General features: G+C 45.8%; 89 protein-coding genes (1 of these 89 cut by a window edge). 28 read left to right on the top strand and 61 right to left on the bottom strand.

The annotated features are described in order from the left end of the window. The 10 genes from HRU80_01125 to HRU80_01170 all read right to left on the bottom strand — a co-directional run. Positions 1 to 179: the beginning of a pirin family protein gene (locus HRU80_01125; protein ID QOJ27538.1), read on the bottom strand. The gene continues 541 nt to the left of window position 1, outside the view; 179 of the gene's 720 nt are visible here — the first part of the coding sequence; the start codon lies at positions 177 to 179; its stop codon lies off the left edge, out of view. Between the two features lie 291 nt (positions 180 to 470). Next, on the bottom strand, positions 471 to 1,049 hold the full coding sequence (locus tag HRU80_01130) for a Crp/Fnr family transcriptional regulator (GenBank protein ID QOJ27539.1): 579 nt from the start codon (positions 1,047 to 1,049) through the stop codon (positions 471 to 473). Between the two features lie 238 nt (positions 1,050 to 1,287). After that, the gene (locus HRU80_01135) at positions 1,288 to 1,806 is read right to left on the bottom strand and encodes a hypothetical protein (protein QOJ27540.1); all 519 of its coding nucleotides are present in this window, start codon (positions 1,804 to 1,806) and stop codon (positions 1,288 to 1,290) included. Between the two features lie 508 nt (positions 1,807 to 2,314). After that, entirely contained in the window at positions 2,315 to 5,668 is a 3,354-nt protein-coding gene (locus HRU80_01140; GenBank protein ID QOJ27541.1) for a T9SS type A sorting domain-containing protein, read from the bottom strand. 392 nt (positions 5,669 to 6,060) lie between these two features. Beyond that, positions 6,061 to 6,243, bottom strand: coding sequence for a hypothetical protein (locus HRU80_01145; protein QOJ27542.1), 183 nt, complete (start codon positions 6,241 to 6,243; stop codon positions 6,061 to 6,063). 15 nt (positions 6,244 to 6,258) lie between these two features. After that, positions 6,259 to 6,780 carry a hypothetical protein gene (locus HRU80_01150; GenBank protein QOJ27543.1) on the bottom strand — a complete coding sequence of 174 codons (522 nt, stop codon included), beginning with the start codon at positions 6,778 to 6,780 and terminating at the stop codon, positions 6,259 to 6,261. A 537-nt stretch (positions 6,781 to 7,317) separates the two neighbouring features. Then, on the bottom strand, positions 7,318 to 7,878 hold the full coding sequence (locus HRU80_01155; protein QOJ27544.1) for a GDYXXLXY domain-containing protein: 561 nt from the start codon (positions 7,876 to 7,878) through the stop codon (positions 7,318 to 7,320). Further along, on the bottom strand, positions 7,868 to 9,148 hold the full coding sequence (locus HRU80_01160) for a DUF2157 domain-containing protein (GenBank protein QOJ27545.1): 1,281 nt from the start codon (positions 9,146 to 9,148) through the stop codon (positions 7,868 to 7,870). The genes HRU80_01155 and HRU80_01160 overlap by 11 nt, the downstream gene beginning before the upstream one ends. Then, positions 9,138 to 9,626, bottom strand: a complete 489-nt coding sequence (locus HRU80_01165; GenBank protein ID QOJ27546.1) for a hypothetical protein — start codon at positions 9,624 to 9,626, stop codon at positions 9,138 to 9,140. The genes HRU80_01160 and HRU80_01165 overlap by 11 nt, the downstream gene beginning before the upstream one ends. Before the next feature lie 50 nt (positions 9,627 to 9,676). Further along, positions 9,677 to 10,402, bottom strand: a complete 726-nt coding sequence (locus HRU80_01170) for an rRNA pseudouridine synthase (GenBank protein QOJ27547.1) — start codon at positions 10,400 to 10,402, stop codon at positions 9,677 to 9,679. A 598-nt stretch (positions 10,403 to 11,000) separates the two neighbouring features. Between HRU80_01170 and HRU80_01175 the strand changes: the two genes are divergently transcribed. Further along, the gene (locus tag HRU80_01175; GenBank protein ID QOJ27548.1) at positions 11,001 to 12,059 is read left to right on the top strand and encodes an IS110 family transposase; all 1,059 of its coding nucleotides are present in this window, start codon (positions 11,001 to 11,003) and stop codon (positions 12,057 to 12,059) included. Between the two features lie 543 nt (positions 12,060 to 12,602). Here HRU80_01175 and HRU80_01180 read toward each other — a convergent pair. From HRU80_01180 to HRU80_01230, 11 genes are all read right to left on the bottom strand, one after another. Beyond that, on the bottom strand, positions 12,603 to 13,244 hold the full coding sequence (locus HRU80_01180; GenBank protein QOJ27549.1) for a response regulator transcription factor: 642 nt from the start codon (positions 13,242 to 13,244) through the stop codon (positions 12,603 to 12,605). Then, on the bottom strand, positions 13,241 to 15,505 hold the full coding sequence (locus HRU80_01185; protein ID QOJ27550.1) for a hypothetical protein: 2,265 nt from the start codon (positions 15,503 to 15,505) through the stop codon (positions 13,241 to 13,243). The genes HRU80_01180 and HRU80_01185 overlap by 4 nt, the downstream gene beginning before the upstream one ends. Positions 15,506 to 15,598: 93 nt before the next feature. Continuing rightward, positions 15,599 to 16,375 carry a T9SS type A sorting domain-containing protein gene (locus HRU80_01190; protein ID QOJ27551.1) on the bottom strand — a complete coding sequence of 259 codons (777 nt, stop codon included), beginning with the start codon at positions 16,373 to 16,375 and terminating at the stop codon, positions 15,599 to 15,601. Between the two features lie 60 nt (positions 16,376 to 16,435). Then, a complete protein-coding gene (locus HRU80_01195) occupies positions 16,436 to 18,289 on the bottom strand; it encodes a T9SS type A sorting domain-containing protein (GenBank protein ID QOJ27552.1) in 1,854 nt (617 codons plus the stop codon). A gap of 113 nt (positions 18,290 to 18,402) precedes the next feature. Then, entirely contained in the window at positions 18,403 to 20,811 is a 2,409-nt protein-coding gene (locus tag HRU80_01200) for a T9SS type A sorting domain-containing protein (protein ID QOJ27553.1), read from the bottom strand. A 594-nt stretch (positions 20,812 to 21,405) separates the two neighbouring features. Next, complete coding sequence (locus tag HRU80_01205; protein ID QOJ27554.1) at positions 21,406 to 23,811, bottom strand: T9SS type A sorting domain-containing protein; 2,406 nt, start codon at positions 23,809 to 23,811, stop codon at positions 21,406 to 21,408. A 670-nt stretch (positions 23,812 to 24,481) separates the two neighbouring features. After that, on the bottom strand, positions 24,482 to 25,834 hold the full coding sequence (locus HRU80_01210) for a deoxyguanosinetriphosphate triphosphohydrolase (protein QOJ27555.1): 1,353 nt from the start codon (positions 25,832 to 25,834) through the stop codon (positions 24,482 to 24,484). After that, positions 25,831 to 26,970, bottom strand: coding sequence for a histidine kinase (locus HRU80_01215; protein QOJ27556.1), 1,140 nt, complete (start codon positions 26,968 to 26,970; stop codon positions 25,831 to 25,833). Before HRU80_01215 ends, HRU80_01210 begins: the two co-directional genes overlap by 4 nt. Positions 26,971 to 26,974: 4 nt before the next feature. After that, the gene (locus HRU80_01220) at positions 26,975 to 28,321 is read right to left on the bottom strand and encodes a T9SS type A sorting domain-containing protein (GenBank protein ID QOJ27557.1); all 1,347 of its coding nucleotides are present in this window, start codon (positions 28,319 to 28,321) and stop codon (positions 26,975 to 26,977) included. Between the two features lie 281 nt (positions 28,322 to 28,602). Further along, positions 28,603 to 30,195 (bottom strand): T9SS type A sorting domain-containing protein, encoded by a 1,593-nt coding sequence (locus HRU80_01225; GenBank protein ID QOJ27558.1) that lies wholly within the window; start codon positions 30,193 to 30,195, stop codon positions 28,603 to 28,605. A gap of 97 nt (positions 30,196 to 30,292) precedes the next feature. Next, positions 30,293 to 31,321: a beta-lactamase family protein gene (locus HRU80_01230; GenBank protein ID QOJ30419.1), complete on the bottom strand. Its 1,029-nt coding sequence runs from the start codon at positions 31,319 to 31,321 to the stop codon at positions 30,293 to 30,295. Positions 31,322 to 31,648: 327 nt separating this feature from the next. On the opposite strand from HRU80_01230, the gene HRU80_01235 reads away from it, so the two are divergent. The 3 genes from HRU80_01235 (at position 31,649) to murQ (ending at position 35,032) form a co-directional block, all read left to right on the top strand. Then, positions 31,649 to 33,187 carry a glucose-6-phosphate dehydrogenase gene (locus HRU80_01235; protein QOJ27559.1) on the top strand — a complete coding sequence of 513 codons (1,539 nt, stop codon included), beginning with the start codon at positions 31,649 to 31,651 and terminating at the stop codon, positions 33,185 to 33,187. Positions 33,188 to 33,212: 25 nt separating this feature from the next. Continuing rightward, on the top strand, positions 33,213 to 33,947 hold the full coding sequence (gene pgl / locus HRU80_01240) for a 6-phosphogluconolactonase (GenBank protein ID QOJ27560.1): 735 nt from the start codon (positions 33,213 to 33,215) through the stop codon (positions 33,945 to 33,947). 143 nt (positions 33,948 to 34,090) lie between these two features. Further along, positions 34,091 to 35,032: an N-acetylmuramic acid 6-phosphate etherase gene (gene murQ / locus HRU80_01245; protein QOJ27561.1), complete on the top strand. Its 942-nt coding sequence runs from the start codon at positions 34,091 to 34,093 to the stop codon at positions 35,030 to 35,032. 523 nt (positions 35,033 to 35,555) lie between these two features. Here the strand turns inward: murQ and tnpA are convergent. From tnpA to HRU80_01265, 4 genes are all read right to left on the bottom strand, one after another. After that, on the bottom strand, positions 35,556 to 36,047 hold the full coding sequence (gene tnpA, locus HRU80_01250; GenBank protein ID QOJ30420.1) for an IS200/IS605 family transposase: 492 nt from the start codon (positions 36,045 to 36,047) through the stop codon (positions 35,556 to 35,558). 416 nt (positions 36,048 to 36,463) lie between these two features. Then, on the bottom strand, positions 36,464 to 37,291 hold the full coding sequence (locus tag HRU80_01255; protein QOJ27562.1) for an SDR family oxidoreductase: 828 nt from the start codon (positions 37,289 to 37,291) through the stop codon (positions 36,464 to 36,466). 138 nt (positions 37,292 to 37,429) lie between these two features. Then, the gene (gene eno / locus HRU80_01260; GenBank protein ID QOJ27563.1) at positions 37,430 to 38,722 is read right to left on the bottom strand and encodes a phosphopyruvate hydratase; all 1,293 of its coding nucleotides are present in this window, start codon (positions 38,720 to 38,722) and stop codon (positions 37,430 to 37,432) included. A 146-nt stretch (positions 38,723 to 38,868) separates the two neighbouring features. After that, the gene (locus HRU80_01265) at positions 38,869 to 40,215 is read right to left on the bottom strand and encodes an ATP-binding protein (GenBank protein ID QOJ27564.1); all 1,347 of its coding nucleotides are present in this window, start codon (positions 40,213 to 40,215) and stop codon (positions 38,869 to 38,871) included. Positions 40,216 to 40,527: 312 nt separating this feature from the next. On the opposite strand from HRU80_01265, the gene HRU80_01270 reads away from it, so the two are divergent. After that, positions 40,528 to 40,845, top strand: a complete 318-nt coding sequence (locus tag HRU80_01270) for a type II toxin-antitoxin system HigB family toxin (GenBank protein QOJ30421.1) — start codon at positions 40,528 to 40,530, stop codon at positions 40,843 to 40,845. Beyond that, positions 40,823 to 41,182 (top strand): helix-turn-helix domain-containing protein, encoded by a 360-nt coding sequence (locus HRU80_01275; protein QOJ27565.1) that lies wholly within the window; start codon positions 40,823 to 40,825, stop codon positions 41,180 to 41,182. Before HRU80_01270 ends, HRU80_01275 begins: the two co-directional genes overlap by 23 nt. 349 nt (positions 41,183 to 41,531) lie before the next feature. On the opposite strand, the gene HRU80_01280 is transcribed toward HRU80_01275, so the two are convergent. Then, entirely contained in the window at positions 41,532 to 42,032 is a 501-nt protein-coding gene (locus tag HRU80_01280) for a DinB family protein (protein ID QOJ27566.1), read from the bottom strand. 312 nt (positions 42,033 to 42,344) lie between these two features. Between HRU80_01280 and HRU80_01285 the strand changes: the two genes are divergently transcribed. Continuing rightward, positions 42,345 to 43,940: an ABC-F family ATP-binding cassette domain-containing protein gene (locus HRU80_01285; protein QOJ27567.1), complete on the top strand. Its 1,596-nt coding sequence runs from the start codon at positions 42,345 to 42,347 to the stop codon at positions 43,938 to 43,940. 65 nt (positions 43,941 to 44,005) lie between these two features. On the opposite strand, the gene HRU80_01290 is transcribed toward HRU80_01285, so the two are convergent. The 7 genes from HRU80_01290 to HRU80_01320 form a co-directional block, all read right to left on the bottom strand. After that, positions 44,006 to 45,076 carry an SGNH/GDSL hydrolase family protein gene (locus tag HRU80_01290; GenBank protein QOJ27568.1) on the bottom strand — a complete coding sequence of 357 codons (1,071 nt, stop codon included), beginning with the start codon at positions 45,074 to 45,076 and terminating at the stop codon, positions 44,006 to 44,008. A 271-nt stretch (positions 45,077 to 45,347) separates the two neighbouring features. Then, positions 45,348 to 47,243 carry a T9SS type A sorting domain-containing protein gene (locus tag HRU80_01295; GenBank protein ID QOJ27569.1) on the bottom strand — a complete coding sequence of 632 codons (1,896 nt, stop codon included), beginning with the start codon at positions 47,241 to 47,243 and terminating at the stop codon, positions 45,348 to 45,350. A 143-nt stretch (positions 47,244 to 47,386) separates the two neighbouring features. After that, a complete protein-coding gene (locus HRU80_01300) occupies positions 47,387 to 48,214 on the bottom strand; it encodes a hypothetical protein (GenBank protein ID QOJ27570.1) in 828 nt (275 codons plus the stop codon). Then, positions 48,211 to 49,518, bottom strand: a complete 1,308-nt coding sequence (locus HRU80_01305; GenBank protein ID QOJ27571.1) for a T9SS type A sorting domain-containing protein — start codon at positions 49,516 to 49,518, stop codon at positions 48,211 to 48,213. The genes HRU80_01300 and HRU80_01305 overlap by 4 nt, the downstream gene beginning before the upstream one ends. Before the next feature lie 45 nt (positions 49,519 to 49,563). Next, entirely contained in the window at positions 49,564 to 51,144 is a 1,581-nt protein-coding gene (locus tag HRU80_01310) for a serine/threonine protein kinase (GenBank protein QOJ27572.1), read from the bottom strand. A gap of 3 nt (positions 51,145 to 51,147) precedes the next feature. Continuing rightward, positions 51,148 to 52,632: a sigma 54-interacting transcriptional regulator gene (locus HRU80_01315; GenBank protein QOJ27573.1), complete on the bottom strand. Its 1,485-nt coding sequence runs from the start codon at positions 52,630 to 52,632 to the stop codon at positions 51,148 to 51,150. Beyond that, complete coding sequence (locus HRU80_01320) at positions 52,632 to 53,675, bottom strand: hypothetical protein (protein QOJ27574.1); 1,044 nt, start codon at positions 53,673 to 53,675, stop codon at positions 52,632 to 52,634. Before HRU80_01320 ends, HRU80_01315 begins: the two co-directional genes overlap by 1 nt. 301 nt (positions 53,676 to 53,976) lie before the next feature. On the opposite strand from HRU80_01320, the gene HRU80_01325 reads away from it, so the two are divergent. The 4 genes from HRU80_01325 (at position 53,977) to HRU80_01340 (ending at position 57,099) form a co-directional block, all read left to right on the top strand. After that, positions 53,977 to 55,062, top strand: coding sequence for a protein DA1 (locus HRU80_01325; GenBank protein ID QOJ27575.1), 1,086 nt, complete (start codon positions 53,977 to 53,979; stop codon positions 55,060 to 55,062). Between the two features lie 110 nt (positions 55,063 to 55,172). Further along, a complete protein-coding gene (locus tag HRU80_01330; GenBank protein QOJ27576.1) occupies positions 55,173 to 55,637 on the top strand; it encodes a PIN domain-containing protein in 465 nt (154 codons plus the stop codon). Positions 55,638 to 56,168: 531 nt separating this feature from the next. Beyond that, positions 56,169 to 56,528 (top strand): DsrE family protein, encoded by a 360-nt coding sequence (locus HRU80_01335; GenBank protein ID QOJ27577.1) that lies wholly within the window; start codon positions 56,169 to 56,171, stop codon positions 56,526 to 56,528. 28 nt (positions 56,529 to 56,556) lie between these two features. After that, on the top strand, positions 56,557 to 57,099 hold the full coding sequence (locus HRU80_01340; GenBank protein ID QOJ27578.1) for a GNAT family N-acetyltransferase: 543 nt from the start codon (positions 56,557 to 56,559) through the stop codon (positions 57,097 to 57,099). A gap of 139 nt (positions 57,100 to 57,238) precedes the next feature. On the opposite strand, the gene HRU80_01345 is transcribed toward HRU80_01340, so the two are convergent. From HRU80_01345 to HRU80_01360, 4 genes are all read right to left on the bottom strand, one after another. Further along, positions 57,239 to 57,484 carry a hypothetical protein gene (locus HRU80_01345; protein ID QOJ27579.1) on the bottom strand — a complete coding sequence of 82 codons (246 nt, stop codon included), beginning with the start codon at positions 57,482 to 57,484 and terminating at the stop codon, positions 57,239 to 57,241. Positions 57,485 to 57,751: 267 nt separating this feature from the next. After that, complete coding sequence (locus HRU80_01350) at positions 57,752 to 59,941, bottom strand: RNA-binding transcriptional accessory protein (protein ID QOJ27580.1); 2,190 nt, start codon at positions 59,939 to 59,941, stop codon at positions 57,752 to 57,754. A gap of 280 nt (positions 59,942 to 60,221) precedes the next feature. Continuing rightward, positions 60,222 to 60,416, bottom strand: coding sequence for a hypothetical protein (locus tag HRU80_01355; protein ID QOJ27581.1), 195 nt, complete (start codon positions 60,414 to 60,416; stop codon positions 60,222 to 60,224). A gap of 304 nt (positions 60,417 to 60,720) precedes the next feature. Further along, complete coding sequence (locus HRU80_01360; protein ID QOJ27582.1) at positions 60,721 to 62,445, bottom strand: T9SS type A sorting domain-containing protein; 1,725 nt, start codon at positions 62,443 to 62,445, stop codon at positions 60,721 to 60,723. Positions 62,446 to 62,918: 473 nt separating this feature from the next. Between HRU80_01360 and HRU80_01365 the strand changes: the two genes are divergently transcribed. Continuing rightward, on the top strand, positions 62,919 to 63,131 hold the full coding sequence (locus tag HRU80_01365) for a 4Fe-4S binding protein (GenBank protein QOJ27583.1): 213 nt from the start codon (positions 62,919 to 62,921) through the stop codon (positions 63,129 to 63,131). 82 nt (positions 63,132 to 63,213) lie between these two features. Here HRU80_01365 and miaA read toward each other — a convergent pair whose 3' ends face one another. The 7 genes from miaA to HRU80_01400 form a co-directional block, all read right to left on the bottom strand. Then, positions 63,214 to 64,134 carry a tRNA (adenosine(37)-N6)-dimethylallyltransferase MiaA gene (gene miaA / locus HRU80_01370; protein ID QOJ27584.1) on the bottom strand — a complete coding sequence of 307 codons (921 nt, stop codon included), beginning with the start codon at positions 64,132 to 64,134 and terminating at the stop codon, positions 63,214 to 63,216. 35 nt (positions 64,135 to 64,169) lie between these two features. Beyond that, positions 64,170 to 65,072, bottom strand: a complete 903-nt coding sequence (locus HRU80_01375) for an arsenite methyltransferase (GenBank protein QOJ27585.1) — start codon at positions 65,070 to 65,072, stop codon at positions 64,170 to 64,172. A 53-nt stretch (positions 65,073 to 65,125) separates the two neighbouring features. Next, complete coding sequence (locus HRU80_01380; protein QOJ30422.1) at positions 65,126 to 65,470, bottom strand: winged helix-turn-helix transcriptional regulator; 345 nt, start codon at positions 65,468 to 65,470, stop codon at positions 65,126 to 65,128. Positions 65,471 to 66,306: 836 nt separating this feature from the next. Beyond that, a complete protein-coding gene (locus HRU80_01385; GenBank protein QOJ27586.1) occupies positions 66,307 to 66,834 on the bottom strand; it encodes a hypothetical protein in 528 nt (175 codons plus the stop codon). After that, complete coding sequence (locus tag HRU80_01390; GenBank protein QOJ27587.1) at positions 66,821 to 68,374, bottom strand: hypothetical protein; 1,554 nt, start codon at positions 68,372 to 68,374, stop codon at positions 66,821 to 66,823. Before HRU80_01390 ends, HRU80_01385 begins: the two co-directional genes overlap by 14 nt. 137 nt (positions 68,375 to 68,511) lie before the next feature. Beyond that, complete coding sequence (locus HRU80_01395) at positions 68,512 to 69,144, bottom strand: hypothetical protein (GenBank protein ID QOJ27588.1); 633 nt, start codon at positions 69,142 to 69,144, stop codon at positions 68,512 to 68,514. Between the two features lie 110 nt (positions 69,145 to 69,254). Continuing rightward, positions 69,255 to 72,098 carry a PAS domain S-box protein gene (locus HRU80_01400; GenBank protein QOJ27589.1) on the bottom strand — a complete coding sequence of 948 codons (2,844 nt, stop codon included), beginning with the start codon at positions 72,096 to 72,098 and terminating at the stop codon, positions 69,255 to 69,257. A gap of 441 nt (positions 72,099 to 72,539) precedes the next feature. On the opposite strand from HRU80_01400, the gene HRU80_01405 reads away from it, so the two are divergent. The 6 genes from HRU80_01405 (at position 72,540) to HRU80_01430 (ending at position 76,914) form a co-directional block, all read left to right on the top strand. Further along, positions 72,540 to 73,040: a hypothetical protein gene (locus HRU80_01405; protein QOJ27590.1), complete on the top strand. Its 501-nt coding sequence runs from the start codon at positions 72,540 to 72,542 to the stop codon at positions 73,038 to 73,040. Between the two features lie 23 nt (positions 73,041 to 73,063). Further along, positions 73,064 to 73,645, top strand: a complete 582-nt coding sequence (locus tag HRU80_01410; GenBank protein ID QOJ27591.1) for a hypothetical protein — start codon at positions 73,064 to 73,066, stop codon at positions 73,643 to 73,645. After that, a complete protein-coding gene (locus HRU80_01415; protein QOJ27592.1) occupies positions 73,629 to 74,816 on the top strand; it encodes a HAMP domain-containing histidine kinase in 1,188 nt (395 codons plus the stop codon). The genes HRU80_01410 and HRU80_01415 overlap by 17 nt, the downstream gene beginning before the upstream one ends. Positions 74,817 to 74,827: 11 nt before the next feature. Beyond that, positions 74,828 to 75,226, top strand: a complete 399-nt coding sequence (locus tag HRU80_01420; GenBank protein QOJ27593.1) for a response regulator — start codon at positions 74,828 to 74,830, stop codon at positions 75,224 to 75,226. A 106-nt stretch (positions 75,227 to 75,332) separates the two neighbouring features. Then, entirely contained in the window at positions 75,333 to 76,271 is a 939-nt protein-coding gene (locus HRU80_01425; protein ID QOJ27594.1) for a ring-cleaving dioxygenase, read from the top strand. A 4-nt stretch (positions 76,272 to 76,275) separates the two neighbouring features. Further along, positions 76,276 to 76,914, top strand: a complete 639-nt coding sequence (locus tag HRU80_01430) for an alpha/beta hydrolase (protein QOJ27595.1) — start codon at positions 76,276 to 76,278, stop codon at positions 76,912 to 76,914. A 37-nt stretch (positions 76,915 to 76,951) separates the two neighbouring features. On the opposite strand, the gene HRU80_01435 is transcribed toward HRU80_01430, so the two are convergent. The 6 genes from HRU80_01435 to HRU80_01460 form a co-directional block, all read right to left on the bottom strand. After that, a complete protein-coding gene (locus tag HRU80_01435) occupies positions 76,952 to 77,377 on the bottom strand; it encodes a hypothetical protein (protein ID QOJ27596.1) in 426 nt (141 codons plus the stop codon). After that, on the bottom strand, positions 77,358 to 77,591 hold the full coding sequence (locus HRU80_01440; protein ID QOJ27597.1) for a hypothetical protein: 234 nt from the start codon (positions 77,589 to 77,591) through the stop codon (positions 77,358 to 77,360). The genes HRU80_01435 and HRU80_01440 overlap by 20 nt, the downstream gene beginning before the upstream one ends. Positions 77,592 to 77,698: 107 nt before the next feature. After that, a complete protein-coding gene (locus HRU80_01445) occupies positions 77,699 to 78,622 on the bottom strand; it encodes a hypothetical protein (GenBank protein QOJ27598.1) in 924 nt (307 codons plus the stop codon). A gap of 47 nt (positions 78,623 to 78,669) precedes the next feature. Continuing rightward, positions 78,670 to 79,473, bottom strand: coding sequence for a hypothetical protein (locus tag HRU80_01450; GenBank protein ID QOJ27599.1), 804 nt, complete (start codon positions 79,471 to 79,473; stop codon positions 78,670 to 78,672). Between the two features lie 1,224 nt (positions 79,474 to 80,697). Continuing rightward, a complete protein-coding gene (locus tag HRU80_01455) occupies positions 80,698 to 81,198 on the bottom strand; it encodes a DUF4411 family protein (GenBank protein ID QOJ27600.1) in 501 nt (166 codons plus the stop codon). A gap of 5 nt (positions 81,199 to 81,203) precedes the next feature. Next, complete coding sequence (locus HRU80_01460; GenBank protein QOJ27601.1) at positions 81,204 to 82,331, bottom strand: ImmA/IrrE family metallo-endopeptidase; 1,128 nt, start codon at positions 82,329 to 82,331, stop codon at positions 81,204 to 81,206. 182 nt (positions 82,332 to 82,513) lie between these two features. Between HRU80_01460 and HRU80_01465 the strand changes: the two genes are divergently transcribed. The 3 genes from HRU80_01465 to pepT all read left to right on the top strand — a co-directional run bounded on the left by HRU80_01465 (position 82,514) and on the right by pepT (position 88,107). Then, a complete protein-coding gene (locus tag HRU80_01465; protein QOJ27602.1) occupies positions 82,514 to 83,893 on the top strand; it encodes a hypothetical protein in 1,380 nt (459 codons plus the stop codon). 964 nt (positions 83,894 to 84,857) lie between these two features. Then, positions 84,858 to 86,837, top strand: a complete 1,980-nt coding sequence (locus HRU80_01470; protein QOJ27603.1) for an oligopeptide transporter, OPT family — start codon at positions 84,858 to 84,860, stop codon at positions 86,835 to 86,837. A 22-nt stretch (positions 86,838 to 86,859) separates the two neighbouring features. After that, positions 86,860 to 88,107, top strand: coding sequence for a peptidase T (pepT, locus tag HRU80_01475; protein ID QOJ27604.1), 1,248 nt, complete (start codon positions 86,860 to 86,862; stop codon positions 88,105 to 88,107). A gap of 370 nt (positions 88,108 to 88,477) precedes the next feature. Here pepT and HRU80_01480 read toward each other — a convergent pair whose 3' ends face one another. Continuing rightward, complete coding sequence (locus HRU80_01480) at positions 88,478 to 88,684, bottom strand: DUF433 domain-containing protein (protein ID QOJ30423.1); 207 nt, start codon at positions 88,682 to 88,684, stop codon at positions 88,478 to 88,480. 249 nt (positions 88,685 to 88,933) lie between these two features. Between HRU80_01480 and HRU80_01485 the strand changes: the two genes are divergently transcribed. The 3 genes from HRU80_01485 (at position 88,934) to HRU80_01495 (ending at position 93,553) form a co-directional block, all read left to right on the top strand. Next, positions 88,934 to 91,033: a right-handed parallel beta-helix repeat-containing protein gene (locus tag HRU80_01485; GenBank protein ID QOJ27605.1), complete on the top strand. Its 2,100-nt coding sequence runs from the start codon at positions 88,934 to 88,936 to the stop codon at positions 91,031 to 91,033. 123 nt (positions 91,034 to 91,156) lie between these two features. Further along, a complete protein-coding gene (locus HRU80_01490) occupies positions 91,157 to 92,710 on the top strand; it encodes a PAS domain S-box protein (GenBank protein QOJ27606.1) in 1,554 nt (517 codons plus the stop codon). A gap of 123 nt (positions 92,711 to 92,833) precedes the next feature. Continuing rightward, complete coding sequence (locus tag HRU80_01495) at positions 92,834 to 93,553, top strand: hypothetical protein (protein QOJ27607.1); 720 nt, start codon at positions 92,834 to 92,836, stop codon at positions 93,551 to 93,553. A gap of 218 nt (positions 93,554 to 93,771) precedes the next feature. On the opposite strand, the gene HRU80_01500 is transcribed toward HRU80_01495, so the two are convergent. The 3 genes from HRU80_01500 to HRU80_01510 all read right to left on the bottom strand — a co-directional run bounded on the left by HRU80_01500 (position 93,772) and on the right by HRU80_01510 (position 96,714). After that, entirely contained in the window at positions 93,772 to 95,796 is a 2,025-nt protein-coding gene (locus tag HRU80_01500; protein QOJ27608.1) for a family 20 glycosylhydrolase, read from the bottom strand. 127 nt (positions 95,797 to 95,923) lie between these two features. Next, positions 95,924 to 96,157: a hypothetical protein gene (locus HRU80_01505; protein QOJ27609.1), complete on the bottom strand. Its 234-nt coding sequence runs from the start codon at positions 96,155 to 96,157 to the stop codon at positions 95,924 to 95,926. After that, entirely contained in the window at positions 96,154 to 96,714 is a 561-nt protein-coding gene (locus HRU80_01510) for a sigma-70 family RNA polymerase sigma factor (GenBank protein ID QOJ27610.1), read from the bottom strand. Before HRU80_01510 ends, HRU80_01505 begins: the two co-directional genes overlap by 4 nt. A 285-nt stretch (positions 96,715 to 96,999) precedes the next feature. Between HRU80_01510 and HRU80_01515 the strand changes: the two genes are divergently transcribed. Both HRU80_01515 and HRU80_01520 read left to right on the top strand, forming a co-directional pair. After that, complete coding sequence (locus tag HRU80_01515; GenBank protein QOJ27611.1) at positions 97,000 to 97,833, top strand: DUF3298 domain-containing protein; 834 nt, start codon at positions 97,000 to 97,002, stop codon at positions 97,831 to 97,833. Between the two features lie 11 nt (positions 97,834 to 97,844). After that, positions 97,845 to 99,539: an AMP-binding protein gene (locus HRU80_01520; protein ID QOJ27612.1), complete on the top strand. Its 1,695-nt coding sequence runs from the start codon at positions 97,845 to 97,847 to the stop codon at positions 99,537 to 99,539. A 226-nt stretch (positions 99,540 to 99,765) separates the two neighbouring features. Here the strand turns inward: HRU80_01520 and HRU80_01525 are convergent, their stop codons facing one another. From HRU80_01525 to HRU80_01555, 7 genes are all read right to left on the bottom strand, one after another. Further along, positions 99,766 to 101,517: a VCBS repeat-containing protein gene (locus tag HRU80_01525; protein QOJ27613.1), complete on the bottom strand. Its 1,752-nt coding sequence runs from the start codon at positions 101,515 to 101,517 to the stop codon at positions 99,766 to 99,768. Positions 101,518 to 101,981: 464 nt separating this feature from the next. Further along, entirely contained in the window at positions 101,982 to 106,172 is a 4,191-nt protein-coding gene (locus HRU80_01530; protein ID QOJ27614.1) for a PAS domain S-box protein, read from the bottom strand. A gap of 36 nt (positions 106,173 to 106,208) precedes the next feature. Beyond that, positions 106,209 to 106,577, bottom strand: a complete 369-nt coding sequence (locus HRU80_01535) for a hypothetical protein (protein QOJ27615.1) — start codon at positions 106,575 to 106,577, stop codon at positions 106,209 to 106,211. Positions 106,578 to 106,692: 115 nt separating this feature from the next. Next, entirely contained in the window at positions 106,693 to 107,070 is a 378-nt protein-coding gene (locus tag HRU80_01540) for a response regulator (protein QOJ27616.1), read from the bottom strand. Between the two features lie 284 nt (positions 107,071 to 107,354). After that, positions 107,355 to 107,987 (bottom strand): response regulator transcription factor, encoded by a 633-nt coding sequence (locus HRU80_01545; GenBank protein QOJ27617.1) that lies wholly within the window; start codon positions 107,985 to 107,987, stop codon positions 107,355 to 107,357. 2 nt (positions 107,988 to 107,989) lie between these two features. Beyond that, complete coding sequence (locus HRU80_01550; protein ID QOJ27618.1) at positions 107,990 to 111,652, bottom strand: PAS domain S-box protein; 3,663 nt, start codon at positions 111,650 to 111,652, stop codon at positions 107,990 to 107,992. 362 nt (positions 111,653 to 112,014) lie between these two features. Beyond that, positions 112,015 to 112,554, bottom strand: a complete 540-nt coding sequence (locus HRU80_01555) for a cold shock domain-containing protein (protein QOJ27619.1) — start codon at positions 112,552 to 112,554, stop codon at positions 112,015 to 112,017. Between the two features lie 81 nt (positions 112,555 to 112,635). Between HRU80_01555 and HRU80_01560 the strand changes: the two genes are divergently transcribed. Together HRU80_01560 and HRU80_01565 are read left to right on the top strand one after the other, a co-directional pair. Next, positions 112,636 to 112,890, top strand: a complete 255-nt coding sequence (locus HRU80_01560; protein ID QOJ27620.1) for a SemiSWEET transporter — start codon at positions 112,636 to 112,638, stop codon at positions 112,888 to 112,890. Positions 112,891 to 113,124: 234 nt separating this feature from the next. Further along, positions 113,125 to 113,820 carry a hypothetical protein gene (locus tag HRU80_01565; protein QOJ27621.1) on the top strand — a complete coding sequence of 232 codons (696 nt, stop codon included), beginning with the start codon at positions 113,125 to 113,127 and terminating at the stop codon, positions 113,818 to 113,820. Positions 113,821 to 115,343: the final 1,523 nt, after the last annotated feature.

The following is a 115,343-nucleotide window of genomic DNA, read 5'->3' on the forward strand; positions in this document are numbered from 1 at the left end:
TGCGGGTGGGTGCCAAATCCCATTCCCGGCGCAACGATATCATCATTCAGCACCCGGAGAACTCCGAACTGAACCCTCTCGGGATTAAAGTATTCCGCAAAGCTGAACGTATGCCTGCTTTTCAGCCAGCCGTGGTCAGCTTTTCCGCGGCTCTCTGATGTATGTAACACGGATTTCATTGTTCTTGTTCCTTTAATCAAAAATTTATGATACAAAATTACGGGGGTGGAAACTGGTGCGGAATAAACCAGCTTAAGAAATTATCTTAAACTAGATTAAGAGGTTTTCGGGGAACTGGGGAACTGTGTGTGAAAAACTATGCTCCGCCGATGGTACGCTGATTTTATACGGATGCTAAAGCAGCGCAGATGAGCACGGATCGAAACCTTTGCGGAACTTTGCTTACTTTGTGTTTAACCTTGTGCGGCTATGCGGGGGCAATTGTACATTGTTCATTGTACATTGTACATTTATTTCAGAGCTTCTCCTCTGATCTTGCTTAAAAACTCCGGCGTTATTCCTATATACGATGCAATAAGTTTTTGCGGAAGCGTATTGATGAGTCCCGGATAGGTACCGCAAAACTTTTCATATCTCTGCCGTGCTGTGGTACTCAGATTATCCATCAGCCGCTGCTGTGTGCTCACCAGAGCTTTCTCAGTAATCACACGGAAATAATGCTCAAGCTGTGGAATTTTTCCGCATAGTTCCTGCTGATCTTCCCTGCTAAGGATAAGCACTTCCGTATCAACAAGCGCATCCACGTTCAGATAACTTTCCTTTCCTGAGATAAAGCTGAACATATCGGTAATCCACCAGTTCTCCGGAGCGAATTGCAAGATGTGTTCGAACCCGTTCCGGTCAATGGAGTATGAACGCAGACAGCCGGTGATTACAAAGGCAGCAACTTTGGCTATCTGATGTTCATGAAGCAGAAACTGTCTCTTGCGGATAGTCTGCGGCACCAGAACACCGGTTATCATCTTCTCATCCTCCTGAGAAAGCTGCGTCAGGTTTTTTATGTGAGATAACAGTTTGCTTGCAGGCATAAATCAATTAAGAATGTACAATTTACAATTAACAACAGGGGAAAGATAATCAGAAGTATTGAATATTGCAGAACTAAAACCCCCTATCCCGCGCTGATCTTATACGGATGCTAAAGCAGCGCTGATTTTATTACGGATCGAAATCAGAGGAAAAAATCATCTTAGCGCCTTTGCGGGATATTACTTTTAGCGTTAGAAATTTTTTAGCATCTCCGCACCGTACTGTTATGTACCAAACCTACATGAGCAGGACACTTAGCGGCACAGACATTCCAATACTTACCTGATCATCGAATGATACAATCGAATAATAGTAGTCCGCATATAAGCCTCCGAGCTGGTTCCCTTCTCTTATTTGCAGTCCGAGATTATAGTCATCAGATTTCCCTTTTCTGATCGCTTTTTGCAGCACGGGCAGCACTGAAAAGCCGTCTGATATATCAATCCGAGCCGAAGCCCCGAGCAGATAAGAGACTTCATAAATCATCGGTGTTTCCGGATCATCCGGGTCTGCCTGCGGGTCTTCGGGCGTACGCATCACACGCACGAGTGCATACATACTGAACAGATCTAGCCGGAACCCGTAATGAATATCAGCAGTATACCATAAAGCCGTCTTTTCATTTACGGCCTTCCCCGCAAAAAGACCGATGCCTAAGCCGACGAACAGGTTGTTATAAACACTATTCAGAGTATCCCGCAGACCATAAAGCGAGTCAAAAGGCACTTCGCTGCTGTCCTGCGTGATCTTATCCATTATGTAAACCTGAGTATCCGGGGAAATTGTTTGCTGCGGGTTATAACAGTGGGGAGAATAACCGGTGACAGGATGCCTGAATAGTTCCTGAAACCTGACCTGAGGCAGTATGACCATACAATGAAACAGAAGAAGAAGCATAACTCTGACCATGACCAACCCTTACACAAAATTGTTCAATTGACATTGTATAATTTTCAATGTACAATTTACGGAAGAATCTGCTCATCTGCTCAAATGATGCATCGGTAAAAATAATGCGGCGGCAAAATGATGAAATTGTAATGGGAAAAAATTGCAGAGACGATTCATGCATCGTCTCTACAGAGCACAAATAAAAAAATCCCCTTCTCTCACTCACGCAAAAGAAGGGGATTAATAGTTATAATACAGAATTATTTACGTATAAAAGTCCAATTCATAATTCATACTTCATAATTCATACTTCATAATTCATACTTCATAATTCATACTTCATAATTCATACTTCATAATTCATAATTCATAATTATTTAAGCATCATCATCTTTCTGACCTGAACAAAACTTCCGCTCTGCAGTTTGTAGAAATACACACCGCTGGAAAGTCTGCTTCCGTCAAATGATATTTCATGTTTACCGGCTTCAAATGCGCCTTCAGCCACGGTAGCGACTTCCGCGCCGAGCTGATCATATATCTTGAGCGATATATCAGATGCAACAGGAAGACCGAATGTAATAACCGTTGATGGGTTAAACGGATTCGGATGATTCTGATAGAGTGCAAATTCACTTACTGAGAAATCAATGGTAAGCGATGTTACCGGCGAATATGCATATCTGCCGTCATAATCAGTCTGCTTCAGGCGGTAAGAAACTGCTCCGCTGAAATTTGATCCTCTGTAGTTATCAGTAAATGAGTAGGTGCTTATTTCGGTAGTGGTACCGTTGCCTGAAACAAATCCGACAGGTGACCATGTACCGTTAATGTTTTTCTGCACTTCAAATCCGCGGTTGTTAAATTCAGTTGCGGTTGACCAGTTAAGAACCACTTTATCTTCAACCACTGAGGCGGTGAAGGAAGTAAGTTCAACCGGAATAACAGGGCTTCCCGTTTTGCGCAGAAGCAGTCCGGCGCTTCCGCCTGAGAGAGCAATGTTTCCGCTCGGTGAAAAACGCACCACATTCAGGTTAAACGCGCCTGCCGGAATTTCATCAAGCGCCCAGGTTAAGCCGCCGTCGGTTGTTTTGAAGAGGCCGGTTGTAGTTGCAGCCCAGGCAAAATCAGTACCGCGCAGAAATTCAAATCCGTGAACGCTGCCAACTGTTGCGTTAACTGCAGTCCAGGTTGTTCCGCCGTTGGTGCTGCGGTTAATCTGATTGGTAACCTGCCAGAATCCTACTAATCCGGTTCCGGCTCCTGATTTAAATGCCATCGAACCGGTGAACTGCGCCGTAGCGGTTGAGAAGGTCCACGGGCCGTCAACACCATTTACTGATTTATATACACGGTTTGCAAGAGTAGCTCCGCTTGCACCTCCGGTACCGAACCAGAGTGTATCTCCGATGCTGTAATAGGAATCATTCGCGCCGAAGACGTTGGTAGCCGGTGCTGCCGGTCTGTTATTGGTAAGCGTCCAGGTAGCGCCGTTATCGGTTGATTTAATAATATGGAAGGTGCCTCCGATCGGGTCACTCTGCGCCCAGAGCACGCCGCTTGGCAGTCTGTCAACAAAGTTGAACCATGCTCCGGAGGTAGTATATACCTGAGTCCAGTTGGTTCCGCCGTTGGTGGTTCTGTATATAGCGCCGTTTCCACTTGACGGACCGGTTGATACCACAGCGGTCTGCGCGTCGATAACTGCTACTGAGTAAGCGCCTTCAGCCGCGAAGCCCGCAGCCGACCAGGTTTCTCCTCCGTTGGTTGATTTCTTCACGTCACCTGATGCTGCTGAAAGCCACACAACGTTTTCATCAACCCAGGAGATTGACCATATATCTCCGCTGGTGCCGGAAGTGACTGACTGCCATCCCTGCGGCGCGCCGATGGTAAATACTCCGTTGCTTTCATCAACTACCGCACCGTTTGATGCATCGGAGATTCTTACTTTACACTGTGTTGATGGTGTGTTGGGAATATTCCATGCATACTGTCCGGTGGCTGCCGGTACTGATGCTGCTACCACGCTCCATGATGTTCCGTTATTGGTTGAGTATTCAATTTTTACGTTGGTAACATTTGAGCTTGACCAGATGATATTCTGGTTTGAAGAGATAGGCCATACTTCTCCGCCGTTCGGCTGATTAACTGCAACCAGCGCTGCAGTGGTTGAGAATGCAAGCTCGCCAACCCATGAGCCCCAGGTATTGGTTGAGGCAACATATTCGGTTAAGAGCCAGACATTTCCTGTTGCCGGATCAACCGATGCACCGTTATAATCACCCCAGCGGTTTCTTGTTCCGCCGAAGGTTTTTACATAGTATCCGTTTCCTGCTTTAAGTGATCTGCTTCCGGTAAGTCCGGCGAATGATGCCGGCTTAGAGGTAAAGAATGCACCTGCATACTGCGTTGTGCCTGAGCGTGTATATGTGATAGCCACATTCCCCTGCGGGTCAACTGCAAGAGCGGGATAAAAATGCCAGTAGGTATCCTGCCCCTGTGCATAATCGCTTACCACAGTGTTATTGGTTACATCAATGGAAAGATAGCGAACTGCTGAATAAAGCCCCCCTGTGCCGCTTCTTACTGAATGCGCAAAGTGGAGTTTGTTGTCACGGAGTATAGGTTCATGACGCAGGTTGCTTCCGCCGGCTTCAAGTACGGTTGAACCGCCGAGCTGTCCCGCGTTATCAGGATCACTGTAAGCCGTAACCGGAACATTCACGGCAGTCATTACCGGATTGGTTGTCGGGTTGGTGATCTTATATACGGTGAAATACGTTCCCGTTACAAAAGGAGAACGAGCTACCAGATAAAAGTCCGATGAGTTGGAATAGGAAAGCACCGGACGCACGCCGAAGCCGACTTCATTTCCGCCCGGATGGCGTATATCCCATATATCCTTCCAGGTTACCTGACCCGGTGTTGCTGCATAAAGATCAGTAAAAGGAATGATTCTTAATTTCTGATAATTATAGGAACCGGCAAAAGAAAACTGATTCGCGGTGATAAAGAGTCCGTCTTTATTGAACCCGACGCCCTGATAATCACCCCAGTTGCCTGATGCAGTTGAGCCGTTAAGCGCTGAGGACATTGCCCAGTTATGCCATACTCCGGTCGGGATGGAGTCATCCGATACGGAGATAAGAAAATGAGCGGTTGAAGTTCCTACGTTAAGCCATACCATCACCCATCTTTTATTGTGGTGATCATAAACCACTTTCGGGTCAAACGGGTCAGCGCCGGGGAGAACGCTGTTATACCAGCTTGATGCTTCGATGGTTTTAAGGATATTACCCTGCTTGTCAAAAATACGGAAGCGGCTGTTTACCACGCCAACAATATGCTGCGGACCAACGGCCAGATACGGATCAGGCGGAATGTAGAAACCCTGATCAGGTATGCCATTAAAATCGCGGACGAGCGAAAAGTCCCCCGTCAGATGGAGACCCAGCCGCGGGTTATAGCCCTGATCTTCGGTATAGTTTGATCCTTCCGGTCCGGATGCAGCCGGCATTCTGGCGTTATCAGGAAGATGGGAGTTGACAAAAAGATTTTTCATTGGTTTTACCGGGAAGTTTCCTTCCGGACCAGCGTCGGTAAAGTTATTGGTGTTAACCACCAGACCGCTGGGGATTGATCCGTTAGCCGGTCCCTGATAGAGCTGTGCATTCAGCAGGGTGCCAAGCAACGTAAAGGCTGCAATAAGTAGCCGCAGGCGCATGGAGTCTCCGTTGTTTATTTGTATGGAAATAGTGAGTGAAAATAGTGAAAAGAATTATGAAATCTGAAATATCAATTATGAAATTTTTAACAGATTTTTTCCCCGGAATATCCTTTTTTTTAATCAACCGTTTGCCGCTTCTACCCCTCCACAGCCCGCGGATTTTATACGTATGCTCCGCATCACTGATGAATACTGATCGGAAATCGTCTCCTGAATTTCTGCGGCAATCTGCGAAATCTGCGGGAAATAACTCTTCGATTAACTTCTTTTACTTTGCGTTAAAAACCCCTGTGGTTTATTGCGAGATTCGGAAGTACTGGTCTTTACAATCTATAGCGGACTAATTATTTGACAATTTAAAGATAATCTCCCCCAAACAGATAAACGGATTATCTTTGTTTTTCCGGGGATCTTTTAAGCTTCTTATTTTCCAAAGCTTTCTTTTTGATTATTTTGGATTTTTGCAGTTTAAAAAATTCACTTAATGCCTTTTCTTCTGATTCGGTTAACTGCACATTACCGCCAATATAATCAACATCAAGTTCAGTTTTCTTTTTCTTTTTATTCCTCATATTCCATCCGGCTTTCTAAAAATATTTGTTAATTAACCTGAGAGCTGCAGCATTATCTATGATCATCAGTCGGCCTCCAAAATGTTTAGCCCCGAGAGTTTCTTCATAATGCCTTATTAATTTCGTCTTTGCAATGAATGCGATATTTCCATCATGTCCTCTTTCAAACGAAAGTTTTGCGGCAAACGCAACCAGATTCCCTGGCACTCCGGCATAAACTTTTTCTTTCCCCTTGTTAAAATAAGCACTTTCAAGCAAATGAATAAAAACATGATCTGATTTCACTTCAACACTTATTAAACCCTGAAAGATTTCCGGATTATTAAAGATTGTCAGTTTATAAACCGCTCTCTCGGGTCTTTTATATTCAGATATCCAGTCAAACACCCATCCGTTTTTGGAGGTAAGCAGTTTTAGTTCGGTTTTCGATACTACTGATACAATCGTAGGGAAAGCATCACCGGTAATTACATTTTCGATAGAATTTGTAAGTTTATCAACAATAAAATCAAGGGCGTATGTTTGCTTCTTTTTCATATCACAAAATTACAAAAAATGGATAAAAGTTTAACTGCTTTCAGAGATGCATCAGCGTGTTTATTATCAGCCGGAAGTTTCACATCGCGAACTTTGCTCAGCTTTTTTTACAATACCGCTTATCGTCTTTGCGCGAACTTAAAACTCCCAATAATTTAAAACTCTGCGTCACACTTCTTTTATACTGCGTTAAATTTTTTCTGTTTACCGTAGCCTGTAACTCCCCTTACTGTCCGCGGATTTTATACGGATGCTCCGCAGCACGGATTAATACGGATCGGAAATCGTTTGATGAATTTCTGCGGCAATCTGCGAAATCTGCGGGAAACAACTCTGCGATACACTTCATTTACTTTGCGTTAAAAATCCCTTTGCGTTCTTGCATCTTTGCGAGTGTTAATTGGCTGTTGCAGGGGAAGACAGATTGTCATCTGTCTGTACGAATTTGAGAAGAACGAAATACATTCTTCACCATTCACAATTCACCATTCACAATTCACAATTCATACTTCATACTTCATAATTCATAATTATATATCATTTCCCCTCAAGCGGCGTACCATTAATCATTACGCTCTCAAGAATACCGGTTCCTGATTTCACCCGGACCTGTGCATAGACCACGGCAGCGGAATCACTCACCGCAGCAAAGTACCGCTGTTCAGCCCGCTCCGCTTTTTCGGCCGGAAGGAAATACTGATCAAACGAATAGCGAATCCGTATCTGCCTCCGCTTTTCAGCATCGGTATATTCATGATCAATAAATGCGGATACATAATCCGCCGTATCCCCCGGCTGATCATAGGTCACCTTTCTGATTGCGGCAAAACCCGCGCTGTCTTCCTCAAGCCACACATAAATGCGTCTGCTCCGGTTCTCCCTGCTGCCGGTCAGGATATCCCAGTGATTTTGCCTGAACTGCAGCTGTATATATGCACCGCGGAACGGATCCGACGGATCAGCCGGCGCAGTGCGGAACTTATATATCTTACCCTCTTCCAGCACACCGTTCCACCGGATAATCAGACCCACCGGGACCAGAAGCTGTGCGGCAATAACAATCACCAGACCAATCAGTAAAATTTTCTTATGCTTCACGGCTGCGCCTCCTTTTAATCATAAGGTAATTCGCTCCGAAGAATGCCGCGCCGGTGATGATAAACATCACTCCGCGGGTGAGGAAACTTAAGTCAAAATCAAAGAACCGCGAAATAATCAGTGCGGCTACTACCACCAGCCCGAAATTAAGCGCTCCCAGGTTATCCTCTTCCAGTCCCCGCCTCACAATACCGACTCCCGCTGTCACAACCATGATATTCACCGCGACAACCGGAATCATATAATCAATCAGCGTGAGCGGATAAAGCAGAAGCAGTATAATCCATGCAGCATCCGCTGTCTGTTCGCCTTTGCCGGGGAGTGATTTTCTTCCGGCATACAGAAGAAAGACCGCGGCGGCAAGCAGCAGTGAGCCGTAAATGATTTCCCCCTGATATATAAGACGGTTTCCGTTTTCATAATCATTCACTATTTCAACCCAGTGGAAATCAAAACTGAACAGGATAAGCATGATGAATATCCCCGCGGTTCCCAGTGTATAAAAACCATTCGCGGCTTTTCTCCCCCTGCTTAACATACCTGAACTTAATCGAAGCACGGTAAACAACAGAAAAATCACCAGAAAAAGCACGGTTCCGTTTGGCTGCCCCACAAGCCCCATCAGTGATATGATAATACTCAGCGGCAAAAACCAGCTGTGGAAAAATGTAAAGAGGGAGGTTTTTTCCTTTGCTTCAAGCATCAGATAATGGGGAATCACTCCGGCAAGCAGCAGCCAGTACCACTGCTCATGCATCGCGGAATAAACTCCGTAGCCGGTTTCCATGGCATACCAGGTAATAGCCGCCGTCTCAAGCAGAGAAAGAGCCGAAGAGCGGAGTATATATATCACCGGGAGCGTCAGCAGAATCCACACAAGCGCAAACTGCCCCGGATCTCCGGCGACATGAAATATCTGGCTGATCAGCGCTATGCATGCACCCACGCTGAAGAAAAGAAATACACTCACCCCTTCACGCCATGCCGCGCTTTCTTTTCTCTTCAGATAAACCCAGACTGCTGTGATCTGGGACAGTATAAGCGGAAGAAACGCAAAAAGCGTTTTAACTCCGCGGCTGAAGTTATCCCAGTTGTGCGCTATTATCAGTATAACGCCAAGCCCGGTAAGAAGCGCGCCCAGCGAAGAGAATGCAATCAGCAGTTTATTCTGCGGCTCATTACCCTGTTTCTGGTAATAGGCTTCAATCTCCTGCTTTTTTCCCTCATCAAGAATTCCCGCGTTAACCAGTTCATCAAGATTAATTTTCATCTGTCTCCTTCTTTTTCCCCAGAGATTCCATTCTCAGGTCATACATCCTTTTTACCAGCGGATGCATTCCTTCCCTGTCCAGATCAAGCAGACGTCTCTTCCCCGTCCTCCGGTCAAGCATGGCAAAAGCACGGATGAGAGGATTGGGGCTGTTAAACGATTCATCAATGCTCTGGTTTATATACTGCAGACAGGAGTCGGCAAGCTCCCATTGAGCGAACTCCCCCTTCTCGGCAGCTTTCCCGGCGGTACGCTCCTCCGGTTTAATTCTTTCATCAAATTCAGGGGAGGAGTGTCCGAAGCGGGCGTGATTATCCGGTGTGGAAAAATTGGCGATCTCCTCTTGATCAATGGTGATCCACCCCCTCACCATAAAGTTGCTCCCCGCGGTATATTTCGTGGTATATATATGCACTCTTCCCTTCACCTCCGGGGCGAAATACTCCTCCATGGTATGTTTGAGTTTACTCCATTTCATATTCCGCTCAGTTCAGCAGGCAGTGCCCGGTTCTTTCCGCCCGGAGTATCTCAGGCAAAAACGCTGTTCTTTTCATCTTCGGTAAGCAGTCTTCCCTCTCCGCGGGGCAGATCACCAAGCTGAAGCCCGCCGAGCTGTATCCGCTGAATCTGGAAAATTCTGAACTGAAACACCGCCAACATCCGGCGTATCAGTTTCACTCTTCCTCCGCCGGTCAGGGTAATCTTCAGGACGAGAGTTTTGCTGCTCTGCTTTTCAAATTCAGCATCATCAAACTTCAGCAGATCCCCCATATCCAGCACTCCCTCCTTCATTTCAGCGAGAGATTCTTCCATAATGTTTCCTTCACCCCGCACCAAATATATCTCCTTGCCTTTATCCTCAACTTCAATCACTTTTGATGACCACTTGGTATCGTTGGTATATAGAAACAACCCTTCGGCATTGGTATCAAGCCGGCCCGCGGGAACCATGTGATGAATTTCAGGAGGAAGGTCTTTGAAAACCGTTTGTCTGGTACGTTCATTTACAAAAAGATGGGTCTGCCCTTTTACCTTATGTGCCATCATATATACATGCTCCGGTACGGCAACAGGGTTATCGTCAATGGTGATAACATCCGATGAAATATCGACCGGATAAAAATGGCTGGAGATTACCTTTCCGTTCACTTTCACCCGCTTCTTATCAATCAGATAGCGCATTTTATTGCGTGAAAGCACCCCAAGCTTGGACAGTGCCCTTTCGAGGGGGACAGTATTTTTTTCGCTTTCCACTGGTTCAGCTCCGTTTTTTGGACAGGACTAAAATACACATTTTCAAACCCAAAAACCGCCTAAAATAAGAGGAAAACAGGGCGATTTTATCGTTTTTTACAGTTTCTGAAGGGCTATTTTCTGCTCTGCGCCAAACTGCGTGATCTGCGGGAAACCTAAAAGAATTATGAAATCTGAAATATGAATTATGAATTTTTTTCGAGTCCCTCCCTTTGCGGCTTAGCGCCAATGCGCTGGGTATGGGTCTTAGAACACGATTTAAGGATGAACAGGATGGACAGGATAAATCATATTCTCCCTCTGCGCCTAAGCGTCTTTGCGCGGGTTTACGGTCTTAGAACACGATTCAAGGATGAACAGGATGGACAGGATTACACATCCCCGCCCCGGAGGGGCGAAATATTAATAACGAATAATACAAACCCACCACCAAAGGCCCATCGGGGCGGCAAAAAAATCCGTGTTAATCCGCGCTGCCCCGCATCCGTTTACAATCCGCGATAAATTAGAAAAGCGGTTTCACTTAATTTAAGGTGTAGTAAAAGTGAATTTTATTCACCATAACAGTTGACATCTCATTAAACTAAGGAAACCGCTCATGAAACTTATAAAAAAACAACTGACCGGCAAAAGTTATTCAGTGGTCAACAAATATGCAGGATACGATAATTATCTTGCCGTTGACTGGTCGCAAAGCACCATGGCAATTGCAATGATAAGAGCACCCTATCAGAACCGTATCCGGGTAACCGAGCACCCAAGCTCTCTGAAGCAGCTTCAGCAACTGCTCAAGAGTCTGTCCGGTAAAACCATTATTGCCTTAGAGGAAAGCTCTCCGGCTCACTGGCTCTTTGTCAATTTGTACGATTACGCTGCAAAAGTGGTTATCTGTGATCCTTATCAGAACCGACTGTTAACCCAGGGGCCAAAGACTGATCCTATTGATGCTCAAAAACTCAGCACCTTGCTTTATAACGGCATGCTCAAGGAAACTTACCATGCAAAGAAAGAAGAATTTGAGTTGCGAAAATATATCAGCGCTTACAGTGATCTGATAAAACGAGGGGTAAGGCTCCAGAATCAGAAAACAGCATTTCTTGGGCAGGACGGACTTTCCCGGAAAACCCGGAATCTTTCTAAAGCAGAGAAAGAAAGTACAAAGTTTATCCTCAACCAACTGGAAGAAGATATTCAGCAGTATGAGAAGCAGAAGAAGGATTTTGAAGTTCTCTTCACCGGGCTGTGTAAGAAAAACAAAACTCTGAAAAACCTGATGAGCATACCTGGTATCGGTATAATTGGTGCAGTAACCATCCTCGGAACGGTTATAGATGTTAAACGCTTCGACAGTGTTGGAAAATTTCTTGCCTACTCCGGATTGGTTACTCACGTTAAACAGAGCGGAGGAAAGACTTACGGGCACAGGAAAGGTCGATACAGCAGAATCCTCAAACAGGCATTTAAGGTTGCTGCTTCAACTTGCATTAACGGTGAGAATGAATTATCGGCTCTTTACAAGGATCTGCTAAAAAGAGGTGTAAGCCAGCACAATGCAAGGAATGCTGTAGCACGGTATGTTGCAAGGGTTACTTTTGGCATTCTCAAAACAGAAAAACCATTTATCAGTAAAAAAACAAAGGTGAAATCCAAGAAGTAAACATATCCAATTAGATACCATTCTGTTTACCGGCAAAGAACATTCTCATGGAGACAGTAAACACGCTTACTAGAGTATTAAGGAAGAGAGCATTCACAATGGCCCGTTGCAAAAGAATAATTTCTTTATAGCACATATCCGCGATTAATCCTCTTCCGGTTTAATTCTGGAATTTATCGTAGCAGCCTGAAACATTGGCATGGCTCAAATAGACGCATAGAAAAACTTATAAAGTAAAAGCGAATAAAGAAAGCAGTTGAAGAACCCATGAACCCAAGGGGGAAACTCTGAGTTGGTACATTTTGGTTGGCATTTTCAAGAACGTGGCTTGTGAAACCCCAAGTCAGAGACTGAATTTTGTAAAATTCTTTACAGGATTACTGTTTTCTCTTGACTTTCTTTTCTATAGACGGGCCAATTTACGGGTACAAAGACATTAACGACTTTAAGGACATGAAGGACTATATATCTGAAGGGTCATTCTTCATTTTTCATTTTTCATTTTTCATTCTTCATTTTTCATTCTTCATTTTTCATTCTTCATTAGTTCCCCCCGTTTTCCGCGAACATCTTTAAGGCATATTTAAGCAATGCTGAGTTACCCGTAATCCCGAGTTTTTTGCAGATGTTGCTCCGGTGATTTTCCACCGTCTTGCGGGCGACAAACATCTCCTGCGCAATCTCCTCGCTGCTCTTTCCCTTGCTTATCAGAAAGAGAATGTTCCTTTCTGCCGGAGTCAGATTCCCCTCCCGTTCGGTTTCCTGCTGGCTTTCGAGCAGCACCTGAGAAACTTCGGGACTTAAGTAAAAGTTATCCTCATACACCGCTTCCACGCATTTCAGTATATCCAGCACCGCGCTTTCTTTAAGTATATATCCTTTTACCCCCAGGTCAAAGACTTTTTTAATCAGCGCGGCTTCCTTAAACATGGTCAGGAAAATAATGCGGGTTTTATGGTGTTCCGAAAGAATAATCTTCGCGGCCTCAAAGCCGTCCATATCGGGCATCTGTATATCTAGAATGGCAATGTCAGGTTTCACACTCCGCACCAGTTCAATTGCCTCGCGGCCGTTATCCGCCTGCCCCGCTACGGTAACACGACCGCTTGCGGTAAGCACCTGGGAAACCGCCTGCCTGATTAGCGGATGATCATCAGCAAGGATTACACGGATTTCTTCTTTCATTTTACCTCAAAAGGGACGGAAATATCAATCACGGTTCCGTTTCCCGGCGATGTGTTAATTAGTATGGCGCCCCTCACAAATTCTGCACGGTTTATAATGCTTCTCAGCCCGAATCCTTCCGATTCTTTCATGGTTTTTTCATAGTCAAATCCTCTGCCGTTATCACGGATAAGGATGTGCACATAATCCTCCCGCTTATGCAGTCCCATATATACATCCAGTGCATCGGAATATTTGATGATGTTGTTAAGTGCTTCCTGATAGATTCTGAACAGATTTACCTCGCTCTCAACTGAAAAAAGTCCGGAGATATCATCTACATCGCAGACGATATTTTTCTGCGAAGCCTGTCTTAGCCGTTCAGCTGTCCCCTTAAGCACCTCAGCAAGGCCAATCCGCTCAATGTGAACGGGCCGCAGATCAAAAGAAATCGCACGCAGAGTATCCAGCACAGTCGAAGCAGTCGCGCTGATTTCGTTAATCTGGGTATAGGCAAAGGAATCAATCTGCTGGTTCTGCAGTGCAAGCAGCGCCCGGTTTTTAATGAGCAGAAGATCCTGCCCGAGTCCGTCATGCAGTTCTCCGGCTATTTTTTTCCGCTCTTCTTCCTGATAGCCGATAAGCTGCCGTGTATATGATTTCTGTTCTGCGATTTTAATTTTATTCTCTTCTTCGATTTTTTGTTCTGTAATATCCTGCACCGTTCCGTACATTTTTATCACCTCCCCGTTTTCATTTTTTCTGATAAACTTTTTTATCCGTATCCAGTGCACCGTGTGATCTGGAATGATTCTGAATTCCATCTCCCTGATATTCAGCAGTTCCTGCCCTGCATCAAGGAATCTCCTCAGTCTGGGAGCATCCTCCTTGTGGCAGAGTGCGGGTATAATCTTCTCAAACGCCTGCATACCCGGTTCAATATATACCCCTCTGAATATCGAGGGGAACTGATCGGAATAGGTCACCGATTTAGCGGCAAAATCCATCTCCCAGTTAGCAAGATGGGCGGTTGCCTGTGCATCCTTCAGGTTTTTTTCACTCTCGGTTAGAATTTTGTTCAGGCTTGAAAGCTCTTCCTGTTTGCGCAGGATTTCAGCGTTGCGGGTATCAAGCTGGGCATTCATTTTTTTAAGCTTTCTGTTCCCCACATATACCACTCCCAGCGCCGCGGCTATAATCAGGGTCAGTGCAGCGAGCAGTTTGTTTAGATTTTTTTCAGCATCCGCAATCTGAGAAAGCCGCTCACTTTCGGTTTTTAAGTATTTGTTTTCAAGTTCTTTTCTTTCTGATTCATATTTAACCCTCATTTCGCTTATCTGGCTGTTAATCTGCTCAAGATACAGGCTTTCCATTACCAGAATCATCAGCTGCATATATACCGTTGATTTGCGGTGATCGCCCATAAGCCGGTACACCCGGGCAGTATTTTCAAACCCGTTCCTCAGAAGAGTTTTAAACCTCCCCTCTTTACTAAGCGCAACCGACCTCTGAAACACCCTGAGCGCCTGCTGATAGCTCCCCTCCCGAACCATCCGGGCCCCCTGGTTATTCAGCAGGAGCACCAGAAGCCAGTTGTCTCCTGATTTTTCAGCCGACTTTACCGCAAGATCGTATCTGCCCGCCAAATTATACGAAGAAGCAAGTGCCGAATGATAATCTTTATTCTGAGGATGTTCCATGACCAGTCGTTCCTGCATCGCGGTCGCTTTTTGCAGGTATTCAGCACGCTCATCAGCTGATTTGCCGTTTATAGCGGAAATATAATAATAATAAGAAAGCAGAAAATTATCAGATGAATTTTTAAGAACGCTGCCTGCCTCCGAATAATAATCGGTTGCAGGATCAATATCGGCAAAGTAATGTACGCGCCCCAGTTTCAGTTTTACAAACGCCGCCATAAGTGAGTCTTGCCCCTTTTCATAGAGCCGGAGAGCAGTAAAATAATAGCTGAGTGCCCTGTTATAATCGGAGGAGCGGAAATAAATATCCCCGATTCTGATGTTTGCCCAGGCTTTTACCGCGTAATCAGTATCGGCCGCTCTGTGTATTTCATCAGAATACTCTAAAACTTTTTCGCTGTACTCCCTGCCAAGGGTGGAGAACTCACTCTTGATTATTCTCCTGATCTTTTCTGTCTGAGTAAAAGGATCATAGAGCTCAAGACTGTCCAGCGAAGACTGTGCGATCAGTGAGACCGAAAGCACGAAAAAGACGAATACGAATTTGTTATGTATGGTAATTATACTTACTCCTGATTTCATGCTCCATGAATTATGGAGCTGAAATCTAAGCAGTTTCCCGCAAATTTTTTGTGATTTCTGCTTTTCCGGTTAACCCGGTTATCCGTTCCACAATTATTTGAGCAAATTCATTTTTATTACCCTGCTGCTTTTGCCTGCAGTCAGACGGCTGAAATAAATCCCCGCCGGAAGATTATCTCCGCTGAAATCATAAGAATATGAACCGGCAGCAAGCTCTCCTTCTTCAAGAAGAGCAGCTCTTTCACCCGAGAGGGTAAATACCTCAAGCTTAACCTGATTCCCTTCAGCAAGTTCAAATGAAATGCGGGTCGAAGGGTTAAACGGATTCGGATAATTCTGACGGAGTGTGAACGAAGATACACCCTCTGCATCCTCGTTCAGTCCCGTCGTCCCCTGAACGGTAATACTGCCGTTCTGCGGGGTAAATGTTACCTGCTGATTACTTCCGTTGCGAAGATCAAGCAGGACAAAATTCAGCGGTGAAGTACCTTCCTGAAGTGCCTTAAATCTGATTTCAAACAGCCCCCCGCTTCCGGCTGCTGTTCCTGTGCCGAGGATCGCCTCGTCAACCTGAACAACTCCGTTTGCGGAGTCCGCTTTCGAAAAAAAGAAGGTGGAAAAAGGTCCGCTCAGGAATTCCATCTTTTTGATCGAAATACAGCGGAGCATCTCCGTCTGATAAGAAACCTTTACGGAATAAACCTTCAGCTCTGCCGCATTACTTACGAGTATTCTCACCGCCGCCGTATCACCAACTGAAACCACCGCGGGCGAGGCAGATACCGTAATCTGCTGAGCTGTCAATGAAGAAGTAAACAGCAACAGAGCCGAAAGAAAAATCCAGGAAAAAAGCTTTTTAGATATATTCATGTCTCGCTGAAATTTTTGCGGAGAGAACCAGTGTGTGTCCTCTCCGCTTTAACTGCAATATTATTTAATAAACATCATTTTTCTTACTGAGGTAAAACCGCCGGCGGTAATTTTGTACATATATACACCGCTGGTCAGTTCTGATGCGTCAAAGTTTCTGGTGTGAACTCCGGCATCAAGCATCTCATTGTTCACCAGAACAGCTACTTCTTTACCCAGACTGTTATATACCTGAAGCGTTACCTGTGAAGCTGAAGGAAGCGCGAAAGAGATAACGGTTGACGGGTTGAACGGATTCGGGTAGTTCTGTGAAAGTTCATACGCATCAGGAGTGATGCTGAGCGCTGAGCTGCCCTTCATCAGAACAGGGATATCCTGGTTAAAGCTGTTTCTTGCGATTACTGCTTCAAGTTCAAGTGATGACTTGTTCTCAAATACCAGATATGCAACAATTCCCTCAGCGGAGATTGCCTTTTTATCAGCACCGATTACCGCTGCGTCAATCTGTACCAGATCACCTTCCTGACGGAAGATTACAAAGCCGTTTTCATTATTCAGTCCGCCTGCTTTTTCAACTCCTTTGAGTGTCATTCCGGTTCTGAAGCTGAAGGAAAGTCCGCGCACATCTTCAACACTTCCTGAGAGATAGACAGGAACACGTACCGTACTTCCAACGATTTCTTCACCGAGAGTAACGTTAATCGGATTAACTTTAACCTTCGGCAGTTCGTTGCCGGCTGATTTACCATAACCAACGGAGAAGATAATCAGGTCTTCAAAGTTGATGTTACCGTCAGCGGTCGGTAAAGCAAAGTAGTTACCGGATGCATTGGTAGGACCAACGTCAAACTTTGATTTATAAAGAGTGCTAACCTGAGCGTGATTGCTCCAGTATGCAGATGCAAATAAACTGAGGTCGTTAATGTTGATAAGACCGTCACCGGTTGTTTCAACTGATGCACTTGCAAAGTCACCGAGATAGAATTTTACATCTGCTGCAAAATCTTCGGTTTCAACTTCTACCTGCTCATTGTTAGTAACATCATACTGACGGAAGTCGAGTGAATCAATGGTGATTTCCATGTGACCCGGCTTCAGCATGGTAAAGATCAGGCGTGCAAGATATTTGCCTGAACCCGGAGTTACGTTAATAGCTGAAGAGATATTTGAAGCATTAACTTTCAGTCTTCCTGCACCGGTTGCCTGGGTATAGAAGATACCGCTTTCAAAAAGGTTGTTGTCACCTGCTGAAGCTGTAAGAGTTGCTTTGGTTGCATCAAAATTAACAACAAAACTGGAAGCTACCAGACCATCATCACCGGTTGGCACTACATAAAGAGTGCATTTAGGGGCATTGTAGGTCCAGTCAGGGCTGGTTGGAGTCCAGCTGAATGGTGAAGTGATCGGCGAACCGAAGCCAACTTTTGGATATGCAATGTTCGCATCAACATCTGAACTGTTTTCAGTAAGATATACACCTGTTGCACTTGAAGCAAAAGTTCCTCCGCTCACAGTCAGTGTATAGTTTGCTGTACCAAACATGGGGGCAGATACCACGACTATATAGTATCTTGCAGGATTTAGGGCCATAACAAACGGATTACTTGCATTACCATCTCCGTCTCTCTGATAACCGACTGATCCGCAGTTAGCATCTGTATGGGAGAAAACTTCAAAAAAAGTTCCCGTAGCCGCAATGGTTACTGTACCGGATGTACCAGGCGCAATATACCAGTAGTCGTACCCATCAACAAACTCTTCGACAGAACCGCTGTAAACAGTATTGGCATCTATAAATTTAATGCCCGCCTGACCGCAACTATTGTTAGGTTCGGTTTCTGTTACCTGTCCGAAAAGGTTGTTTGTGCCGAGCAGCATGAACCCGCAAAGCAGAAGAAAAGAAAGTTTTTTCATTGTGTCCTTTATTTTGTTGTTTTTAATTCTGTCCTGCTGGCCTTTTACCGGTTTGCCCTCCGGCTGACAGAGTTCAGCAGGACATAATTTATTAGTTCTTCATTAGTTAAAGATTACTTGTTTAAGATCATTTTATGCGCAGCTGAGAATTTTCCGGCGCTCAGTTTGTAGATATATACTCCGCTGGTGAGCTTGCCCGCGTCAAATGCTTTGGTGTGAACTCCCGCTTCCATCATCTCGCCATTGATCAGTACCGCCACTTCTTGGCCGAGTGTGTTGTAGATCTTCAGCGTTACCTCTGAAGCCTGAGGCAGAGCAAAGCTGATTGCCGTTGACGGGTTGAACGGATTCGGGTAGTTCTGTGAAAGAGCATATGCGTCAGGTGTAATGCTCAGAGCTGAGTTGCCCTTCATCAGAACCGGGATATCCTGGTTAAAGCTGTTTCTTGCGATTACTGCTTCAAGTTCAAGTGATGACTTGTTCTCAAATACCAGATACGCAACAATGCCCTCAGCCGAGATTGCTTTTTTATCAGCACCGATTACCGCTGCGTCAATCTGTACCAGATCACCTTCCTGACGGAAGATTACAAAACCGTTTTCATTATTCAGTTCACCAGCTTTTTCAACTCCTTTGAGTGTCATTCCAGTTCTGAAGCTGAAGGAGAGTCCTCTTACATCTTCAACACTTCCTGAGAGATATACTGGTACACGTACAGTGTTTCCAACAATCTCTTCTCCGAGTGTAACGTTAATCGGATTAACTTTAACTTTCGGCAGTTCGTTGCCGGCTGATTTACCATAACCAACGGAGAAGATAATCAGGTCTTCAAAGTTGATGTTGCCGTCAGCGGTCGGTAAAGCAAAGTAGTTTCCTGATGCATTGGTCGGACCAACGTCAAATTTTGATTTATAAAGAGTGCTTACCTGAGCGTGGTTGCTCCAGTATGCGGTTGCAAATAAGCTGAGATCGTTAATGTTGATAAGACCGTCACCGGTGGTTTCGCTGCCTGAAGAAGCGAAATCGCCAAGATAGAATTTAATATCTGCATCCCCGGGATCGGTTGCAATGGAAACCTGCTCGTTGGCTGCGATATCATACTGTCTGAAATCGAGTGAGTCAAGGGTGATTTCCATGTGACCTGGTTTGAGCATGGTGAAGATCAGGCGTGCAAGATATTTACCTGAACCCGGAGTTACGTTAATAGCTGAAGAGATATTTGATGCATTAACTTTCAGTCTTCCTGCTCCGGTTGCCTGTGTATAGAAGATACCGCTGTCAAACAGGTTATTGTCACCTGCTGAGGCGGAAAGAGTTGCTTTGGTTGCATCGTAATTCACAACAAAGCTTGTTGCCACGATGTCTTCGCTTCCGGCAGGCACAATATATACGGTACATTTCGGCGCGTTATAAGTCCAGTCAGGGCTTACCGGTGTCCAGCTGAAAGGCGAGGTAATAGGAGAACCGAATCCCACTTTAGGATATAAAACGTTTGCGCCGTTATCATTATTGTTCTGCGTAATATATACTGGTATAACAGGCAGACGTGAATTGTTCCTCAGGTCAGGATAGTCTCCGCTGATCTGCCATACAGTGGTGAAATCCCATCCGGTGTACGTTCCCTGCGTTTTCATCTGTGCAGTGGTTTTTCCGGTTCCTCCTGCTGAAGAAGCCTGGCCGGAGGTTTCTGTATCCCAGAAGCAGTTGGTTGCTGATGCTGTCATCATGCTGCCAATAAGGCCTCCCACCAAAGACGAACCGCTGACAGCACCGGTTGAATAGCAGTTAACGAGATTTGTTGATACAATACGACCTGCAAATCCCCCCGTCTGTCCTGATGTGGAAGTTACACTTCCGGTTGCATAACAGTTAGTGATAGTGTTATTTGAACCGCTAAATCCAATAAACCCGCCCGTATATAACCCGGTCGTAGTAACAGTACATGTAGAATAACTTTCAGATATAGTACTGTTGGAAGGCGCCCATCCTATCAATCCCCCCATATACTCCACACCCGTAACCGAACCTGTTGAAGAACATTTACTGATAGTAGCTTTAGTTATTTTTCCTGCAAGCGCACCGCACACCCAGTTTGAGGTGATTGAGACAGAAACAAGTTTAACATTTGATATGACCGGTGTAACTATATCATCCCCGACATAGGCAAACAGCCCGATATAATGCTGGCCGGGTCTGTTTATGGTTAACCCGGTAATACTATACCCCTGACCATTGTAGCTCCCCAAAAACGAAGTTGCCTCGGTAGCTCCAATAGGATTCCATCCCAAACCGCCATTCCAATAAGCACCGCCGGAGTTTCCGGTTTCATGGCTCAGATCAATATCAGCAGTCTGGATAAAATGGGAAGTCCGATAATCACGAACATTATTCAGATGTGCCGCTGTGGCAACCTGATACGGATTACCTGAAGTTCCGTCACCCCCTGCAAATGACTGGGCGGAGACGGTAATGGCTGCTGCAAAAAACAGCGCCGAAGCAAGAAAGAAACGAAGGACTTTCAAGGTACCTCTCATGAATTAGTTGTAAAAGGACAATTGTAGTGCTGATTTCCGGCTTAAACTCTCGAATTTCTCAACACACTGACAGAACTGCCGGAGATTCACGGTGTCAAATTAGCCCTTACCTGAGAAGGGGAAAATAGGGGCTGGCTCTCATTTTTTGGGGCTTCTAGGGGCTGGCACCTAGATAATTAGTAATGAGTAATGAGGAATTAGTAATACTTTAGAACATGATTAAAGGATGGACAGGATGAGCAGGATAGACAGGATTATATCACAATATCCCTTTGCGTCAAAGCGCCTTTGCGCGAGGGTAAGGTATTAGAACACGATTTAAGGATAGACAGGATGAGCAGGATCACCAAAGCAGCTCCGAAGGAGCGAAATATTAATAACAATGCGTTCTAAAAATATGTCCAAGCCCTGTAGGGGCGGCACAAAAATCAGCGTTCATCCGCGCTGCCCTGCATTCGTTTAATCCGCGGCCCGTTGGCGAAGAACATGCAGATCGTCCTTGCACAATACAGCCTGGCATAAAATAAAAAACCCCGCCTCCTTTTCAGAAGACGGGGTACCTCCTAAAAATCTGTCTGACTCTTACTTCAGAAGATTCATCTTTTTAACTGCTGAGAAGCTTCCTGCAGTCAGTTTATATATATAAACTCCGCTGGTCAGATTTCCTGCGTCAAATGCTTTGGTGTGAATTCCTGCTTCCATCGTCTCGCCATTGATCAGTACTGCCACCTCCTGGCCGAGTGTGTTGTAGATCTTCAGCGTTACTTCTGATGCCTGGGGCAGTGCAAAAGAGATCGCTGTTGACGGATTGAACGGATTCGGATAGTTCTGTGAAAGAGCATATGCATCAGGTGTGATGTTCAGAGCTGAGTTGCCCTTCATCAGAACAGGGATATCCTGGTTAAAGCTGTTTCTTGCGATTACTGCTTCAAGTTCAAGTGATGACTTGTTCTCAAATACCAGATATGCAACAATTCCCTCAGCGGAGATTGCCTTTTTATCAGCACCGATTACCGCTGCGTCAATCTGTACCAGATCACCTTCCTGACGGAAGATTACAAAACCGTTTTCATTATTCAGCTCACCAGCTTTTTCAACTCCTTTGAGGGTCATTCCGGTTCTGAAGCTGAAGGAAAGTCCTCTTACATCTTCAACACTTCCTGAGAGATAGACAGGAACACGAACGGTGTTTCCAACAATCTCTTCTCCGAGTGTAACGTTAATTGGATTAACTTTAACCTTCGGAAGTTCGTTACCGGCTGATTTACCATAACCAACAGAGAAGATAATCAGGTCTTCAAAGTTGATGTTACCGTCTGCGGTAGGAAGTGCAAAGTAGTTTCCTGATGCATTGGTAGGACCAACGTCAAATTTTGATTTATAAAGAGTGCTAACCTGAGCGTGATTGCTCCAGTATGCAGATGCAAATAAACTGAGGTCGTTAATGTTGATAAGACCGTCACCGGTGGTTTCATCACCTGAACTTGCGAAGTCACCGAGATAAAATTTAATATCAGCTTCATGTTCTGTGGCTGATAAAGCAACCTGCTGATTCTCATCTGTATCATACTGTCTGAAATCAAGATCAGAAAGCGTAACTTCCATATGGCCGGGTTTCAGCATGGTAAAGATCAGGCGGGCAAGATATTTACCAGAGCCGGGTGTTACATTTATTGCCGAGGATATATTTGAGGTATGAATCTCTAAACTGCCTGCACCGGCTTCCTGTGTATAGAATATACCGCTCTCAAACAGGTTGTTATCACCTGCTGCGGCTGAAAGCGTTGCTTTGGCTGCGTCAAAGTTTACGGTAAAGCTGGAAGCAACAATTCCTTCACTTCCGGTTGGTACAACATAGATGGTGCACTTTGGTGCATTGTAGGTCCAGTCAGGGCTGACCGGAGTCCAGCTAAACGGTGAAGTGATTGCTGAGCCGAATCCAACTTTCGGATATAAAACATTTGCATTAACATCGCTGCTGTTGCGGGTAAGGAAAACAGAAACAGCAGGGAGTCTGGAATTAAGCCGGAGATCCGGATAGTCACCGCTGATCTGCCATATGGTGGTGAAATCCCATCCGGTATACGTACCCTGCGTTTTCATCTGTGCAGTGGTTTTTCCGGTTCCGCCTGATGAAGAAGCCTGACCGGAGGTTTCTGTATCCCAGAAGCAGTTATTTGCAGAAGATGCGTGAAAAACACCGCCAAATCCGCCAACAGGGGCGGGGCTGCTTACTGCACCGGTAGAATAGCAGTTGGTAAGTGTGCTTGAACGGGGCTGACCGATAAATCCTCCGGTTGTTCCTGCTGTTGAAGTAACATTTCCGGTAGAATAACAATTCGTTATTTCATTATACACATCAGCATATCCCACAAAACCGCCGTTCTGGTGCTGTGATGAAAATACCGTTACATTAGAAAAGCTTTCTGTAACAATGCAGCCGTTTATCAGGGAGCCGATCAGTCCGCCTGTAAATCCGGTACCTGATACAGAACCTGATGCTGAAGATTTACTGATGTTGGTTTTTATTGCTCTGCCAACAAGTGCTCCGCAGTCACCGCCTCCGGTTATATCAACATCAATGAGTTTAACATTTGAAATGGACGGCGTTACAACATCATTCCCGGCATAACCAAACAAACCAATGGTCCAGGTTGCCGGTCTGTTAATAAAAAGACCCGTGATGCTGTATCCGTTTCCGTTATAGCTGCCCAGAAAACGGCTGGCGTTATTGCCGATCGGATTCCATCCGGAACCGCTGTTCCAGAATGCACCGCCGGATGTTCCGGTCTCTGTGGTCAGATCAATGTCTGCAGTCTGGATAAAATAGGATGAAAGATAGTTGCGGACATCATTAAGCTGTGCCGCTGTGGCAACCTGATACGGATTACCTGAAGTTCCGTCACCCCCTGCAAATGACTGGGCGGAGACGGTAATGGCTGCTGCAAAAAACAGCGCTGAAGCAAGAAAGAATCGAAGAACTTTCACAGTACCTCTCATGAATTGTTGGAATTTGATAAGTGCGATGTTGCTTCCGGCTGTAAATTCAGACTGCTGTTAAAATCACTGACAGAATTGCCGGAGAATCACGGTACCAAATTAGTCCTTACCTGAGAAGGGGAAAATAGGGGCTGGCTCTCATTTTTCTGGGGCGTCTAGGGGCTGGCACCTAGATAATTAGGAATTAGGAATTAGTAATCAATGTACAGTTTACAATGTACAATGAACAGACATACTGAGAAATTATAATTTGAATTCCCTTTGCGTCTTTGCGACATTGCGCGAGACTAGGGTATCAGAACACGATTTAAGGATGAGCATGATTAACAGGATTACATTAAACAGCTCCCAAAGAGCGAGATATTAATAGCATATGATTTCCAACTACTCCCAAGAGCCCTAGAGGGACGAAAAAAATCCCCGGACCATGGACGGAATTTATTTTTTTGAGATAAAATTGTACATTGTTCATTGTTAATTGTACATTGATTTTCCGATCCGTGTTAATCCGCGCTGCCCTGCATCCGTTTAATCCGCGGCCATTTGGGGGTATAAGGACATCAAGGACTTTAAGGACCGCAAGGACTATATACCAGCAGATCATTCTTCATTCTTCATTCTCTCCCATTACTAATTAATAATTACTCATTACTAATTATCAAAGGCTGATTCCCGAGAGTTTCCTGTATGTCTCAACCGCATAACTGTCCGTCATGCCGCCGACATACATTGTGATATTCAGTATCAGTTTGTAATCATGATCCGGATCGTCTTTATCCACCTGCAGGTACCGCTGCGGAATTAACCGGCGTGTTTTCTTCCCGTAATTCCCCTTGTCATGATCAAACGCCGCATGAAGGAATGCATCCAGCAGTCCGGAGAGCACCACATAACCGGCTGCTTCAATCTCAATCACCGGCTTGCTGTTATATATCTTCTCCACGCTGGTTTTCCTGATCTGCTCAAGTTCGCCAAAAGCAATGGTCTCAGCAAAAAGATGTTTGTCATAGCTGCCGGCAAGTATCCCTTCGCAGTTCCGCAGAAAAGCCGATGCGGTATCCTGCACCAGCGATCCGATTGCACGCGAACGGAGGTACCCGATTTTTTCGTCATGGTTCCTGATTTTCTCTATCTCTTTCCTGTGAGTGTCCGTATAGCGTGAGACGATGCTGTCCAGCAGCGTATATATCTCATCATAGGAAACCAGCTTCAGTTTATACCCGTCTTCAAAATCAACGAGGATATAACTGATATCATCCGCTGCCTCAACCAGAAAAGCCAGCGGATGCCGGCGGTATATACGGCTGCCGGACTGTTCCTCATATTCCAGCCCCAGATATTCTGCTGTTCTCTCAAACACTTCTTTATCCGCCTGAAAATAGCCAAACTTCTTCTGCGAGACGCGCCCGCTCTTGCGCAAATCAGGCAGTGACTCCTTCGGATATTTGGTGAATACGCCGAGCGTGGAATAGGTAAGGGAGAGTCCCCCTTTTCTGTCAGTATCGTGCAGATAGGAGTTTGTCAGCAGACGGAATCCTGCCGCGTTTCCTTCAAAGGCCTGCAGATCATGTTTTTGCTTTTCATTAAGCCGGCTGATAAATGATGCCGCCTTGCTGCTCCGGAAATACTCTGATATTGCATCCTCCCCCGAGTGGCCGAACGGCGGATTTCCTATATCATGCGAAAGACAGGCGGCAGCCACAAGCGCTTCAATATCATATTCGGAAACATCGCGCAGTTCATCCTTATATAAACTCTTTAACTCAACTCCGCACAGATGACCCAGCGAGCGACCTACACAGGAGGATTCTATGCTGTGCGTCAGCCTGGTATGGATAAAATCCGTTTCAGGCAGCGGTATTACCTGCGTTTTGTTCTGCAGCCGCCTGAATGCCTCAGAAAAAACAATGCGGTCAAAATCTTTCTGATATTCGTTTCTTCCGTCAAAGGCTGCCGTTCCTGTGCTTTCTTTTCCGCAGCGCTGCGGTGTAATTAGTTTCTGCCAGTTCATTTCTTGGTTCCGAAAAATTGTAAAAGAGGAAGATGAAACCGTTCTGCCCACGCTTTCTCATTATGAAGCGCGTCAGGGAATTTCTTCCAGACAAACGTGCCACTCTCTTCATAACCCTGTTTTTTCAGTGCAAGCAGCATCTCATCAATGCCCGGCTGAAGCCGTTCTTCAAGCCCGAGACCGCCATTGTCTAAATAGATTTGTAGATTCCGCGGGGGATCAGGGTCGGTATATACCGGCTGGACGTAGTCTATATTGTAAATCTTAAACGCGGGAGAAAGAGCCGCCACCATTAAATAAACATCATCATACTCCCACGCCAGGCGGAAAGAGATCAGCCCCCCGCCTGAGCTCCCGGCAACCGCGGTGTTTTCCCTGCCAGGAAGCGTGCGGTAGTTTTCATCTATAAATTTCTTCAGCACTCTTGAGCAGAATTCCATATATGCATCAGTCGTATCCCCCCGTGTATATTCAGGATAACGGTTGCGGGTGTTGTTAATTGCCACGATGATAATTTTTTTCATCTCACCCGCACGGATAAGACTGTCAGCAATATCATCTGCCCGCCAGTCAAAACCCATGGTGGAAGTTGCCGGATCAAATACATTCTGTCCGTCATGCATATATAAGACCGGATATCGCTCATCTTCCTCATCATAACCGGGCGGCAGCCATACATGCACATCACGGGGGAGCAGTTTCGGATACTCCATATTCTTATGGGTAATAACTTTCCCCACTACGCTGCCATAATTCGTTCTTGGCATATCTGCATCACTTTTCCAGAAGGGAACAAATATTTCCAGCGTAGTATCCTTCGTCATCCGGAGTGCAAAGTTTTGCGGAACGGTACCCTGCTCATAAATTGCTTCCCTAGCCCAGGATCCTCCAGTTATTTTAAATTCAACTGTCTCCCCTGCGTTAAACCGTATATCTCTTACCCAGTGCAGAGCGCCGATTGGTTCAAGCTCCACGGCGGAAGGATTCCACCCTCCGGTGCTCTGCGTGCTGCCTGATATATATACTTTTCCCCCTTCCGGTAGCATTGCGGCTTTAACTGAAACCCGCAATGTTACCTCCTGCGCCTGCAGAAGCAGGGGAAGAACTATTAAAAGACTTACAAAAAACCTTTTCATGCCATCACCTGAGAAGAATCATTTTTTTCGTTTCATTTATTCCTGTCCCCTGAATCCGGTAAAAATACTGTCCTGAAGGAACCGGCTCAGCCGCCTCATTTTCCCCGTCCCATTGCCTCTTGTGGGTACCCGGCTCAAAATATCCTTCCGCAACCGTTCTGATAATCTCTCCCAGATTGTTATATATCCTCAGGGTAATATAGGAACCCTTATCCAGACGGAATTCAATCATCGTAAGAGGATTAAAGGGATTTGGATAGTTATTTGACAGTTCATACCCCGGCACCTCTCCGGCTGTTTCATTCTGTATCGAGGTAAAGGGAGCTGTATATTTATATATTGAATCGCCAAAGGCGTAGGCAAGATGACTGTTAATAATTCTGAAACGGTTAACCCTTCTGCCAAGCGTAAGCGGTGACCAGGTCTCGCCTCCGTTGGTGGTCTGCCACATCGGATTGGCACTGTTGCCCCCGGCCCAGCCCAGCGAGCCGTTAATAAAACCCATCCCCTGAACAAAGTAATAGCTGTTGCTGAAAAGTTTTTCCTCCCAGGTGAATCCCGCGTCGGTGGTCTTCAGAAAATAGATGGGAGAAAGTGAATTCCTCTGCAGTGATATATATCCTGTATCAGGTGTCGGGAACTGTATCTTCCAGCACCACTCCCCCTGCCGCGAGGTGGTAATCTGCGGAGACCAGGTATTGCCTCCGTCACTGGTATAAAGCACAATGCCGCTTGAGTTTGCGTGGGTAATATTCGTCAGTCCCACTATCCATCCGGTCAGCGGAGTGGTGAAGTATATATCAATAAGCCCCGGAGCAATGCTGCTTAGTTCTTTGGCCGTCCAGGTCTGGCCGCGGTTGGTGGTTTTGTAAAACCAGCCCGGCCCGCGCACTCTGCCAACTCCCACGATAACCGAATCATTCACCACCTGCATTCCGCAGAAGCCCCTCTTGATAACCGAACTGCTCAGCTGCGGTTCCGGAACCCAGGTTGTCCCTCCGTTACTGGTTTTATAGAGGATGTTGGTATCGGTTGAAGCGGGATTGTTCACCTCCCCGATTCCGAGAGCGCCTGCATAACCATGCAGTGAATCAAAAAAGCCGACCGAACGCCAGTGAGTGGAACTTCCCTTGTCCAATACCTTCACCCAAGCAGCACCCCCGTTTGTGGTGCGGTGTATCTGTCCCGCGCCGTTTACCGCCCAGCCCAGATGTTCATTCAGGAAAAATCCGTCATTATTCCGCGATGAGGGGCTCGGCAGAAACGAGGTATTCTCCCAGGTACCTGGTGCCTGCGAAAAAAGTGTGCTTATGAGGAAAAATGAAAGGAGAAAAACTCTTAAAAGGGACATTACGCTCCGCCGGGAATATGTAGAAGATTTATTCATGGCGAAATTTAAGGAAGAAATGAGAGTAATGAATAATGAAAAATGAAGAATTAAGGATGGTTCAGCAATACTTCAGGGAGAGGAGAATACATCCTGCTGCGTAAAATCCTCACGCACCGCAGGCCGGAATGAAATCCGGACTGCGGGGCATAAGGTATCTTTCAGGATTTTCTGCTCAGATGTTCTCTGCAATTCGCTTCATCCGCGGTCCTGATCACACCCCGCAGAAGATGTGCGCAATATTTTTACTTCAGTAGCGTTAACTTCTGCTGCGCTGAAAACTCACCCGCCGTGAGCCTGCAAATATATATACCGCTTGGCAGTTCTGAGCCGTTAAACTGAACTTGGTGCCATCCCGCTTCAGTTAAACCTGAGACAATAACCGATACCTGCTTTCCGGTTATGTCATACACCGCAAGCCGGATATCGCTCTTATGGGGGAGTGAAAATTCTATCGTGGTACCCGGGTTAAAGGGATTCGGGTAATTCCGGTTGAGACGGAATTCCGTTACGCCGCTGAACTCTGCCTCAGCAACTTCTGAGTAACTGAACGAGCCGTCATAGTCTGTCTGTTTCAGCCGGTAAAAGGATACTCCTCTGAGAGGGGCTCTGTCCGTATAAGTATAATGAGTCTGGCCGGCAGTTGTTCCGGCTCCCTCAAGTTCACCGAGGAAATTCCAGACCATTCCGTCTGCTGATCGCTGGATGATAAATGCTCTGTTGTTGGTTTCCGTCGCGGTAGTCCAGTTCAGAAGAGCCGCGCCATTCTCTATCCTCACCGAAAACGAAGTCAGCTCAACAGGAATCTCCCCTCCACCTATTCCCTCCCAGCAGTGAACCTGAAATGCCGTGCCGCTTGACCCGTCATTCCCGCCGCCGAAAAAGAGCTTCCGGTGCCCGGGTATATACGTCCCAACGGGAAGTCCGCGTACTGCCGGCAGATCGCTGTCTATTGACCAGGTATTTGCCGCGGGATCATAAACATATACTTTGGTGAGAATCGAATATCCGCTGAATCCGCCGCCGCCGCCGACCACATAAACAAAGGAGTCACTTGCAGCAACCGACCATTTGGTAAAATTGACCGGCTCAGGGAACGGAGCTATAGTTGACCAGGTATTGGAAGTAATATCATACTTGTAACACAGCGTGAAATCCCCTCCGGTCTCTCCCAGTCCGCCGATTCTGTATATATAATTACCGAGGGCCGCCATTCCTGCATAGCGCCGTCCTATGGGTGGCGCGGCCATCTGCTCCCAGCTGTCCGTGTCAATGTTGTAGCGGTGAAAATACCCCACGGGAGGAGATGACGTATTGGCGGAGCTTGCATATATATAATTGCCGCCGTCCCAGACGATTGAACCCTCCGGACCGCGCACCTGCGATGGTCCGGCCGTGAGTGTTGCCCAGGTTCCGGTGCCGTTGGCATCAGGAGTAAACACTTCAAATGTTGCATTGGTAGCTGTGCCTGATCCCCCCATCTTATAGAGCTTTCCGCGTGCCACGGTTGAAGAAATGTTAAATCCTGAGGCTGTTGCGGGGGTGCATGTTATCCAGGTCTTGGTCGGTACGTGGTAAGCAAGCGCAAGCGATGTTGCGTTCTGCGAACAGAATATATACACATAATCGTTTATGGCACCGTAGGCAGAACGTCCGAAGAAAGACGGCGCATCGGTTGTCTGCTCCCAGGTATAGGCATCCGAGGGGACGGGGTCTTCATCAAAACGGAAACCGTCCGGAGATCCGTGCTCTTCTTCATAAAAGAGACCAAGCTGCTGAGGTGAAAGAAAAGAAGCTGAGAAAATGAGAAAGCAAAACAGTAACCAGGTAGAACGCATGGCAACCTCTTGTCATTTTTTGTCGGATATGTATCTCAAGTTTAAACATTCCCGGCCGGATATGCAAGAACTTCAGACCCCGGAAAGTCGGGTTGTATTATTCCAGTATTACCGAGATAATCTTTTCCGCGCTGTCCTCACGGGTTCCGCTGTTGCGGTTAGTCAGGATGATTACGCTCAGCTTCTTTTCCGGTATGCGGTAGAGTACGTTTCTGAAGCCGATGGTGCTTCCCGTGTGCCAGACAGTCTCCATTCCTTTCCAGGTTTTAAGATGCCAGCCATAGCCGTAATCAACCGGAGTGCTGTCATTCAGCATGGTTCTTGTGGTTGCAAGCATCCAGGATTTTTTCGAGAGAAGTTTTCCGCCGTTCAGCACTTTGCACCAGGAAATCAGATCGTCAATGTTCGAGTATATACCGCCGTCCCCGAGCACCGAGGAGGTTACCGACTGATCGGTTCTGCGGGCGGTATCAAGCCGGATACTGTAACCGTAAGCCCGGTTAGGCACTTTATTATAACCGTTCACATAAGCAAGCGTGTTCTTCATGCCAAGGGGGGTGAATATATATTTCTTCAGATAATCAGGATATTTCATGCAGGAATATTTCTCCACCGCCAGAGCCAGCAGCGCGTATGCCGTGTTGCTGTACTGATACTTTTCTCCCGGCAGAAAATACACTGAGTCAATCCCCTTCATCAGCGTAAGCACGTCAGCATCCTGAACCGGTATGGTAACCGAGTCGGGTATCAGCTCTTCATAATCCACCAGCCCGGAAGTATGGTTCAGCAGGTGATGCACCGTAATCCCCTTACCATAGTCGGGAAATCCGGGGAAGATTTCCGTCAGCGTGGTTCTGTAACCAAGCTTTTTCTTCTCTATCAGCCGGATAACTGCCGCCGCTGTAAACTGCTTGGAAACCGAGGCCAGCCGGTAATTGGTTTTAGAACCCGCTTTTTTCTTCGCTTCAAGGTCAGCCATACCGTATGATTTTTTATATACCACGGTATTTCCTATCATTACGGCCAGTGACGCCGAGGGAACGGTATCTCCCGTATAAGCAGTCATGAGAGAATCAATGCGGAGTTTTTGAGTTTTGGTCAGTTTTTGGGCGTAGGAGGCATTCATGGTAACAATGAGCAGGAAAATTGAAAATAGACGGATCATGATTCAGATATTTTCAGTAATTCAGTTATGGTTTTCATGCAGAAACTGCATTCAATTTGTGTAATTCCGGAGAGCGGCCCCGGCACTTCCGCAAACAACGGATTCTTCACACCGGACAAAACTACTCAGGCAAAATAACGCCTCAAATTTATCTCTTTTTTCTTTATTTTAGGCACTTGTATCCGTTAATTATACACTCCGGAATCTGACCGGATCACCCGGCAGCGGCAGTAAAAAGAGGCAGTACGGATACGGTAGACTATCATTATTCACTATTTTCAGCAGATTATGGATAACAGGCCAGCACCATCAGTTATTGTCATTTTCGGCGCTTCAGGCGATCTTACCAAGAGGAAGCTGATCCCGGCCCTCTACGATCTCTTTTGCAAGAATGCCATGCCCCTCCGTTTTGCGGTTTTGGGTGCAGCCCGTTCAGCTATCAGCGATGAAGCATTCCGGGCTAAAATGGCGGAAGATATCCGCACCTACTCTGAAAATAAAGAGCACCTGAGTGATGAGGTGATAGAAAGATTTGTCAGGAATCTTTACTACACCTCACTCGAAACTGAAAATCCGGATGACTACGTCCGGCTTAAAATCCGCCTCGAACAGCTTGATGCTGAACTGAACACCGGCGGTAACTATATATACTATCTGGCCTCCCCCCCGAAGCTCTACGAAACTGTTGCACAGGCGCTGCATAATCAGGGACTTCATATCAACAGCGGTGATACCGTTACCAAGAAACTGATTATCGAAAAACCTTTCGGCTACGATCTCGCATCCGCTCTTGCGCTTAATCAGAAACTGCATACCCTCTTTGAGGAAAATCAGCTTTACCGCATTGATCACTATCTTGGCAAAGAGACCGTGCAGAATGTGCTGGTCCTCCGTTTCGCCAACGGCATCTTTGAACCTCTCTGGAACCGCAACTATATTGACTATGTCGAAATAACCGCGGCTGAATCCATTGGCGTTGAAAACCGCGGCGGATATTATGACACTGCCGGCACTCTCCGCGATATGGTGCAGAATCATCTGATGCAGATTGCAGGACTGGTGGCTATGGAGCCCCCCGCTTCGTTTGACTCAACATCTGTCCGTAATGAAACCATTAAAGTGTTCCAGTCCCTTATCCCCATTCCCTCAGACCGGGTTGAGGAGTTCACCGTGCGCGGCCAGTATATATCATCAAAGGTAAAAGGACAGCAGGTTAAGGGTTACCGCGAAGAAAAAGATGTGCATCCGGACTCCCGCACGGAAACCTACGCCGGACTGAAGTTCTTTATTGATAACTGGCGCTGGGCTGGTGTTCCATTCTATATGCGCGCCGGAAAACGCCTTCCTACCCGTGTTACTGAAGTGGTTATCCATTTTAAGAAATCACCGCAGCACCTGTTCCACCGTGACAACAAGGAGCAGCCGAGCAATCTTCTTATCATCCGCGTTCAGCCGGATGAGGGCATTCTCATGAAATTCGGCATGAAAACTCCCGGTGCAGGGTTCAAAACCCAGCAGGTTAATATGGACTTCCATTATTCAGAACTCGGCAATATCAGTATATCCTCTGCTTATGAACGCCTGCTGCTTGACTGCATGACCGGCGACTCAACTCTTTACGCACGTGGTGATGCTGTGGAAGCATGCTGGCGCTTTGTTGACCCTATTCTCTCAGCGTGGAAGCATAATCCAGAGATTAAACTTTACGGCTACCCCGCGGGTACCTGGGGGCCTGCCGAAGCAACCGGTCTTTTCGGACAGCCGGGTATGGACTGGCGCTATCCATGTAAAAATCTTTCCGATGACGGAAACTATTGTGAACTCTAAAGCAGATAAATATATATAAAATATTATGGCCGGACAGATCGTTAAAGTATTTGATGCCGTGGATTCCCTCATGGGCACGTTTACCGAGGAGCTTTTTTACTTTTCAGCCAAATGGCCTGATAAAGCCAATATTGCTCTTTCCGGAGGCTCTACCCCGAAAGCACTTTTTGAAGAACTTGCCAAACCTGCAAATCTTGATAAAATTCACTGGGCGGTTTTTAACTTTTTCTGGGGGGATGAGCGGATGGTTTCATATGATAATCCTGAAAGCAATTATGGTACGGCTAACAGGATTTTCCTATCAAAAATCCGCGATACCCGGCAGGGTATATATCCCGTTCCGGCAGCCGCCACTCCGAAAGAAGCAGCGCTCCTCTATGAAGTGAAAATCCGCGAAATAGTTAAACCTGTGCAGAACGGCATCCCGGTATTTGACTGGATTATTCTCGGCATTGGTACAGACGGACATACCGCCTCAATTTTCCCCGGCGCAAAATGGAGCGAAGATGAATACCCCCTTACTTTTGTGGCCAAACATCCCGTTACCGGCCAGAAGAGGGTCAGTTTCACCTATAAACTGATTAATCAGGCACATCGGGTGACCTTCCTTGTAACGGGAAAAGAAAAAGCCGAGGTAATTGAGCAGATTCTCCACAATAAACCTGAAGCGGAAAACTACCCCGCGGCCATGATCAGACCGGAAAACGGAATTGTAGAATGGTATCTTGACTCTGAAGCAGCAAGCCTCCTGAAACTGTAACATATACGCCGCTTTCTTCAATTCCGGAGAAAGCCACGGGATCTTTCCGGCGCTGCTTTTCTTTTACCGCCAGGTATTCCCCTTTCCTTAAAAACCCGCAACTTCCCTATATTTGCAGTGCATCTTTATTAATACTCTGAATCATGGATACCGGAAAACATAATAAATCCCTCTTTCACGAAATAGCATCACTCACCACCGAACAGCAGAATGAGCGTTCAAAAAATATTGATTATGCCTCTACCGCTGAAATCATCAGGATAATCAATGAGGAAGACAAACTTGTCCCCCTCGCGGTGGAAAAAGAGCTTCCGTATATAGAAAAAGCGGTTGAAGCAATAGTTCACGCGTTAAAAAACGGCGGACGGCTCCTCTACTTCGGTGCCGGTACCAGCGGACGCCTTGGAGTGGTTGATGCTTCCGAATGTCCCCCCACCTTCGGCACCCCATTCGGCATGATTGAAGGATATATAGCCGGCGGACGTGAAGCCATGTTCCGCGCACAGGAAGGAGCAGAAGATAAAGAAGAAAACGGCGCACACGATGTGATGGCTGCTAAGGTAACCAGCAAAGATGTTGTCTGCGGAATTGCGGCAAGCCGGCGCACTCCATACGTAGTAGGTGCAGTAAAAAAAGCAAAAGAACTTGGCGCGGTTACCCTTTACGTAACCACCAATCCCCGTGAGAATTTTGATATTAAAGAAGTTGATATACCCATCTGCCCTTTTGTTGGTCCGGAAGTAATTATGGGATCCACCCGTATGAAAAGCGGAACGGCACAGAAATTAGTTTTAAATATGCTTACCACCGCCTCAATGGTACGTCTTGGCAAGGTGTATGAGAATATGATGATTGACCTGCAGATGACCAACAAAAAGCTGGTTGAGCGTTCAAGAAGAATCGTTATGAACATAACCGGCGTCACCTACGAAGAAGCGGCTGATTATCTGGCAAAAGCAAATAATCATGTAAAGTCCGCGCTCGTAATGATCAAGCGCGGGGTCAGTTACGAGAAAGCACAGGAACTCCTCGCCAAAACCGACGGCTTCGTCCGCAAAGCGATAGATTTAATTGATAATGGATAAGGGATAATTGATAATAGTGAATCGTGAATGGAAAAGTAAAACCAACCCCGTAAGGGGTGATATATTAATAACAAGACTCACGTAAACTCAACACCAAACCCCGCAGGGGTGTCATATTAATAACAAGACTCAGGTAAACTCAACACCAACCCCGTAGGGGTGATATATTAATAACATGACTCACACCATCTGAACTCTAAACCCCGTAGGGGTGACATATTAATAACAAGACTTCCACCATCTCAATTCTGAACCCCATAGGGGTGACATATTTACAACATCGCACAGATACTTCTTTGACTTCAACCCCGTAGGGGTGTCATATTAATAACAAGACTCACACCATCTCAACTCTAAACCCTGCAGGGGTGACATATTAATAACACTTAGCCACCACCCATCAACACCAGCCCCGTCAGGGGCGATATATTAATAACATGCCCTGCAACAAACATCTCCCCAGCTCCGTTGGAGCGACATATGACCTGCCATACCCCAGAGCCGTACACAACTACGTTTTCTGCTAATTTTCTTTTGAACCATTACCAGAAGACGTTCCATAATCTTCAAAGATATACTTTAAATCATATTCAATCTTATACGCTTCAAGCAGCTGCAGATATTCCTCCCTGAAAGTTTTCCTCTTGTGATGCTCCTCCTGTTTTTTGATATAATCCACCACCCTGTCAATCTGCGATTGCGACACCGAAAATGCTCCAAAACCGGATTGCCACTCAAACTTTCCCGCAACGAATCGCCTTTCGTTTATCCATTTTGACGAATTCGCTTTTATATCACGCATCAAATCTGAAAGAGTACAGTCGGGCTTTAATCCGATTAACAAATGCAAGTGGTCAGGCATTCCGTTGATTATCATTAACTTCTGATTCTTATTGCTGATTATTCCTGTAATGTATTTGTATAACTCATCCCTCCAGCTTATAGAAATCAGATTAGACCTCCCTTTCACAACAACCACACAATGTGCATATAATTGGGTATAGGTGTTAGGCATTTTCTCCTCCTTTGCTTTTAATGTCACCCTTACAGGGTTTTATAAATTTACTTTTCGGTCTGTTATTAATATACCGCCCCTACGGGGTTTTGATTATTAGGATAAACAAAAGTAAGAGATTACAATAAAAAAGTGAAATTCATTACATAATATTTAATGTGCTCAAAGCAGGCGTGCAGGTGAATTGCTCCCCATGATTCCAATAATTTCTCCGCTTTATTTACTATTCCCCGCAAACACCAGGTAAATCCCGTCAATCATGCATAATTTTCTGCGTTAATCTGCAGGAAAATGCTTCCTGCGAATTATACAGAATTCATCACACTCCGATCCGTGCTGCTATAGCATCCGCATCATCGGCGTACCATTGTGCAGACACATGTCATCTTTGTGCGAACTACAGCACTTGCCGCCTTCTATCTAACCAATCCGCTTGCCATAAGCTTTCCGGTAAGATATCTGAACATCGTCACCGGTACTATTCTCCTCATAACACTAACCATACGCGCCTGTGCTCCTGAGGGATATCGCAGCTTCCAGGAATTATCCGTGGCGGCTTTATATATAGTTTTTGCCACCACCTCCGGACCTGGCGCCATCTTGTCTGCTTTCTTCATAAACACTTCAACCCGCTTATCATAATCACCATACCCGCCAATATCCTGATTGTTGAAAGATACCATTGACCGGCCGTGAAACTCAGTCTTTATTGCACCCGGCTCAACCAGCTTTAATCTGATATTTAACTGACGCAGCTCAAACTGCAGTCCTTCGGTGAATCCCTCCACCGCCCATTTTGAACTGTTGTAAACACTATACATCGGAAAAGTAACCAGTCCTGCGATTGAAGAAACATTAACTATCATCCCGCTTCGCTTTTCCCTGAAGTGCGGAAGCATCTCTCGTGTCATCTGCATCAGACCAAACACGTTCGTATTAAACTGATTATATATATCCTCCGGAGCTGACTTTTCAAAAATTCCAGTAGCTCCGTAACCGGCGTTATTAACCAGAACATCCACGGAACCAAATACACGAAGAACCTCAGCAGTACAGCTCTTTATGGACAGATTATCGGTTACATCCAGCCGGAAAGTTTTTATCAGTGCATGTTTCTGCAGTTCGGTTTCTTTTTCCGGTGAACGCATGGTTGCGGCAACATTCCATCCCCGCTCCGCAAAATAAATTGCCGCTGCTTTTCCGATTCCGGATGATGCTCCTGTTATGAGTACTGTCTTGTTCATGTTTTTTATGTATTGTTGTTCAGGAAAAAACAAAGCCGCTGAAATTTCTATAACTCCAGCGGCTTTAAGATAATTTATAATTATCAGGAGGTTGAATAATTAAGAACTAATTATCCATTCTCCATTATCAACTATTAATTATTTTTTATAGTTGATTGATTTCAGGCCATAGAAGCGGGCTGAGTCAGCCAGTTCTTCTTCGATTCTGAGGAGCTGATTGTATTTTGCGATACGGTCGGTTCTGCTGGCTGAACCTGTTTTAATCTGGCCCGCGTTGGTTGCAACAGCGATATCAGCAATGGTGGTATCTTCTGTTTCGCCTGAGCGATGGCTGATTACGGCAGTGTATCCGGCATTCTTTGCCATCTCAATGGCGTCAAGAGTTTCGGTCAGGGTTCCGATCTGATTAACTTTAACCAGAATGGAGTTTCCGATACCCTTTTCGATACCCATCGAAAGCCGCTTTGTGTTGGTGACAAAAAGATCATCGCCGACCAACTGAATTTTAGAACCAAGTTTTTCGGTCATAAGTTTCCAGCCGTTCCAGTCATCTTCTGCCAGACCGTCTTCAATGGAAACAATGGGATATTTTGCGGCCCAGTCAGCCCAGTAGTCAACCATCTTCTCTGATGAGATTTCAGATTTGTCTGACTTAAAGAACTGATAAACACCTTTTTCCTTGATATACATTTCGCTGGTTGCCGGGTCAAGCGCAATGTATATATCCTTGCCCGGAGCATATCCGGCTTTGGTTATTGCTTCGAGAATTACCTCAATTGCTTCTTCGTTTGATTTCAGATTCGGTGCAAAACCGCCTTCGTCACCCACGGCAGTGTTGTAACCGCGTTTTTTAAGCACTGATTTCAGATTATGGAAAACTTCTGTTCCCATTCTGAGCGAATCAGCGAAGGTTTCCGCTCCGGTCGGCATAATCATGAATTCCTGGAAATCCACATTATTGTCAGCATGGCTTCCGCCGTTAATGATGTTCATCATTGGGGTTGGGAGCACTTTTGCATTGGTTCCGCCGATATAGCGGTAGAGGGGTATGTCTAATGCAGCAGCTGCAGCTTTTGCCACGGCAAGTGATACACCCAGAATTGCGTTAGCGCCGAATTTTGATTTGTTTGGTGTGCCGTCTAATTCGCAGAGGATTGAGTCAATCCCGGTCTGGTCGAGGGCATCTTCATCAAGAAGATTGTCGGCTATGTCATTATTTACAAAATCAACCGCCTGCTGAACCCCTTTTCCGAGGTAGCGTTTTGGGTCATTATCGCGAAGTTCTGTTGCTTCATGTTCACCGGTTGAGGCCCCGCTTGGCACGGCAGCTCTTCCGATGGCTCCGGACTCTAAAAACACTTCTGCTTCTAAAGTCGGATTTCCTCTTGAGTCTAAAATTTCTCTTGCTTTTACATCTACTATCAGGGTCATGGTATCTCCTTTATTGGCTTAATTCTGATAAGATCAGCAACAAATTTACGAAAAAAGGGGGAGAGTTGCCGGAGTCAGTTTTAGGAATACCTTTACTGTATCAACCGGGATTAAAGCCATTTACCGTTGCGTCCGGCTGATAACACCTAACCACCGGAGACCATTCGGGCGACATAGGTTTTCAGCCGCGGAAGCAGGTAAAATGGTAAATTCAGCAATTTGTACCTTTTGCCAGACTGGGTTACCGGCTCCTCCGTCGAAAGCTCCCCTGAGTAAACTCTGACTGCAAACGGGTGCGGACACATATCCAAAAACAGATGCAGTGATCTCAGACGGCCTGATTTGCCCGATTTTACCTCTACGGGAATTATCAGATCATCATGCTGATATATATAATCTATTTCGGCGGAAGACTGCGATTTTTCCCGCATCCAGAATGCGGGCTGATGAAACCGGGAACTGCTTGCCGCGATCAGTTCCTGCCCGGTCAGATGTTCGGCAACCCGCCCCGCATACACTTCTTCAAGATTTTTCTGCAGAGCGAACTCTTTCTGGATACCGGCAAAATAGTTCAGCAGACCTGTATCAAGCACCTGCAGTTTTGGCGCCCTCCCTTTGTTTTCAGCAATCGGAGGCATTACTGAACTGGAAGGATGCAGTAGGCGGATCAGCATTGCTTTTTCAAGTATTTGCAGGGCTTCTTTCACTTCGCGTGATTTGTATTGCGACTTTCCAAAACCCTCATAAGTTATCCGCTTACCCGCTTCTAAAAATGCAGATGTGATAACATGTCTGAGCAGTGCTGCCTGATTCTGATGAGATGCATATTTACCGGCATCATCAAGATATGAACTTAGAAGCGATTCATAGACACGTGATACAGTGTAAATATCACCTGTACGGGCATACTCACTGACTGCTTCGGGCATTCCCCCGACGAGTGCATAAGCGGAATACTCAGTCAGCATTCTTGTTGCAAGCCCCGCGGGGAAAGGATATATATCCAGTGCCTCAACAAGACCAGTCTGGCCTCTTGCCAGCAGAAACTCCTCGAATGTGAACGGATGCAGATATTCATACTCAACCCTGCCCACCGGAAAACTCTCGTTAAAATTCAGCAGGGACTCCAGCACCGAACCTGCAGCAATTACATGAAGCTGAGGCATCTCCTCATAAAAATAGCGCAGCAGATTTATTGCAACTGCTGAGTTCTGTATTTCATCAATAAACAGAAGCGTGGAGGGTGCATTCAACGGTTTTGATTTCGCCAGAAAAATACCCCTTACTACCTGCTCAAATGGAGTATTTTCCGGGAAAAGGTTTCTATCCTCCGGGCGCTCAAGATTGAGATAGAGATAGTGGTCAAACTCCTCCGCGAACATATTGACCAGAGTTGTCTTACCCACCTGCCGGGCACCCCTCAGAATGAGCGGTTTCCTGCCAAGGCGGTCCTTCCACCCCAAAAGCGCTCTAAGCTTCGTTCTTTTGACCATTTTTAACCATTTGTAAAATAACAAGGGTAATTTAGGGTGATTTTTGTAAAATAACAAGGGTAATTTTGTCCATATTTGTAAAATAACAAGGGTAATCAGGACCCGATTTTGTAAAATTACAAGGGATACTTGGGGAATTATGAATTATGAGGTATGAATTATGAATTTACCAGGGAAGGGGGTGGGTCAATTTCAGCGGGAATTTGCACCTCCCCTATCAATCCGAATGAACTGTAAAACGTTAAGTTTACCCAAAAGTTTGACTTGGATTTTACTTGGAGATTTCCCATTTTGGGAACATATTTTTATCTTATGAGAATAATTTCGAAAAATACTCTACAGTCCTATTGGGAGGTGCACGCTAATACAGAGCAGCCTCTCAAAAGCTGGTACGATGAAGTTAAGGACTGTTTATGGAATACTCCCGGTGATATTCATGATTTATTTCCAAAAGCTTCAATAATTGATAATAAGAGAGTCGTTTTTGATATCAAAGGAAACAGCTACAGATTAGTTGTTGATATCGAATATAAATTTAAAACCGTTTTCGTCATTTGGATTGGCACCCATGCCGAATACAGCAAAGTAAACATCAAGGAATTACGCTATGTTAAAACCCATAAAAACTAGTGAAGAATACGAAAATGCACTTGCAAGAGTGTATGAGCTGATACAGCTTGATCTGAAAGAAGACAGTGATGAGTTTATTGAATATCAGACTCTTGTACTTTTTATTGAAGCATATGAGGAAGAGCGTTATAAATTTGCGCCTCCACATCCCATTGAAGCTATTAAGTTCCGAATGGATCAGATGAACGTTTCACCAAAACAGCTTGAGCTTATTTTGGGATCCCGCAGCCGTGTCTCTGAAATATTAAATGGGAAAAGAAAACTAAGTCTCTCAATGATTCGTCGTCTTAATAAAAAACTCCATATTCCGGCTGGAGTGTTGATAAACGAATATTAATTGATATTGGAAAACTGAAAGAGGATAATTACCATCAACTGAATCCGGAGGATTCGCATATCACAGCACGACCAATCCCGCACAGCAATATACAACTCCGCTGGAGTCGGATGAGAGACTAAACGGTATACAATTTTCTACCAATCTTCAATTCCGCTGGAATTGTTTTGAATCCGGAGGATTCATAAATTGGTAGAAATCAAATAAGCCCGAACCCCACCCCGAATCCGGAGGATTCGCAGATCATAACAAACCCAAACCAGTAGCAATATACGACTCCGCTGGAGCCGGAGAGGGGGGGTAAGCAGTTCATATATTTCTACCAGTCTCCAATTCCGCTGGAATTAAATCACTCCACAGCCCTGAGCATCTGTTTCCTGTGCCGCTCTGAGTGATGGATGATAAATTGTGCCCACTCATACCGCGTCATTTCGCCGAACAGACCATGCTTAAATGATGTTATCAGCTCGCTCATGTCTTTTGTCTTTATATACTCAGCCAGCATATTTCGGTTGGACGAAAATCTTTTGAGCAGCTCTTCTTTTGATTTTTCAGAAGCCGAAGGAATAATTGGTCCAAACGCGCTCAGCTTCTTTTCAGCATCACCAAACTTTTCCGCCATATCACTCACCTTTTCATCCGGTCTGCGCTCCGCGGCAACACCGTTTCCCCTGAAGAGCCGGTTGATAAGCAGCTCCGTCAGAACGATGTGTTCAGCACACTCCCCCGCCGACCACTTTTCCGGCGCGGGTTTGATGTTCAGCTTCTCATCCGGCACTGCGCTGATCGCAGCAATTATCTTTTCAGTTGAGTCCTGCAGCTCCGCAAGCAGTTCTTCCGTTGATTTCATGTTACCATTTTCCTGAATTATATACACAAAAAAAGTTTATCCTGAGGCGCATCGCCTGTTTCTGTATGCAACCTTTCATCACTGTGCAGCGGCCGTTGAACACAACCGGAATTGCAGTAAATTAAAATTTCTTTATATTTGCGGTACATTGTTTCACTAATTTCCGCACAAATGATCGGTAAAATTTAACATATTTTTTGGGAATTCCGGCTCGCAAGCCGGAGTGCGTCCATTTGTTAAATTTTACTCAGCTCAGCCACTTCTCTAACCGTACCGGATTTCCCTGTTTTCAACTAATCAGAAAGGAAATCTATGCTCCAGATAAACAATATAACATTTTCATATCCCGGTGAAAAACCTCTGCTGCAAAATGTAACGTTTTCAGCAGGGCCGGGACTCACCTGCATTACCGGCAAAAACGGCTCCGGCAAATCCACCCTCTTCGGGCTGATTACAGGCCGGCTTCAGCCGCAGTCCGGCAGCATATACTGCACTGAAGAACCCTGGCTTTTGCCGCAATCTATTAGTATGTACCAATCAAAGACAATCGGACAGATAACCGGTCTGAATTATCACCCTGAAGTTGAGGATGGGTATTATTCAGACAAAGCAGAACCGGAAGACTTTATTCGTGAATTTGATAACGTAAGCTATCAGCCGCAATATGAGAAAATCTTAAAGAACGCAAATATCAGACCGCGTCATCACAGCGAACAGTGCACAACACTGAGCAATGGAGAAGTCATGCGGCTGCTCATTGCCAGTATTGCGGCACAGGGAACCAAAATTCTGCTGCTGGATGAGCCCACCAATCATCTTGACAAGTCCGCCAAAAAGCAGCTTCTGGATACGATATATAAGACGCGCAAGACTTTTCTCGTAATTACGCACGACCGGTTTCTGCTTGACGCGGCAAAACAGATCATTGAGATAGAAGACGGCTCATGCACTGTTTACACCGGCAATTATGATCTTTATAAGTCGGTTAAACACCATCAGCAGGAAGCACTCATCCGTGAATTCGAAAATACCGGCTCAGAACTGAGGAAACTGGTAAAAAATTCAGCGGAAGCGCTCGAACGCCAGGCCAAAGGGAATAAAAAAGGGAAACATGCAGCGCAAAAAAGCAGCGTTCCTCGCATCATGCGGAACAAGATGAAACAGAGCGGTGAAGAGACCCTTGCTTCCTTACATAAAAAATTTGAGGAAAAAATTTCCGCCAGGCAGGAAAAACTTCATCAGCTGAAAGAACAGATAAGCGCTCCCGTATATATCAAGCCGGATATCGGCACGGCTTCATCAGGCACAGCTTCGGTAATCGCATCTGCCACAGAGGTCAATTTTTCTTACGCCGGCACTCCTCTCTGGAAGAAACCGGTAACCTTTGTGCTTCGCAAACACGAGCGGCTTCACCTGCAGGGCTCCAACGGCTCCGGAAAAACCACGCTGATACGATTATTCCTCGGAGAACTGACCCCGTTAGAAGGAGAGATACATTTTTCGGCTAAAAGGGTATTCTATCTTGATCAGACCACCAGTATGATTAACGATGAAGAAACTCTGCTGGATAATCTAAAGCGCGCATCAGAATTTAAGCGGGCTGAACATGAACTGCGCATCATTGCCGGAAGGATGAAATTTTACGGGGAACTGGTTTTCCGGCAGGCAGAGACATTAAGCGGAGGAGAGAAAATGCGCCTGGCGCTTGCAATGCTCATCTCCTCAGCACAGCAGCCCGACCTGCTTATTCTTGATGAGCCGATGAATAATCTTGATCTTGCAACACAGGAAATCCTTGCAGATGTTGTCAGACAATATCAGGGTGCAGTGCTTTGCATTACCCATGATACATTCTTTCCCGAAGCTGCCGGACTTAAAGAAACTCTCGATCTGGACAAACATATCTAATGTACAATTTACAATGAACAAAGGTTTTCTGCGCGTATCTGCGCAATCTGCGGGAAACTCTTTTGTCAGTCCGGAAGTCTGGAAAAATGTTTTTTCAGAAATTCAGCGAACCGCATGAACCCCAGGTCAGTAAGATGAACGCCGTCAACCGTTCCCTCGGCAAGCTGCGCACTGATTTCATCGAGAGAGATATAGTATAATCCTTTAACTCCTTCTGCTTTTAGTTTTTCATACCCGGCACGCAGAGCTTTATTCTTTTCAAGGATAATCTGGTAGCTGCCCCCATCAAGTACCGTGTTGGCAAAAAGAAAACTTTCGATAAACACTACAGGAGTTTCCGGCCTCCTGCTTCGTATATATGTAATAAAAGGGCGGACATTGCTGAGCACTTCTTCCAGCTTCATATTCGGAATGTTATCCAGCACATAAAACCGCGCGTCAGTTTCAGCCATGAACTCAGCAATGGGGAGCTCCATGCGTCCGTTCCCGCTGAAGCCGAGATTAATGATTTCAGTTCCCATCATCCGTGAAAGGATATTTGTGTGCGCCATCCCGGGCCGCGAGGCACATCCTCCCTGCGCAATGCTTGTCCCGTAATAGACAATGGGTTTCTCACGGCTCTTCTCAGGAGCATTAAAGGTGCTTGAAGAGTCAACGCCAATCTGCAAATCGGTTACGCCGTCATACAACGGAAGATAAAGCAGATACTCCCTCGTTTCCGGCTTCATCCCCCCGATCAGCTTTGACTCTGAGTATTTCCCCTGCGGGCGGGACGTATTGATATATATCCATTCACTGTTCAGCTTAGCATAAAGGTCAATCCCCTTAATACCGGTCTCAGCCATGTGATTCATTTTTAGATCGTTCAGCACAGTCCACTTCAGCCGGATCGAAGTTGTGTTTGAATTAAACCGTACAGTAACACCCGCGGTGTTTTTTGATAAATCCCACACCGGTTTACGCACCTTGTCCTTCCATTTCACCGGCATCCGGTCATAAGGAGTTTCCCTCAGAGAGTCAGGTGAACCAAGCCCTTCAATGGTAAAACTGCCGTAGCTGTACCACGCAACCGCCGGTTGAGTTTCCTGCGAATAATTAAAAGAACAAAGTATCAGAAGAAAGAGTAAAGTTTTCATGGGCTTAAAATATGAATTTCTCTTTTTGTGAGGAAGGTTTAAAACGCAAAGTAAACGAAGTGAACTGAGGAGTCCTGCAAAGTTTTGCCTTGTACAAAGTCCTTCTTGTCCTTAGAGTCCTTTATGTCGTTTGGGAATTCTTAACAAGCAACCCCCAGTATCCATAAAAAAAGGGTGCCTGTTTTACCAGGCACCCTTTAAGGAAAGGAATCAGTTCATCGTGTGTGTCAGGAGGGATGATTCCTTTGTTCTTTTCTTGTGTTCTTGTTTCTTACTTCAACAAGGTCATCTTTTTTGTGATAGAGAGACCTGCAGCTTCAATCTTATAGATGTATACTCCGTTTGCAAATGCGCCTGCATTGAAGGATACCTCATGTGAGCCGGCAGTGCGGAACTCATTATTAACCAGAACTGCAATTTCCTGTCCGATTACGTTATATACTCTCAGAGTAACAGCTGATGCCTCGGGCAGTGAGAATCTGATAATGGTTGAAGGGTTGAACGGGTTCGGATAGTTCTGCATCAGTTCGAATTTATCCGGCTGAATGGTGTTACCCTTAACAGTAGTTACTCCGTCAGGGGTGAGTGATATATTCAGCTCCACATCGCCGTTATCGGTATCAACATCCACGCCCGATATAATTGCGTCTTCAAAGCTGACGGTATTAGCTGTGAACATATAATATCCGCTGTTAAGACCTTCGTGCATGTAGCTGCCTGCAGGGTCTGATACGCTTGCGCTTACTATATTGCCTTCAGCATCGGTAACATAGGTGAGAACACCTTCAACAACTGAACCGGTGAGCTCAAAGGTGTTTCCGAAAATTGCCGCATGGTTTCCGCCAGGATATGGCAGACGTGCCCAGAGGTTAAAATTGATATTCTCAACAACACCGGATTCGCCGACTACTATTGAGTCTGCCAGGCGCCAGTCCATGGTATGTGTGCCGTCATAATTGAAGTAGGTTGCTTTATAGCCCATTGCGGCTGCAAGTGCTATATATTCACCCGGCTCAAGATTTGAGAATGAATATGCACCGGTAAGAGAATCGGTTGCGGTCCATACTTTTCTTCTGGTATGATTAACCGGTGATGGGGAAGTTACATTTCTCTTAATCAGATATACATAACCTTTCAGACCAGTGGTTCCGAGTGAATCGGTAACAGTGCCTGATACTCCGTTTGCATAAACCGGCTTGGGATCAAGAGTGAAGTTGATTCCGGTTACGCTTGCGGTAACTGCAATCAGATCAGCTTCCTGAAGAGTTGCTTTTCCGTCATAGTATTCGGATTTCAGGGTATTGTCAAACGGTCTTGCAAAAAGCGCAAGGGTATCACCAAGACGCACATTCAGAGAGAAGTTACCAAGTGAATCAGTTACTCTTCTGTACTGTCCGAATCCCGGATGAGGGCCCGGTGTTACATTCTTCTTAAATGCCACAATTTCAGCTTTTTTGCCGACAAGTCCTGCTGCATCAAAAACAGTTCCTGATACGGTATAAACAACCGGCGGAACAATTGCGGCAAGAGCTGCTGTGTTAAGAGTGAGCGAATCGTTTTCAGCTACTGTTACAACAGTTGCCGCAGACGAAGAAGAGGCATTGTCATAATACTCACCGATAAAGGTGTGCGCGCTGAAGAAGATTTTATAATCACCGGTCTTCAGTTTTGCTGAATAGAATCCGTTGCTGTCTGTCCGGACACTCAGCATCTGGGCTCCGGCAGCATTTGAAACGGGGAGGAACTTAACATAACCGCCGGCAACCGGAAGCTGGCTTGCATCACTGACAACGAAGCCGTTCAGCTTTCCGTATGTATATACCGGCGCGGTTCTGGTGAACTCAACAATGTTTGAGGGGTCGCTCACATTGCCAAAATTAACAGCTTTTACGTAATAGCTGTAGGTAACTCCCATTGCAAGGTGAAAATCTACAAAATCTTTTCTGTGAACAAAAGCGATTTTTCTGAACTGCTTGGTGGTATCAGCAGCAGGAGCATCTTTCTTATAAACATAATACTTAACGTTTGTCTGGGTGTCTTCCCAGGTAAGCTTTACCGTTCTGTTATCCGGACTGCCTGTTGCAGTCAGGTTGGTTGGCGGGGCGAGCTGCGCGAAAGCGAATGTGCTGATCAGCGCCGCCAGGAAAAGTGACTTTACGAACTTCATGGTTACTCCATTATGGTTTTAATTGTTTGCTGTTATTATTCAAAAGTCATACCAGCCGGAAAAACCCTTAAATTCGGCGGTTTTGCGGGCTTGCTATTTATTCAGGGGTGCAAAATTTTCGCGGTATTCCGGTTTTTTCATACCTAAAATAAGGAATATCTGAACCACACAGTCGGAATAATCCGCTCATCCGGAGCGTTACTCACGGTAAGAAGCCCAATCCCGCCGGTAAAATCTGAATTTCTTATCAGAAGATCCCCCTGTGCATAGAGCCAGATGGCGGCAAACCCGGCGATAAGCATGTTCCTGATTTTATACGACCGGTTATAAGCACTGTAACCGGACTCTATCTCTGCTGGTTCAATAGCACTCAGATACGCGGTCTCCTTGTCAGAAACATCAATCTGATAATAAATAGCTGCGCCCATGGTCAGAAGCGCTGCCGAACCGAGGATAATGCCATGAGCAGACTCCCCGAGCGAATAGTGCCCCCACCCCGGCAGCAGCAGCGATTTATATACCGCCGCATTGTAACGGCTGTACTGCTGAAGCAATGAAGTGATTCCCGCCTCTGATATATCCTTCTTTGTAACGGTATTCTCCGGCTGAACGGGAATGAACGCGAGATATTCTTCCCTCACGGCAGTAAACAGCGCCAGTATCTTGGGTGATACCCGGTTTTCATCAAGCTGAAGCGTACGGTCTCCGGCGAGCATATCTATAAAACATTTTCTTGCCTGCTGTTCTTCAGAAAGTGAATAATGAGAGACTGCCTTCAGAAGAAGGATATCATTCTTGTCGGTCAGGGTAATCTGCGGATAACTCTTAAGAAGCGAATCACTCAGGGCTATTACCTGAGCATACTCAAAATCCTCAAACGCGTTTTTAATCTGCTGAATCAGCTTTTGCTCCTGCGGAAAGAGGAGTGAAAAACAAACGGCGAAAAGCAGAATGGTTTGCCTGAATATCATTTAAGAAGAATCATCTTCCTTGTCTGGCGGAAGAGTTCTCCCCCCTCGGCAGGCAGAGCCCGAAGTTCATAGTAATATATACCACTGGGCAGTCCTGAGGCAGTCCACTGCAAATGATGTTCCCCGGCTTCGCGGCTTCCCTCATCAATCACCGTGACCGCGGAACCGAGCGCGTCATAGATTGTTACTGAAACCATACTCCGCGCTGGCAGGGTGTAGCTGAACGATGTGGCCGGATTAAACGGATTCGGATAGTTCTGACCCAATGAATAGAGGGCTGGAAGCGTTTTCCCGTCTTCCTCCGCGTCTGTTATCAGGCGGAAGCGCTCAACCGCGCGGACTGCCTGATTAAACTCATTTCTTCCTCCGAAGACGTAGATATATCCCCCCGCGGAAACGGTCATGAAGTTCTTCCGCCGGAAATTCAGCGGCGCGGTGTACTGATTTACAATCGAGGTTGAATCGCTCAGCCGGATTTTTTCCACCGTGTTAAGAGCCGGAGAGCCTTCATTAAAACCGCCGAGTATCATATATTCCCCGGGCACCGGGGCAATTGCAGCGCATCCGCTTGCGCGGGGGACCAGCATATTCGGATATACTCTCCCCAGCTGCCGGCCTGGTATGTAATAGCGGTATATTTCAGAAAGCACCGTGTTAAATGTTCCTCCGAATATATAGATATAATCATCCCGCAATGCAGCCATCTGCCCGGAGCGCATCAGATTGCCTGAGAACATCGAGGTAAAGTTAAATGTAACGTCTTTCTTATTCAGATTATATTCCATGATATAGGGATTCGGTGTTCCAGGAGGGCCGATGCTTCCGATCTGCTCTCCGCCGATCAGATACATCATAGAATCCCGGATAATGCCCGTCATGGCAATCCGGTTAAACTTTTTATTGGTGTCTATGGCTGTAACGGTATTGTTCAGCGTATTGTATTTTTCCAGAATACCCCCCGCCTGATGTCCCCCTCCGCCAAGTTCACCGCCAAGTATATATATATCCGTTCCGGATGCCGCGGCAAAAAGATAAATTCTCCTCTTCTTCATTCTGGCGACACCGGTCAGTTTTCCGGTGAGCGGATTAAACTTTTGTATCCAGTCAACAGAACTCTGAACGGAATCTGAATATCCGCCGATTACATAAATCTGACCGTTCACCTCAACCGCTGCCGCACCCGAAAGTCCGCGGGTAAGTGAAGTCACCACCTCCCACTGCTCCTGTGCCCTGAGGGAGGAACCAAGCAGGATAACCGCCAAAGCGGTTATCAGAAGTTGAGGTAAAATGACTTTATGTTTCATGTCTCAGACCGTGCAAGTTGTATGCCAAACAGAAAGATGCTCATTTTAGTTGGTATTCTTAAAATTATGCTTCAGAGTAAAAGTTTCACCCTGCAAAATTTTCACGGTGAACTCAGATTCTCCGTATTCCCGGTTCTTAATAACCACCTTATACTCGCCGGGGGGCAATTTTACCGGTGACTTCAGCGGAGTCTCCCCCTTCATAACCCCGTTAACATACACCTCACCCCAGGGATGCACTCTGCAGTCAAGATAGCCCATGAGCGATTCCAGGTTTACCTTCAGCCGGTTTACCTCCCCCTCACGAATGTTTACCTCGCCGCGGTAGACTGGATAACCGGGATTAGTGAGCATAATGTAATGCCGCCCGGTCTCAAGGATAATATTCTCTTTCAGAGGAGTGGTTTCAAAACGTACCGAATCTATATATACCACCGCCCAGGGAAGCACTTCAACGGCAAGTTCGCCATAGGTCTGTTCGGATTCCTTCTTATCTTCGGCCGGAATCATAGGCGGGGTCTGAGAAGGAATAAGTACAGACTCACTCTCCTGCTTCGGTTCATCACCGGTCTTCTGCTCCTCCTGTGCCGCATTCTTCTGTTCACCGGAATCCGGCCGTGTATCATTGCCCGTAATCTGCTGCTCTTCCGGAGGAGCATTCATAAATGTTTCACTCCCTGTCAGATTACCGCCGCTTCCTCCGGGCAGAAGGATCGAGATAATATATATTGCCGCCGCAAACAGGAGCGCGGCGGAAGTATAGAGATATGCTTTAGATGACCGGCCCGCGTTTGTTCCGTTAAAATTTGATATATCGCCCGGCAGTGCTGCTGCAAGTGCAAACACCCCCTCCTCACGCTTCTCAGCATTCTTTTTTAATACTGCCCGGACAATCACCCGTATTTCTTCTGGAAGCGTCTCAAATTCATTTTCAAACTGAGATTCATCATAATTCATGATGTTGTTCAGCGTTTCATTAATATCACTCCCCACAAAAGGGTTTCTGCCGGTGAAGAGTTCAAAGACCACGATTCCGGCAGAGAACAAATCACTCCGCAGCGTAAGCGTCTGCCCCTGAATCTGTTCGGGGGACATATATCCGGGTGTTCCCACCACGGAATACTGCGAAGTAACAAAATTTTCTGCCCCGCCTGTTGCCAGACCAAAATCACCGAGTTTCAGATGATGGTTTTCAGCAACCAGGATATTCTCCGGCTTCAGATCACGGTGAATAATGCCGAGTGAATGAGCGTATTGCAGTGAGGCGAAGAACTGTTTCACCAGAAGAATTTTAACTTCTTCTGTGAGCACACCCTGCTGCATCAGCTGACGCAGATTCCGGCTTTTGAAATATTCAAAGCTGATATATAACAAACTGCCGTCAGAGCCGGAGTCAAGAGCAGTTATAACACCCGGATGCTTCATGGAGGAAAGCAGGCTTGACTCCCTCTTAAAGCGCGTAATTATGGTCGGATCAGGAAGCGCATCAGTCCGGAGCGTTTTAAGGATGACCGTCTCACCGCTTTTCATATCCTCAGCTATATATACCGCGCTCAGGTCATCCTTTTTCAGGACTTCCAGATGCCGGTAGTGCGCCGTCTGCAGTGATCCGTTCTGTTTTGCCATTGCTTACTTTATATCCAGCTCTTTCAGTTTGAGCTGCACCCAGCGTACCGATACCCCGAGAGATTCGGCCGTCTGCGTACGGTTGCCGTTATGTTCCTCAAGCCGCTTAAGCAGCAGGCGTTTTTCAAACTCTTCCAGTGTTCCGCTGAAACTAAGGGTATCCTGCTGTTCTTCAATAATAATATGCTCTTCTTCTATCCTGTCCCCGTCACAAAGAATAATGGCACGCTGAATAACATTAAGAAGCTGGCGAATGTTGCCCGGCCAGTGATATTTTTCCAGTTTCAGCAGAGCAAATCTTCCCGGCTTAAGATCGGGCCTGCCAAGCTTTTCTATAAAATGCTGTGCAAGAAGCGGTATATCTTCCTTCCTCTCGCGCAGCGGAGGAATACGGATGGGGAAAACATTCAGCCGGTAAAATAAATCCTCACGGAACGTTCCCTCTTTTACCATCTGCTGAAGGTCTTTATTGGTTGCGGTTATAATACGAACGTTTATTTTTCTGGGCTGCGTATCACCAAGACGGATAATCTCCCGGTTCTCAAGCACACGCAGCAGTTTTGCCTGAAGCGCCGGTGATATATCAGCTATTTCATCTAGGAAAAACGTGCCGTTATCAGCAGCTTCAAGAAGTCCTTTTTTGTCTCCCGCCGCTCCGGTGAATGCGCCCTTTTTATATCCGAAAAGTTCGCTTTCAAGAAGTGAATCAGGAATTGAGCCGCAAAACTGTGCCAGAAAGGGATTTTCTCTTCTGCTGCTCAGCCGGTGAATAGCATTTGCTGCAAGATCTTTACCCGTTCCGCTTTCTCCTAAAAGCAGCACGGTAGCGTCTGATGCCGCAACACGGTTGATCAGTTTAAATAAATCCTTCATTGCCTTGCTTGAGCCGATCATATCCGGCACTTCAATATATTCTTCAACGCGCTGCTTCAGAAGCAGATTATCCTCAGCAAGCACACGCAGTCTGACCGCGCGGTCCAGGGCAAGGGAGACAAGATTAGCAATAAAATTCAGGAAGAGCAGATTTGAATCCGTAAACTCACGCCGGTCTGACTGGCTGTCTGCCACGATCACTCCCCATACTTCATCGTTCTTAATCAGCGGCACACCGATTACCGACCTGATCTTCTTTATAAGCACGCTTGCAAACTGAGAAAGTCCCTCTTCGTTCTGCACATCATGGTAAAGGACCGGCTGCTTTCTTACTGTCACCTGACGGAATATACCCGCTGAAAAATCTTCCAGCCGGTTTACCACTTCCCTGTTCATATTCCGGGATGCAATAAGCTGAAAACTTTCATCCGCCCGCTCATATTTTGCAAATACCACACGCTCTGCGTTCACCACATGCAGCACCCAGTCCAGCATATCATGGATGATATCCTCTTCATACACCTCACGGTTCAGAAGCTGGCTGATGGATTGCAGCGCTTCAAACTGTTCGCGCGTCAGGTTCTTTATATATCCGAATTTATCTATAATATTCATTATGGCCGTATGGTGAAGCCCGCCGGTTTGGAGCGGGATTTGTTTTTATATTCATCAATGCACCAGATTACCCAGAAGAACCGGTCGTTGTTCGGCGTCACCGTCAGCGGAGTATCTACCTGCATAAAAATCTCATCGGAAGAAACGTTTTCTTTCCGCCACTGCAGGACCGGTTCCGTTTCGTCAGTATATATTTCAAGGGTATAGGTGAATGAGAAGCCGGGAGTAAACCTGTTCCAGTTTAGCAGCGGAGTTGTGGTGGAAAGTGTATCTGAGTTCTTCGGAGTAATCACTTCCACTTCATCACGGATTACCCGCAGGACCGTTGAGCTCCCTACCTGAAAACTCTTACCCGACTCAGTTACAGCCACTACCCTGAACGGCTTCCCGATAACATCGTTAAACTCTGTCAGCTCAAGCTCATAGTCATAAAACCTTCCCTCAAAATAGGATGCAGTCTGTTTGGTAAGGGAGACATTCACCAAGAGCGGATCACAGATAATCTTCACTGAATCAATATCATCATCGGCATCAGTTACCGTCACTTCAAAGTAAAGGAGGAATTCCGTGTTGCTGTATTTGTTTCTTACCGTGCTGTATATATTCAGCCCGCCGAGTACCGGAAGAGCATTCAGCCGGGGGCTCAGGGTTACGGATTTCTCTCCCCCCCAGTCAACATAAACAGAATCAGGCGTATAGCCCTCCAGAGTAAAAACCAGCCATCCGGGAGTCCGTTTTTCACATTGCAGGGCAAATGTTCCGTCTGAAGCTGAACGGGTTGAAAGATTTTCATCAGCCCAGAAAACCGTGACTCCGCCTAATGGTCTGGGGCTTCTTTCGGCGGAAAGCACTGTCCCCTTGAGCTGGTAAATCCGGTTAGACGGATTCCCCGGATCAAGGGGGTTCGACCGCGGTGCATCGCAGGATGACCAGGCAAACGAAACCAGGAGGAGGAGCAGAAATCCCGCCCTGAACCCGGATTTTTGATGAATTCCGTTAAAAAAGACCATTCTTAAAAATAAAAAGAAAACAGCTAAGAGCACGTCAGATTTATGACACACCAGATGCGTAATATGGTTTGATCTCAGCTCCAACCAATACCTACCTAACCTCCTCCCTGCTTCCGGTTCATGAACCAGTCTCCAAACTGGTCTCCTAGACGATTCTCAAACCAGTCCCCGAACCGATCCCCAAACTGGCCCCCGATCCAATCTCCAGACCGGTCAACGAGCTTATCTCAATCTGGTCTCCGAGCCGGTCTCCGAGCTGGTCCCCGAGCGTAGCCGAGGGGGAGTCGAGGGGGGGCACTTCCTATCCTCACTTTTTCTCCCTATTTTTCTTCCCATGGTGACAAAGAATTATCATACATCCTTCATACAGATTCTCCTTCTGATCCTGCTTCTGGCGGCAATAAATCTTTCCGCCCAGACAACCTGCACCTATTGCAAAAAGAGCATTGAAGGCAATTACATAACCGTTGAAGGAAAGAACTTTCATCCGGAGCATTTTCTCTGCTCTTCCTGCTCTCAGATCATTACCGGTTCTTATGCTCAGGAGAAAGGAAAATTCTATCACCCTGACTGCCTTACCGAAAAGAATGCCCCATTCTGTGACCTCTGTAAAAAAATTCTCAAAAGCTCCTATGTTTCTTATGACGGCAAAAAGTACCACGAGGAGTGTTACCGAAACAGCATCGAAAAGAAATGCGCCGTCTGCAAAGAGGGGCTGACCGGTTATATAACGGCTGATATATACGGGAACGAATTTCACTCCGCTCACGAAAAAGAATACCCGAAGTGCGATGCCTGCACCCGGCTGACAGCGCCGGAAATCACCGGCGGCGGAGTCCGCTACAACGACGGCAGAGCAGTATGCAAACTCTGCCACCCGAACGCGGTGTTTGCCGACGCTATGTTTAATTCACTTTACAAGAAAGTCCTGGCCGGACTCAGCTCCTCCGGGTTCAGCATAAATACGGAAAATGTCAGCGTAAAAGGAGTTGATAAAAATACACTTAAAAGCAAGGCTGCCAAATCATTCACTGAAAGTCTGCGCGGTTTTTGTGATACCCAGATCAGGAGCGAATACCGCAATGATAAACTTGTGAAAGAAACCGCCTCCTTTACCGTCTATGTGCTGAACGGGCTGCCCCCGATATATACGGAATCCATCATCGCGCACGAACTGATGCATGTCTGGTTTCATCAGAATGGCCTCAGCGGTCTTGATGCGCTCACCACCGAAGGAAGCTGCAATTATCTCTCCTGGACGTGGCTGAGCCGCAGTCCCGACCCCGCCGCCCCGATGGTTATAAAAATGCTCGAAGCCGACACTGACCCGGTTTACGGCGAAGGCTTCCGCCGTATAAAACAAAATTTCGCCGGAAAGCCGCTTAAGGAACTGTTTGTGTATTTGAGGGGGAGGAAGTAAAATATGTTGCAACTATGCTTAAAAACAGCAAATCATATGTTGCAACAAAAGGATATGGTTTTCAACTCTTTCACTTCTCTATTTAGTTAAAAATACATTAATTTTACGTTATGAAACAAAGAATTTACATAGACACATCTGTTTTTGGGGGATATTTTGACGCAGAGTTTTCTGAGTTCAGTGTGCCTCTTTTCGAAAGAATCAAGAGGGACGAGTTCGTCGTACTCTATTCAGAGGTCACACAGAATGAGATTGAAAATGCTCCACGAAATATTAAAGAACTTGTAAAAAGTTTACATGCGGCTAACACGGATTTTTTAAATATTACCGATGAGGCAATCAATCTTGCGAATATGTATATTAAGGAAAAAGTTGTTGGGCAAACAAGTTTTGCAGACTGTCTGCATATTGCATTAGCGACTATAAATTATGCTGATTTATTAATCAGTTGGAATTTTAAACACATTGTTAATATTTTTCGTATTAGGGGCTACAACTCCGTTAATATAAAAAATGGATACAGACAATTGGAAATTCGTTCACCGAGAGAGTTAATTAATTATGAAGAAGATTAAAAAAGAATTTGATGCCGTAAAATTCATGAGGGAGCAGAGAGACAAAATGAGTGCCGAGCTTTCAAAGATGACGAACAAAGAAATTTTAGAATACTTTAAATCCCGCAGAAAGAAAAACTCAGTACGACCTTCTGCGTAATATAATTATTGAGAATAATTTTCATTTAAAACTAAAACTTTGTCACCAGGCAATCAACTTGTCCCCGAAAGTTAAAGGAGCCCAGCTCTCCGCTGGGTCTGGAGGATTTAAGGAATGGCTGGCACAAGGGGTCTGATTCGGCGAATTGAAAAAGAATCTCAGACCTTTCCTGCTACGCAAATAGTCATAAGAATGCCCGAAGCTGACAACCAATTTGTAAATGGAGACGGCTTCTTCCATATAAAACAAAACTTCTCCGGAAAGCCGCTTAAGGAGCTGTTTGGATATCTGAGGGGGAGAAAATAGCTGTGATGCATATCGTGAACGGTTTATAAACCTGTTTCTGAATTTCTTATATTTTATTGATATATCTGACTTAATCAGCAAAGCCCATGCAAAAAATACTCATCATCATTAACGATGCCCCTTACGGTACAGAAAAAGCTTACAACGCCCTGCGGATGGCAATGACTCTGCAGAAAGATCACGGTAACTCCGTTGAAGTGAAAATCTTCCTGCTTGCCGATGCGGTTTTTTGCGGACTTCCAAACCAGAACACGCCAACCGGTTACTATAATATCGAGCGGATGCTGAAATCTGTTTTGCAAAAAGGGGGTGAGGTAAAAAGCTGCGGCGGATGTTCGGAGGCACGCGGTATTGACAAACTCCCTTTTATCGAAGGAATAAAACTCAGCAATATGAAAGAGTTTGCACAGTGGACCGTTGAGTGCGATAAGGTTCTTACATTTTAATTACATGCCACTTTGATATATTAATACTATGCAGTTTGATATTCAGCCAATCCTCGAAAATAAAAAAGTAATCCTCTATCCGCTTGCCGAATGGGATTTTGATGATCTTTATAAAGCAGCATCAGACCCCGGAGTGTGGGAGCAGCATCCTAACCCTAACCGCTGGAAGCTGGAGGAGTTCCGCACCTATTTTGAAGGTGCTATACAGAGCAAAGGGGCGTTCAAAATTGTAGATAAGCAGACAGGTGCAATCATCGGCAGCACGCGCTTTTATGATTACAACGAGCAGGAAAACAGCATCCTGATCGGATATACATTCCTTGCTTCTGAATACTGGGGAAAGGGCTTTAACCACGCGGTTAAATCCCTGATGCTGGACTATATTTTTCAGTTTGTAACAAAAGTATATTTCCACATCGGAGCAAAAAATATCCGCTCCCAGATCGCTATATCACGCATCGGTGCGGTAAAATGCGGTGAACTTGATGTGAACTATTACGGAGAGGAATCGCGGCTTAATTTTGTTTACGAAATCAGCCGGGAGAAATGGAATAAACTTAAGACGAACTAAACTACACCCCGATACTTTTAAACTACTGCGGCAACATCTGTCATGTTGCATCACCTTATATATACCTGATTAGAACCAGGAGTTCCGCTTCAGTTACATGAAGCGGCTTCTCCTGAAAAATTCATCCCCCCGCAGAAATTTATTTGGGCAGGCCGGCTTCTATCTTCCTGGCAAGTTCTTCTTCACTAATTCCCTTAATAGTCAGTTTATTGGTTTTCAGGGTAATCAGAGCTGAATCAGTCGCGGTAATAAGACAGTATGCCAGACGGTTCCGGTCATTAGCTACGGGGAGGTATTCGCTCATGGATTCAATAAGGGTATAAATCTGCTTTTCTTTTGATGCCGGATTTGCCGGCTGAACTTCAGGGGGTGTTAACGTTGCCATGTAATTCCTTAATAGTGTACCCCAAAAATACATATTCCCCCACTCTTTGCGAAATACTTACAGCCTCAATTGTGTATCGAAATTTTCTAATCCTATCCCTGCTCACGAGCGCTGCCAGGCATTCGCACAATCTGCGGTTCTTAATCCCCTTTGCGTCTCAGCGGCTTTGCGCGAAAAGTATTGCTCTCTCAGCCGGAGACAGAAAATGCTTTATGTACAGCAGTGATCAATACGGCCAATTCATAATTCATACTTCATATTTGATTTTCAGCTGCTCTTCATGCTGAGCGAAATTCTCTTCCGGGGGATATCAAGTGAAATAATCCGCACATCAATAACATCGCCCACATTAAGCAGGTCAAGCGGATTTTTTACAAACCGGTCAGCAATCTGCGAAACGTGAAGCAGCCCGTCCTGTTTAACCCCGATATCCACAAACGCGCCAAAATCAACCACATTGCGAACCGTTCCCTTCAGCTTCATTCCTTCTTTCAGGTCCTCCATTTTAAGTACGTCACTGCGCAGGATTGGCTTTGGCATATCTTCACGCGGATCACGTCCCGGTCGTTTGAGGTTGTCAATAATATCTTTTAATGTCGGTTCGCCCAGCCCCACTTCTTTTGCTGCTTTCGAAAATCCTTTTTTACTGATGAAGAAATCCAGCAGCGGTCCGGCTTCTTTCAGTTTTTCTTTTCCGATGTTAAACATTTTCAGCAAAGAGTCTGTTGCATCGTATGCTTCCGGATGGATAAATGTATTATCAAAAGGATTTTCGCCGTTTGGAATACGCAGGAATCCGGCTGACTGCTCAAATACTTTCTCGCCGAGCCCGGTTACTTCAAGCAGCTCTTTCCGGTTCTTAAAGCTCCCCTTTTTCTCACGGTATTTTACAATGTTCTCCGCAATTCTTTTATTCAGCCCTGAAACATACGTCAGCAGCGAGGCTGATGCAGTGTTTACATCCACGCCGACAAAGTTCACGCAGCTCTCAACCACATCATCAAGTTTCTTTGAAAGATATTTCTGGTTGACATCATGCTGATATAAACCCACTCCAATTGACTTCGGATCAATCTTCACCAGTTCCGCGAGCGGATCATGCACACGGCGCGCAATGGATATATTGCCCCGCTGGCTTGCTTCAAGATCGGGGAACTCCTTCTTCGCCGTCTCCGATGCTGAATAGACCGATGCACCAGCTTCGTTCACAATCAGATAATGGCACTCAAGCTCATTCTTTTTAATGATTTCCGAAACAAGAAATTCCGTTTCGCGGCTTGCCGTTCCGTTGCCTATTGCGATAAGATCAACACGGTATTTTTTTACAAAGTGGATGATTATCGCTTCTGACTCGGCTGTTTTATTCTTCGGTTCATGCGGATAGATGGTTGCCCCCTCTATATACTTACCGGTTTTGTCAATTACGGCAACCTTGCATCCCGACACATACCCCGGATCAATTCCCATGATTGTTTTATCTGAAAAGGGGGGCTGCAGTAATAACTGGCGCAGATTACTCGCGAATATCTCAATTGCGTGGAGGTCTGCTGCTTCGGTCATCACGTTCCTTACTTCACGCTCAACCGAGGGGAAGATAAGACGGTCATAAGCATCCGCAATTGTTTCAATCAGTATATCCATAAAGAAGGATTCGGAGTAACTAAGGAACGCTCTTTTGATGAGTGCATGTGCCGAGGCTTCTTCGGCTGAAAGACTGATCTTCAGGAATCCCTCCTGCTCACCCCGGTTCATGGCAAGTATCTGATAGGGTTTCAGCTTGGCTATCTCTGCTTTAAAGTCATAGTATATAAGATATACTTCCTTTTTCTCTTTTTCCTTCAGCTTCAGATTCTGCGTCTCAAGCTCTTCTTCCCGTGCTTTAACGGAAACCACTGAGGATTGTTCTGAAAGATATTCTCTTACAACCTTTCTCACATCCGCGCTGTCGCTGATCATTTCCGCGATGATATCCTTAGCTCCAAGCAGTGCCTCCCGTCCGCTCTTTACACCCAGCTCCTCATTGATGAACTCAGCGCATTTGGCTTCAAAGTCACCGCTGAACTCCGGATTATCCAGAATAAACAGTGCCAGCGGCTCAAGTCCCTTTGCCTTTGCAATGGTACCGCGTGTTTTTCTTTTGGGCTTGTAGGGAAGGTAGAGGTCTTCAAGCTCCTGCAATTTGATGCACGCTTCTATTTTCAGGCGGAGCTCTTCGGTAAGTTTCCCCTGCTCTTCAATGCTCTTCAGGATGGTTGCCCTCCGCTCTTCCAGCATTTTGAAGTATTGCAACTTTTCTTCTATTTCGCGGAGTATATCTTCCTCCAGCCCGTCCGTCCGCTCTTTACGATAACGGGCGATAAAAGGGATGGTTGCTCCTTCCTCGAGCATAGTGATTACTTCCTGAGTCTGGCTGAGCTTAAGCCCAAGCTGCGTGGCAATGACCGATGGTATCTGCATAATCCTGTAAATTTTTTAAACCGGTGCACAAAAAACGGAGAAAGGAGTTGTTTTGCAACTTGAAAAAGCGGGAATTTTTTATTATTGTGATCTGTCTTGAAATCTGTGAAGGATAGCCGGAATGACGCTGGGAGGGAACTTCACGCAAAATCATCGGTCAGGACGTCCCGATTTTCTGCACGTGAGCGTAGTGGAGATTTTTTGCGGACAGGGTAGAGTTTAAAATGGAAAAGCCGCAGTGTTGTGTTGCCCTGCGGCCTGCCTCTGACCGGAAAAATTCTTATATCCGGGGAATTACTCTCGAAGCTAGAAAAACAACAATCGTTGCTCCCGCAAAAAAGAATCCAGTCCAGAAAAAAAACATTTTCCACCGTTCGCCTCTGATTGCTTTTTTCTCTGTTGTTCTTGCAGGATCATACTCCAGAACGTACGCTCCGTTCCGGTATTCCCAGGTTGTTTTACGAGAATCTTCCATGTGAACTCCTGATATTATTATATATACGAAAAGACTGCTGATACTGTCCCGGGACTCTGTTTACGGCTTCTCCCGCGTCCGAATCATGCGGAAACGTTAAAAACCATTGAGATAAGTTACTTCCCCCTGCTTACTTTTCAAATCATGACACTACTCACTTTTGGAAAAAATTTAGATGCCGGTAAGGCAAGTGAAGTTATTGCGGGGTGAAAATAAAAAAAGTAAAACTCCCCCGGAACCCATCTTTTTCCCCGGCGGATACCGGCCCCGCCGGAAAATACGGGGCCTTGACATTCTTTTCGCGCTATTTAAGCAGGATTACCCTCAGAACCCGCATCTCCCCGCCTCCTTGCAGCCGTATGATATATATTCCTGAGGCGCGCTCAGCCCCGTTCCAGTATATATCATGCCTCCCCGGCTCCGCGGCTCTATCAAAGAGTCTGTCAGTCAGCGAACCGGTAACATCATAAACCGAGAGAGTAACACGCTCTCCGGCAAGATGATGCGGAAGAGCAAAACTTATTCTCGTCCCGGCATTAAACGGATTCGGATAATTCTGATACAGCGTAAGTTCCTGAGGTATCGTCAGAACAGAGACTTCGACAATTCCCGAATGTTCGAACTGTCCGTCTGTATCAATCTGCTTCAGGCGGTAGTAATAATAGCCATCCGCGGGGGAATTGTCTGTGTATATATAAGACTTCTCTGAATTGGAATTACCATGCCCCGGCACAAAACCAATCACCCGTAGAGACGATGCACTTGTCCCGATGCGATCGGGATGCATCGTCTCCACATCAACCGGTCTCTCAAAGGGCCCAAACCGTTCTATATCAAATCCGTAATTGTTCACCTCCGTGGCTGTTTTCCATTGCAGGGTAACTGTTCTCTCGTCTGCTCTTGCTGTGAACGAGATCAGTTCAACCGGCAGCGGTGTGCCTCCGCTGTTCTGCCACGCCAGATAAGGGTACCCGTCATTAAAATTGTCATCACGATACCAGATATTCATATCCCAGCCGGCATCAAGGAAAGTTGAGTTAATTTTCATTTCTGCGGTGGATTTGCCAAATGCTCCAAAATTATCATTTGAATTCCCTACAATTCCATCCGTATCATTATTCCAAAAAACATTAGTCATAGTGATCGGAGTAACTCTCGAGCCAACAACTCCTCCTCTGTAATTTGATGCACTTAGAGAACCCGTAGAATAGGACTTTACAATTTGAGAACCGGAATACATATATCCTGTTATTCCGCCGGCATAGTATCTCGCAGATATATTACCCCTGTTATAACTGTCTGAAACTTTTCCCGATCCCATATAACCTACTATTCCTCCTGAATAATCAAGAGTATTGCTTATGTTGCCTTGATTCGAACACTCGCTTATTGTGGCTGAACTATTTTGCTGATATCCGGCAATCCCGCCGGTAAATCCCTGAACTGCATTGTTTGTTATCGTCGCTTCGGAAACCGACTTTTTGATTGTGCCAGATTGGTTAACACCAGCAATTCCCCCGACATAATTAGTACCGGTGATCTGACCTGTTATCCGGCAATTCTCGATTATTCCATTGTTGTGTCCGGTTATAGCTCCAGTATACTGTACTCCTGTAATGGTAATATTCAGAAGAGAAAGATTACTTACCTTTCCTGTACTTTGTATTTTTCCAAAAAGAGCATGATTGCCGTCAGTTGTTCTGTTTATATACAGTTGTTTAATGAAACGGTTGTTGCCGTCATATACACCTGTAAAAAATGGATCTGCCCCCCCAATTGGCAGCCACCCTTTATTGCCATCCCATGTATTTATTGCCGGAGAGGCATCAGCAAAGTCAATGTCAGCAGTTTGAAGGAAGTATTTGTTCCAGGAGGATGAGTTTTGAGAGATCCAGAGCAAATTCTGCCAGGTGGCTATCAGATAGGGTGAAGCTTCTGTTCCCGATCCCTCGGGGAGAGTACCTGTTGGCGTCTGAGCACCCAGTTTCAGACTGATTATACAAAAAAGTAAAAGTACTGCCTGTTTCATTGTTTTTCTCCTTTCCGCGCTTTTAACCAACAGGCAAAAAGTATAGCCGTAAAGCACGGATTAATGGCTGAATTCCGGCCTGACCAGCCGGCTGCATACCCCCGGAGAGCATTCCTCTCGATAATCATGTGCCAATTTTATGCCAGTTTTACCGCCTTTTCTCTTTATTGGCCGTGGTGAACAATCTGAATTCTCCTCTGCCTTTTTCTGCTGAAATCTCCCGTTTTATTCTGCAAAATGTCTGATCTCTTTTTTTTCCATCAGATGTCCGGGGGTAAAACGTTGCATCCGTTGAAATTTTCAACAATCACTTTCTTTCCAATTTTCAGGGAATCAGGGGGTTTTCTTTATTCAGAGAAAGACCAGGCCGGTTAATCTTTGTTTATCTTGCGCTAATCGAGATTTTTCAGGCACGCTTTTTGGTTTAAAGGAGAAGAGTTACTTTATTTAGATTTAGAACAGGATTACTGATAATGAAAATAACCGATGAATGCATAAGCTGTTCAGCATGCATTGATGAATGTCCCCAGAGCGCAATTTATAACGCCGGCATGGAAGCAGAATACAACGGAGCAATGATATCACCGGAAAGTGAAGAACATCCATGGATTGTACAGGGTATGTGCGATGATTGTAAAACCTGTACTGAAGTCTGCCCGGTTGATTGTATCGTTCCGACAGAATAAGTTCCCCCCTCTCTTATGAGCATTACGCTCCTAGTGAATAATGAATAGCAAAACCGCCCCTCTTCGGAGGGGCGGTTTCGTTTTAAAGTGTTTTCTGAGGCGGAGTATCATCAAAAAGATTTACCCGCAGCAGTTCCTCCTCAGTTACCCAGTGTATCGTTACTCCTTCCCGCTCCATCTTCCGGTACCATTTAAGCTGCTTGCGGGCGAATTCATATATTGCAGCCTCCAGCTTCTGACGCATATCATTCAGGTTCAGCTCCCCTTTCAGATACATACTGATATACTTATACTCCAGCCCGAAATAGTGCAGCCGTTCATGGCTCAGCCCCCGTGCCAGCAGCCGTTCCGTTTCTGCAATCATTCCCTCTTCGAGCCGCTGTTTAAGCCGCAGACCAATCCTCTGGCGCAGCACAGGCAGGGGATGGGTAATGCCAAAGACCATTATCCTCATGGGAGGAAGAGTATATATATCACCGGATGAGGAAGCAATCCTCAGCGCCCTTATCATCCGCTCCCGTTCAAGCAGATCAGTGGTGTTATGAAGCTCAGGCCGGAGCCGCAGAAGCCGCCCGCGGAGCTCCTCACCGGAAAGAGCATCAAGACCGTCATCCCCGCGGCTGCTTTCACGGAGTTCATAGTTGCGCAGCACTGAGTCTATATACATCGCGCTCCCGCCGCAGAGGATGGGGAGCTTTCCCCGCGATATGATATCACTCCATGCGGCCATGAAATCTTTTCTGAACCGGAAGAGGTCATAATCCTCTTCCGGTTCGTATATATCAATCAGATGAAAAGGGACTGCTCCCTCTTCCGTCCGGTACTCACTCAGATCCTTGCCGGTGCCGATATCCATTCCCCGGTAAACCTGACGGCTGTCCGCGGAGATGATTTCACCGTTATGCTTCAGGGCAAAACGAACCGCTGCCCGCGTCTTCCCCGAAGCAGTGGAGCCAAGAATTATCACCAGGGAACCTGCCGGAGCAGGTGCTTCAGGCATCATGTCTGCACCGTATGTATCCGTTTCAGGCGCACCGGTTATTTCTTATATGCATTAACAGTAATGCTGAAGATACCGGTATCATTGCTCCGGAACTGTTGTATCTGCTCATCATTCAGATACTGCTTCAGTACTTCATCCGGCAGTGTAATTACTTTGGTCTTTTTGATAATGGTGCCTGTGAAGCCCGCTTTTTCAATCTCAGCCAGATAGTCTTCCTGCTGCATTGCTCCCGCAACACATCCGGCATACATCTCCGCGCTTTTCTTCAGTTCAGGGGGCAAAGTTCCTTTAAGCACAATATCAGAGACACAGAAGTGAGCGCCCGGTTTCAGAATCCGATATATCTCCGCAAAAGCGCGGGCTTTATCAGGCACCAGATTCAGCACGCAATTACTGATGACCACGTCAGCGGTATCAGACTGAACCGGCATATTTTCAATCTCGCCAAGCCGGAATTCAACGTTTGTATATCCGAGCTTCTGATTGTTCTGCCTTGCCTTTGAAATCATTTCAGGAGTCATATCAATACCGATTACATGACCGGTCTCACCAACTATGGCGCGTGCAACAAACACATCATTGCCCGCACCGGCTCCAAGATCAACCACCGTATCGCCGGCTTTCATTTCTGCATAGTCAACCGGAATTCCGCAGCCGAGCCCTAAATCTGCCTCGGCAACATATCCTTCCTTATTGGTGTACTCATCTGCCATTACGGTATATCCGACTATTTTGTTGCTGTCTTCAGGGCCGCAGCAGCCGCATCCCGACTGAGCATTCACTGCTATGGCAGCATATTTTTCGCGCACCATGTCTTTAATGTCAGATGCATTTTCTTTAACGGTTTCAACCTCAGGAGCGCAACATCCGCCTCCTTTGACTTCAAAAACGGGGAAGTCATTTTTTCCCGTTGTTTTTTCTTTTTCGACAGTATTCATTACTATTCCTTCTATATGTATTAGTTTTTGTTTTACGTATTTCGTGAAATTAATTATCTGCAGCAGATAACATTTCTGTCCACCCGGCAGGCAGTTTCCTGCCATTTTATCGAATCCCCTTTATCAGCCAGCCAGAAGTCCAGCTCGTTTAAAAACCTTGGTATCCGTTCGTCCGCCGGAGCCGGGTTCAACCCATAATTCACCCATTTGCCATCTTTTTTTTCAATAAGAAAACCGGCTTCTTTCAAAACTTTGCAATGATTAGACACAGTCGAAGCCGCCAGCCCGAGCGCCTCGGTCAGTTCGCAAACACAGAGCACTCTGGTTTGCAGCATTTTGAGGATTCTGAGCCGGTTTGGGTCACAAAGCGCCTTAAAAAATCTGATGTTTTCCATAATTCATTTCGTTGTTCATCGAAATATAGGGAATTTGACTGACGGGGCAAGAGAAAAATTGATTTTTGGGATGAACGGTAAAAAAGAGGGGTGCTTGGTTCGTGGTGCTTGGTTCGTGGTGCTTTGTTCTTGGTTCTTGGTGCGTGGTTTAAAACTCTGCGTAACTTCGCGAAACCTTTGCTTACTTTGCGTTGAAAATCCCCTTAGCGGCTTTACGCGAAGTTATGGAATTGGAACACGATTAAAGGATGGGCAGGATAAACAGGATTAAAAGCCCCCGGCGAGCCGATATAAATTTCTGCGTTCATCTGCGGGATCTGCGGGAAACATTTCTTTGCGGTTTTGCGCAAACTTACCAGATTTTAACAGATACCTGCACAATTTCTGAACAATTCACAATTCACAATTCATACCTCATACTTCATAATTCACAATGGATGCTTCGCAACGCTGATTTCTGCGGATCGGAAATTTTCTGCGTTCATCTGCGTGATCTGCGGGAAACATTTCTTTGCAGTTTTGTGCAAACTTACCAGGTTTTAATAAATACCTGCGCTATTTCTGAACAATTCATAATTCATACCTCATACTTCATAATTCACAATGGATGCTTCGCAACACGGAATTCTGCGGATCGGAAATTTTCTGCGTTCATCTGCGTGATCTGCGGGAAACATTTCTTTGCGGTTTTGCGCAAACTTACCAGATTTTAATAGATACCTGCACTATTTCTTAACAATTCATACTTCATAATTCATACTTCATAATTCATACTTCATAATTCATACTTCATAATTCATACTTCATAATTCATACTTCATAATTCATACTTCATAATTCTATTGACTTATTTTTAATTTTTGATCAGCATCAAGCCCGCCCGGGAATCGCGCCAGCACGTTTATCCCCTGCCAGTAACTATCATCCGGCTTTTCCTGCTTATATACATCATGCCACAGCTCGCCGTACGTTGCGGAAATCCCGACAATCTGCCACAGCGGAAACGTAGCAATCAGACCAAACCCGTGTGAGATAGTTGAGGCACTCCCCAGAATCCACCACCAGGCATAGGGACGTTTTTTCATAAGTTCTAACACCGCCAGATCAATCATGGATTTCGGGTACTGGTTTACCGTTTTATTCAGCAGATATACATTTACACTGTCCTGAAACAAAAACTCTCCCCCCTGCATGCTCATTGCCTGCGGATGGGGCGGTTTAAGCCGGATGGACAGCCACCCCCCTTTGCCGCTTTTTACAAATTCCTCTGGTGATTCAGCAAGCTTTCCCGCAGGAGCATATACTGTGTAACAGCCGCTCAGAAACGCCATAAAGGCGATGAATATATATAACTTACTGTGCCGCATATTTACTCCTCCTGAATGTTTCTTCCATATCCGCTTCCATTGCTTTATAAAGCGGAGCCAGATCCTTAAAGTACTGCTCCGGCCTCATGATAAGCTGCATCACCTTCGCGGCATTCTCTTCCTGAATCCACTCGCTTCTGATCCACTCCAGATAATACCCCTTTGCCGCCAGAAAATAATCATAATCCGTAAAATCTTCCGGCAGACGGAAGTAGAGTGATATATATTCCCCGGGCAGTGTTACGGTGTAACTTCCGGGGTTATTAAAGCTGTCTGTTATATCAAGCTCCTTACGGTCATTCTTCACCAACTGCGGACTGATGACTACCGGCTCTGCCTCTCCGGTTATATCCGCGAGTTTAAGCTGGTCAAGTTTCCAGAAACCCTTTGTCATCCGCACCTTAATCCGTATCTCATCACCTGATGCCGCGGCAGGAAGCGGTAGTATTTTTACCTCCTGCGCTATCGGGCCGGTTTCATCAAGCATGCCGGCTGGAATCCAGTTTCCGTTTCCATCCTCCGCGAAAAACTCCATCTCCCCTATCATGCTGCCGAGCTGCTTAAACACCGGGTCACTGCTCCGCGTCATGCCGTCAAGCCGTGTGAGCCAGCTTCCCGTTTCATTACCCATGTATGCAAGTGTCTGATACAAAAGAAATGTGGTAAGCAGACTCTGCCTGTGGGTTACCACCAGTCCGGGTGATTTCATCCCGTTCCGCTGAAAAGTAAAGATTAGTTCCTCCTTTACGGCAAGATCTGCTGAATCAGTCAGGCTTATATATTCCTGCTGATCGTGATAGCGGAATAAATCCGTGCACTCCTCACCGTGAATCATCCCGCTCAGGAGTGACTCCCCCTCCGTTTTGAGAAACCTGCCGTCCGGAGTACTGTATATATGTTTTCCTTCTTTCGGAACGGCAAGTATCCGTGCATATTTAACCGCGTGGGTCTCAAGCGATTCGTTCTTCATAACCAGACGTATATCCCGCGTTTTTGGCCGGATACCCCTGAATGCATCTATATCTTCCCGTTCAAGCGAGGGGAGAATACTCTGCGAAAACGATTCGGCAATCAGATGCTCAGTCCCTCCCTCGTCATAATAAAATGTGGGGCATGACCCAAAACACGCTTTTGGATTACTCCAGCAATAAATGGTCGCGGCTACTGATATACCTGTCATAAACATCAGGGAGGTATAAGGACCGTCATCCATTATCTGATTGGTTTCAATCAGGAGAATGCTGTCCGTATAAGCTGCAAGTTTTCCTTTGGCGGTCACCTGCCTGTTTAAATCAAGCCGCCGGCCGTAGCCATAATAGAAGTCTTTTTTTTCGGTAAGGGTATAAAGGGTGTCATAGACAAAAAGATCACCGTTTTTGTAGTGAATCTTAAAAATCATCTGCGGGGTTTGTACAAAACGGGCGTAGCGGGAGTCGGGGGGCGTGGTTTTCCGTACAACCTGTGGCGCAGTGCAGGCCTGCACTGCAAATGCAATTACCAGAACCGCCGGTAACAGCAGAAAGGTTTTTTTGTATAACATAGTTGTTCTCTCATTTTTTTCTTTGCGCCGCAGCGCGATTAATCCGCCCAATACAGTATGCAGATTTTTACCCGTCGGAAAACTCTGCCTTACTTTGCGTGAATTTAGCTGCCTTTGTGATTATCTTCCCCCCTCCCCTAATAATCCGCATAAAGTCCGCCGCTTTCTTTAAGCCATCTGGCTATGTCATTGGTCACTCTATCGATATCATTATCTGAAACATCCGCCGTATATACCGGAAGTATTGACCTGCCAACCAGCCGGTCAATCTGTTCCTGTTCACGGTAAAAGTAGCCAAGGTCATTATACTGCTCAGGGTTCCCCGATACTTTCAGCCGCCGCTCTCTTGCCGCTTCAAATGACTCATTACTCCGGCGCAGATGAATCAGCCGGAAGCCGATTGCACCAAGCCGCTCCTCAAGCCAGCGGAAATCATATGTTTTGCCGTAGGTTCGCTGCTGGTATGCCTGTGTGGATATATGAAAGCGGTCAATAATCCAGGAGTAATAACGCTGCAGTTCAAAAAGCCGCATCCAGGTCTGATAGGTTTCAAGGGCGAGCGATTCTTCCTGCGGTTCAAAATTGATGAGCCCCCTGCCCCAGGGAAAGTTGGTAAATGCGCACCACTCCCCCGAAATCACCGGGGAGTGATAACGGTATTTGCGCGGTCCCACCACCTCCGGATGTTCGTTCAGCGCGAAGGCTATTTCGGTCTTAAAAGTAAGACGCGTCCCCTCAAGAATAATTTTTGGACAAAGCTTTTTGTTCAATTAGTAATCAGTGATTAGTAATTAGTAATCAATGTATAATTCACAATTCACAATTCACAATTCACAATTCACAATTCATAATTCATACTTCATACTTCATAATTCATACTTCATACTTCATAATTCTTCAGCTGTTTCTCAATTTCCGTTACAAATGCCGCTTTGTCATACGGCTTTGATATATATCCGGCAAAGCCCTCGGTTATGAACCGCGCTCTGTCCCCCTGCATGGCATATCCGGTAACGGCAATGATGGGCACATCCTTATTGCCGGGGAGATCGTGAATAGCCCGTGCGGTTTCTATGCCGTCCGGACCGTCTCCCAGATTGATATTCATCAGAATAAGCGTGTAGCGCTTCTGCGCCGCCATTGCCAGTGCCGTTGCTCCGTCTCTTGCCCGGTCAACATGGCAGAGCGGTTCAGTATATTTGGATGCAACCTGCAGATTTGCCTCATCATCTTCAACCAGCAAAGCGCTGCACCGGGTGAGCGGAACAGGAGACCGCTGCTCTGCGTTTTTTTCAGGATTAGTAAGATGATCTTCCCATCCGGCCTTCATAAAGCTGAGGACAAATTCACTTCCTTTATCCGGTTCACTCTTCACGGTAAGCTCGCCCCCCATCAACCGCGCAAGTTTCCGGGATATAGTCAGCCCAAGTCCGCTCCCTTCATACGACCTTCCTATCCCCTCACTTGCCTGCCGGAATTCCTGAAAGATCAGCTCCATATGCTCCGGGGCAATTCCAATACCGGTATCCTTTACGGCAACTGCCGGATGACCCCCGCGCTCCTCTACCGTTACGGTTATCTTGCCCGATTTGGTGAATTTAACCGCATTATCCATAATATGATCCAGCGCGGCGCCGAAAAGCTGCGGGTCTGTATATGCCATAATCTCAGGCGCATTAATCACAAATTCAAACTCCAGCCGTTTGGCAGCTGCCTGCTGTATATACGGATAAAGCGAGGACTCCGCAAGTTCGGCCAGTTTCCTCGGCTGAAGATCGGGATGGATTTTGCCCGATTCAATCTGACTGTATGTGAGAATGCTGTTCAGCGTTTTCATCAGCCGCTTTCCTGATGAATAGATGCTCTTAACCATTCCCAGACGTTTCCCTTCGGGGAACTCCTCCATCAGGAGTTCTGAAAATCCCATTATACCGTTTACCGGAGTTCTGAACTCATGGCTCATATTGGCAAGCAGGGTGGATTTCAGCCGGTCGGACTCCACTGCTTTTTCTTTGGCTGCTTTAAGCTCTTCTTCATATTCTTTCCGCTGTATGGCTCCCCCGATGCTCCCGGCAATAGTGCGCAGTATCGCTTCTTCCCCCTTTGACCAGATGCGTTCTTCCTGGCAGTCATCAAAACCGATGAACCCTCTGTAGGTGCCTTCCACAAAGACCGGCACCAGCAGCACCGAGACGATATCCTGCGGTTCAAGGATTTCCTTAAGCTGCCGGGTTCCTTCCCTGGTTAAAACGGAAAAAACTCCTCCGCCTGAAAGAGTGGTATATATCTCATCAGGATACGGGGAGTTTTGCAGCATCTGATTGTTGATTTCCGTGCTTACCAGACCGTTTGTCCATTCAAAGGTCTGCTTCATAAGCGGTGTGCCGTCTTTTGCGTAAATGTTGTCGAAGATATATACCCGGTCAACCGTTGAGGCCTCCCCGAGCGCGCGCAGGGCTCCGTTGATCGCATCGTTAAAGTCTCCGGTTGTCAGCAGGATATTTGCTGCTTCAGCCGCGCCCCCCAGCAGCCGTGTCTGCTTCTGAAGATCATCCGATGCTTTTTTCCGGCTGGTCATATCCTCGATCATCACCAGCACAAACGATGATTTGCTGCTCCGGTCGCTTATGATAGCGGTGGTGAGTTTACCCCAGACGGTTTTTCCGTCTTTGCGTATATACCGCTTTTCGGTATACGAAGGTCCTTCTGTGGCGGAGTCAAGCGTGCCCATGGAAAACATCAGCATGCCGGATTTCATATCCTCCGGATGTGAAAGCTCCTGCAGCGTCATCATTCTCAGTTCCGCTTCAGTATATCCCATCATCCTCATAAATGCATCGTTGCTCTCAAGAATTGCTCCCCCCATGTCAGTCAGCACAATTGCCATGCCCGCTTCTTCAAAAATCGTGCGGAAACGTATTTCGCTTTCGGTTAATGCTTTTTCCGTCCGTTTATGGTTTTCTATTTCTTTTTTCAGGTCTTCGGTTTTTTCACTGGCAATTTTTTCCAGCCCCTGATTAAGCACGAATAACTGGCTGTTGGCCTGTTCAAGTTTTCCGACCATGGTATCAAAAGAATCAGAAAGCAGTTCAAACTCATCTCCGGAGCGGATGGCGGATCTGTGAGAAAGGTCTCCTGCGGCAATCAGCCGTGTTGAGTCAGCCAGACGGTTGAGCGGACGCGTAACCATCGTGCTGATAAAGATAACAGCGGCAAGCCCGAGGCAGAATATGACAAGACTAACTAAAGCTATGGTAATTCTGGTGCGGGCTACCTCACCGCGGAGTGAGTTAAGCGAGAACCCGACATAAATATATCCGATGGTTTTCCGGCTGAAGGTTACTGTTTTGGCATAGCGTATATAGTCCCCTTCAGCAAGTGGTCCGCTTTTTAGTTTCGTGTACCCTGCCTTATTCGCTTCAGGAAGATTATATTCCCCGATTACCCGTCCTTCAGCATCATGTATCACTGCGTAGGTCAGGTCTCTGAGCCGGCCCACGTTTTTCGTTTCCTGGGCAATAAGTTGATTGTCTTCATATACCAGCGCGGGATAGAGCATACTCCCCATCACCTCAGCAATTGCCTCTGCCCGGTTTTCAAGAGCCTTGATTTGTTCTGCTTCTTTGCTGGCAGGGAAATAGATAAAGATAAAAAGGGATATCAGACCGATCAGACTGGTGTAGGCAATAACCAGTTTTTGCCTGATGGAAACGCGTATTTTCATTGGGACAGAAAAATCCCTCCTCCCTCCGGGCAATTTCTCTTTTCGGCAGTAAAAAACATTTCGGTTCCTCGTTCCCTTATAATAAGTTAAATAGGTTCCGCCACCGGTTATGGCTTTATAAAAAGTAGTTTATCAATTTACGTTTTTTTCCTTAAACAAGCGGTGCCCGAGTACGGACTTTGACCCGCTATTCCGGTTTTAGCCGGTATGATGTTGCTCCGTTTTCCGGGTAAATCCGGGGTTTTCAGGGGGTTATTTTTGTGTTTATACTGCCATTTATCATTTTTTTGGCCGTAAAAGCATGCTTCAATTCTTATATTTTGATTTTTTGATAAAATTTTTAATATATTTCAATGGTTCATGCGCGGCTTTTGGGGGGTAACTCTTTAAGTAATACCTGTCAGACCTTACTTAAAAAATCACTCATCCAGGAGGTGTAAAATGTTCTCTCTTAAACAAGTTGTTCTTGTTCTTTTTATTATCGCGGCCATGGGCTCGTCCGGTTCGCTTTATGCTCAGAACGGGAACCTGCCCGGACAGATTATCTCGGCAGAACAGGCTGACAGAATGTTCGGTCCGGTTATCCATTCCCACACATTTAACAAGAAAATGCTGATGAATATCACTAAAAACATCAGTGATGTTCTTCTCTTCAACCTGATTGACGGACAGCTTGTAATTCTTGACGGCCAGCGCAATCCTATTCATCCCCGCAATTTCCAGGTTTCTCCCGATCAGGAGTTCCATATGTATGACGTGCGGAAAATTAATGAGCTGATGAATCTGACAAACGCAAAAACCATTACCATTGAGATTCGTGAACGCGGCGTTCTGACCCTCACCACCAGTGACGGCAACTACGGAAACAATAGATCGGGAATCGAAAGCAACGCATGGACGCTTGAATTTGCTCAATTGTGTCCCCCATGGTGTCTTGACTAAGACTTACCGGTAAATATCCATCCATGCCGTATCTCTATGCTCTTGTAGTTTTTATATCAGCAACTATTTGGCTTCTTCCGCCCGTCAGGCAGTACAAAACAAAGTTTTTTTACTTTTTTCTATTGCTTGGCCTGGCAGATGCTTTACCTTGGATGGTAATACGGGTTTTTTATTTTAAGATTCTTTCTTACTACCTCGTAGTTTCCTGTTTACTTTTGTTTTCATTGTTTGATAAAGAAACACTGAAACAAAAATTTCTTCTTGTGATCTTACTGTTTATAACGGTAATAGTCATTGCCTACGGATTTACTAACCCCGGATATCACAGATTGTTGTTTTTTGTGCTCCATGGGTTAATACTTCTGAGAATAACTCACTTGATGGGGCTTGAACTGCTTAGAACACGGTCTCTTAATTTGTTTTTTGTGGTTCTGGTCTTTTATGAACTTCTGACACTTGCCAAGTTCTTCGAGATTTTGGTTAAAGTAGCTGATCTTTCAGTGCTCACCAACTTCTATATTGTTACAGGAGTACAAATTGCGATAGGAATCTTTTTCACCATATTCAGGGAAGACAACAGGAGACTCAGTGTTAAGCTTGAGTAACCCCATCATAGTTTCCCTGCTTATCCTGCTTGGTCTGATCAGTGTAATCTATATTTTTTACCGGTATATACTGATTCCAATGCAGAAGGAACATCTGCAGGAGCAGCAGTCCCTGCGGCTTCAGCAGGCGGAGCTGATGGCAATGTTCGCGCAGTCAGATCCCGATCCGGTATTCCGCTTCGAGATTGACGGCAGCGTTCAGCTTTCCAACACTCCCGGCAGCGAACTTCTTAAAGGAGCTTCGCTGATGAATATGAAAATATGGGAGATCATCCCCGAAACCAGAGCCGTTAACCTTGCCGAATGCATCCGCAACGGAACCAGCCTTGAACTTCACTCACAAATCGGAAACCGCTATTTCAAATTCATCCTCTGCGGCATTCCCAAATTTGAAATCGGACAGATATACGGAAGCGATATTACCGCACTCAAAAAAACCGAAGATCAGCTTAAGGAAGCTCTGGTTAAAGCTGAAGAATCAGAAAAGCTTAAATCTCACTTCCTTGCTCAGATGAGCCACGAAATCCGCACTCCGCTTAATGCAATTCTCGGGCTCACCAGCATCATTCATGACGAGCTGAAGGATTCGCTTTCCCCCGATCTGAAGCGGATGTTCACTTCTATTGACAACAGCGGAAGGCGACTGTACCGCACTATAGACCTGAACCTGAATATGGCCCTGGTGATGACTGGCGGATACAAATGTTCATTCCAGCGGATGGATATCATCCCCATCATCAATCAGCTTACCATGGAGTTCCGCCATTACGCCCGCGAGAAGAACCTCGATTTTACTTTTGATGAATCACTCGGCGGCTCCCTTATATATGCTGATGCATATTCTTTTACCACCATCATGCAGAACCTTCTTGATAATGCCATTAAATATACTCGGCATGGTTCGGTATCGGTTATTGCCGCGTCCGCGGAAAACAGCATGGTATCGGTCACCGTAAAGGATACCGGCATCGGCATGTCTGAAGAATATATGGAAAAACTCTTCCGCCCCTTTACCCAGGAGATTATGGGTTACAGCCGTCCCTATGAAGGAAACGGCCTGGGGCTTGCTCTTACCAAACGGCTACTTGAATTAAATAAGGGTGACATCAGAGTGCGCAGTACAAAAGGACATGGCACTGAAGTCACTATATTTTTTCCACAATATCACTGACCCGGGAACTCATGAACTCTACTCTGCCAAAAATTCTTATTCTTGAAGATGATCCTGAAAACCAGAGATTCATTTATTATCTGTTATATAAAAAGTATTATCCGGTTATCTGCTCATATTATGATGAAGCGGTTCAACGGCTGGATGAATATGATTATAACGCGATGATTATTGATATCGGGCTTCAGGGAGAAAAAGACGGCCTCGATTTTATCCGGCTTGTCCGTGCTCAGCCCCGTAATTCCTCCGTGCCGGTTATCTGCTGCACTGCGTTTGCCGGCAGTAAAGACAGAATAACCGCGATAAGCGCGGGCGCTGATGTCTTTTTACCAAAACCGGTGCCTAACCCGGTAATGCTTGAAACGCTTGAACGCGTTATTTCGCTTTCACCGCAGCCGGTTAAAAGTTAAATAATTGTTATATCATCGCCCGGCTCTCCGGGCGATGTAATTTTAAAGGAAGGGAAATCTTTTTTGTATATATTACAGTATAAAATTAATCTAAGTCTGCAGAATCATGAATAAAACCGGCGTGCAAGGCCTCCATCACATCACCGCTCTAGCCGGTGAACCGCTCCGCAATTACCGGTTCTATACGAAAATCCTCGGGTTCCGGTTGGTAAAAAAGACCGTCAACTTTGACGATCCTCATACCTATCATTTTTATTTTGGAAATAAATCCGCGGCTCCCGGCTCTATCCTTACGTTCTTCCCCTATCCCGGTATACGAAAAGGAACACGGGGAACCGAAATGATTACGGAAGTCAGTTTTTCCGTTCCGCGGGAGTCTTTCCCCTTCTGGGAAAAACGCTTCCGGGAGCGGGGTGTTATATATAACAATCCCGCTGAAAAATTCGGCGATATATATCTGACCTTCATTGATCCGGACGGGCTGAAGATTGAACTGACCGCGCCGCAGTATGCCGACTCCCGTGAACCGTGGAGCACCTGTGAGGTTCCCGCTGAAAATGCCCTGCGCGGAATTCATGGAGCCACGCTCACCCTTAATTCCGTTAAAAAAACCGCGGATATTCTTACCGGCATCTTCGGATATACACCCGCCGGACAGGAGACAAACCGCTACCGCTTTCTGTCTGATTCCTCAGCAGGCGCTCCGGTTATTGATCTGGTTGAGCTTCCTCAGGGTATGCCCGGCGTGGTTGCCGGCGGCACGGTGCATCATATCGCTTTCAGAGTTCCTGATGAGGCTGCTCAGATGCGGCTGCGTGAAAAGATTGTAAGTGCCGGATTTCAGATAACAGAACAGATTGACCGCAGTTACTTTAAATCCCTCTATTTCCGTGAACCCGGCGGAGTGCTCTTCGAAATTGCAACCGATACTCCGGGCTTTTACAGCGACGAGGATGAGGCATCACTTGGCACCGGACTTAAACTTCCTCCTCAGCACGAACGCCTGCGTGAAGAAATAGAATCCATCCTGCCTCCGCTTGGATAGGAAAATGACGAATCCCGGATATATATATAAATTTATCCCTTCACCCAGGGAGGATGCTCATACCATACTCCTGCTTCATGGCACCGGAGGCAATGAAGATGATCTGCTTATCCTGGCAGGTGAGTTTGGCAGCAGTTTCAGCTACCTCAGTCTTCGCGGCAACGTCCCTGAAAACGGCATGCCCCGGTTCTTTGCCCGCCTTGCAATGGGTATCTTTGATGAAGATGACCTCCGGCTCAGAACCGGACAGATGTGTTCCTTTGTTGCATCACTCGGCAGTAAAGAATCTTTCAACCCTGATAAAATAATTGCCGTTGGTTATTCCAACGGGGCTAATATAGCTGGTGCGGCGCTGATGCAGCAGCCCGGATTTCTGAAAGGGGCTGTGCTCTTCCGTCCGATGCAGCCATTCAAAAGAGATATACCGGAATTCAGTGCGGAGAAAAAATTCCCCGTTCTGATGACTTCCGGCAGTATGGATCCTACGGTAACGGTGAGTGAAGCTCAAAACTACGCGCGGCTGCTTGAAACAAACGGATACGATGTCACTCATGAGATAGTTAATACGGGGCATAATCTTACGAGCGATGATGTGATGCTGGCAAAGAAATTTCTGAGTACGTATTTTAAAACGCAAAGTTAAAGAAGTCAGCGCACAGTAAACTTTACCGACTTTGCGTTTAAAAATTGGCAGCCAATAAAACCAGGACTATAACAACCAGCCCCGCAGCAGCAGCATACCACTCAGCATTACACTCATACTCCGTAACCCGCACCGTATCAACCCGGAAAATCTCCCGCTCCCGTACCAGAATCTCAAAATGCACCGCTACCGAATCTGCCGCCTCTTCAAGTGAAACCACCGCGGTATAACTTTCTGTAACAAGCGTGACCGGCGCGGATTGCTCTTCCCTCCTTTTCGCGACTCTGTGACGGTACTTTTTTTCGGCAATTGTAGTATCCGCGGTTCCCTGTATATATACCGTATCAGCCGGAGCAGTATCTCTCACCTGTATTTTGCTGCGGGAGCCTCTTCCCTCAATGAACCACCAGATGACAGCCGCGGCAAGGATAAGCAGCAGCAAATCAATCAGAATTTTTTTCACTGCCGGGGGCTCCTTTCTTTGCGTAGTGCACCAGCACATTACTCCCGAAAAAGAGACCGCAGATGATGCCGTAAGCCGAGGCAAGCTGAAACACAAATGAAGGAAGCACTGAGGCCTCCATCTCAACACGGCAGACCGTCAGAATGGTCAGCGCGGAGAAACTGAAAAGCGCGAGCAGGAATCCGGTAAATTTTCTTGAACCTGGTTTTATCACAATTATTCCTTTCATAATGTTATATATACTTCCCCGCCCGGCCGGAGAGGAGAAAACCGGCATGGGCAGGGAAAGCAGGATGAGGTATCAGGAGAGGAGATAAGGTATCAGGAGATGATAATACCTTCGAGCCGGGCTGCCGCCTTGCTGTTTGCAAGAGCAAGAGCGGTATCGAACTCAACGCTGTGGATATAGTGTACCCCCTGCCTGCCGAGGTCTTTTACTTCAACCCCGACATTGCTCGGCAGGGTGAGATTATTCCTCTCCCCAAACCGCATAGCATATATACTGGTGCAGGTAGTGGAAGATCCGACCGTTTCGTTATGAGGCAGGATTTTGTTTCCGCTCCGGTCAAAGCCGGCGGGGAGAACCGGTATCCCGTTAAAGCGGCTGAGCGGCTTGCCAAAATCATCCGAATCAATGGTCACCATATCAGCGGCAATGGAGCCGAGACGGCTGAGCGTTTTGGCATCCATCAGAATCAGCTCGGCACCGCCGTCAACGCGGGAGATAAGATCATCCAGCAGTTCCAAAAACGTCTGCTGCTTTTTCTTCGCGGCATCGGTATTCCCCAGATCAACCGAAAGGCCGTTTGCATCAGCAGTGATTTTCTGAGAGCCGGTCACCAGCACTTTCAGTCCGTCGAAAGCATTCCCGTCCGAGGCAGAGCTTCCGTTGACGAAGAAGTTCTGGAACTGCTTGCCCAGATTCGCGGCAAAGTTAAGCAGCTCGGAAGCACGGATGCTTGCAACATCAATGCCTCTTCTCTCATGCGCGGCATCAACCATCACCTTATCCCCCAGAATTTTGAGCGCGGGGGTTATATACTGCGGCGTGACCGTATTATCGGGATAGTCGTTATCAAGCGCACGGAAGCGGCCGCCGGTTGCTGTGGCAGTGCGGCGCAGATAGTCAGCATTGCCTGACATCCGGTAGAATTCAGCAAAACCAAGCAGCGTGCCGTAGAGTGACATCTGCCGGATGACCTGCTGGGTCAGCGGATCGGATGAAGAGATTTCTCGTAATTTCAAATATTGGGTCCTTTCTTATTTCGTTTATATATATTTAATACTCAGTATCAGCGCGGGGAGAGAGTTCTTTTGCGGATTTCATCGGCCATAATATCCGAAGCCGCGCGGGGCTGTTCAGGTTTTACCGCTATTTCTCCGAAGGTAACCTGTTTCGGCAGAGCAGAGACGAACTCCATCAGTTTTGGCACACCCTCCTTTTCAAAGAGCATTACGCCAATCTGCTGCAGTTCCTCTTTCTGGGCTGGAGTGATAACGCCTTCATCAATCTTTGCATCCAGAAAGGTATTCAGTGCGGAGAAGGTATATTCCTCTTTTATCCTGCCAAGCTCTTCTTCCAGCTTTGTTTTTGATGCGGTTTCGTTCTTAAGCATCTGCTCAAGCTTATCATTCAGAGCGCGGAGCTCTTCAAGCTGTTTGCGGAACTCATCGGCTGCATTGTGCTCCTGATACTCATATATATGAGCATCGGCGGGAGCATCACTGAACTGCGGATCAGCCAGCCCCTTAACGGCAGGAGAGGCGGCTCCCAGAAACCCGACATGACGGAGAGAGCCGTCGGGATTCAGGGCAACGGAGCGTTTTTTGAAGAATCCGTTTTTAACCGCCTCGGTAAAGAGAGGAAGGAGCCTGGAGGGGAGGGCGAGAAGACGGTCGCCGCTGCGTTTGAGGGCCTGGATCCATCCGTAAGCCGGAGCGTCATCCTTCGGATGGCCTATGACAATGGGAGCTTCATGCTGAGCGGGATTGTAGGAGGAGACAATCTTGTCCAGATCAGCTTCAGTCCACTCTTTGGTTCTTCCGGCGAAGTCTGTGTGTTTACCCGTCCGGAAGATTTCAAACCATTTGTGCATTAGTACGTTGCCTTTCATAATTATTATAAATACGGTGGCAAAAGTAATTGCGTGACAGAGCGGAGTCAGGTGAAGGAAGCAGTTGACTTTGTTAATTGATAGTTGAGAATTGAGAATTGAGAATTTTAAATGAAAAAATGAAGAATGAAGAATTGAACTTGTGTGGGCGGGTGAAACTTTGCGGGGTTTTGCGTTGAACTTTGTTTGCTTTGCGTTTACTGGTCGCCTTCAAACTCACCCCCAAACCCCCTCTCTTCTGACAAACTATGTTTAAACTGCATATATGTTTCTTCGGATTGCGGGTATTGTGTTTGTAAAAATCTGTATTGAAAAGAGGGGGCTTAAGAATTTATTGATTGTGATTGGGTTTTAACAAACTTCACAAAAATGGCACTTTGATATGTCGCACCTGCGGCGCTTCGAAAATTTGATTGAAGACACCCCTATTGATATATCGCATCTCTGATGCTAAATTATTATTGTCCCGTTCGGGGCAGAATATTAACAGGAAAATATCTAAAACAAAAAATACCGAACCCGCGGAGCGGGTGACCAGTTAATAGCAATTGTAAATATCACAACACCCCCGAACCCGCGGAGCGGGTGACCTGTTAATAGCAATTGTAAATATCATAACACGCCCGAACCCGCGGAGCGGGTGACCGGTTAATAGGGCTGGGAAAAATACCAGGATTCCTAAACCGCGTTAGCGGTGAAATATTATAAAACCGAACAAATCTCCCCGTACCTCTCAGGAGCCGCGTAGCGGCGACCCATTAATAGAATCCAAATACATACCACACCCCTGAACCCGCGTAGCGGGTGACCCATTAATAATAATGTAACAAGTCAGCACACCCGCTTAAATGTAAAACCCCGCACCGACGCACAAAAAAACTCACCCCCAACCCCCTCTCTTCTGACAAACTAAGTTTAAGCTGCATATATGTTTGTGCGGGTTGCTGGTAGTGTGTTTAGAAAAATCTGTATTGAAAAGAGGGGGCTTAAAATGAAGGGGTTTAGTCTCTTTGCGGCTTTGCACGAGATCCTTTGGGCGGAAGAAAATCACGAAGTGATGATATTATTATAGCAGAAAATATATACCCCGGCACCCCAAACCACGAAGTGGTGACATTATAGTTTACGGGAAACGGCGCGGGAGCCCAGTGATATATTAAACTCGGGATGATTCTCAACGGTATAACCCCAACACCACCCTTAATGCTAGAACGTCTCTTTAAGATTTCTGAACATTTGGAGCGTGTTGACATAATTGACACCAAAGGCAATGCAAGCATCAGGGACTTTTATACTAACTTTGGATTCCGGGCGGCTTACTTCCTGCGTAACTAACACTCTGTTTTCTTTTTCGGCAAGGCAATATGCAACAAGAAATGCATCCGCTCTGTCAGCATGACAAAAATCCTCTATAGCTTTTTGGACAACATAATCTTTCTTAAAATTTGCCCAACGGAAAACCTGAGCATATTCATTCATTACCCCTGATGTATCACGGAAGAAATTTCCCGGAAGATTATTTTCGCACCAGTGGGCAAGCAAATCCTTATTGTTATAAATTTCATCCCCGACTTTATCAATACTTATAATTTTATCTTCTTTGGCTAATGCACTTATTTTATTCCAAAACCCCGGTACTACATCCATCGGGTAATATACGCGATGTGCTTCTATTAAAAAGTTTGCATCCACTACATAGACCGGCATCGGATCTACTTCAACCCCGACATAAAATTAGCGAATGTATCCCCGTGCAGCCCGGTTAAATGACAGGCATCGCGGTAAAGGAGCTGTCCCGATTTTAGTGCATGATTAACATGACCGGCAAAGGTAAGACTTATTCGTTTGTTTGATGTGTTATAAAAATTTCCGCCGGAACCCTGCTTCTCTTTTTTTATAAATTCTTTCTGAGAATAGTCATCCCAAAAGGCAAAGAATTCCTTCTTTGTCATCTTACCGGTATCAAGCGCACGGCGTGCTATAACTATTTCACTAACCTTAAAATGTCTCGCGCATCCTGTTATGCCGGTGCTTTCATTCCAGATGTTATTGAAAGCATCTTCAGGGACCAGAAATTCCGCGGCTATTTTATCGCAAAAAATTTCAACCGGATCGTCAGATGGCTGCAGTTTTCTAAAATCAAATCCCGCGCTATGCCCGGTCCAGATATGTGCCAGTTCATGTGCCATGGTAAATATCTGAGCGGATTTCCAGTCAGCATTATTGATGAACATAAAGGGGGCAAAATTATCCGTAAGCACAAAGCCCCGGCATTCATCAACCGGAACAGGGCGATGTGTGTTATTCTCAACCACCCCGTTAATAACTGTTATAATGCCAATATTTTCAATGCACTGGTCTAAATGCACCAACGCCTCCTGCCAGGTTGAGAAATCAGAAGCCCAGTTTTCTTTCAGCCCGAGTGCAGAGCGAATATCCGAGGCAATAGTTTTAATATCCTGCCCTAATTTATATTTCCCAACAAATGGCAGAGGGTCAAATCCGTTTTCATTCAGATAATTTTTAAGCCATTCCTGCCTCTGCTGTAAAATCAGTATGGTATCATAAACATTAATATTAATCCTGTCAGAGGGACTGCTCCCCGTGCGGTAATATGGTATCGGAATTTTTTCGTCAGGGGGTGCGGGGAGAAAAAAATAACCAAACGGCAGATAAACCTTTTTGGAAAAATCCTGAAGCTGCTTAACTGTGGGTTGCCTTTTTCCCTCAAGCCAAAGCTGAATGCTGGAGTTTTTTGCCAAAAACTCAGGCAAATTCAATCCGGCCCGGTTAATAGACCAGAGAATGATATCCGGGTTTACTGCTATTCTGTTAGTCATTGTGCAAAGTTACAAAAAATAATGGGGATCAGGGAAGGAGAAAATCTATTCCCCTGTGCCATTCTTTTTCCCAAATCCGAATGCCGATTATGACCATTGTTGTATTGGTCTAATTTAAATGTAATTTTCGTTATTTTTCATGAACATATTTCTTTAATCACAGAAAGGGAAGCAGGATGACCTTGGTCCACGATATTCTTATAACCAAAGAGAACCCATTCGAAAATGATGTCTTGAATTTTCGTGATCATATTCACCAATTTTGTTCTCAGTTTATTTTTAGAAAAATTCCGCTCTCTGCTGTTGTAGGCATCACGGGAGAATGGGGAACAGGAAAATCTACCTACTTAAAAATGCTGCAAATGCATGCTGAGGGAAAAAACAAAGATGTAATATACTTTAACGCCTGGAAGTATGAATTTTACGAAGATCCGCTCATAGCCATCTATTTTGAAATGGAGTCAAAATTTAAAGAAGTTTTAACTCTTAAAAAATACAAGAAAGTATTAAATGATTTCAAGTTATATGGAACACAATTTATAAAATCAGTTTTAATTAATTCTATTAGCTATGTCAGCGAGGGAATTATAAATCTGCAGGATACAAAGGATAATGTTAAAAAAATTAAAGAAAAACAGGCTACTTTGCTTGAGAAGAGGATTGAGGACTTAAAAGGGGCAAAAGAACTTGTTGATCGTTTTTCAGATTCAATCGCTACGCTTGCTAAAATAATTAACGAAAATACAGACTCCCCACTGATAATTATTATTGATGAACTGGACCGCTGTCTGCCTCCCCACGCACTAAAACTGCTTGAAAGAATAAAACATATACTAAGTGTACCCGGGGTAGTTTTCATTATTGCATACGATAAGAACCAACTCAGCCACTCCTTGAAAACGTTATATGGAAACGATTTCAATATCGAAGGTTATCTAATACGCATAATTGATCATGAAGTTGCTATTCCAAGCTTGTTTTCCGCGGAATATTTTAACAAGTGTGCTGATAAAGTTGTTCTTTCAAACAATATATACATTGACAAATTTGATGAATCTTATAAAGGTCTTAATCCCTTTGCGGTTACTAATATTTTGATGAAATTATCTCTTAGGGATCAGCAATATATTATGCACAATATCTACTCACTTAACAATAAGAATAAAAATATTACAAAAATAAGCTATCTGTTGGTTTACTTCTACTTTCTTGGAGGATTAAAATTAAAAAATCCTTCCGTCTTTAAATTATTTGAGAGCGGTACAATTACAAAAGCTGAGTTTTATCGAAAAGTTCTGCCTGCGTTAAACCCCTTAGAAAGAGATGAAGTGATTATCGGAGGAGCAGAAATTTTAATGGCAATTGTTTTAACAATAATAAGCTTGATAGAAGGGGAGCAGAATCCAAATAATTTAACCTCACTTAACTTAAACGGGGTAAACCTTGAATTTAACGTTCATCTTGTTGCTGACGTTAAGACTAGGATGACAACACAAAGGATTACCAATCTTAAAAATATCCCCAAACTATATTCCGAGTATCCAACCTTTAGTTTGGATTAAATGCTTTATTGTTTTAATCATTCCTCACCCCGCCAGTGCTTTTCTGAGCACTTGCTGCAGAAGTATTTGGTTTTCCTGATTTTTTAATTTACCGAGCTTATGATATTCCTTTGTTTATCCCATCCGCTTTTTTCAAGAGCGGGGGTTATAAACTTGGTGCAAATATCTCTTTCGGAAAATTCTTTTTTATCCATTGTCCGCTGCAATAGTGTTCAGCAGCATTTGAAGTTTTTTCCTTTCAAATGTATCTGAGGTTTTCTTTGAGGGGTCTTGTCTCCGGGAATGTTTCCCCCAAGGAATATTGATTATTTAAACTTACTAAAAAAATATGAATTCTGAAGTATGAATGGCTGAACTATACCGACCCCGGCGGTCTGGCGCGAAGCGGTTGCTGCAACTGCCGGAGACTATGGCGACCCGTCGCGGCGGGTTGGAGCACCGGGTGACGTTAAATCTCTTTTTTGGCTGTGTAGTTGCATAGCTTGTTTGTCGCCTTCAAACTCACCTCCAACCCCCTCTCTTCTGACAAACTATGTTTAAACTGCATATATGTTTCTGCGGGCTGCGGGTAGTGTGTTTATAAAAATCTGTATTGAAAAGAGGGGGCTTTCTTAATTTGGCATTTGCGTCTTTTTAAACTCTGAGCTTTACTGGAGATTTTAAAGCTTTCCCCCTTCCAGCATGCGGGACTCCGGGATCGTCCCTTCCTGCACCCGGGACACGGGAGCCAGAAGGTCTGCAACGACAACAAGGACTGCATTAACCGGGAATAAACCCTTTGTGGCTAAGCATCTCTGCGCGGGATTTGGGGCTCTCACGGTCTTACAGGAATGACCGGAAATTCAGCAGCCCCCTTAAATTCATAATTCATACTTCACCATTCACAATTTTCTTTTATTCTTCCCGTTTTATGCTGTAAGTTAGAAGGATATGTTCTTTTAAAACCAGACGAAAGATTACGCTTATGGAGCACACATCAACCGGTAAAGGACTGCCGGAAAATGCTTACAGTGAACTGAAACCAGGTGAAAGTTATCAGCCGATTATGCCGGCGGGTTCAAATCCCCCCGAGGTCGGACCCTACTCAATCGGAACCGGTCTTGTTATGGCCGTACTTTTCTCCGCCGCGGCTGCTTATCTCGGGCTTAAAATCGGGCAGGTGTTTGAAGCCGCTATCCCCATCGCTATTATGGCTGTCGGGCTTTCCGCTCTGATGAAACGGAAAAACGCGCTCGGCGAAAATGTGATTATCCAGTCGGTCGGAGCTACCTCCGGACTGGTTGTAGCCGGCGCCATCTTTACCATCCCCGCGCTGTATATACTCGGACTGGATATCCCCTATTACCAGATCTTCCTTGCCTCGCTGCTCGGCGGATTCCTTGGCATCCTCTTCCTCATCCCTTTCCGTAAATATTTTGTGCAGGAAATGCATGGCAAGTTCCCCTTCCCTGAAGCAACCGCAACCACCGAGGTTCTGGTAGCCGGTGAAAAAGGGGGAAGCAGCGCCAAGGTGCTGGTGATGAGCGGCCTGATAGGCGGTATATATGATTTTGTTATTGCATCGTTCGGCTGGTGGGGAGAAGTGTTCACCACCCGGGTTTTTGCTTTCGGGCAGGAACTTGCTGATAAGATGCGCATTGTGTTTAAGATTAATGTCGGCGCAGCAGTTCTGGGTCTCGGATATATCGTGGGACTGAAATACTCAGCCATCATCGTGGCCGGTTCGGCGCTCTCCTGGTATGTTCTGATTCCCGTGGTCTCGTATATAGGTGAACAGATGAGCACACCGCTTGGGGCTAATGTTACCAAGCTGATTTCGGAAATGAGCGCGGAAGAAATTTTCCGCAACTATGTCCGTCATATCGGTATCGGCGGTATTGCCATGGCAGGTGTTATCGGCATTATCCGTTCATCAAAAATTATCAAGAGCGCGTTTGCTCTTGCCATTAAGGAGATCGGCGGAGGCAAGGCGGCGAACGGAAATAAAATCCGTACGGAGCGCGATTTAAGCATGGCAACGGTTGTTTCCTTAATCGTGCTTGTGCTTATTCTTACCTTCCTTTTCTTCTTCGGAGGAATCGGGCTTTCACTTACCCATTCCTTCCTTGGACTGCTGATTGTCGGCGTTATTGCATTCCTCTTTACTACTGTTGCAGCTAACGCTATTGCCATAGTTGGAACCAACCCCGTATCGGGCATGACCCTGATGACGCTCATCCTTTCTTCCATTGTACTGGTTTCAGCCGGACTTACCGGTCAGACCGGAATGGCTGCCGCGCTGATTATCGGCGGTGTTGTCTGCACATCACTAAGTATGGCGGGCGGATTTATTACCGACTTAAAAATCGGTTACTGGCTTGGGTCTTCTCCTTACAAGCAGCAGAGCTGGAAGTTCCTCGGAACTCTAATTTCAGCCGCTACCGTTGGATATGTTGTTCTTATTCTGAATGATACCTACGGATTCTCAGGCGAAGGCGCTCTTGCCGCACCTCAGGCAAACGCTATGGCAGCAGTCATACAGCCGCTGATGGATAATCAGCCCGCGCCGTGGATGCTCTATCTTGCCGGAGCAATGATGTCACTGATTCTTGTTTCGCTCGGCGTTCCCGCGCTTGCATTCGCCCTTGGCATGTATATACCGCTTGAACTGAACACTCCGCTGCTGGTCGGCGGTCTTATTGCCCACTTTGTTTCAACAAGAAGCAAGGATGATAAAATTAACAACGCACGCCGCGAACGCGGTACGCTGATCGCATCCGGATTCATTGCCGGCGGCGCTCTGATGGGTGTGGTCTCCGCATTCCTCCGCTACTTAGGATATAACTGGGTGAATGCCGAGTGGTTTGAAAGCCACGCGGCTGAACTGGTTGCCATCATGATGCTCGGCCTGCTGGCTTCGTATATGATATGGGATTCACTCCGCGGCAAACCTGAAAATGATTAAACTCTAAATAAGGATATATATAATGTTCGATCAAAATTATAAATTTACCTGTGTTGACCGGTTTCTGAAATATGTAACCATTGACACACAGTCAGATGAAAATTCAACTTCTTTCCCTTCAACAGAAAAGCAGAAAGATCTCTCACGCCTTCTGGTGGAAGAACTGCTCGCTCTCGGTGTAAAGGATGCCGCAATGGATGAGTGGGGTTATGTAACCGGAACGGTTCCGGGCAACACCACGAAGAACGTTCCTGTTGTGGGTTTTATCTCGCATGTTGATACTTCTCCGGCAGTATCGGGTGCAAATGTAAAACCGATGATCCACAAGAATTATCAGGGGGGTGATATACCGCTCCCGATGGACGGGCAGGTTATCCGCGCTGCTGATAATGAAGACCTTGCAACCATGATCGGATTCGACATCATCACCTCCGACGGTTCAACGCTTCTCGGAGCAGATAACAAAGCCGGCGTGGCTGAAATCATGGATGCTGTGCAGTATCTGATGTCTCATCCGGAAGTAAAACATGGTGATATAAAGATATGTTTTACCCCTGATGAAGAAATCGGCAAAGGCACATTCAAGTTCGATGTAAAGAAGTTCGGAGCGCAGTATGCATATACGGTTGACGGCCAGACCCGCGGCGAAGTTGAATCAGAGACGTTTTCCGCTGATATGGTTACCCTCAAGTTTATCGGGCGCAATATTCATCCCGGTTATGCAAAAGGGAAGATGATCAATTCGATCAAGATTGCATCGCGCTTTATTGAATCGCTCCCAAAAGACCGTCTCTCCCCTGAGACAACTGAAGGGCGCGAAGGATATGTTCACTGCATTACCTTTGAAGGAACCGAAGAAGAAACCACGCTCCGCATTATCATCCGTGACTTCATTGATGAAAAGCTGAAAGAGTATGAAGACTTCCTGAAAGACCTCGCTGAAAAAACCATTGCGCAGTTCCCCGGCTCGCGTATGGATTTCAAAGTGCATGAGCAGTACCGCAACATGCGATATATACTCAAGGATCATCCGCAGGTAACCGACTACGCTGTTGAAGCAATGAAGGCACTCAACATTGAGCCCCGGATGATGCCTATCCGCGGCGGTACGGACGGTTCACGCCTTTCATTCATGGGGCTCCCCACGCCGAACATCTTCGCGGGTGAACACAGTTTCCACTCCAAGACCGAATGGGTCGCCATTCAGGATATGGAAATGGCGGTGCGTGTTATCGTGAAGATCGCGGAGATATGGGAGCAGAAGTCGTAAGACGAAATCCCCCATAGTTGTTCTTTAATACAGCAGACCCTGTTCAGATGAGCGGGGTTTGTTGTATATATATGTTTGAATGAGGGAAGAGGCTGATTATCATCAGTCTGTACTGATGACTTTTTTCTTCTCTGCGGACTTTGCGTTAACTTTAAATACTTTGCGTTAAGAACTTGTGTCGGGGAGTTGAACACGATTTAAGGATTGGCAGGATAAACAGGATTTCGCCCCGCATAATTGTACATTGATTTCCGATCCGTTTTAATCCGCGCTGCTTGCATCCGTAAAATCGGCGGCCCATCGGGGAGTCGAACACGATTTAAGGATTGTGAGGATAAACAGGATTTCGCCCCGCATAGGTGTACATTGTTCATTGTACATTGATTTCTGAGGCAAATTTTAAAACGGCCTTTATATCCTCAGGCTCAAGTTCATCAAATTCCCGAAGAATTTTTTGTTCGTCATATCCTTCGGCGAGCATTGATAAAATTGTTGATACCGGCATCCGTAAATTCCTGATGCAGGGCACCCCATTCATAATCTGGGGGTTTTTAGTAATGCGCTCCCATAATTCCAGAACTGATACTTTTTCTTTGAAAATTAATCAGTCACAAAATACGAAGAAAAATAAAGTTTATCCCGGATATCCCTGCTCCTTCTTTCCCGGCCGGGGCAGGCGGTCACATACGTATTTTCTTGTCAGATTACCGTTTTTTCATTATTATTTTTCCTTAAATGCAGTTTTCTTTGTCCCTTGCCTCTCCTGCATTAACAGATTCTGAAATTCGTGTCGTTCATCAAAAATCATATAATAAGGAATCTCCCCATGACAAAACGGCTTCTATTTCTTTTCGCATTCCTGTTTCCGGTATTGGCGACCGCACAGGATAACTCAGTTGAGCTGAGGGATGCTGCCGATGCTTTGGTCAGCAGCCACAACTCACTGCAGGCGGCTTATAATGCCATTCCCTCCCCCATGACCCAGGGATACCGGATTGTTATTCAGCAGACCTACACAGGTGCTAATGAAACCTATCCTATCTCCTTCACACAGAAGGATGGCGCAAGCGCATCACAGAAGATTCAGGTGTATCCAGCCGCCGGAGTTACCATGGTAACCGTTGGCGGAACACCAACCAACGCCCCATCCTGGCAGCTTGACGGTGCGGATTATGTGGTTATTAACGGAAACGCAGGCAACGGCCCGGCCGGTTCAGCTATCAATATGACCATACAGAACCTTGCCACAACAGGCGCAAACTCCTCAGCACTCCGTTACCTTAACGGCGCAACCAATAACCATGTAATGAACTGCAAATTTGCCGGATACACTCAGCTGAGCGCGGGACCAAGAACCGTTGAGTTTCAGCTCTCGGCAAACAATCCGGAAGGCAACTCGGATAATCTGTTTGAATATAATGAAGTGTTCGGCGGACGTTCAGGCATCGGTATTGCAGGAACCGCTGCTAACCCGAATAAAAATATTGTCATCCGCAACAACAAGATTTATGATTTTGGCTTTGCTGGCATTTGGGTTCTTTCAGGCACAAACAGCTTTGAATTTACCAGAAACGAAATCTACCAGACCCAGTTCTACAATGCCGCTCATTCCGGTATGAATATTGCCATTATTCTCGGAACCAATAAAGTTGCATATAATAAAATCTATAATCTTGCGAACACTTCTACCTCCACTCTACGCGGTATTACCGTTTCTTCCACATCAAACGGAGGAACGCTTCAGATATATAACAATATGATATCTCTCGCGCTGGATAACGGCACAAAAACTTCAGTTTATGGAGTGCAGCTCGGAGGCGCAGGTGATTATACAGCGGAATTATTTTATAACACCATTTATATAGGCGGTGCGCATACCGGAGGCACAGCAGGCAATATTATTTCGGCAGGATTTGTTAAAAGCAATACCGGTGACACTTCCTCCTTTTACGCAAAAAACAATCTGATCATTAACCGCAGAACCGGCGGCACTGCAGGCGCACTCCATACCGGATCCTTTATCAGCACGCTTGTCACGGCCGGAACTCTTGATATAGATTATAATATATATTACGGCGCTGACAGCGCGGCATTGCACGCGGGATGGGGCGGTTTTGTTTATAACAGCATTACCCAATACCGTGATTCAGCGGCTCCTCATGAGCAGAATTCAAACTTTGTGAATGCTTCATTTGTTGATTCAGTTGATCTGCATCTGGCAGGCGCTTCTCTCGGTGATCTCAGACTGGCAGGAACTCCGGTTGCATGGATTACCGATGATATAGACGGCAATACCCGCGATGCATCAAAACCATACGTCGGCGCTGATGAAGGTCTGGTTCCCCTCCCGGTTGAACTGGCTTCATTTTCAGCAAACGTTAACGAGAATAACGTAATCCTTACCTGGACTACCGTTACCGAGCTGAACAGCAAATCATTTGTCGTTGAAAGAATGATTTCAGGCGGTTCATGGACTGCCGCCGGTGAAATTGCAGCAGCAGGATACAGCACTGAAATCAGAACCTACAGCTTCACCGACCGGAATGTGGCTGCCGGCTCCTACAGCTACCGTCTGAAGACCGTAGACTTTGACGGCTCCTATGAATACAGCCCGGTGGTTGAAGTTTCTCTCGGGGTTCCCTCTGAGTTCGCAGTATCGCAGAACTACCCCAATCCGTTTAACCCTGCCACCACGGTTGATTTCCAGCTTCCGGCTGACGCCCGCGTTACCCTGGAGCTCTATTCAGTTACCGGCGAAAAGGTGGCTTCACTGCTTAACGGAAGTCTTTCTGCAGGATACCACAAACACCTGATTGACGCCGCTTCGCTCCGGCTGACCTCAGGTATATATATATACCGCTTCACGGCAGTTTCCGCTGACGGAAAGGAATTCCGCCAGGTTAGAAAAATGACTCTGCTTAAGTAATCCGTCCCTGTATTTTGAGTGCACCCCGGCCGGTTTTCGTAACTTGCCGGGGTTTTTTATTCCCTCATCACATCTCTGTTTCTTTTGAATTCGGTAACTTGCCCTTTGTAAATCATTACTTTTATGGATACACCAGAAAATCAGACACCACGGCTCCGGGAGTTTTTCTCAGCTACCCTGCTGGGGAGAACCCTTCTCTACCTTTTTTCGGTTATAACAGCCGGATTTACCCTGCTCGGGTTTCTTCATATTTATTATCCCGCCCATCACAAATATGAAACGGCCTGGTCCTCTGTTATTATCCTGACTATTTCCGTAACAGCAGGTTTTCTGATTTCCCTTTTTCTTGCCATGCTGTTTTATAAAAAACTTATCATCAGAGTCAGAAAGCTCAGTGACATTCTGCAGTATCTCCGCGAGCATGAGGACGCGGAGGTAAGCTTCACGCTGCCCGGCAAGGATGAGATAAACACCCTGGCGCAGGATATACGCAAGCTCCTGAATGTGAAAAGAATAACCGAAAAAGCGCTGCGTGAAAGCGAACATCTCTATAAATCCGTGTTTGATTCCTCCGCTGACGCTCTGCTCCTTACCGACGGCTCATACCGGGTCATCAGTTATAACAGTGCCTTTACCGCTCTCACGCGCAGGGATGATGATTATATTATCCGCAGCCGTTTTCCGCATGATTATATATCTCCTGAGGATTCAGGCTTTTACCGTCAGTTTGATGAAAAAGAGATTCTTTCCTCCGGCGCGGAGGCAGAAATAACTGTAAGCGGGGGAAATCCGGTTGCCTGTATGGTTATCTCCTCACCGGTATATATAAAGGGGGAGCTCTGCTCGCTGGTGCGCCTGACCGATATTACGGAAGCAAAAAATCTTGAACGGGAAAAGCGTGAGCGGCAGATGCAGCTTCAGCAGTCGGATAAACTTGCCTCGCTCGGTATGCTGGTTGCCGGTGTTGCTCATGAAATTAACAATCCGAACTCATTTATTCTGTTTAATATTCCTTTTATAGAAAAAAGCTTCCGCGAAATTTTTTCAATCATCGAAAGCAATGTACCCGATACCTCCTCACTGAGGGTCGGCTCCCTTCCGTATCAGAAGTTTAAGTCGGAAATGGGTGACGTGATGGCTGATATGCACGAGGGGGCGCAGCGCATTACCAAAATCATCATGGATCTGAAAAATATCGCCCGCGCGGAGCCGGAGGGGGAAAATGAAACCTTCAGTCTGAAAGAAACCGCAGAAGGGGTAATGCGTTTACTCACTCCGCAGACCAACAAGCGGCAGGTTACTCCGCTTCTTGCCATACCCGATTCTTTTTTTCTGAGAGGCAGCCGCGCAAAACTTTCTCAGGTACTTATTAACCTGATTACAAATTCACTCGAGGCGGCGGGACCTCAGGGAGGATATCTTTATATATCAGTGGTTTCAAGGCAGGGGGGCGCTTCGCTTGAGATTCGCGATACCGGTTCAGGCATCCTGCCCGAACATATGCAGAAGATCTTTGAACCGTTTTTCACCACAAAATCCAGTGCAGGGGGCACGGGGCTGGGGCTGTCACTCTCACGTACCATCCTTCAGTCGCTCGGATGGGGCATCCGCATCAGCAGTGTTCCGGGAAGCGGCACCACGGTAATGATAGATTTCCCCCCTGAATCGGTTGTCTGATTCCCCGTTTATCCTCACCTCCGTCCGTTTATATACACCCCCTGCCGGTTAATGCAGTTTAGGCAGAGTTCCTCTGCTTTTTCGTAATTTTACCGTACATTTTTTAACGAATTCCGAAAGACTATGAAAAAAATATATGTAATTACCCTTGCTCTTATACTCTCAGGAGTAATTTCAGAAAACACACTCGCCCAGACCGCGGGAGTGAATCTGACCCTTGCTTTTCCCCGCGGAAATTTTTACGCCAATAATAAAACCACCGGCATCGGCGGAAGTCTTGAAGGGATGTTCCTGACCGCAAAAGCAGGAGCGGTAAGCTACGGACTCGGCGGCAACGTAAGCTTTTTTACCTTTGGCAGCGAGGGAAGAGAAGCAGCATTCAGCAATACCATTCCTGATGTAACCGTGGATGTTGACCGCAGTTATAACCTGATGAATTTTCACGCAATGCTCCGTCTTTCAACAAATAACACGCTGGTACGCCCCTATGCTGACGTACTCCTCGGAGCTTCATACTTATATACCAGCACCACCGTGCGAAATCAGCTTTCCGGTGAAGAGGTTACATCTTCCACCAATTTTGATGACTTTGCCTGGAGCTACGGCGCCGGAGCGGGTGTGATGATTAAGGTATATTCACCGAAAAATGAAGGGGATATTCCGGTATGGCTGGATATTAAAATGCGTTATCTGGTCGGAACCGAAGCTGACTACATTAAAAAAGGTGGCGTAAAGGTTGACGCAGCCAACGGCAAAGTATCATACGATATAACAACCTCCGAAACTGATATCCTGACCTTTAATATCGGCGTGAGCATACCGTTCAGCATGACAAATCTGTGATATGAATTATGAAATATGAAGTATGAATTATGAAATATGAAGTATGAATTATGAATTATGAATTATGAATTGATGGGAGATTATCGGATATATTGATTCATACATTACAAAACACTGTAGAGCCACGCCGCGGCGTGGCTTTACGGTTTTAAATATATTGTTGATTTCATATGCCCCAATAGAGAGATTGCATGCATCGTCTCTACAGATTGTAATTATTATTTTATCAGCATATGCACAAATTCACTGACGGTTTTTGCAAACGGAATTTCCGTCTGTCCGTATGGTTTTTCGGCTTCCAGCAATACCGGCTCAACATTTTTATGCCAGTTCTTTGCCGGCTTTTTCTTTGAGAGATATATATCCACCGCCTCGATGCCCAGCTGTGACAGCTTTGCTATATTCTCCGATATCGGCTCCATCTCGCGCAGCACGGGAGACTGCAGGAAAAGCTCTTTCATGGCCGCGTGATTGTCTTTCATTCCCTTCAGGATTGATTTTAACTCAGCAGCGTTCTTCGTGTTCCCCTCCATCAGTTCCTTAAAGAGCAGTCTTACCCGGCGGGAGATCATGCTTTCCGGACGAGCCGCGTCAACCACTCGTGTATAGGGGGAGTAGCTTGTGTATTTCACTCCCTGGCGGTGACGGGTATATATCTTAACCGGCTCAACAATATCGGCAAGTTTTTTCAGCGGGGTGATATCGCGGTAACCTGTCAGGCGGCGCAGCATCATTTCATAATTCTTTATATGCAGCACTCCGGTTTCCTCAAGCTGATAACTTATCTGCTCCATCCGGCTGTACATGGACTCCACATCACGCAGGGTTCCCGGTGACCAGAATCGCTCGGCAATGGCAATCGTCCGCGGCCAGATGCGGCTATCCACCGTCTCCGGAGTAACCAGTTCAGCCCACATGGTTGCCTCTCCGCCGAGTATGCGTGCGCGTTCTTCGGCTGTCAGCACTGAGTCAACCGGCGCAGGGTCGTTCAGATAATGGAATTCGGCTGACTGTATAAGGTCTATATAATAGCCGTTAGAAAGTATCCCCATATATCCCTTCCGGGCTGATTCAAAAAGATATTTCACCCCGCGCCATGAGTGGATTACAATATCCTTCGGCAGCTCCGGCTGAAAGATCTCATCCCACCCGATCATCTTCTTTCCGTTGCGGGTAAGTATCTGAAGAATTCTTTTGTTAAACATCGCCTGCAGTTCATGATTATCCTTAATCCCCTTTTCTTTCATGAACTTCTGTATATCCTCATTTGCATTCCACTGTTTGCCGTTATTTTCATCACCGCCGATGTGGAAATACTCATCCGGAAAGAGAGCTGCCATTTCAGTAAAAAGTGTATCAAGGACTTCATACGTGCGCTCAATAGTCGGGTTCATCGTCGGGTCAAACACTCCCCAGTTGCGTTCAATTTTATAAGGTCCGGGCGCTGATGCCAGTTCAGGAAAAGCGAGGAACCATGCGGTGGTGTGTCCCGGTACATCAAATTCTGGATAAACACGAATGCCGCGGGCTCCGGCATAACGGATAATATCTTTAATCTCTTCCTGGGTAAAATAGTCGCCGTCTGAGCCAAGCAGATGAAGCTGCGGATATTTTTTGCTTTCAATGCGGAAGCCCTGATCTTCACTCAGATGCAGATGAAGCACGTTTAATTTGACAGCGGCCATTGCGTCTATATTGCGCTTAACCACATCCATCGGCATCCAGTGGCGGCAGACATCAAGCATCAGCCCGCGCCAGGTAAAACGCGGTTCATCATTAATGCGCGCACCGGTCAGGTAATAGCCTGCAGCATCAGAGGCAAGCATCTGCAGCAGGGTTTCCAGTCCGCGCATAACCCCGAAGGTCGTCTGTGCCTTAAGCATAACCGAGGAAGAAGAGATACTCAGGTAATAGGATTCATCTTCGTTAATCTGCAGCTTTCCCGGGCGCTCAACATAAATTTTCAGATCGGAAGAGTCATACCGTGAAGCGGAGGTTACATAATCCTGCGGAAAGAAGAGGCCGGTTCTGCCTGAAAGCCGGCGAAGCACGCGCGTTGCGTACATCTGAAGATCTGCATCCTCACTGCCGAATATGGATATATCAAAATCCTTTGTAAGCCGGAAGTGATCGCCGGTAAGAGCAATCTCTTTCGGATAGGGCATCAGGTTAAGCTGCGGTGTCTGTGAGGCCATAATGCCTGTCAGCAAAAACAAAAGGAAAAAAGTTCTGAGTATATACATGACTGGGGTAACTCCGGGAATGTTTGAAGGTCGGGACTGCGGGAATTCCTCCGCTCTGGAGGAGTAAAATCATTCTGCTGCATGCGGTTTCAGGAAGCGCTCAGCTTCCTCCGTTCATCAGCAGTCATCATTCAAGATTCAGTTTCTTGAGAAGATTCTTGCAAACGTCATCCGATGCGGTGAAATTATAGTTTTTATAAAAGTCTATGGTCATCTCAACTGACTCAAAATACTGCTGGCAGCAGGTACATTTTGAAAGGTGCTCGCGTATATCCTTGCAGCGCTGAGCAGCCAGTTCCTCTCCAAGACTTTCGCAGATGTGATTCATCACATCACCGCAGGTAACTTTTTTTTCGCTCATTTCTGAAATGCTTTCGTTATTTCTTTTCGTAAAAACGCACGCGCGCGGTGCAGACGGCTTTTGACCGCTGCTATAGTAAGACCGGTTATGTCGGCCGTTTCCTCCGTAGAATTTCCTTCAACATCGCGCAGCATAAACACCACCCTGTATTCCGGCGCAAGTCTGGAGATTGCATCATCCAGTACCTGGCGGAGTTCTTCATTTTCCACATTCTTAACCGGAAGAGAGCTCCAGTCAGTAAAGTAGCGGTCGTCAAACAGCCCCTCATCCGTTTCGGGATCGTTAAACAGATGAGACTTATCCGCCCGGGCAAGCATAAAACAATGGTTTACCACTATCCTGTATAGCCAGGTAGAGAGCTTGCTGTTTCCGTCAAACTGATGTATTGCTTTTACCATGCTGAGAAACGTTTCCGACATGGTGTTTTCCGCCTTTTCCTTATCACGGCAGATTTTGTACGCAAAGTTGTAAATGGTCTGGGTGTATTTTTTTACCAGATCTCCCAGAGCTTTGCGGTCACCGGCTTTAGCCAGTTCTATCAGTTTTTGTTCGTCCATTAATTTGATGAGATTTCAGAAAACAAGATTCCGAAACTTACGCACCGGCGGGCATAAATGCTAAAAAAACGGGTCGTAATATTGCCAGGCGGCGTTATTTCTCCCCTTTTAGTGCAGGATTTTTCTCCGTGAGGTAATGAACTTTACCCCGGCACCTCATTCAGCTTTTCATCCTGATCCGGCAGTGGCCTTAAGGAGCAGCCGCAGTAATTTTCCGCGCTCATCTCATATTGCTATTCGCTATTTTACCTTACTGAATTCTCATAATTTGTAAGGACCAGCAGCATGAACACCCCACGGGGCGTATACCTTCTTATCTTATTCTTACTCCTCTCTATTCCCGCGGCGGCACAGAACGATTCAATCCTCTACCGGATAAAAAAAGCAGTGAGTGCTTCTCCCGACTGTCCCGAATACGGACGTGATACAGCCGCCGGATGCATTGAAGGATATATGACCTGGCCGGAGATTACCGGAAGCACCAATAACAGCATCGCGGCCATTGTGCTGGATAAACTCCGGGCGGAAATCAGTCTTGAAAACCACCGGCATTTTCTGAAAGAAGGCTTCGGAAAAAATCCGGATGATGTAACCAGAACGTTCATAAAAGAACTTGCTGCTGAACGGAACGAGTGGGGGGAAGGATTTCTCTCAGCCCCGATGAATTATCTGCGGGAGATTTCAGTCTATTTTAACCGGGCAGGTGTTTTTTCTGTCGGAGTTTTTGAGGGGGGATATACCGGCGGCGCGCATCCGAACTTTTTTACCTCTGTATATAACTACTCTCTTGCGACCGGCCATATTTTTACTCCGGCAGATATTTTTTATAAAGATGAAATGGATAAAGTCCTGCAGATTGCTGAAAAGGAATTCCGCACCATCATGGAGATTCCCTCCTCGGGAGATATTAATGACCACGGCTTCTGGTTCAGTTCAGGCAGATTCCATCTCAGCCAGGTCTTCTTCCCGACCGAAGAGGGTATCACCTTCATCTATAATCCTTATGAAGTTGCACCCTATGTAATGGGAGAGATTCGCATAACACTTCCTTACTCAGCAGTTAGAAAACATATATCCTCCTGGGGCCCGTTAAACAGCTTTGCTGAAAAAGAACAATAATTTTTTGAAAGATGATCCTCATGCAACCCAGAACGCTACACACACTTCTCGCGCATTCCTTAAAAACCTATCCCGCAAATCCGGCGATCGGATGGGTAGGTAAAAAGCCGGTCACTTATACTGAATTCGGCGATCAGATTTTCCGGCTCCAGAATACCCTCAAAGCCGCAGGGGTGAGAAAAGGAGACCGTGTTGCGCTCCTTGCTGAAAATATGCCCAACTGGCCGGTCTGTTATTTTGCCGTCACCACCATGGGAGCAGTTGCTGTTCCTGTAATGTATGACTTCAGCGCCGTTGAAATTGATTATATACTCCGTCACGCGAAAGTAAAAGTGCTTTTTGTCTCTTCAAAATATTTATCCAAGGTTGAAAATGATGATTATCCTTCGCTGACAAAAATATTCAACATGGATGAACTGACAGAGCTCTCCGTAAAAAAAGAAAACGGCTTTCTTGAGACTCTCGCCGAAGAAGGCAAAAAAAGTCTTGAAAAAATCCGCGATGCGGTCTTCGGTTCACAGGAGCAGGAAAGTGATTATATTCCTTCCGAAGATGATATCTCCTCGCTGATATATACATCCGGCACCACGGGACACTCAAAGGGGGTTGTCCTCACCCATAAAAATATCGTCGCCAATGTACTGGCCACGGTTGAGATGTCGGGCATTAAGCAGACCGATACGCTCCTTTCCATACTACCCCTTTCCCATACGTTTGAATGCACACTCGGAATGATAACTCCCGTCTATTCAGGCGCATGTATTTATTATCTGAACGGTATGCCGGTCCCCGCTGTTCTTCTCCCTGCTCTGCAGGAGGTAAAACCAACAATTATGATGTCTGTTCCTCTGATTATGGAGAAGATTTACCGCAATAAAATACTCCCTGCGTTTAAGAAGAGCGCAATCCTGCGTACACTTCACAAAGCGCCATTCATGAGGAAAGTGCTTCACAAAAAAGCGGGGCAGAAGCTCATGGAAACCTTTGGCGGAAGAATGCGGCTTTTCTGTATCGGCGGAGCTCCGCTGGCCGAAGACGCGGAGCAGTTTCTGCATGAAGGAAAGTTCCCTTATTCAGTCGGCTACGGCTTAACCGAAACTTCACCGCTGGTAACAGGCAATCCGTCAGAGACCTATAAACCCCGCACGGTGGGAAGACCAATTCCCGGTGTGCAGGTAAGCATTCTTGATAAAGATCCTTCAACCCACATCGGCGAAATAGCCGTTAAGGGAGATAATGTGATGCCAGGTTATTATGAAGATGAGGCCAAAACCAGTGCGGTTTTCACTTCTGACGGCTGGTTCAGAACCGGAGATCTCGGCTTTATTGACAGCGAAGGATATATACACATTAAGGGAAGAAGCAAGAATATGATTCTGGGTGCCAACGGAAAAAATATATACCCCGAAGAGATTGAAGCGCTTATCAATGAGCAGGAGTATGTGCTGGAGTCACTGGTCTATGAGCAGGAAGGCAAGATCATGGCGCGGGTGCACTTCGACTATAAGGCTCTGGATGAACTTTTCACACCGCTTAAGCTGAGCGTTGTAGAAGCCGCGGCAGAAATCAAAAAGAAGCTTGAAGCAATAAAATCTGAAATCAATAGTAAAATACCATCATACGCGCAGCTTTCAGCATTCATAGAACAAACCGACCCGTTCGAAAAAACTCCGACATTAAAGATCAAAAGATATCTATATCAATAGAATTATGAATGATGAAGTATGAATTATGATTTTGCTTACCGGGATAAATAGCAGCGCATTCCTTCAGGATGTCCTCTGATATTTATGGTAAAACCCCACCCGATATGCACTTGGACACCTCGTGACCTTTCCTGATAAACAGAATAAAAAAACCCTTCTCCGCATACACAGAGAAGGGTCTTTTTCGGGCAGCGTTCCGCAGGAAATTTTACTCCTCACCGCCCTTTTATTGTATATACATCATCTTGCCCGTGCGCCTGAATCCGTTATAGACCAGATGATAATAATAAACTCCGGAGCTCAGCCCCCGTGCGTTAAACCGGATCTGCTGTTCTCCCTCTGAAAGCGTTCCCTTAACCAATCTGGTAACCAGTTCTCCGCTTTGATTAAATACCGTGAGGTCAACAAATCCCGCCGCGGGCAGTGAGAACCGTATGGTGGTTTCCGGATTAAAAGGATTGGGATAACTATTATAGATAACAAAGCCCTCAGGCAAACGTGCCTCACCTATATCGGTATATAAAGTACTGTCCTCCGTAATACTAAGGGTCTGGTTTGCAGCGATCTGTGTGAGTACCTGCTTCACACCGGAAGGAAATTCCACCAGAATGGAGTCTGTCACCTGCGCATCAGCAAGTCCAAAATGGAGCTGAAGTGTTTGTCCGCAGTAGCCGGAACTCCCTGCAACTCTTCTGCTCTGCCAGAGAGGTATCCCGTTCTTCATTGTTTTAACTCTTACAATTGCGCCAATTGCACTGCTGTTGGATACGGTTCCTTCAAGATTAATCTTAATCCATGAATTGGCTCCGCCGTTATTCCTGAAAAGAGAGTTGTTTTCAGAGTTGTCAAAACATTTAGCCACAAACAAATCAAGCCAGCCGTCATTATTATAGTCCCCCATTGCTGAGCCGTAACTCCATCCGGTCTCAACCGCGCTGATATCAGCGGTATCGCGTGTGAATTTTCCGGTACCGTCGTTGATATAGAGAAAGTTTTTCACCCGCCCTGCGGAACTGAAGGCGTTGGTAATGTAAATGTCAACATCTCCGTCGTTATCTATATCACCCATCACGCTTCCGAATGAGTCTCCGTCGTCGGAAACCAGACTTCCCTGTACTGATTCTGTAAAGGTTCCGTTGCCGTTATTCAAAAAGAGCTTATTGTTCTGATCGTTATAATTTACGATGAGCAGGTCAAAGTCGCCGTCATTATCAACATCCTCCCAGCTGCTGCTGGTAGTATTTCCTGCTGAAGTTGTCAGCGGTGCCAGTACTGCTTTATTGAATGTCCCGTCACCGTTGCCATAATAAACATTCTCATGCTGATTACCTTCATTGGTTACAAAGAGGTCAGGTTTACCGTCATTATTAATATCAATCCAGTCAGCATTTCGTGAAAAATACGTTTCCGTAACTGCAGCCCCGGTCGTTATTCTGGTGAAAGAACCATCCCCGTTATTGCGGTAAAGATTGTTCCGTCGGTCTCCGTCGCTGTTGCAGACGTAGAGATCCAAATCGCCATCGTTATCCATATCACCCCAGGATGCCGCTTCACTGAAGGTATTATTTGTGCTTACTGCAGAACCGGTAATCTGCGTAAAGGTACCGTTGCCGTTATTGATATATAACAGATTCGGCTGACCGTACCAGTTGGTAACATAAAGATCTTCATCACCGTCATTATCATAATCCCCCCAGGTGCTTCCGTCAGAAGAGCGGTTATCAAGGGTCACGGGGGAGTCAGTGATTTTAGTAAAAACCTCATTGCCATCATTTCTATAGAGGAAGTTATTCTGGCCTCCCTGCGGACCATTTGTTACAAACAGGTCAAGATCACCATCATTGTCATAATCAATCCAGTTAACAGCCCTGGAACTGCCTCCGTCAGTTACGTGACTGCCGCTGGTTACTTTTGAAAAATATTGCGCCTGCACGCTCTGCAGAAGAAGCAGCGTTACACTCAGTAAAAACAATTTCATGAAATACCTCTTTTTTGTTACGAAACAAAGATACTCCGGCAGAGATATCAGCACCCATATCTTATGATGAGTGTGCAAAAACAGGGATGAACAGTAAACAGGAATTTTTCGGAGAGAAAAGAGGGTGTGCACAGCCCATTGAGAACCTTGGCCGGGGCTGCGGGAAGCTGATGAATTATACTCGCCGCTGCTTTAGCATCCGTTTAAAATCCGCGGGCCATTTGCGGGTACAAGGATATTAACGACTTTAAGGACAGCATGGACTTTATGTCAGAAGATTTTTTTCATCCTTCATTTTTCATTCTTCATTCTTCATTTTTCATTACGCATTATTCATTAAATAAAAAGCCCCGCGCCGGGTTAAAGCGCGGGGTGGTTCTTTTCTTCACAGAGGTTAGGGCTAACATGTGAGTTTTATTATCAGCGGTGCTTATCAGCAATCAATCATTTCATCACTTAATCATTCACGCACCGCCGGTAAATATCTCTTCAAGTAACTGAAGAAGTTCGATCTGCCGGAAAGGCTTTGCCATATAATGAGTACAGCCGCCGTTCAGAAAATAACTGCGGTCATGCTGCATTGCATAAGCGGTCATCGCGATTACGGGAGTAGTATTGTTAAGACTGCCGCTCCTGATTCCCCTGGCCGCGGCAAGTCCGTCAACTCCTTTACCCAGATTTATATCCATCAGAACCGCCTCATACTGCTGCTCTCTGCTTTTCTCAATGGCAGATTCTCCGTCCCATACATGATCGGTTATATATTTTCCGTATAAAAACTTCTGAATGATTGTAGCATTCAGTTCATCATTTTCAACCAGCAGAATTCTTTTTCTTGCCGCTGTATGTATTTTTTCTTCATCAGCCAGTACAATATGTGCGTCTTCATTTTTCAGCTCATCGGTAACATCAGCGGGGAGGAAAACATGAAATACGGAGCCCCGCCCCTGTTCACTTTTCAGACTGATTGCGCCGCCAAGTTTTTCAACAAACTTCCTGGTAATTGACAGCCCGAGTCCGGTACCCTCATATCCGCGGTCGGTACCTTCTGACACCTGACGGAATTCATCAAAGATCATTTCATGATTTTCAGGTGCTATTCCTATTCCGGTATCTTCCACGCTTATTCTGATCATCTTTTTACCCGGCTCTGTTTCTTCAATGGCAGAAATTCGCACCGTGACTCCGCCGGTATGAGTATATTTCACCGCGTTATTAATAAGATTATTCACGATGCTGTTCAGCAGTCTTTCATCCGAGATGATTTTAAGATAATGGTATTCCGGTTCAAAATTGATATATAAACCGTTCCGCTCGGCTATTCCGGCAAAATTTTCCACGGCTTCGGATGTGATTTTAACCAGATCAACAGTTTCTTTTTTAATATCAAGCTTCCCTGCTTCAAGACGCGACATATCCAGAATCAGATTGAGTGTATCAAGAAGCCTCTTGCCGCTTTTATGAATCAGTTTTCCATATTCGGTAACCTCTTCATTGAAGCCGCCGTCATAGATAATTTCAGAATATCCCAGTACGCCAATCATGGGAGTCCGCAATTCATGACTCATGTTGGCAAGAAAACTTGATTTCAGCCGGTTCATCTCTTCTGCCCGGTCTTTTGCTTCCGTCAGTTCTTTTTCCGTCCTCTTTATTGCCGTTATATCCTCATTGACGATAATGGCACCGGTCAATTCATTCTGTGCGTTAATGATGGGCACCGATGAATTGTAAATAATCTTTTTTGTTCCGTCAAAGCAGTCAATCTCAATCTCCTCGTTTATCGAAGTTTCCCTGTTTCTTATGGCCCGGGCAGCAGCCCACTCATCCGGCTGAATTTCTTTTCCGGTTTTGTACCATCTTCCTTTATATTCGGCGAATTTATCTATCCCAACGTAACGCGCACCACCCCAGATCTTCATAGCGGCTTCATTGCCGCTGACTATCGTACCCTTCTCATCCATAATCCATACACCAACAGGAAGTAGTTCCAGAACGTTGATGAACAATCGCACCTGGTTCTCAATAGTCTTCTGGTACTCCCGCATCTGTGTTATGTCATCTTTGATCGCAAGGTAGTTAACCGTCTGCCCTCGACTATTTCGGACAGGAGATATTGTTGCTGTTTCGTAGTATATATCACCGCATTTTCTTCTGTTTACAAATTCCCCTCTCCAGGAGTCTCCATTAATTAAATGTTGAAACAACTGAGTATATGTTTCACGCGGTGTAAGTCCGGACTGCAGAATTCGCGGATTCCGCCCCAATACCTCTTCTGCTTTGTAACCAGTCATGCTCTCGAAAGCTGGATTCACATATTCAATAGAGCCGTCAAGCGCCGTTATTAAAATGCTTGAAGAAGTCTGACTCACCGCTGCAAATAGCCGGTTTATCTCCGTCTGCTTCGCGGCAATCTCCGTTTCATCAATAAGCACACCAGCGTGTCCTATTATCTCTCCCCCTGAATAGATCGGTGAAGTTTTGCACCGCCAGAATATTTCTGTCCCATCCTGTCTGATAAGACTTCCTTCCGCGGCGAAGGATTTTTCCTCATGTATTGCTTCTGTCCATTTCATGAGCATTTGCCGCTTATCCTTCTGTTGAAGTATTCCCATCCAGGAATAATTTTCCAGTGAGTCCTCCTGTACGCCGGTAATCTGATGCATCAGTTTATTGCTGTAAGTCATTCTGCCTGCCGGATCAAGTATAAAAATGCCAGCGGGTGACTCCTCAACAACTGCCCTCAGTCGTGCATCGGTCATGCGGAACGATTCTTCCATATCAAAGAATTTCAGACCGAACGAAAGATCTTCGGCCATTTCATCAAGAAGATAGCGGTCATCCTCACCAAAGAAATCCTTTTTTTCCGAGATCAGAAGAACATAGAGCGGGGTTCCCCGTTTTACGCTGAGCTGCATAGCCGCGAAGGAGCCAATGTGCATTTTTGCTGACTCTTCAGGCGAAAGAAAATCCGCGCCGGTTATATCATTACAGTAAAAAACACTTCCGTCTGAAAATCCCGCGTTAAACTTTTCACTTTGCTTAAGCAGAAGTATTTCTGTTAATGATGCGCAGCCGTTGCTGAAGCCCACTTCTTTAATAGTTTCTGTAGTCTGATTGCCTGCTGTTCTTCCGATCCATACTCCCTTAAATTTTCCAATCTGCACGGCAACCCGGATGATTTCTGAAAAAAGATCATCCGCGTTTGATTTTCTAACAATTGCTTTATTCGAAGCGCTGAGCATTGAGTAAAGACGATTCAGACGCCTTATTTTCTTCTCGTGTTCTTTCCGCTCAGATATATCACGAACAATACTCTGATAAAAATAAGCTCCGTCAATTTGAAGCAGTTTCGCGCTTACTTCAACCGGAAATACTTCACCATCCTTCTTTTTGTGAAGAGTTTCAAAAGTTATTTCACCGGTTTTATGCAGCAAAGCAATCACCTCCTGCACGGAAACACCCTCATCATTACCACGGATAATTTCAGCTGGTTTGCCTGCTAATTCCTCGAGGGTATATCCGTACTCTTTAAGAGCTTTCTGATTAGCTTCAGTAATTTTTCCCGATTCATCCACAAGGAAAATTATGTCTCCCGAATTCTGCAGAATGTAATCATATTGTCTGAGCAATGCGTTTCGTCTGAGTTCTTCTTCATAAAGATGCAGATACATCTTCTTTTTCTCTTTTCTGTAGAACACGTCAAACCCAAATATAATGACACCGAAAAAGAGTAAGGCATATCCCGATATAAAGAAGACACTATAAATTACCGGACGCATAAGCTCTGCTTTATCTGTTTTTACGGTAAGCGCCCAGTCGGTGTCCGGAATTCTTTTCAGGTAACTTATTACCTTTTCCCCCCGGTAATCCAATCCTTCTACAATCCTGTCCGCTTGAGCAAAAGCTTTAACGGCCACATAACTGCTGTCATGCGTGGATATCTTTAGTGAGAGTGCTGAATTCTTCCGGTGCCGCAGCTCATTAAGGTACACAATAGAATCCCTTTCCACCAGAGAGAGCGTGCTCTCTGACGTAAGACTTTCGTATGGCCAAGAGTCCAGCACAGGATAGAGTTCTTTATCCGGATTGATGCGGCCGAAGAAAAACAGATATGGTGTTTTTTGTTTTCCGGAATATTTGAAGAATGGAACAACCAGCGTGAGATGTATATGCCCGTTTTCATCTTTATGAAAATCAGATATGAAAGGCGCTAAAACTGAGTCCCCTTCTTTACAAATAGCATTTATCAAATCATCTGGTTTTGAATCCGTTCCGTAGGAAGGGAGTATTTCTTTACCTCCCCTGGAGCAGATGTGAATCCCTGAAAAACTGTATCTGCTGCTAATGACTGCCAGATATTCTCTGAACATAGCAAGTTCCTGCTCGTCTGATTTTCCTTTACCAGTATAGTTTTCAGCAAACTGACGGACTTTGTCATCATAAAAAATTTCATCCGCCGCACGATAATAATTGTTCCGCCAGTTAATAATTTCATTCGCTTTATAATCAGCTATTACTTTAAGCTCCCGTTTCTGGGTGTTTTGTATCTGTTCTTTCTGATAAAAAAACAGCGCTGCCGCTACTATGCCAAGCAGAGTTGCGGCTACAGCTATTAATCTGAATAAGTTTTTTGTTTCAATTCTATTCGTGCTCATCAGAGCTCCGTTCTTCTTTAAATGTGTTCACCGCTGTTAATTATCCAGCACTTCCCCTTCAGCAACCTTTTCCACCAGAGTTTTAAGTTCGTACTTTTTATGAAAAACCATAAATCTGAGTATGCTGAAGTTTAAGGTCATCATGGGAGAAACCTCCGAACTGAGAAAAAACATCCGTGCCTTTCCGGAGATGTGCCTTAATATATACGGACGCATTTTAAAGAGCGACCCCAGTTCATCAAAATCTATGATCGCTGCATCAATCCTTCCGGAGGTAAGCACCGATATAAGCTCCTCAGTAGTATTTGCTCCCGTGATACGGAATACACTGCCGCTTTCAGTAAGCTGCGTTCTGATTCTGCTGTTTAGTTCGGTGTTGTTCTCAAAAAGAAGTATATTTTGCATTGCCGTGTTATTAAAATTTTACACAGCAAAATTATCTTAGACTGCAATGACCTGGCAGAGGGGAATTTATGATATGCGTATCGTATTTTTGTAACAGGAACGTGTAGCGTAAATGCTACCTGGTATGACCTGAGGTGTGTTTTTCGAGAATGGAAAGAAGCCCTGTTACATCATCGGATTTATCAAAGACGTAGTCCGCACCCAGCAGGAGAGACTTTTCACGGATCATTTCAGAATAGTAATTGGTGAAAACAATGAGTGTGGTATCCTGTTTTTTCCCCTCATACCACTCCAGTAAATCAAAACCGCTTCCGTCCGGCAGTCCTATATCCAGAATTATACATCCTGCGCTGTTTAGGCTCAGCCATTCTTTAGCTGATTTCACGTCACCGGCAACTCCGGCCACGGAAAACTGCTCCCGTTCAAGCAGCCGTATTAACTGGCCTATAATCTCCGGGGAATCGTCAACGATAAAAACAGCTTTTGTATTCATAATATTTTATATTCAGACTGTAATTTGGCGGGAGCGGAATCCTTAATATGTCGCACCTGATGTTATTTTGTTGTAGTATTTAAACGACAAGTAATGTAATCAGGGTTGAATTGTTAGAAATCAGGAGAAAATTGTGGTTAAAATTATGCACTCGGCCTGCGGTGGATTATGTTAGTTCTGTTCTGACCAGCGTTGAGAATCTTCTTTACAAGCGGCTGAAAGTGAAAATTCTAATAAGACAATACGATATCAGGGATCTTATTGACAGCTGAAGTGCAGGTATACTATTCGATCAGTTTGTTTTTAACCGCGTACTGAACCAGTTCGGCATTTGACTTAAATCCCATTTTTTCAAGAATTCTGGCACGGTAGGTATTCACCGTGCTCGGGCTCAGGTTCAGATCAGACGCTATTTCATTCTGCGGTTTACCCTTAGCCATGAGTATCATTACTTCAAACTCCCGGTCAGAGAGCATCTGATGGCTTACTTTGCCAAGCGTAAGATCAAGATCAAAGGCAAGTTTTTCGGCCAGGGGCTGACTTATATATTTCCCCCCCGCCCCGGCTTTTCTGATGGCAGCAAGCAGTTCCTCCGGATCGCTTTCCTTGGTCAGGTAACCGGAAGCTCCGGCTTTAAGCGCGCGGACTGCATAATGCTCTTCCGGATGCATGGAAAGTATAAGAACTGCAACTTCGGGATGTATGCTCTTAATATCCTTTAGTATTTCCAGACCGCTCCTCGAAGGGAAGTTAAGGTCGAGTACAACCACATCGGTATCGTGACTGTCCAGAAAAGGAAGAATTTCGTCAGGATTTCCGGTATCTCCGGCCACACTGATCCCGCTCTCACCTTTTAATACCTTCTTTAAACCTTCACGTATCAGCTGATGATCGTCTGCTATATATACTTGTATCATGGTTATTCCCGGTAATTGCTGCCTGCTGTTCTGTTATCTGAATCCGTCTTTTCCGGAAAACGTACCAGGACTGCGGTTCCCCGGCCTGGTCCGCTTTGCACGGTAACTTCACCCCCGAATATATACATCCGTTCTTCTATCCCCATAAGCCCGAACTGCATTCCCGCATTTCTTCCCTGCGGGGTGAATCCTTTGCCATCATCGATTATCTTCAGTTCAAACCATTCCTGCCGGCGTGTAAAGGTTATGCTTACGCTGTTAGCCTCTGCATGTTTAATCACGTTGGTAAGGCATTCCTGCACTATCCTGAACAGCGCAAGCGATACATCTTTACTGAGTTCAGGACTTTCTGTGCTGTTTATAAACACAGCAGGTTTTCCGGTTTTTTGCCTGAAGTCATCAGCCAGCCACTCTAAAGCCGCATAGAGCCCAAGATTATCAAGAATCTCCGGTCTCAGCTGTGTAATAAGCCGGCGCACTCCTTTTACGCTCCTGTCAACCGTTGAAGAGATGACTTCAAGTTCAGTTGCCACTTCATCCTGCACTTCGCCATACTTTCCTTTTTTAAACTCTCTTGTCAGATACGCAATGTTCATTTTAATGGCGGTAAGAAGCTGCCCAAGTTCATCGTGCATTTCCCGCGCTATGCCAATACGTTCATTTTCGCGGGTGCTCTGCAGATGCACTGCAAGTTTATGAAGTTCATCCTGTTTCTCAAGCAGTTGACGTTCATAACGCATCCGGTCTGATATATTAAATGATATGAAAGAAAAGGTATCATACTCCCCGGGATATTCAATCTGGCTGATTGATGCATGAAGATAAAAATCCTTTCCCGCTTTAAAAAATGGAGCATCAAGACTAACCGGCTGACTGGTCTTTCTGCATTGTTCAAATAGATCTATCCACCCATTGTATTCTTCTTCACTGTCAGTCAGAAGGCGTGTTGACTGACCATTAAGAGAGCCCGGTTCAAATCCTGCAAGACGCGTGAACGCATCATTAAGCATAAGAACAAATGCTTCCCGACCTCGCAGTTCAACTATTCCCATATAAAACCTTCCCGTGTTAAACAAGGCCTGTAATTGTTGGGTTCTTTGCCATATCAGCTGCTCGTTTTTTCTGCGTTCGGTTATATCCCGCATCACTATCTGTATTTCACCTGAAGATGTGAGCTGTGCCGAAAATTCCGCATAAAACTCCTCCCCGTTTAATTTCTTAAAACGTTCCTCACCTTTAACGGGAGTTCCGCTTAACACTTTTCCGCGAATAACTTCCTGCTCCTGTTCATTGCTGCCGGTGATGAGTGAAGCCAGCGAAATTGTCCAGTAGTTTTCTTCCGTCATTACGAAAAGTTCAAGCGCAGCAGGGCTTGCATAGGTGATAATGCCTTCTCCGTTAATCTGCATCACGGCATCAGGCATCTGGTTAATCAGGTTTCTGTGCTTTTCTTCACTTGCCCTGACCGCTTCTTCCTTACGCTTCGATTCTGTTATGTCGGTTATCAGCGCAATACCCCCGCGCAGCGAACCGTCTTCATTTTTTAAGGGTATTCCGCTTACCGAATAAATGTATTGCTGAATGCGAATCTCTTCTTTCAATTCTTCCCCCTGCAGGACTCTGCTGAAGAAACCGGCGGAAAGCCCGTTACCATTAAACGAGAGCAGCCGGTCAATCCGTTTGCCGGTATATATCTCGCTGCCAAGACCCAGTTTTTTCATCTCCGCTCCGTCAGCCAGCTGTATCACAAGCTCAAGGTCAAAAAGATAAACATCAGTGCCGGGAATGTTCGCGGCAACCGACTCATAGTTTTTCTTGCGAATCTGGCTCTCTTTTTCCGCCTTCTCTCTCATCCGGATGCTGTGAATTTTTTCCACGGCAAATGATATATTTAAAGCAATCCTCTCAAGAAGCTGCAGCTCTTCGTCATAAAAGAAGTCTTTTTCACGTGCGGAGAAGGAAATAAACGCGGGCTCTTCACGATGAAGGTCAAGCGGGATAGCCGCGGCCGCTCCTATACCTGCTGCTTCAATCCGCTCTCTCCACTGCATAACCGAAGGATCCTCAGGAAGATTATTTATATACACCATTTGCCCCGTGGCTAATGCCCGTATTGCCGGGCTCTGCCCTGCTGAGTTATCATCGGTTTGAAGAGTAAGACCCGCCAGAAACTGCTCCGCTTCCCCCGCGCTTGCCAGAGGAGTGATGGTGCCCAGTTTTGTTTTAATGCCAATCCAGACCAGAACAAAGCCGCCATGTTTTACGGCCGTTGCACATGTTTTTTTCAGGAGCTCATCTTCGTTTTCAATCCTGATTATCAGCTCATTAATTTCATTGAGCAGAATATTAAACCGGTTCAGTTTTTCTATCCGTCTGCGGTCAGCTAACGTTTGCGTTATATCGCGAATGATGCCAAAAAAGTACTTTTTCCCTCCGCTTTCAATTGTTTTGGAGCTTACATCCCCTGTCCAGACAGTACCATCCTTACGGATATAATCAACCAGGGTTCTAACTCCCCCTTCAAGCCCGGCTCTGCGCTGATGATCTTCAACCTGGGATGCATACTGAGCGGTTCTCAACTCACGCAGGTTTTTTGTAAGCAGTTCCTCATGTGTGTATCCGAACAGTTCCTGCGTTTTAATATTTACTTCCTGAATATCTGCCTTTTCATCGGCAATAAGTATTGCATCATTTGCGAACCGCGTCAGCGTTTCATAGCGCTGAACCGCCTGAGCCCGCTCCTGTTCTTTTATCAGCAGTTCCCGGTACTGCTTTATGGTGGTGCGGCTGATAAATGTATATACACTTACACCCGCAATACTGATGAACAGTATGGTAAATCCGAAAATCAGAAAAACACTCTGATCAATGGCGCTGTAAATTTCATCAAGATCTACTTTGCTTACCAGATACCAGTTCTTATGTGAAAGTTTAACCACATTAAGCAGCGCATCTATTTTACGGTAGTCCCTTCCTTCGGCAATACCGGTAGCTTGTTCCGAAACCATGTATGCGGCTGTATATTGGTCAGCCCCGGGCAGCTTAAACCGGAGCGCCGTATTTTTCCGGTGCCTGAGCTCATTCAGATAGAGAACACTATCCCCTTCGCTTGCGAGAAGCAGGGTTTCAGCTGTTTTACTTGGAGTGGGCCAGGTTTGTATAAGCGGGAAGAGTTCTTTGTGAGGGTCCACATGGAAATAGAGCTTCAGGCGCCTTGTTTCTCCGTATGCTCTTACTGTAGCAATCAGATCCATGGCTATTGTTTCGCCTGACAAATAGAGATCTGAGAAATATATCGTATCAGGTTTCGCGATACTCGTAATCCGCTCCGCAAGAAGAGACTGACTCGCACTGTCACCTACCATACAAAGAAGATTATCCCGTTCATCCCAGAGACTGATACTGCGGTACGGATGATTTTTGTAAAGAGGATACAGCCACGCTTCTACTACCTGACGCGCTGAGGCCGAGCCGGGATTATTGCCAAGACGTGCTGCATCCCTGTGAAACGCGGGATTATAGTAAAAAAAGAAGGCATCTGACCACCGTTCACTCAGCCATTTTTCTATCTGCTGTTTTTTTAACGAGGTGATTGCCGAAATTTCATTATACCGGTCCTGTTTGATGGCCGATTTATTATAATTATAGAACAGAACTTCGGACACAATAATCAGCACAGACAGGCCAAAAAATACTGTCAGGGGAAACCATTGTATGTTCTGCTTCTTCAGCGGCACAGGCGAGTGATTTTTGTAAATTTTAGATAGGGGAAAATAAGAATTTTTCTTTAAATACTTTACGTCTTTGGCCAGAGTCGTAAAGACGGGAAACCGCCGGAAATGATTGCAGCTATTTAATCCGCCGGAGAACTTTGCGCTTTTCTTACGTTACATTGCACTCATAATCCTCACTCTGCACCTTAGCTTCTATGCGCTAAGTGTTTAGGTGATTTTAAGGTCTTAAAGGGGAGCAGCGACAAAAAAAATCAAGGACACTGTTAATTTTCCCCGGGTTCATACTTCATACCTCAGAATTCATGCTTCAAAACGTCTTCATACCAGAACGGCTTCGGTTCTTTGCCCTCCAGCGCTTTAATATCCAGAATCTCCAGAAAGCGCTGATATTCATCTCTGGATATATACGGAAGTATGGTAGTGGGGAGATTTTTTACTTTCTGAGAGCTTAAGACGGCATCAATCTGCTCCCGGCTCAGGTGACTCCCCTTTTTTAGTTCATCAAACGCATAGAGCAGGTCATAAAGATTAATGGTACCCATGCTGAATTCACCGATAATCCTCTCTGCAAATCCGGGAATCAGTTCCGCGGGCACATCTGAAAGCAGATACCATATCTTATCAGCCTTCCGTTTTCCGTTGGGCTGAAGTTTTGAGATAAAGTAGATGATAAAATCCCCCCGCTTCATGTGGTTGAGTTTTTCCCTGAAATCCTCCTTGCGAATCTGGGAAAAATGGAAGAAGATATCGCCCGGGTAATTAAGACTTTTAAGAAACCCGAACCCCTTTTCGTCAATTTTTTTAACCCGGCAAAAATCCAGCGGTTCGCTCATATTCTGTCTCTGTTCTCTCTTTAATGATTACATTTACACTTCAAAAATACGCAATTCTGAACCGGAATAAGGAAAAATAGATTGACTGAACTGATAGGATACGCCGCCGCCTTCTGCACCACTATTGCATTTCTCCCTCAGGCGGTAAAGGTGTATAAAACAAGACATACAAAAGATATCTCCCTGGGAATGTTTCTGCTGCTTACCACCGGCGTGGTACTCTGGCTGACCTACGGGATTATAATAAACTCCTACCCCATCATAGCCGCAAACACGGTTACCCTGTTGTTTGATATATATATACTTTATATGAAGATAACGCTGGACAAAGGGTGAGTTTGGGGTGCTTGGTGCTTGGTGCTTAGTTTTTGGTTCTTGGTTCTTGGTTCTTGGTTCGTAGTTCTTAGTGTTTGGTGATCCGGTCATACGCTCCGTGCATTCAATGGGGTTGGGGTTTGGATCGTTTTCTATTATCCGGTCATATGTTTCGCATATTTAATGAACCCGCGTAGCGGGTAACCCGTTAATAGAAAGGCATCACAAAATGATATCCCAGAACCCGCAGCGCGGGTGACCCATTTATTTTTCGGTCAAACGCTATGCGCATTCATTAAAACCCGCGGAGCGGGTGTCCCATTAATAGAAACACATCACAAAATAAAATCACACGAACCCGCAGCGCGGGTGACCCATTTGTTTTTCGGTCATACGCTGCGCGCATTCATGCAAACCCGCGTAGCGGGTGTCCCATTAATAGAAACATATCACAAAATAAAATCACTAGAACCCGCAGCGCGGGTGACCCATTTGTTTTTCGGTCATACGCTGCGCGCATTCATGCAAACCCGCGGAGCGGGTGTTCCATTAATAGAAACACATCACAAAATAAAATTACCTGAACCCGCATCGCGGGTGACCCATTTGTTTTTCGGTCATACGCTGCGCGCATTCATGCAAACCCGCGGAGCGGGTGTCCTATTAATAGAAACATATCACAAAATAAAATTACCTGAACCCGCAGCGCGGGTGACCCATTTGTTTTTCGGTCATACGCTGCCGCATTCATTAAAACCCGCATCCTGGATGTCCCGTTTATTAATTTATCATTTGCTATGCGCATTCATTAAAACCCGCGGAGCGGGTGTCCCATTAATAGAAACATATCACAAAATAAAATTACCTGAACCCGCAGCGCGGGTGACCCATTTGTTTTTCGGTCAGCGCTGCGCGCATTCATGCAAACCCGCGGAGCGGGTGTCCCATTAATAGAAATACATCACAAAATAAAATTACCTGAACCCGCAGCGCGGGTGACCCATTTGTTTTTCGGTCATACGCTACGCGCATTCAAAGGGGTTGGGGTTTCATCATATCCTATTAATTAGTCATGCGCAACGCGCATTTATGCAAACCCGCATCTTGGGTGTCCCTTTTATTAATTGGTCATACGCTGCGCACATTCATGCAAACCCGCGGAGCGGGTGTCCCATTAATAGAAACATATCACAAATAAAATTACCTGAACCCGCAACGCGGGTGACCCATTTGTTTTTCGGTCATACGCTGCGCGCATTCAAAGGGGTTGGGGTTTCATTATATCCTATTAATTGGTCATACGCTACGCGCATTCAGTAAAACCTGCGTAGCGGGTAACCCATTAATAGAAACACATTACAAAATAAAATTACCTGAACCGGCAGCGCGGGTGACCCATTTATTTTTCGGTCATACGCTGCGCGCATTCAATAAAACCCGCGGAGCGGGTGTCCTATTAATAGAAACACATCACAAAATAAAATCACACGAACCCGCAGCGCGGGTGACCCATTTATTTTCGGTCAAACGCTGCGCGCATTCAAAGCGGTTGGGGTTTCATCACATCCTATTAATTGGTCATACGCTACGCGCATTCATTAAAACCCGCGGAGCGGGTGTCCCATTAATAGAAACACATCACAAAATAAAATTACACGAACCCGCAGCGCGGGTGACCTATTTGTTCTTCGGTCATACGCTGCGCGCATTCAATTAAACCCGCGGAGCGGGTGTCCCATTAATAGATACACATCACAAAATAAAATTACCTGAACCCGCAGCGCGGGTGACCCATTTGTTTTCGGTCAAACACTACGCGCATTCAATAAAACCCGCATCCTGGATGTCTCGTTTATTAATTGATCATTCGCTATGCGCATTCATTAAAACCCACATCTTGGGTGTCCCCTTTATTAATCCGTCATACGCTACGTGTATTCAATAAAACCCGCGGAGCGGGTGTCCCATTAATAGAAACACATTACAAAATAAAATTACACGAACCCGCAGCGCGGGTGACCCATTTGTTCTTCGGTCAACGCTGCGCGCATTCAAAGGGGTTGGGGTTTCATCATATCCTATTAATTGGTCATGCGCTACTCGCATTCATGCAAACCCGTATCCTGGATGTCCCGTTTATTAATTGATCATTCGCTATGCGCATTCATGCAAACCCGCGGAGCGGGTGTCCCATTAATAGAAACACATTACAAAATAAAATTACCTGAACCCGCAGCGCGGGTGACCCATTTTTTTTCGGTCATACGCTGCGCGCATTCATTAAAACCCGCGGAGCGGGTGTCCTAATAATAGAAACATATCACAAAATTAAATCACACGAACCCGCAGCGCGGGTGACCCATTTGTTTTTCGGCCATACGCTGCCGCATTCATTTAATTTCCATGCAAACAAACCCCGCACAATTTTAACCAAACAAAAAAGCCCCGTAACCGGGGCTTGTTTTGCTTTATAT

Source organism: Ignavibacteriales bacterium, from assembly GCA_015709675.1.
Classification (GTDB): domain Bacteria; phylum Bacteroidota; class Ignavibacteria; order Ignavibacteriales; family Ignavibacteriaceae; genus H2-BAC3.

Bases quoted from the DNA above. Each gene is read 5' to 3' on its own strand.
- pepT (QOJ27604.1), top strand. From the start codon at position 86,860: ATGTTCGATCAAAATTATAAATTTACCTGTGTTGACCGGTTTCTGAAA.
- HRU80_01220 (QOJ27557.1), bottom strand. From the start codon at position 28,321: ATGTCCCTTTTAAGAGTTTTTCTCCTTTCATTTTTCCTCATAAGCACA.
- HRU80_01505 (QOJ27609.1), bottom strand. From the start codon at position 96,157: ATGAGCGAAAAAAAAGTTACCTGCGGTGATGTGATGAATCACATCTGC.
- HRU80_01345 (QOJ27579.1), bottom strand. From the start codon at position 57,484: ATGGCAACGTTAACACCCCCTGAAGTTCAGCCGGCAAATCCGGCATCA.
- HRU80_01275 (QOJ27565.1), top strand. From the start codon at position 40,823: ATGTTAAAACCCATAAAAACTAGTGAAGAATACGAAAATGCACTTGCA.
- HRU80_01265 (QOJ27564.1), bottom strand. From the start codon at position 40,215: ATGGTCAAAAGAACGAAGCTTAGAGCGCTTTTGGGGTGGAAGGACCGC.
- HRU80_01530 (QOJ27614.1), bottom strand. From the start codon at position 106,172: ATGAGCACGAATAGAATTGAAACAAAAAACTTATTCAGATTAATAGCT.
- HRU80_01520 (QOJ27612.1), top strand. From the start codon at position 97,845: ATGATCCTCATGCAACCCAGAACGCTACACACACTTCTCGCGCATTCC.
- HRU80_01190 (QOJ27551.1), bottom strand. From the start codon at position 16,375: ATGAATATATCTAAAAAGCTTTTTTCCTGGATTTTTCTTTCGGCTCTG.
- HRU80_01455 (QOJ27600.1), bottom strand. From the start codon at position 81,198: ATGCCGGTCTATGTAGTGGATGCAAACTTTTTAATAGAAGCACATCGC.
- HRU80_01385 (QOJ27586.1), bottom strand. From the start codon at position 66,834: ATGCGGCACAGTAAGTTATATATATTCATCGCCTTTATGGCGTTTCTG.
- HRU80_01365 (QOJ27583.1), top strand. From the start codon at position 62,919: ATGAAAATAACCGATGAATGCATAAGCTGTTCAGCATGCATTGATGAA.
- HRU80_01135 (QOJ27540.1), bottom strand. From the start codon at position 1,806: ATGGATAAGATCACGCAGGACAGCAGCGAAGTGCCTTTTGACTCGCTT.
- HRU80_01295 (QOJ27569.1), bottom strand. From the start codon at position 47,243: ATGAAGTTCGTAAAGTCACTTTTCCTGGCGGCGCTGATCAGCACATTC.
- HRU80_01175 (QOJ27548.1), top strand. From the start codon at position 11,001: ATGAAACTTATAAAAAAACAACTGACCGGCAAAAGTTATTCAGTGGTC.
- HRU80_01165 (QOJ27546.1), bottom strand. From the start codon at position 9,626: ATGAAATGGAGTAAACTCAAACATACCATGGAGGAGTATTTCGCCCCG.
- murQ (QOJ27561.1), top strand. From the start codon at position 34,091: ATGGATACCGGAAAACATAATAAATCCCTCTTTCACGAAATAGCATCA.
- miaA (QOJ27584.1), bottom strand. From the start codon at position 64,134: ATGATGCCTGAAGCACCTGCTCCGGCAGGTTCCCTGGTGATAATTCTT.
- HRU80_01195 (QOJ27552.1), bottom strand. From the start codon at position 18,289: ATGAAAAAACTTTCTTTTCTTCTGCTTTGCGGGTTCATGCTGCTCGGC.
- HRU80_01540 (QOJ27616.1), bottom strand. From the start codon at position 107,070: ATGAATACAAAAGCTGTTTTTATCGTTGACGATTCCCCGGAGATTATA.
- HRU80_01325 (QOJ27575.1), top strand. From the start codon at position 53,977: ATGGTGACAAAGAATTATCATACATCCTTCATACAGATTCTCCTTCTG.
- HRU80_01490 (QOJ27606.1), top strand. From the start codon at position 91,157: ATGGATACACCAGAAAATCAGACACCACGGCTCCGGGAGTTTTTCTCA.
- HRU80_01485 (QOJ27605.1), top strand. From the start codon at position 88,934: ATGACAAAACGGCTTCTATTTCTTTTCGCATTCCTGTTTCCGGTATTG.
- HRU80_01375 (QOJ27585.1), bottom strand. From the start codon at position 65,072: ATGAATACTGTCGAAAAAGAAAAAACAACGGGAAAAAATGACTTCCCC.
- eno (QOJ27563.1), bottom strand. From the start codon at position 38,722: ATGACCCTGATAGTAGATGTAAAAGCAAGAGAAATTTTAGACTCAAGA.
- HRU80_01210 (QOJ27555.1), bottom strand. From the start codon at position 25,834: ATGAACTGGCAGAAACTAATTACACCGCAGCGCTGCGGAAAAGAAAGC.
- HRU80_01150 (QOJ27543.1), bottom strand. From the start codon at position 6,780: ATGAAAAAGAAGCAAACATACGCCCTTGATTTTATTGTTGATAAACTT.
- HRU80_01270 (QOJ30421.1), top strand. From the start codon at position 40,528: ATGAGAATAATTTCGAAAAATACTCTACAGTCCTATTGGGAGGTGCAC.
- HRU80_01430 (QOJ27595.1), top strand. From the start codon at position 76,276: ATGACGAATCCCGGATATATATATAAATTTATCCCTTCACCCAGGGAG.
- HRU80_01515 (QOJ27611.1), top strand. From the start codon at position 97,000: ATGAACACCCCACGGGGCGTATACCTTCTTATCTTATTCTTACTCCTC.
- HRU80_01450 (QOJ27599.1), bottom strand. From the start codon at position 79,473: ATGCACAAATGGTTTGAAATCTTCCGGACGGGTAAACACACAGACTTC.
- HRU80_01140 (QOJ27541.1), bottom strand. From the start codon at position 5,668: ATGCGCCTGCGGCTACTTATTGCAGCCTTTACGTTGCTTGGCACCCTG.
- HRU80_01255 (QOJ27562.1), bottom strand. From the start codon at position 37,291: ATGAACAAGACAGTACTCATAACAGGAGCATCATCCGGAATCGGAAAA.
- HRU80_01525 (QOJ27613.1), bottom strand. From the start codon at position 101,517: ATGAAATTGTTTTTACTGAGTGTAACGCTGCTTCTTCTGCAGAGCGTG.
- HRU80_01360 (QOJ27582.1), bottom strand. From the start codon at position 62,445: ATGAAACAGGCAGTACTTTTACTTTTTTGTATAATCAGTCTGAAACTG.
- HRU80_01215 (QOJ27556.1), bottom strand. From the start codon at position 26,970: ATGAAAAGGTTTTTTGTAAGTCTTTTAATAGTTCTTCCCCTGCTTCTG.
- HRU80_01145 (QOJ27542.1), bottom strand. From the start codon at position 6,243: ATGAGGAATAAAAAGAAAAAGAAAACTGAACTTGATGTTGATTATATT.
- pgl (QOJ27560.1), top strand. From the start codon at position 33,213: ATGGCCGGACAGATCGTTAAAGTATTTGATGCCGTGGATTCCCTCATG.
- HRU80_01410 (QOJ27591.1), top strand. From the start codon at position 73,064: ATGCCGTATCTCTATGCTCTTGTAGTTTTTATATCAGCAACTATTTGG.
- HRU80_01545 (QOJ27617.1), bottom strand. From the start codon at position 107,987: ATGATACAAGTATATATAGCAGACGATCATCAGCTGATACGTGAAGGT.
- HRU80_01310 (QOJ27572.1), bottom strand. From the start codon at position 51,144: ATGGCAAAACAGAACGGATCACTGCAGACGGCGCACTACCGGCATCTG.
- HRU80_01300 (QOJ27570.1), bottom strand. From the start codon at position 48,214: ATGATATTCAGGCAAACCATTCTGCTTTTCGCCGTTTGTTTTTCACTC.
- HRU80_01305 (QOJ27571.1), bottom strand. From the start codon at position 49,518: ATGAAACATAAAGTCATTTTACCTCAACTTCTGATAACCGCTTTGGCG.
- HRU80_01535 (QOJ27615.1), bottom strand. From the start codon at position 106,577: ATGCAAAATATACTTCTTTTTGAGAACAACACCGAACTAAACAGCAGA.
- HRU80_01420 (QOJ27593.1), top strand. From the start codon at position 74,828: ATGAACTCTACTCTGCCAAAAATTCTTATTCTTGAAGATGATCCTGAA.
- HRU80_01130 (QOJ27539.1), bottom strand. From the start codon at position 1,049: ATGCCTGCAAGCAAACTGTTATCTCACATAAAAAACCTGACGCAGCTT.
- HRU80_01460 (QOJ27601.1), bottom strand. From the start codon at position 82,331: ATGACTAACAGAATAGCAGTAAACCCGGATATCATTCTCTGGTCTATT.
- HRU80_01335 (QOJ27577.1), top strand. From the start codon at position 56,169: ATGCAAAAAATACTCATCATCATTAACGATGCCCCTTACGGTACAGAA.
- HRU80_01405 (QOJ27590.1), top strand. From the start codon at position 72,540: ATGTTCTCTCTTAAACAAGTTGTTCTTGTTCTTTTTATTATCGCGGCC.
- HRU80_01400 (QOJ27589.1), bottom strand. From the start codon at position 72,098: ATGAAAATACGCGTTTCCATCAGGCAAAAACTGGTTATTGCCTACACC.
- HRU80_01390 (QOJ27587.1), bottom strand. From the start codon at position 68,374: ATGTTATACAAAAAAACCTTTCTGCTGTTACCGGCGGTTCTGGTAATT.
- HRU80_01315 (QOJ27573.1), bottom strand. From the start codon at position 52,632: ATGAATATTATAGATAAATTCGGATATATAAAGAACCTGACGCGCGAA.
- HRU80_01285 (QOJ27567.1), top strand. From the start codon at position 42,345: ATGCTCCAGATAAACAATATAACATTTTCATATCCCGGTGAAAAACCT.
- HRU80_01290 (QOJ27568.1), bottom strand. From the start codon at position 45,076: ATGAAAACTTTACTCTTTCTTCTGATACTTTGTTCTTTTAATTATTCG.
- HRU80_01340 (QOJ27578.1), top strand. From the start codon at position 56,557: ATGCAGTTTGATATTCAGCCAATCCTCGAAAATAAAAAAGTAATCCTC.
- HRU80_01425 (QOJ27594.1), top strand. From the start codon at position 75,333: ATGAATAAAACCGGCGTGCAAGGCCTCCATCACATCACCGCTCTAGCC.
- HRU80_01555 (QOJ27619.1), bottom strand. From the start codon at position 112,554: ATGAGCGAACCGCTGGATTTTTGCCGGGTTAAAAAAATTGACGAAAAG.
- HRU80_01185 (QOJ27550.1), bottom strand. From the start codon at position 15,505: ATGAAATCAGGAGTAAGTATAATTACCATACATAACAAATTCGTATTC.
- HRU80_01330 (QOJ27576.1), top strand. From the start codon at position 55,173: ATGAAACAAAGAATTTACATAGACACATCTGTTTTTGGGGGATATTTT.
- HRU80_01510 (QOJ27610.1), bottom strand. From the start codon at position 96,714: ATGGACGAACAAAAACTGATAGAACTGGCTAAAGCCGGTGACCGCAAA.
- HRU80_01230 (QOJ30419.1), bottom strand. From the start codon at position 31,321: ATGAATGCCTCCTACGCCCAAAAACTGACCAAAACTCAAAAACTCCGC.
- HRU80_01350 (QOJ27580.1), bottom strand. From the start codon at position 59,941: ATGCAGATACCATCGGTCATTGCCACGCAGCTTGGGCTTAAGCTCAGC.
- HRU80_01355 (QOJ27581.1), bottom strand. From the start codon at position 60,416: ATGGAAGATTCTCGTAAAACAACCTGGGAATACCGGAACGGAGCGTAC.
- HRU80_01225 (QOJ27558.1), bottom strand. From the start codon at position 30,195: ATGCGTTCTACCTGGTTACTGTTTTGCTTTCTCATTTTCTCAGCTTCT.
- HRU80_01280 (QOJ27566.1), bottom strand. From the start codon at position 42,032: ATGAAATCAACGGAAGAACTGCTTGCGGAGCTGCAGGACTCAACTGAA.
- HRU80_01470 (QOJ27603.1), top strand. From the start codon at position 84,858: ATGGAGCACACATCAACCGGTAAAGGACTGCCGGAAAATGCTTACAGT.
- tnpA (QOJ30420.1), bottom strand. From the start codon at position 36,047: ATGCCTAACACCTATACCCAATTATATGCACATTGTGTGGTTGTTGTG.
- HRU80_01180 (QOJ27549.1), bottom strand. From the start codon at position 13,244: ATGAAAGAAGAAATCCGTGTAATCCTTGCTGATGATCATCCGCTAATC.
- HRU80_01495 (QOJ27607.1), top strand. From the start codon at position 92,834: ATGAAAAAAATATATGTAATTACCCTTGCTCTTATACTCTCAGGAGTA.
- HRU80_01235 (QOJ27559.1), top strand. From the start codon at position 31,649: ATGGATAACAGGCCAGCACCATCAGTTATTGTCATTTTCGGCGCTTCA.
- HRU80_01160 (QOJ27545.1), bottom strand. From the start codon at position 9,148: ATGAAAATTAATCTTGATGAACTGGTTAACGCGGGAATTCTTGATGAG.
- HRU80_01500 (QOJ27608.1), bottom strand. From the start codon at position 95,796: ATGTATATACTCAGAACTTTTTTCCTTTTGTTTTTGCTGACAGGCATT.